121 protein-coding genes (2 of these 121 running past the window's edge) are annotated in these 115,343 nt (G+C 37.1%); 43 read left to right on the forward strand and 78 right to left on the reverse strand.

The genetic code is table 11. The annotated features are described in order from the left end of the window. Positions 1–787, forward strand: partial view of a peptidogalycan biosysnthesis protein gene (locus tag ACJJVW_RS06420; RefSeq protein WP_405251105.1) — the 3' portion only. 344 nt of this gene lie to the left of the window's left edge; 787 of the gene's 1,131 nt are visible here — the last part of the coding sequence; the start codon falls outside the window, past its left edge; the stop codon is at positions 785–787. 285 nt (positions 788–1,072) lie between these two features. After that, a complete protein-coding gene (locus ACJJVW_RS06425; RefSeq protein WP_405251106.1) occupies positions 1,073–1,441 on the forward strand; it encodes a SnoaL-like domain-containing protein in 369 nt (122 codons plus the stop codon). A 69-nt stretch (positions 1,442–1,510) separates the two neighbouring features. On the opposite strand, the gene ACJJVW_RS06430 is transcribed toward ACJJVW_RS06425, so the two are convergent. After that, positions 1,511–1,984 carry an acyl-CoA thioesterase gene (locus ACJJVW_RS06430; RefSeq protein ID WP_405251107.1) on the reverse strand — a complete coding sequence of 158 codons (474 nt, stop codon included), beginning with the start codon at positions 1,982–1,984 and terminating at the stop codon, positions 1,511–1,513. A gap of 93 nt (positions 1,985–2,077) precedes the next feature. Next, positions 2,078–2,668: a TetR/AcrR family transcriptional regulator gene (locus ACJJVW_RS06435; protein ID WP_405251108.1), complete on the reverse strand. Its 591-nt coding sequence runs from the start codon at positions 2,666–2,668 to the stop codon at positions 2,078–2,080. A 172-nt stretch (positions 2,669–2,840) separates the two neighbouring features. Here ACJJVW_RS06435 and ACJJVW_RS06440 point away from each other — a divergent pair, with 172 nt between their 5' ends. Together ACJJVW_RS06440 and azu are read left to right on the forward strand one after the other, a co-directional pair. Then, a complete protein-coding gene (locus tag ACJJVW_RS06440; RefSeq protein WP_405251109.1) occupies positions 2,841–3,815 on the forward strand; it encodes a YheT family hydrolase in 975 nt (324 codons plus the stop codon). A gap of 47 nt (positions 3,816–3,862) precedes the next feature. Next, entirely contained in the window at positions 3,863–4,369 is a 507-nt protein-coding gene (azu, locus tag ACJJVW_RS06445) for an azurin (RefSeq protein WP_405251110.1), read from the forward strand. Positions 4,370–4,467: 98 nt separating this feature from the next. On the opposite strand, the gene arfB is transcribed toward azu, so the two are convergent. Genes arfB through ACJJVW_RS06460 form a run of 3 tightly spaced genes read right to left on the reverse strand, consistent with a single transcriptional unit; the run spans position 4,468 to position 5,960 of the window. Further along, positions 4,468–4,869, reverse strand: coding sequence for an alternative ribosome rescue aminoacyl-tRNA hydrolase ArfB (arfB, locus tag ACJJVW_RS06450; protein ID WP_405251111.1), 402 nt, complete (start codon positions 4,867–4,869; stop codon positions 4,468–4,470). Then, a complete protein-coding gene (locus ACJJVW_RS06455; protein WP_081804642.1) occupies positions 4,866–5,000 on the reverse strand; it encodes a DUF2256 domain-containing protein in 135 nt (44 codons plus the stop codon). Before ACJJVW_RS06455 ends, arfB begins: the two co-directional genes overlap by 4 nt. A 9-nt stretch (positions 5,001–5,009) precedes the next feature. Next, a complete protein-coding gene (locus ACJJVW_RS06460; protein ID WP_298323611.1) occupies positions 5,010–5,960 on the reverse strand; it encodes an NAD-dependent epimerase/dehydratase family protein in 951 nt (316 codons plus the stop codon). A 113-nt stretch (positions 5,961–6,073) separates the two neighbouring features. Here ACJJVW_RS06460 and ACJJVW_RS06465 point away from each other — a divergent pair, with 113 nt between their 5' ends. The 4 genes from ACJJVW_RS06465 (at position 6,074) to ACJJVW_RS06480 (ending at position 12,874) form a co-directional block, all read left to right on the forward strand. Further along, positions 6,074–6,673, forward strand: a complete 600-nt coding sequence (locus tag ACJJVW_RS06465; RefSeq protein WP_405251112.1) for a hypothetical protein — start codon at positions 6,074–6,076, stop codon at positions 6,671–6,673. Between the two features lies 1 nt (position 6,674). Continuing rightward, positions 6,675–7,178, forward strand: a complete 504-nt coding sequence (locus ACJJVW_RS06470; RefSeq protein ID WP_405251113.1) for a nuclear transport factor 2 family protein — start codon at positions 6,675–6,677, stop codon at positions 7,176–7,178. 142 nt (positions 7,179–7,320) lie between these two features. Then, positions 7,321–10,716, forward strand: a complete 3,396-nt coding sequence (locus tag ACJJVW_RS06475) for a T9SS type A sorting domain-containing protein (protein WP_405251114.1) — start codon at positions 7,321–7,323, stop codon at positions 10,714–10,716. Between the two features lie 97 nt (positions 10,717–10,813). Then, positions 10,814–12,874: a M13 family metallopeptidase gene (locus tag ACJJVW_RS06480; protein ID WP_405251115.1), complete on the forward strand. Its 2,061-nt coding sequence runs from the start codon at positions 10,814–10,816 to the stop codon at positions 12,872–12,874. A 75-nt stretch (positions 12,875–12,949) separates the two neighbouring features. Here the strand turns inward: ACJJVW_RS06480 and ACJJVW_RS06485 are convergent, their stop codons facing one another. Both ACJJVW_RS06485 and ACJJVW_RS06490 read right to left on the reverse strand, forming a co-directional pair. Continuing rightward, positions 12,950–13,753, reverse strand: coding sequence for an NAD(P)H-binding protein (locus ACJJVW_RS06485; protein ID WP_405251116.1), 804 nt, complete (start codon positions 13,751–13,753; stop codon positions 12,950–12,952). Between the two features lie 91 nt (positions 13,754–13,844). Continuing rightward, positions 13,845–16,214, reverse strand: coding sequence for a M28 family peptidase (locus tag ACJJVW_RS06490; protein WP_405251117.1), 2,370 nt, complete (start codon positions 16,212–16,214; stop codon positions 13,845–13,847). A 129-nt stretch (positions 16,215–16,343) separates the two neighbouring features. Between ACJJVW_RS06490 and ACJJVW_RS06495 the strand changes: the two genes are divergently transcribed. Next, the gene (locus ACJJVW_RS06495; protein WP_013750774.1) at positions 16,344–16,808 is read left to right on the forward strand and encodes a CBS domain-containing protein; all 465 of its coding nucleotides are present in this window, start codon (positions 16,344–16,346) and stop codon (positions 16,806–16,808) included. A 4-nt stretch (positions 16,809–16,812) separates the two neighbouring features. Here ACJJVW_RS06495 and ACJJVW_RS06500 read toward each other — a convergent pair whose 3' ends face one another. The 3 genes from ACJJVW_RS06500 to ACJJVW_RS06510 are packed head-to-tail and all read right to left on the reverse strand — an operon-like array spanning position 16,813 to position 18,851. Beyond that, on the reverse strand, positions 16,813–17,340 hold the full coding sequence (locus ACJJVW_RS06500) for a GNAT family N-acetyltransferase (RefSeq protein WP_405251118.1): 528 nt from the start codon (positions 17,338–17,340) through the stop codon (positions 16,813–16,815). Positions 17,341–17,373: 33 nt separating this feature from the next. Beyond that, positions 17,374–17,721 carry a hypothetical protein gene (locus ACJJVW_RS06505; protein WP_405251119.1) on the reverse strand — a complete coding sequence of 116 codons (348 nt, stop codon included), beginning with the start codon at positions 17,719–17,721 and terminating at the stop codon, positions 17,374–17,376. Positions 17,722–17,780: 59 nt separating this feature from the next. Beyond that, positions 17,781–18,851, reverse strand: a complete 1,071-nt coding sequence (locus ACJJVW_RS06510) for an isoaspartyl peptidase/L-asparaginase family protein (protein ID WP_405251120.1) — start codon at positions 18,849–18,851, stop codon at positions 17,781–17,783. Positions 18,852–19,067: 216 nt separating this feature from the next. Here ACJJVW_RS06510 and ACJJVW_RS06515 point away from each other — a divergent pair, with 216 nt between their 5' ends. The 5 genes from ACJJVW_RS06515 to ACJJVW_RS06535 all read left to right on the forward strand — a co-directional run bounded on the left by ACJJVW_RS06515 (position 19,068) and on the right by ACJJVW_RS06535 (position 23,910). Next, the gene (locus ACJJVW_RS06515) at positions 19,068–19,562 is read left to right on the forward strand and encodes a CAP domain-containing protein (RefSeq protein WP_298323589.1); all 495 of its coding nucleotides are present in this window, start codon (positions 19,068–19,070) and stop codon (positions 19,560–19,562) included. Between the two features lie 122 nt (positions 19,563–19,684). Further along, positions 19,685–20,221: a 3-hydroxyanthranilate 3,4-dioxygenase gene (locus tag ACJJVW_RS06520; RefSeq protein ID WP_339846323.1), complete on the forward strand. Its 537-nt coding sequence runs from the start codon at positions 19,685–19,687 to the stop codon at positions 20,219–20,221. 184 nt (positions 20,222–20,405) lie between these two features. Beyond that, complete coding sequence (locus ACJJVW_RS06525; protein WP_405251121.1) at positions 20,406–21,959, forward strand: aldehyde dehydrogenase family protein; 1,554 nt, start codon at positions 20,406–20,408, stop codon at positions 21,957–21,959. A gap of 289 nt (positions 21,960–22,248) precedes the next feature. Beyond that, the gene (locus ACJJVW_RS06530; protein WP_405251123.1) at positions 22,249–23,199 is read left to right on the forward strand and encodes an OmpA family protein; all 951 of its coding nucleotides are present in this window, start codon (positions 22,249–22,251) and stop codon (positions 23,197–23,199) included. Between the two features lie 21 nt (positions 23,200–23,220). Beyond that, a complete protein-coding gene (locus ACJJVW_RS06535) occupies positions 23,221–23,910 on the forward strand; it encodes a hypothetical protein (protein WP_339846316.1) in 690 nt (229 codons plus the stop codon). Between the two features lie 80 nt (positions 23,911–23,990). Here ACJJVW_RS06535 and ACJJVW_RS06540 read toward each other — a convergent pair whose 3' ends face one another. The 6 genes from ACJJVW_RS06540 to ACJJVW_RS06565 form a co-directional block, all read right to left on the reverse strand. After that, positions 23,991–24,407, reverse strand: coding sequence for an OsmC family protein (locus tag ACJJVW_RS06540; protein ID WP_298323579.1), 417 nt, complete (start codon positions 24,405–24,407; stop codon positions 23,991–23,993). Positions 24,408–24,584: 177 nt separating this feature from the next. Further along, positions 24,585–24,935: a tRNA-binding protein gene (locus ACJJVW_RS06545; protein WP_339846314.1), complete on the reverse strand. Its 351-nt coding sequence runs from the start codon at positions 24,933–24,935 to the stop codon at positions 24,585–24,587. A 57-nt stretch (positions 24,936–24,992) separates the two neighbouring features. Continuing rightward, complete coding sequence (locus ACJJVW_RS06550) at positions 24,993–26,093, reverse strand: DNA helicase PriA (protein ID WP_405251124.1); 1,101 nt, start codon at positions 26,091–26,093, stop codon at positions 24,993–24,995. Positions 26,094–26,156: 63 nt separating this feature from the next. Further along, positions 26,157–27,296 carry an SPFH domain-containing protein gene (locus ACJJVW_RS06555; RefSeq protein ID WP_405251125.1) on the reverse strand — a complete coding sequence of 380 codons (1,140 nt, stop codon included), beginning with the start codon at positions 27,294–27,296 and terminating at the stop codon, positions 26,157–26,159. 214 nt (positions 27,297–27,510) lie between these two features. Then, positions 27,511–28,311, reverse strand: a complete 801-nt coding sequence (locus ACJJVW_RS06560; protein WP_298323573.1) for a hypothetical protein — start codon at positions 28,309–28,311, stop codon at positions 27,511–27,513. A gap of 3 nt (positions 28,312–28,314) precedes the next feature. Next, positions 28,315–29,205 carry a hypothetical protein gene (locus ACJJVW_RS06565; protein WP_298323570.1) on the reverse strand — a complete coding sequence of 297 codons (891 nt, stop codon included), beginning with the start codon at positions 29,203–29,205 and terminating at the stop codon, positions 28,315–28,317. Positions 29,206–29,789: 584 nt separating this feature from the next. On the opposite strand from ACJJVW_RS06565, the gene ACJJVW_RS06570 reads away from it, so the two are divergent. The 4 genes from ACJJVW_RS06570 (at position 29,790) to aat (ending at position 32,223) form a co-directional block, all read left to right on the forward strand. Beyond that, a complete protein-coding gene (locus ACJJVW_RS06570; RefSeq protein WP_298323568.1) occupies positions 29,790–30,665 on the forward strand; it encodes a flavin reductase family protein in 876 nt (291 codons plus the stop codon). A gap of 36 nt (positions 30,666–30,701) precedes the next feature. Then, complete coding sequence (locus tag ACJJVW_RS06575; protein WP_298323566.1) at positions 30,702–31,085, forward strand: DUF3127 domain-containing protein; 384 nt, start codon at positions 30,702–30,704, stop codon at positions 31,083–31,085. Positions 31,086–31,169: 84 nt separating this feature from the next. Then, complete coding sequence (locus ACJJVW_RS06580; RefSeq protein ID WP_405251126.1) at positions 31,170–31,535, forward strand: hypothetical protein; 366 nt, start codon at positions 31,170–31,172, stop codon at positions 31,533–31,535. 31 nt (positions 31,536–31,566) lie between these two features. Then, on the forward strand, positions 31,567–32,223 hold the full coding sequence (gene aat / locus ACJJVW_RS06585; RefSeq protein WP_405251127.1) for a leucyl/phenylalanyl-tRNA--protein transferase: 657 nt from the start codon (positions 31,567–31,569) through the stop codon (positions 32,221–32,223). Between the two features lie 15 nt (positions 32,224–32,238). On the opposite strand, the gene ACJJVW_RS06590 is transcribed toward aat, so the two are convergent. Then, the gene (locus ACJJVW_RS06590; RefSeq protein WP_405227438.1) at positions 32,239–32,805 is read right to left on the reverse strand and encodes a DNA-3-methyladenine glycosylase I; all 567 of its coding nucleotides are present in this window, start codon (positions 32,803–32,805) and stop codon (positions 32,239–32,241) included. 67 nt (positions 32,806–32,872) lie between these two features. Here ACJJVW_RS06590 and ACJJVW_RS06595 point away from each other — a divergent pair, with 67 nt between their 5' ends. Next, positions 32,873–33,487: a thioredoxin family protein gene (locus tag ACJJVW_RS06595; RefSeq protein WP_405251128.1), complete on the forward strand. Its 615-nt coding sequence runs from the start codon at positions 32,873–32,875 to the stop codon at positions 33,485–33,487. Between the two features lie 4 nt (positions 33,488–33,491). Here the strand turns inward: ACJJVW_RS06595 and ACJJVW_RS06600 are convergent, their stop codons facing one another. Further along, positions 33,492–34,217 carry a hypothetical protein gene (locus ACJJVW_RS06600; protein ID WP_405251129.1) on the reverse strand — a complete coding sequence of 242 codons (726 nt, stop codon included), beginning with the start codon at positions 34,215–34,217 and terminating at the stop codon, positions 33,492–33,494. 59 nt (positions 34,218–34,276) lie between these two features. Then, the gene (gene truB / locus ACJJVW_RS06605) at positions 34,277–34,984 is read right to left on the reverse strand and encodes a tRNA pseudouridine(55) synthase TruB (RefSeq protein ID WP_405251130.1); all 708 of its coding nucleotides are present in this window, start codon (positions 34,982–34,984) and stop codon (positions 34,277–34,279) included. Positions 34,985–35,194: 210 nt separating this feature from the next. Between truB and ACJJVW_RS06610 the strand changes: the two genes are divergently transcribed. Next, positions 35,195–36,067, forward strand: coding sequence for a hypothetical protein (locus ACJJVW_RS06610; protein WP_405251131.1), 873 nt, complete (start codon positions 35,195–35,197; stop codon positions 36,065–36,067). A 12-nt stretch (positions 36,068–36,079) separates the two neighbouring features. Here the strand turns inward: ACJJVW_RS06610 and ACJJVW_RS06615 are convergent, their stop codons facing one another. The 7 genes from ACJJVW_RS06615 to ACJJVW_RS06645 all read right to left on the reverse strand — a co-directional run bounded on the left by ACJJVW_RS06615 (position 36,080) and on the right by ACJJVW_RS06645 (position 43,869). Then, the gene (locus ACJJVW_RS06615; protein ID WP_339846292.1) at positions 36,080–36,880 is read right to left on the reverse strand and encodes an undecaprenyl-diphosphate phosphatase; all 801 of its coding nucleotides are present in this window, start codon (positions 36,878–36,880) and stop codon (positions 36,080–36,082) included. A gap of 38 nt (positions 36,881–36,918) precedes the next feature. Next, a complete protein-coding gene (locus ACJJVW_RS06620) occupies positions 36,919–37,182 on the reverse strand; it encodes a DUF3098 domain-containing protein (protein WP_405251132.1) in 264 nt (87 codons plus the stop codon). Between the two features lie 18 nt (positions 37,183–37,200). Further along, positions 37,201–38,079, reverse strand: a complete 879-nt coding sequence (locus tag ACJJVW_RS06625) for an ABC transporter permease (RefSeq protein WP_013750749.1) — start codon at positions 38,077–38,079, stop codon at positions 37,201–37,203. 190 nt (positions 38,080–38,269) lie between these two features. Continuing rightward, positions 38,270–40,444, reverse strand: coding sequence for a TonB-dependent receptor plug domain-containing protein (locus ACJJVW_RS06630; RefSeq protein ID WP_405251133.1), 2,175 nt, complete (start codon positions 40,442–40,444; stop codon positions 38,270–38,272). 55 nt (positions 40,445–40,499) lie between these two features. Further along, positions 40,500–41,450, reverse strand: coding sequence for a hydroxypyruvate isomerase family protein (locus ACJJVW_RS06635; RefSeq protein ID WP_405251134.1), 951 nt, complete (start codon positions 41,448–41,450; stop codon positions 40,500–40,502). Positions 41,451–41,543: 93 nt separating this feature from the next. Next, the gene (locus ACJJVW_RS06640; protein WP_035335199.1) at positions 41,544–42,188 is read right to left on the reverse strand and encodes a gluconate 2-dehydrogenase subunit 3 family protein; all 645 of its coding nucleotides are present in this window, start codon (positions 42,186–42,188) and stop codon (positions 41,544–41,546) included. A gap of 1 nt (position 42,189) precedes the next feature. After that, complete coding sequence (locus tag ACJJVW_RS06645) at positions 42,190–43,869, reverse strand: GMC oxidoreductase (protein WP_405253065.1); 1,680 nt, start codon at positions 43,867–43,869, stop codon at positions 42,190–42,192. A gap of 190 nt (positions 43,870–44,059) precedes the next feature. Here ACJJVW_RS06645 and ACJJVW_RS06650 point away from each other — a divergent pair, with 190 nt between their 5' ends. The 13 genes from ACJJVW_RS06650 to ACJJVW_RS06710 all read left to right on the forward strand — a co-directional run bounded on the left by ACJJVW_RS06650 (position 44,060) and on the right by ACJJVW_RS06710 (position 53,885). Continuing rightward, complete coding sequence (locus ACJJVW_RS06650) at positions 44,060–45,049, forward strand: sugar phosphate isomerase/epimerase family protein (RefSeq protein WP_405251135.1); 990 nt, start codon at positions 44,060–44,062, stop codon at positions 45,047–45,049. A 5-nt stretch (positions 45,050–45,054) separates the two neighbouring features. Next, a complete protein-coding gene (locus ACJJVW_RS06655) occupies positions 45,055–46,278 on the forward strand; it encodes a nucleoside permease (protein WP_405251136.1) in 1,224 nt (407 codons plus the stop codon). 153 nt (positions 46,279–46,431) lie between these two features. Beyond that, positions 46,432–47,568, forward strand: a complete 1,137-nt coding sequence (locus tag ACJJVW_RS06660) for a Gfo/Idh/MocA family protein (protein WP_405251137.1) — start codon at positions 46,432–46,434, stop codon at positions 47,566–47,568. 81 nt (positions 47,569–47,649) lie between these two features. Then, positions 47,650–48,702 carry a sugar phosphate isomerase/epimerase gene (locus ACJJVW_RS06665; protein ID WP_035335192.1) on the forward strand — a complete coding sequence of 351 codons (1,053 nt, stop codon included), beginning with the start codon at positions 47,650–47,652 and terminating at the stop codon, positions 48,700–48,702. Between the two features lie 9 nt (positions 48,703–48,711). Beyond that, entirely contained in the window at positions 48,712–49,470 is a 759-nt protein-coding gene (locus tag ACJJVW_RS06670) for a DUF1080 domain-containing protein (protein WP_379952845.1), read from the forward strand. A 3-nt stretch (positions 49,471–49,473) separates the two neighbouring features. After that, entirely contained in the window at positions 49,474–50,232 is a 759-nt protein-coding gene (locus tag ACJJVW_RS06675; protein WP_405251138.1) for a DUF1080 domain-containing protein, read from the forward strand. Between the two features lie 28 nt (positions 50,233–50,260). Beyond that, a complete protein-coding gene (locus ACJJVW_RS06680) occupies positions 50,261–50,629 on the forward strand; it encodes an SdpI family protein (protein WP_405251139.1) in 369 nt (122 codons plus the stop codon). Next, a complete protein-coding gene (locus tag ACJJVW_RS06685; protein WP_405251140.1) occupies positions 50,626–50,961 on the forward strand; it encodes a hypothetical protein in 336 nt (111 codons plus the stop codon). Before ACJJVW_RS06680 ends, ACJJVW_RS06685 begins: the two co-directional genes overlap by 4 nt. Before the next feature lie 171 nt (positions 50,962–51,132). Continuing rightward, on the forward strand, positions 51,133–51,996 hold the full coding sequence (locus ACJJVW_RS06690) for a YicC/YloC family endoribonuclease (RefSeq protein WP_298323531.1): 864 nt from the start codon (positions 51,133–51,135) through the stop codon (positions 51,994–51,996). Next, positions 51,996–52,595, forward strand: coding sequence for a guanylate kinase (gene gmk / locus ACJJVW_RS06695; protein ID WP_298323530.1), 600 nt, complete (start codon positions 51,996–51,998; stop codon positions 52,593–52,595). The genes ACJJVW_RS06690 and gmk overlap by 1 nt, the downstream gene beginning before the upstream one ends. Before the next feature lie 7 nt (positions 52,596–52,602). After that, on the forward strand, positions 52,603–52,947 hold the full coding sequence (locus ACJJVW_RS06700) for a HopJ type III effector protein (protein WP_405251141.1): 345 nt from the start codon (positions 52,603–52,605) through the stop codon (positions 52,945–52,947). An 18-nt stretch (positions 52,948–52,965) separates the two neighbouring features. After that, positions 52,966–53,544 carry a nicotinate (nicotinamide) nucleotide adenylyltransferase gene (gene nadD / locus ACJJVW_RS06705; RefSeq protein ID WP_405251142.1) on the forward strand — a complete coding sequence of 193 codons (579 nt, stop codon included), beginning with the start codon at positions 52,966–52,968 and terminating at the stop codon, positions 53,542–53,544. 11 nt (positions 53,545–53,555) lie between these two features. Next, positions 53,556–53,885, forward strand: a complete 330-nt coding sequence (locus ACJJVW_RS06710; RefSeq protein WP_405251143.1) for a hypothetical protein — start codon at positions 53,556–53,558, stop codon at positions 53,883–53,885. 93 nt (positions 53,886–53,978) lie between these two features. On the opposite strand, the gene lysM is transcribed toward ACJJVW_RS06710, so the two are convergent. The 3 genes from lysM to dprA form a co-directional block, all read right to left on the reverse strand. Further along, complete coding sequence (gene lysM / locus ACJJVW_RS06715; RefSeq protein ID WP_405221777.1) at positions 53,979–54,479, reverse strand: peptidoglycan-binding protein LysM; 501 nt, start codon at positions 54,477–54,479, stop codon at positions 53,979–53,981. Between the two features lie 279 nt (positions 54,480–54,758). Next, positions 54,759–55,721, reverse strand: a complete 963-nt coding sequence (locus tag ACJJVW_RS06720; RefSeq protein ID WP_405251144.1) for a nicotinic acid mononucleotide adenyltransferase — start codon at positions 55,719–55,721, stop codon at positions 54,759–54,761. Between the two features lie 197 nt (positions 55,722–55,918). Next, on the reverse strand, positions 55,919–57,022 hold the full coding sequence (dprA, locus tag ACJJVW_RS06725; protein WP_405251145.1) for a DNA-processing protein DprA: 1,104 nt from the start codon (positions 57,020–57,022) through the stop codon (positions 55,919–55,921). Between the two features lie 101 nt (positions 57,023–57,123). Between dprA and ACJJVW_RS06730 the strand changes: the two genes are divergently transcribed. Both ACJJVW_RS06730 and ACJJVW_RS06735 read left to right on the forward strand, forming a co-directional pair. Then, a complete protein-coding gene (locus tag ACJJVW_RS06730) occupies positions 57,124–58,059 on the forward strand; it encodes an SPOR domain-containing protein (RefSeq protein ID WP_405251146.1) in 936 nt (311 codons plus the stop codon). 67 nt (positions 58,060–58,126) lie between these two features. After that, positions 58,127–58,636 carry an acyl-CoA thioesterase gene (locus tag ACJJVW_RS06735; protein ID WP_108877412.1) on the forward strand — a complete coding sequence of 170 codons (510 nt, stop codon included), beginning with the start codon at positions 58,127–58,129 and terminating at the stop codon, positions 58,634–58,636. Between the two features lie 45 nt (positions 58,637–58,681). On the opposite strand, the gene ACJJVW_RS06740 is transcribed toward ACJJVW_RS06735, so the two are convergent. From ACJJVW_RS06740 to ACJJVW_RS06845, 22 genes are all read right to left on the reverse strand, one after another. Then, a complete protein-coding gene (locus ACJJVW_RS06740; RefSeq protein ID WP_013750728.1) occupies positions 58,682–58,867 on the reverse strand; it encodes a CsbD family protein in 186 nt (61 codons plus the stop codon). Between the two features lie 117 nt (positions 58,868–58,984). Beyond that, entirely contained in the window at positions 58,985–59,494 is a 510-nt protein-coding gene (locus ACJJVW_RS06745; protein WP_405251147.1) for a hypothetical protein, read from the reverse strand. A 114-nt stretch (positions 59,495–59,608) separates the two neighbouring features. Next, entirely contained in the window at positions 59,609–60,841 is a 1,233-nt protein-coding gene (locus ACJJVW_RS06750) for a murein hydrolase activator EnvC family protein (RefSeq protein WP_379952849.1), read from the reverse strand. Further along, on the reverse strand, positions 60,828–61,610 hold the full coding sequence (locus ACJJVW_RS06755) for a DUF4292 domain-containing protein (protein WP_405251148.1): 783 nt from the start codon (positions 61,608–61,610) through the stop codon (positions 60,828–60,830). Before ACJJVW_RS06755 ends, ACJJVW_RS06750 begins: the two co-directional genes overlap by 14 nt. Then, on the reverse strand, positions 61,610–62,992 hold the full coding sequence (locus ACJJVW_RS06760; RefSeq protein WP_405251149.1) for a tetratricopeptide repeat protein: 1,383 nt from the start codon (positions 62,990–62,992) through the stop codon (positions 61,610–61,612). Before ACJJVW_RS06760 ends, ACJJVW_RS06755 begins: the two co-directional genes overlap by 1 nt. Positions 62,993–63,001: 9 nt before the next feature. Further along, on the reverse strand, positions 63,002–64,021 hold the full coding sequence (locus tag ACJJVW_RS06765; protein WP_405251150.1) for a sugar phosphate nucleotidyltransferase: 1,020 nt from the start codon (positions 64,019–64,021) through the stop codon (positions 63,002–63,004). Positions 64,022–64,106: 85 nt separating this feature from the next. Beyond that, entirely contained in the window at positions 64,107–64,541 is a 435-nt protein-coding gene (dut, locus tag ACJJVW_RS06770; RefSeq protein ID WP_405221752.1) for a dUTP diphosphatase, read from the reverse strand. A 55-nt stretch (positions 64,542–64,596) separates the two neighbouring features. Beyond that, on the reverse strand, positions 64,597–66,060 hold the full coding sequence (locus ACJJVW_RS06775; protein ID WP_405251151.1) for a lipopolysaccharide biosynthesis protein: 1,464 nt from the start codon (positions 66,058–66,060) through the stop codon (positions 64,597–64,599). A 47-nt stretch (positions 66,061–66,107) separates the two neighbouring features. Continuing rightward, the gene (locus ACJJVW_RS06780; RefSeq protein ID WP_405251152.1) at positions 66,108–66,638 is read right to left on the reverse strand and encodes a hypothetical protein; all 531 of its coding nucleotides are present in this window, start codon (positions 66,636–66,638) and stop codon (positions 66,108–66,110) included. A gap of 188 nt (positions 66,639–66,826) precedes the next feature. After that, entirely contained in the window at positions 66,827–67,690 is an 864-nt protein-coding gene (atpG, locus tag ACJJVW_RS06785) for an ATP synthase F1 subunit gamma (RefSeq protein WP_013750720.1), read from the reverse strand. Positions 67,691–67,814: 124 nt separating this feature from the next. Continuing rightward, a complete protein-coding gene (gene atpA / locus ACJJVW_RS06790) occupies positions 67,815–69,392 on the reverse strand; it encodes a F0F1 ATP synthase subunit alpha (protein WP_013750719.1) in 1,578 nt (525 codons plus the stop codon). Between the two features lie 95 nt (positions 69,393–69,487). After that, entirely contained in the window at positions 69,488–70,987 is a 1,500-nt protein-coding gene (locus tag ACJJVW_RS06795) for a hypothetical protein (protein ID WP_405251153.1), read from the reverse strand. 16 nt (positions 70,988–71,003) lie between these two features. Then, positions 71,004–71,540 carry an ATP synthase F1 subunit delta gene (gene atpH, locus ACJJVW_RS06800; protein ID WP_298323495.1) on the reverse strand — a complete coding sequence of 179 codons (537 nt, stop codon included), beginning with the start codon at positions 71,538–71,540 and terminating at the stop codon, positions 71,004–71,006. A 22-nt stretch (positions 71,541–71,562) separates the two neighbouring features. Further along, positions 71,563–72,063, reverse strand: a complete 501-nt coding sequence (locus ACJJVW_RS06805) for a F0F1 ATP synthase subunit B (protein WP_298323493.1) — start codon at positions 72,061–72,063, stop codon at positions 71,563–71,565. A gap of 97 nt (positions 72,064–72,160) precedes the next feature. Further along, complete coding sequence (atpE, locus tag ACJJVW_RS06810; protein WP_013750716.1) at positions 72,161–72,385, reverse strand: ATP synthase F0 subunit C; 225 nt, start codon at positions 72,383–72,385, stop codon at positions 72,161–72,163. 40 nt (positions 72,386–72,425) lie between these two features. Continuing rightward, complete coding sequence (atpB, locus tag ACJJVW_RS06815; protein ID WP_405251154.1) at positions 72,426–73,616, reverse strand: F0F1 ATP synthase subunit A; 1,191 nt, start codon at positions 73,614–73,616, stop codon at positions 72,426–72,428. 92 nt (positions 73,617–73,708) lie between these two features. Continuing rightward, a complete protein-coding gene (locus ACJJVW_RS06820; protein WP_144782508.1) occupies positions 73,709–74,101 on the reverse strand; it encodes a DUF6168 family protein in 393 nt (130 codons plus the stop codon). A 2-nt stretch (positions 74,102–74,103) separates the two neighbouring features. After that, complete coding sequence (locus ACJJVW_RS06825; protein WP_144782510.1) at positions 74,104–74,319, reverse strand: AtpZ/AtpI family protein; 216 nt, start codon at positions 74,317–74,319, stop codon at positions 74,104–74,106. After that, on the reverse strand, positions 74,288–74,692 hold the full coding sequence (locus ACJJVW_RS06830) for a polymer-forming cytoskeletal protein (protein ID WP_298323485.1): 405 nt from the start codon (positions 74,690–74,692) through the stop codon (positions 74,288–74,290). The genes ACJJVW_RS06825 and ACJJVW_RS06830 overlap by 32 nt, the downstream gene beginning before the upstream one ends. A gap of 18 nt (positions 74,693–74,710) precedes the next feature. Continuing rightward, entirely contained in the window at positions 74,711–77,254 is a 2,544-nt protein-coding gene (locus ACJJVW_RS06835) for a tetratricopeptide repeat protein (RefSeq protein ID WP_405251155.1), read from the reverse strand. Positions 77,255–77,586: 332 nt separating this feature from the next. Continuing rightward, complete coding sequence (locus ACJJVW_RS06840) at positions 77,587–78,303, reverse strand: ABC transporter ATP-binding protein (protein WP_298323481.1); 717 nt, start codon at positions 78,301–78,303, stop codon at positions 77,587–77,589. Positions 78,304–78,311: 8 nt separating this feature from the next. Continuing rightward, positions 78,312–79,781 carry a DUF5687 family protein gene (locus ACJJVW_RS06845; RefSeq protein ID WP_405251156.1) on the reverse strand — a complete coding sequence of 490 codons (1,470 nt, stop codon included), beginning with the start codon at positions 79,779–79,781 and terminating at the stop codon, positions 78,312–78,314. A gap of 93 nt (positions 79,782–79,874) precedes the next feature. Between ACJJVW_RS06845 and ACJJVW_RS06850 the strand changes: the two genes are divergently transcribed. The 4 genes from ACJJVW_RS06850 to ACJJVW_RS06865 all read left to right on the forward strand — a co-directional run bounded on the left by ACJJVW_RS06850 (position 79,875) and on the right by ACJJVW_RS06865 (position 83,369). Further along, on the forward strand, positions 79,875–80,927 hold the full coding sequence (locus ACJJVW_RS06850; RefSeq protein ID WP_013750708.1) for a ferredoxin--NADP reductase: 1,053 nt from the start codon (positions 79,875–79,877) through the stop codon (positions 80,925–80,927). Between the two features lie 176 nt (positions 80,928–81,103). Further along, positions 81,104–81,508 carry a hypothetical protein gene (locus tag ACJJVW_RS06855; protein ID WP_405251157.1) on the forward strand — a complete coding sequence of 135 codons (405 nt, stop codon included), beginning with the start codon at positions 81,104–81,106 and terminating at the stop codon, positions 81,506–81,508. Positions 81,509–81,619: 111 nt separating this feature from the next. After that, positions 81,620–82,345 (forward strand): hypothetical protein, encoded by a 726-nt coding sequence (locus ACJJVW_RS06860; RefSeq protein WP_405251158.1) that lies wholly within the window; start codon positions 81,620–81,622, stop codon positions 82,343–82,345. A gap of 361 nt (positions 82,346–82,706) precedes the next feature. Beyond that, the gene (locus tag ACJJVW_RS06865) at positions 82,707–83,369 is read left to right on the forward strand and encodes an ATP-binding cassette domain-containing protein (RefSeq protein WP_405251159.1); all 663 of its coding nucleotides are present in this window, start codon (positions 82,707–82,709) and stop codon (positions 83,367–83,369) included. Between the two features lie 234 nt (positions 83,370–83,603). Here the strand turns inward: ACJJVW_RS06865 and ACJJVW_RS06870 are convergent, their stop codons facing one another. The 4 genes from ACJJVW_RS06870 to ACJJVW_RS06885 all read right to left on the reverse strand — a co-directional run bounded on the left by ACJJVW_RS06870 (position 83,604) and on the right by ACJJVW_RS06885 (position 87,403). Beyond that, positions 83,604–84,557, reverse strand: a complete 954-nt coding sequence (locus ACJJVW_RS06870; RefSeq protein ID WP_144782520.1) for a nitronate monooxygenase family protein — start codon at positions 84,555–84,557, stop codon at positions 83,604–83,606. A 57-nt stretch (positions 84,558–84,614) separates the two neighbouring features. Beyond that, complete coding sequence (locus ACJJVW_RS06875; RefSeq protein WP_405251160.1) at positions 84,615–85,628, reverse strand: glycosyltransferase family 9 protein; 1,014 nt, start codon at positions 85,626–85,628, stop codon at positions 84,615–84,617. A 58-nt stretch (positions 85,629–85,686) separates the two neighbouring features. Next, positions 85,687–86,298, reverse strand: a complete 612-nt coding sequence (locus tag ACJJVW_RS06880) for a DUF4254 domain-containing protein (RefSeq protein WP_339846204.1) — start codon at positions 86,296–86,298, stop codon at positions 85,687–85,689. Positions 86,299–86,476: 178 nt separating this feature from the next. Next, positions 86,477–87,403: a hypothetical protein gene (locus ACJJVW_RS06885; RefSeq protein ID WP_405251161.1), complete on the reverse strand. Its 927-nt coding sequence runs from the start codon at positions 87,401–87,403 to the stop codon at positions 86,477–86,479. 81 nt (positions 87,404–87,484) lie between these two features. On the opposite strand from ACJJVW_RS06885, the gene ACJJVW_RS06890 reads away from it, so the two are divergent. Continuing rightward, entirely contained in the window at positions 87,485–87,748 is a 264-nt protein-coding gene (locus ACJJVW_RS06890; RefSeq protein WP_108877437.1) for a DUF6341 family protein, read from the forward strand. 4 nt (positions 87,749–87,752) lie between these two features. On the opposite strand, the gene purD is transcribed toward ACJJVW_RS06890, so the two are convergent. Then, a complete protein-coding gene (gene purD / locus ACJJVW_RS06895; protein ID WP_405251162.1) occupies positions 87,753–89,021 on the reverse strand; it encodes a phosphoribosylamine--glycine ligase in 1,269 nt (422 codons plus the stop codon). Positions 89,022–89,112: 91 nt separating this feature from the next. Here purD and ACJJVW_RS06900 point away from each other — a divergent pair, with 91 nt between their 5' ends. Continuing rightward, positions 89,113–90,396, forward strand: coding sequence for a phenylacetate--CoA ligase family protein (locus ACJJVW_RS06900; protein ID WP_298323858.1), 1,284 nt, complete (start codon positions 89,113–89,115; stop codon positions 90,394–90,396). Here ACJJVW_RS06900 and ACJJVW_RS06905 read toward each other — a convergent pair. The 16 genes from ACJJVW_RS06905 to ACJJVW_RS06980 all read right to left on the reverse strand — a co-directional run bounded on the left by ACJJVW_RS06905 (position 90,393) and on the right by ACJJVW_RS06980 (position 109,176). Further along, positions 90,393–91,193, reverse strand: coding sequence for a glycosyltransferase family 2 protein (locus tag ACJJVW_RS06905; protein ID WP_298323444.1), 801 nt, complete (start codon positions 91,191–91,193; stop codon positions 90,393–90,395). The two genes, ACJJVW_RS06900 and ACJJVW_RS06905, sit on opposite strands and share 4 nt — an antisense overlap. Next, positions 91,177–92,529 carry an undecaprenyl-phosphate glucose phosphotransferase gene (locus ACJJVW_RS06910; protein ID WP_298323442.1) on the reverse strand — a complete coding sequence of 451 codons (1,353 nt, stop codon included), beginning with the start codon at positions 92,527–92,529 and terminating at the stop codon, positions 91,177–91,179. The genes ACJJVW_RS06905 and ACJJVW_RS06910 overlap by 17 nt, the downstream gene beginning before the upstream one ends. Before the next feature lie 2 nt (positions 92,530–92,531). Next, positions 92,532–93,518 carry a UDP-glucuronic acid decarboxylase family protein gene (locus tag ACJJVW_RS06915; protein WP_339846190.1) on the reverse strand — a complete coding sequence of 329 codons (987 nt, stop codon included), beginning with the start codon at positions 93,516–93,518 and terminating at the stop codon, positions 92,532–92,534. Positions 93,519–93,600: 82 nt separating this feature from the next. Beyond that, entirely contained in the window at positions 93,601–94,824 is a 1,224-nt protein-coding gene (locus ACJJVW_RS06920) for a WcaI family glycosyltransferase (protein ID WP_339846187.1), read from the reverse strand. Then, a complete protein-coding gene (locus tag ACJJVW_RS06925) occupies positions 94,817–95,365 on the reverse strand; it encodes a putative colanic acid biosynthesis acetyltransferase (RefSeq protein WP_405251163.1) in 549 nt (182 codons plus the stop codon). Before ACJJVW_RS06925 ends, ACJJVW_RS06920 begins: the two co-directional genes overlap by 8 nt. Further along, positions 95,365–96,441, reverse strand: coding sequence for a glycosyltransferase family 4 protein (locus ACJJVW_RS06930; RefSeq protein WP_405251164.1), 1,077 nt, complete (start codon positions 96,439–96,441; stop codon positions 95,365–95,367). Before ACJJVW_RS06930 ends, ACJJVW_RS06925 begins: the two co-directional genes overlap by 1 nt. Further along, complete coding sequence (locus ACJJVW_RS06935; RefSeq protein ID WP_298323432.1) at positions 96,434–97,660, reverse strand: O-antigen ligase; 1,227 nt, start codon at positions 97,658–97,660, stop codon at positions 96,434–96,436. Before ACJJVW_RS06935 ends, ACJJVW_RS06930 begins: the two co-directional genes overlap by 8 nt. Next, entirely contained in the window at positions 97,630–99,120 is a 1,491-nt protein-coding gene (locus ACJJVW_RS06940) for an O-antigen polysaccharide polymerase Wzy (protein ID WP_405251165.1), read from the reverse strand. Before ACJJVW_RS06940 ends, ACJJVW_RS06935 begins: the two co-directional genes overlap by 31 nt. After that, the gene (locus tag ACJJVW_RS06945; RefSeq protein WP_298323429.1) at positions 99,095–100,516 is read right to left on the reverse strand and encodes a hypothetical protein; all 1,422 of its coding nucleotides are present in this window, start codon (positions 100,514–100,516) and stop codon (positions 99,095–99,097) included. Before ACJJVW_RS06945 ends, ACJJVW_RS06940 begins: the two co-directional genes overlap by 26 nt. Beyond that, the gene (locus ACJJVW_RS06950; RefSeq protein WP_298323427.1) at positions 100,498–101,820 is read right to left on the reverse strand and encodes a flippase; all 1,323 of its coding nucleotides are present in this window, start codon (positions 101,818–101,820) and stop codon (positions 100,498–100,500) included. Before ACJJVW_RS06950 ends, ACJJVW_RS06945 begins: the two co-directional genes overlap by 19 nt. Then, positions 101,821–102,867, reverse strand: a complete 1,047-nt coding sequence (locus ACJJVW_RS06955) for a GDP-L-fucose synthase family protein (protein WP_405253067.1) — start codon at positions 102,865–102,867, stop codon at positions 101,821–101,823. Between the two features lie 7 nt (positions 102,868–102,874). Further along, the gene (gene gmd / locus ACJJVW_RS06960; protein ID WP_405221678.1) at positions 102,875–103,993 is read right to left on the reverse strand and encodes a GDP-mannose 4,6-dehydratase; all 1,119 of its coding nucleotides are present in this window, start codon (positions 103,991–103,993) and stop codon (positions 102,875–102,877) included. Positions 103,994–104,019: 26 nt separating this feature from the next. Further along, positions 104,020–105,018, reverse strand: a complete 999-nt coding sequence (locus ACJJVW_RS06965) for a hypothetical protein (protein ID WP_405251166.1) — start codon at positions 105,016–105,018, stop codon at positions 104,020–104,022. Positions 105,019–105,056: 38 nt separating this feature from the next. Then, a complete protein-coding gene (locus tag ACJJVW_RS06970; protein WP_339846166.1) occupies positions 105,057–106,751 on the reverse strand; it encodes a DUF6909 family protein in 1,695 nt (564 codons plus the stop codon). Positions 106,752–106,819: 68 nt separating this feature from the next. Continuing rightward, positions 106,820–108,310: a GH3 auxin-responsive promoter family protein gene (locus tag ACJJVW_RS06975; RefSeq protein ID WP_405251167.1), complete on the reverse strand. Its 1,491-nt coding sequence runs from the start codon at positions 108,308–108,310 to the stop codon at positions 106,820–106,822. Further along, complete coding sequence (locus ACJJVW_RS06980; RefSeq protein ID WP_144782555.1) at positions 108,310–109,176, reverse strand: M23 family metallopeptidase; 867 nt, start codon at positions 109,174–109,176, stop codon at positions 108,310–108,312. The genes ACJJVW_RS06975 and ACJJVW_RS06980 overlap by 1 nt, the downstream gene beginning before the upstream one ends. Positions 109,177–109,339: 163 nt before the next feature. On the opposite strand from ACJJVW_RS06980, the gene tatA reads away from it, so the two are divergent. Further along, positions 109,340–109,528, forward strand: a complete 189-nt coding sequence (gene tatA, locus ACJJVW_RS06985) for a twin-arginine translocase TatA/TatE family subunit (protein ID WP_013750675.1) — start codon at positions 109,340–109,342, stop codon at positions 109,526–109,528. Between the two features lie 89 nt (positions 109,529–109,617). On the opposite strand, the gene ACJJVW_RS06990 is transcribed toward tatA, so the two are convergent. The 6 genes from ACJJVW_RS06990 to ACJJVW_RS07015 form a co-directional block, all read right to left on the reverse strand. Continuing rightward, positions 109,618–109,914: a type II toxin-antitoxin system RelE/ParE family toxin gene (locus tag ACJJVW_RS06990; RefSeq protein ID WP_405221668.1), complete on the reverse strand. Its 297-nt coding sequence runs from the start codon at positions 109,912–109,914 to the stop codon at positions 109,618–109,620. A gap of 3 nt (positions 109,915–109,917) precedes the next feature. After that, positions 109,918–110,163 carry a hypothetical protein gene (locus tag ACJJVW_RS06995; RefSeq protein WP_298323410.1) on the reverse strand — a complete coding sequence of 82 codons (246 nt, stop codon included), beginning with the start codon at positions 110,161–110,163 and terminating at the stop codon, positions 109,918–109,920. A gap of 36 nt (positions 110,164–110,199) precedes the next feature. After that, positions 110,200–111,171, reverse strand: a complete 972-nt coding sequence (locus ACJJVW_RS07000; RefSeq protein WP_405221662.1) for a DUF4837 family protein — start codon at positions 111,169–111,171, stop codon at positions 110,200–110,202. A gap of 17 nt (positions 111,172–111,188) precedes the next feature. After that, positions 111,189–111,686, reverse strand: a complete 498-nt coding sequence (locus tag ACJJVW_RS07005; protein ID WP_339846154.1) for a hypothetical protein — start codon at positions 111,684–111,686, stop codon at positions 111,189–111,191. 7 nt (positions 111,687–111,693) lie between these two features. Continuing rightward, positions 111,694–113,316 (reverse strand): lytic transglycosylase domain-containing protein, encoded by a 1,623-nt coding sequence (locus ACJJVW_RS07010; protein WP_298323404.1) that lies wholly within the window; start codon positions 113,314–113,316, stop codon positions 111,694–111,696. A gap of 139 nt (positions 113,317–113,455) precedes the next feature. Next, positions 113,456–114,643: a phosphoglycerate kinase gene (locus ACJJVW_RS07015; protein WP_405221655.1), complete on the reverse strand. Its 1,188-nt coding sequence runs from the start codon at positions 114,641–114,643 to the stop codon at positions 113,456–113,458. 74 nt (positions 114,644–114,717) lie between these two features. Between ACJJVW_RS07015 and ACJJVW_RS07020 the strand changes: the two genes are divergently transcribed. Then, positions 114,718–115,343: the 5' portion of an ATP-binding protein gene (locus ACJJVW_RS07020; protein ID WP_405253069.1), read on the forward strand. It continues 523 nt past the right edge of the window; only the first 626 of its 1,149 coding nucleotides appear in the window; the start codon lies at positions 114,718–114,720; its stop codon lies beyond the right edge, outside the window.

Here is a 115,343-nt window from a genome sequence, read left to right on the forward strand (position 1 = left end):
GGTTAAACAAGGAATAGATAGAAGACGTATTTATGATATGCTTTCGCGAAAGCTTAAAACACTACAAAAAACCACTAAATCAAGTGTTTGCTTTTTGAAAGACTTTAATGCCACACAAGACACCGCTGCCAGTGTAGTAGAAAAACAGCACTTTCAATCATTTGCCGTCGAACCTAATATGCACGTAAATGTTGCTTGGAAAGATTTTGAGGATTACAAAAGCTCTTTAAAATCAAAATACCGTATAAAAGTTAATAAGGCAGACTCGTCTAGTAACGCTCTTATACAAAATTCACTTACAGCGAACGAAATAAGAACTCATAAAGAAAAACTTAAATCCTTATATCTAGATGTTGCAGAGAAAGCCTTGTTTAACACTGCTTTTATTGACATTGAAACCTACGCATTACTTAAAGAGCGGTTTCCCGAAAATGTAATCATTAGCACCTACAGTAAGAAAGGGGAAATAGTAGGATTCTCAACCGCTTTTTTACATGACGAACAGCTCAGCGCTCATTATGTTGGGCTTGATTATACTGTAAATAAAACAGATGCCATCTACCCAAGAATGTTAAACGATTATATTCGATTAGGTCTTTTACTAGGGGTGAAAGACATTAACTTAGGCAGAACTGCATCTGAAATTAAAAGTACTCTAGGAGCAACGCCAGAGCACTTAAGATGTTATATAAAACACCGTCGTACTGTGGCAAATATGTTTTTTAAACCATTTATACGCCAGATTAAAATGACAGAATATAAACAACATAACCCATTTAAAATTTAAATTCAATAGCATCTACTTAGCGTAGATACTATTATATCTTCATTAAATTATGGTTATCAATCTACACTAATATTGAAAAATTTAAGTAAGCTGCTATTCATTTGATCTTCGTTAAAATCTCAGTAAACTCCTCTCACATCTATATTTTTATAAACTAGATATTGCTAAATATAGTAAAAAAGTGTTAAAATTTTTAACACTTTTTTTAACATTCACATAATTAGCAAATATATTTCTAAAAAAACTTCACTACATTTATTGCGAACAACTAAAAATCAAAGACTTATGAAGACTAATGAAATTGCAAATAATTTAGTGAGCTGGTGTAATGAAGGTAATTATGAGCGTTGCTATAAAGAATTATACAGCCCTGATATTGTAAGCTTGGAACCCGCTTGGGCAGAAAATGCGCGTGCAGAAGGAATGCAAGAAGTTGCAAAGAAAGGAGAATGGTGGGAAAATACTTTTGAAGTACACAGCAGTAAAGCCAGCGAGCCTACAGTGGCAGATAATTGGTTTTCTGTGCGTTTTGATATGGATACTACACATAAACCTAGCCAGCAGCGTTCACAAACATCTGAGCTTGCCGTATATCAAGTAAAAGATGGAAAGATTGTACAGGAGCAGTTTTTCTATGATATGCCTGGACAATAAATAAAAAATCCCGGGTTTACAATGCGTTTGTACATTATATACCCGGGATTTCCTTATTAATGCTTGCTATTACTTATCTATAGGCGTTTGCCCGTGTGAGCGCATGTCTTCCTTAGTAAGAATTTTAAAGTCTGGTGTTTTTGGTGCATTCTCGAGCATAGGTGTTAATGCTTCTGGTAGTCCGATAGTTTTACGAGTAGTAAGATCAATCCAAGCTCCCATCATGCTTCCGCGAGCTAGGTTTCTTCCCTTGTAATCGTAAAAATTGTGTACAAACTTAAAAAACATACCATCTTCACTAGCTCCACCTAGTTCAAACGTTACGGTAATAGGTTTACCTTGAAAAGCTTCTTTAAAGAAGAACAACTGCTCATGAAAAATCACCGGTCCTATATTATGAGTTACCATTTCTCGCTGGCTTAGTCCGTTCTCAATCATAAAGCCCATACGAGTATGAGACATAAAATTTACATAGGCAGAGTTTGCTAGATGACGATTTGCATCTATATCACTCCATCGTATATCAAATTCCTTCGTGTACATATTATAATTATTTAATGCGCTTATGCGCTATGGTTAGTGCTACTTAGTTTGTAAAATTACAATTTCAAAATCTTTTATAGACTTAAGAATAGGTTAAGAATCCCGACGCAATACCCCAAACGCGTTGTGTACAATTTGCTGTAAAGTATCGCGATTTCTCAAAAATATCCCTGTGGTACGTATACCTTGAAAAGTGCAGAATAGAAAATAAGCATACTGTGATGCAGACTGCTTTGTATTTATAAGGTGTGCATCTTGCCCTTCTTGCACTAAGCCCTTAAAAAACTCTATTCTGTGCTCTTGCATCTTCTCGAGATAATCTCTTATTGACTCGTCCTCCCTACTAAGCTCCACTTTACAGTTTATACTAAAGCAACCTCTTCCTTGGCTATCTTTTACAATCTCCTCTATAAAATTTTCAAATACAAAACGAATTCCCTCTAGCGGATTAGATGCTCGTACTAAAGCATTTGTATATATCTTTTCATTTTCTTCTTGGTACTGTATCAATAAGGTTTTATAAATGGCTTTTTTATTGCCAAACGAGTTGTAAATACTAGACCTATTAAGTCCCGTAACTTCTACAAGATTACTCATGCTCGTACCATTATATCCTTTTTGCCAAAACAAATCTCTTGCTTTTGCTAGTACAATTTCTCTATCAAAATCTTCTGTTCTAGGCATTTTATGAAGTTATAATCTTGATAAATATAATTGGAATGTTTGTTTCATAAAAGAAAACATTAAATAAAACTACTTTCTATAGGTTTGATTATTACGCTTTCGCGAAAGCTTAATTCTACCTATTTTTATAATCTCTTAATAGTTTTTTACTAATAGTACACCACCTTACATAATGCCCATTGTACCCTCAAGTTTTCGCGCAAGCGGACTTTTTAAAGACCCACATTTTTCGACCATTTATTCTGCAAAGATTAGACGTGTAAAAGGGATCACGCAGACTCGTGAGCGCATGGAGCTTCCAGATGGAGATTATATAGATATAGACTGGACACTAGCCGCGACACCACAAGAAGGTAACATTAAAAAAGTTGCAGTATTACTACATGGACTTGAGGGAGACGCACAGCGACCTTACATACTAGGCACCGCAAAATTGTTGAGCAATCATGGTTATGATGTGGCTGCCATAAACTTTAGAGGATGCAGCGGTAGCCAGAATAGACTGTATAGATCATATCACAGCGGCGATACCGGCGATATTAGATTTGTAGTAAACACACTCGTTACTAGAGCATACAGCCATATTAATCTATATGGAGTAAGTCTAGGTGGCAATGCAGTACTCAAGTATCTAGGAGAGCAAGATCACATACCCTCACAAGTGACTTGTGCTGCCTGCATAGGTGTTCCTGCAGATCTTAAAGCCTCTCTTGAACAACTTATTAAGAGAGAAAACATCGTATATCGAACTTCATTTTTAGTGCATCTTAAAGCAAAGTATCGCAAGAAGATGCAGCAGTTTCCTGATAAGATGAATAAGGAAGACTATAAAAAAATCAATAGCTTAAAACGCTTTGACGATCTGTATACCGCACCCGCACATGGCTTTGAGGATGCACTTGATTATTATGCCAGAGCAAGCAGCTTTGACTACCTTGATAAGATTACTGTACCTACCCTTATTCTCAATGCAAAGAATGATAGCTTTCTTCACGGTGATTGCTATCCTATAGCACAGGCAAAAAACTCTAATAGTATACACTTAGAAATGCCAGACCATGGAGGTCATGTAGGATTCTATATGAAAGGAGAATTTTACTATAATGAACTGCGTACTCTTGAGTTTTTTCAAAAAAATATGGAGTAAAAAGTATGCGTTAGTTATCTTTATATTAATAAACAAAACTATAAATTATGAGAATTAAAGGATTTCTAGCAGTGATTGCACTAGCTACTATAATGGTAAGTTGTGGAGAAGGAGAGAAAAAAGAAACTAAAGAGACTGTAAAAATAGGATCAAAAAAAGCTGCTACAAAAGCAGATGAGAACACTGTAAATCTAGCACTTGCAGGTAATGACCTTATGAAATATGACAAGAGCGAGCTTAAGGTAAAAGCTGGACAAGAGGTGACTCTTACCTTCCGTCATACTGGAAAAATAGGAATTAAGGTTATGGGACATAACTTTGTATTGCTTAAGCAAGGTACGTCTATACCAGAATTTTCGGCAGCAGCAGCTACCGCTGGCGAGGCAAAAGACTGGATTGCAAATGAAGACCAGATTATAGCACACACAAAAATGATAGGTGGTGGCCAGACTACCTCAGTAACATTTACTGCTCCAGCAGCTGGAACTTATGACTTTATCTGTAGTTTCCCAGGGCATTCTGGATTAATGAAAGGAAAGTTTATTGTGGAGTAAATCACACCACAGTTATATTAAAAAAAGCCATCACGAGTTGTAACTCTTGATGGCTTTTTTCATTACTCTATATTCTTCTATAGTAAATCGAGTGTCAATTAATACGACGGTTTGCGTCTGTTTGCTTTCTTTTCAGATTGTACCTTTTTAGCATTAAGGCGTTTAAGTTTTGCCATCTTAGAAGGACGTTTCTTTATTCTAATCTTAGGTCTTTGTACTGCTACCTCTAGTAATGCAAACAGGCGTTTTATCACATCCTCTTTGTTTTTGTGCTGACTACGTGAGGTTTGAGAAGCGAGCAGCAACACCCCTTCTTTTGTAAGCCTATGACTAAGTTTTTCTTTGAGTAACTCAAGCTCTACCTCTGTTACTGCAGCAGATTCATACATAGCCCAAGATAACTCTACTCTTGAACTTGTTTTATTTGCATGCTGTCCTCCAGGGCCGCTACTTCTCGTTGCCTTAAATGTAAGTTCGGTAAGTAGTAACTCCTTGTTCATTGGTTTTTATTTCTTCTACATCGCTCACTGCAATAAATAACTTCATCCCAGTTTTTCTCCCACTTCTTTCGCCATGCAAAAGGTCTTTCACAAACAGGACATACTTTTGTAGGAAGGTGCTGTTTTTTCAAAATATGAGCTTAGCTATATTGTAATTTAAGATTATCAAGCATAATCTTAGTTATGGCATCAAGGTCAAATTTATGTTCCCATCCCCAGTCTTTACGAGCTTCACTATCATCTATAGAACCTGGCCAAGAATCTGCTATGGCTTGTCTAAAATCTGGTTCATATTCGATTTCAAACTCTGGAATTACTTTTTGAATACTTTGAGCTACATCTTCTGGCGCAAAGCTTACTCCTGCAAGATTATATGACGAGCGTATTTTTACATCCTTTTTAGGAGCATCCATGATATTTATAGTTGCTCTAATTGCATCCTCCATATACATCATAGGTAACACTGTTCCCTCCTGTAAGAAACAACGGTAGTTACCATGTTTAAGTGCTCTGTGGTATATATCTACTGCATAATCTGTAGTTCCTCCACCAGGTTCTGTTGTATAACTTATAAGCCCTGGGTAGCGTATGCTTCTCACATCTACACCGTACTTTTTATGATAGTACTCACACCAGCGTTCCCCAGTTTGTTTTGATATTCCATACACGGTTGATGGTTCCATAACCGTAAGTTGGGGAGTATTTTCTGAAGGAGTAGTTTCTCCAAAAACAGCAATACTTGATGGCCAAAATACCTTTTTAACCTTCTTGTCTTTTGCTAAGTTTAAAATATGAAACAGCGTTGTCATATTAAGATGCCAAGCTTTGGCAGGAAAACGCTCAGCAATTGCAGATAACATAGCCGCCATTAAGTACACTGTATCAATTTTATATCTAAAAATTACATCTTCTACCGCGGCAAAGTCTGTTGCATCCAGAAGCTCAAAGTGCCCCTCACTCATCAGCTCTTCATTTCCTTCACGGATGTCACTGGCTACAACCTTATCTGCACCAAATCTGTTACGTAAAGCGATGGTAAGCTCCGTTCCTATCTGACCGCAAGCTCCTATGATGAGTATTCTAGATTTCATATTGTGTGTTTTTAGTAGTACGCTTTCGCGAAAGCGTATGCAAACTTAATCATAAATATTGCGCGTATATACCCAATTAACCTACTTTTGTTAAGCGCTCAGTATAAGATTTTATGAAACAGTTACTTCCTTTTTTAATTATTCTTTCATTTATTATCACCACTTCTTGTAGCCAAAAAGAAGCTTCTCCAAAACCAAAAGAGAACGTAATATTAGTGGGCAATGACACCGTACAGCTTCCCACCCCTAAAAATCTTAAAGCCGCCATACGTCTCACACCACAAGCACGAGAAGGAGTCAAAAACTGGTCATTTTACAAGGATCTTTCTGCCGCTATTGATAGCTTACCATCTAACACTCTAGGTGAATTGCGCCTCAAAATAATAGATGTAGATGCCTTGTATATTAATTTAGAGCAAGCAGAAGAAGATCTAGCCCCAGTTACACCAGAGGCAGTACAGACTAAAGCAGTAAATGCGCGTCTAGTTGCTATAGAAACTAAGGCAAAAGTGCTCCAAAACAGCGCCCAACTCAACACTCCAGTAGCAGAGGATATTTCTAAAAAAATTGGCGAACTATATAATGCCTACCAAGATCTAAATTTGCAACTCAACGAACTTTTTGATACTAGCTTTAAAGACTTGCTAGAGCAGATAAAACAAGAAAATGAACAAGCTGCTAGTAAAAAGGCAGACGAGCAAACACCTAATTAACATGAAAATCTTATTTGTATTCTTTGCGCTAACTATTAGTACCGCATACGGTCAAGACACATCTATTATAAAAAAAGATATAGAAGTCTCTCTTAACTCTTGGCACAAAGCAGCTGCAGATGCTGATTTTGAAACGTATTTTGGGCTGATGACTAGCGATGCTGTGTTTATAGGTACAGATGCAACAGAAAACTGGCAGCTAGAAGAATTTAAATCCTTCTCAAAACCTTATTTTGACAAAGGCAAAGCATGGAGCTTTACTCCTATTGAGCGTAATGTGTATTTATCTACTAGTGATGATACCATCGCTTGGTTTGATGAACACCTTAGTACACAAATGGGTGTATGCAGAGGATCTGGAATTATGAAGAAAGTAGATGGGCAATGGAAAATACAACACTATGTCCTTTCTATCGCAGTGCCTAATGAAAATGTCTCAGCACTCACTAATCTTAAAAAGGAATGGGATACTGAGTACATAAAAAACAGGTCTAATAAAATTTAAGCTGAACCCTGTCGTTCATTGTTAAAATCTCACCTTGAGATTGTATTTATTAGATTTTTCATAGCTTTTTAGGCATTTTACATCGATATAATTATGCAATAATGACTATGCGTATTATATTTGATATTCAATAAAATAAACTATGAAAAAACTACTACTATTTACATTATGTTTGGTCACATTTATGACCAATGCTCAAATAGGATCGACTGCGCCATGGATGGCTCCGTTTAATGATTCTAGCAGAAACACGGAACCTACTTTTCAAGAAATTGTTGACTCCTTTAATACATACTGGGAAGGAAAAGATGAAACAGTCAAAGGAAGCGGTTATAAGCCTTTTAAAAGATGGGAATCTCTGTATTCAAATTACCTAAATGAAGATGGCACTGTCATGTCACAAAAGCAACTTTGGGATGTCTGGCAAGAAATTAATAGTCAATCAAGGTCTACGCAAGCAGATGATAGCGACTGGAGAAATATAGGCCCGCTTACACATACTAATACTGGCTCTTGGTCTGCTGGTCAGGGACGTGTTAATGCATTTGCAGTAGATCCTACAAATCCAAATACACTCTTCGTAGGAACACCTGCAGGAGGAATTTGGAAATCTACAGATGCTGGAGACTCTTGGACCCCACTTACAGATCAACTTCCTCAAATAGGGGTTTCTGGTATTGCTATCGATCCTACCGATACTAATATCATATATATCGCCACTGGTGATGATGATGCTGGAGACTCAACAAGTATAGGTGTTATGAAATCTACAGATGGCGGAGCTACATGGAGCACTACGGGCCTTAATGAGAGTAATAGTCCAACGACTATGAATGAAATATACTTAGATCCTGCAGATAGTAAGACATTGTGGGTTGCTACAAGTACTGGTATTTTTAAAACAGTAGATAGTGGTGCAAACTGGAATAATGTACTCGGCGGAAATTTTGATGACTTAAAAGTTAAACCAGGTAGCTCAGATATTTTATATGCAGCAGATGCATCAAGAATATTTAGAACACTAGATGGAGGAGATACTTGGTCAAATATATCTACCGGATATATTACCGGTGCCGCAAGATTAGTAATAGATGTTACGCCAGCAAATCCTGATGTACTCTATGTATTTAGATCGGATAATACTTTTGGAGCTGGTAATATTTACAAATCATCAAATAGTGGAGATTCATTCAACCAAACTTTTGCTGGTGGAGAAGATATCTTTGAAAGTACTCAGGCATGGTTTGACTTTGCTTTTGCTGTATCAGATACTGACGAAAATGAGATTTACACAGGGGTGCTCAATGTATGGAAATCTACTAATGGAGGTGTTAGCTTTACAAAATTGAATAACTGGAATGAACCAAATACACCTTCTTACACTCATGCTGATATTCATAATTTAAGATTCATAAATGGAACTTTGTATTGTGGGAGTGATGGCGGTTTTTACAGCTCTAATGATGGAGGAGTAAACTTTACTAGCCACACAGATGGTTTAGCCATCGGTCAATTCTACAGAATTGATGTAGCACCAGAAGATGCTTCTATTATATCTGGAGGTCTTCAAGATAATGGTGGTTACGCACGTAAAAATGGTATGTGGCAAAACTATTACGGAGCGGACGGTATGGAGAATATTTATGATCCGAACGACCCATCTAAAGTGTATGGTTTTATACAATCCGGAGGTGGACCTTTCTTCTCAAATGATGGAGGTGCTTCTCTTTCTGGATCTTTTGCTTCTCCAGAATCTGGTAACTGGATAACCCCACTTGCCTTTGCTAAAGATAAACGCCTGTATGCGGGTTATTCTAGGATTTATGAACTTGACTTTTGCTCTAACTCTTGGGTACCAAGATCTTCGTCATTTGGTTTTAACATAGATCTTTTAGAAACAGATCCTAATAACGCTTCAATTATGTATGTAGCAGTTAATGGAACTTTATATAAAAGTTCAAATAGAGGTGTAGACTTCACCGTTTTAAGATCATTTCCTGAAAATATCTCGTCATTAGAAGTGAAGTATGGAGATAGTAATACGCTATATATAGTTACTGCAGGAACATCTGGTAAGGTATATAAAGCAACAATAACAGATAATACAATTACGGTAAATGATATTACAGGTTCTCTGCCAGATGTGCCTAAATTGGTTTTAAAACATCAAAGTAATCATTCTGACAACCCACTGTTTTTAGGGACTGCACTTGGCGTTTGGAAATATGATGACATCACTAATGACTGGGAAACATTCGATAATGGACTGCCAAACACAGCCGTACGTGACTTAGATGTTAACGAATTTAACGGGGTTCTTACAGCAGGAACTTATGGACGTGGTATCTGGCAAACAGATATTGATACACAGCCGCTATCTTCAGACGTTGCAGCGACATCGCTAGCGCCTCTAAACAATCAAGTGATATCCTGTGGAGAAAATCCTACAGAAATAACATTTAGAAATAATGGAACCTCTTCTATAACGGAAGCAACTATAACTTATGAAGCTGGAGGCATTCAAAACACAATGCAATGGACAGGGAACCTTGCTACTCAAGAAGAGACTACCATAGAGTTACCAGTATTAGGACTACCTGTAGGAACCTATGAATTAATAGCTCAAATAACTACTAATGGCGATCAAGTAGAAGATAACAATGAGAAAAGAACTTCTATAGCTATCAATGAAGTGGGTGAAATCTATGTAGTGAATGATTTTGAAACATCAGAGAATAATTTACTTGTTCTTACAGAAAATGCAAATGCATCTTGTGATACTTCTGCACAAACATGGCAGAGAGGAGTTCCTAATGGAACTTTATTAAATCAAGCTGCATCTGGTGAGAATGTTTATGCTACTAATCTAAGTGGTGACCATGGAAATAACATTAAAGAGTATCTTACTACTAAATGTTATGACATTTCATCCTTAGAAATACCAGAACTATCTTTCAAAATGGCTTTCGAATTAGAATTAGATTGGGATATTATGTATGTAGAATATACTCTAGATGACGGATCTACTTGGAATATTCTAGGTACAGCAAATGATCCTAACTGGTATAATAGTGATACACTTCCAGATACTAACTGTTTTAATTGCCCTGGAGCGCAATGGACAGGAACTAGCGCATCATTTAATGATTATAGCTACGATCTTAGTGCATTTGCATCAGAAACTAGTATGATCTTTCGTTTTGTATTTCATTCTGACCAATCCGAAACTAGGGAAGGCATTGTAATAGATGACTTACAGATAGGAACTGAGCAACTTTCTATTGAAGATACAGTTCTAGAAGGACTAAGTATTTATCCGAATCCATCTACCGCTATATTTAATATACAGTGGCCTGCAGAACAATCATTATCCATAGAGGTGTTTGATATTTTAGGGAAGTCTGTTATCAAAAGATTTGATACGCCTCAAGGATCAAGTAATTACCCGCTTGACATGAGCACATTTGCATCAGGTTTATATCTCATTAAACTTAATACTGACAAACAACAAATTACTCAAAAATTAATTTTAAAATAATCAAAAAAGCCCTCTTCTCAGAGGGCTTTTTTGATTGTTTATGTAACATTTAAAATTTAATTTCGTCCTATTCAAAATAACCTAATAACGTTACTCTATGAAACTCTATAAATCGGCTGCAATCGTGGCTACTTGTGCTCTTACGCTTGTAAGCTGTAAGACAGAAGAAACTAAAGAGACAGCTCAAGTTGAAAAAATTCCTGGTATTGTACTAGAGAATATGGATACTACAGTTGCTCCTAATCAAGACTTTTACAATTATGTAAATGGATCTTGGATGAAAAACACTGAAATTCCAGATGACCGCACTAGCTGGGGAGGTTTTTCTGTACTGCGTAAAGCTACAGATGCAGATGTTTTAGAAATACTTGCTGAGGCTGAAAAAAGCGGAAAATACACAGCAGGTACAGATCAAGCAAAAGCACTAGCTATTTTCAACACAAAGCTTGACACTGTTGCTCGTAACAAAGCTGGGCTTACACCACTACAACCTGCACTAGATGCAATCGCTGGTGTAACTAACTTAAATGAATTACAGACAGTACTAGCTACTAACCCTGCTGTATCATCACCTTTTTTAAGCATAGGAGCCGGAGCAGATCTTAATGATAGCTCTATGAACACTGTGTACTTAGGTGCAAATGGTCTTGGTCTACCAGATCGTGATTATTACCTACTAGAAGATGGTAAGTCTAAAGAAATACGTGTAGAATATGTAAAACATATCTCACGCATGCTTCAAATGCTAGGAGATTCTGAAGTAGATGCAACTGCCGCTGCCGATAAAATTCTTGCAATGGAAACTGCACTAGCTACTCCTAGATTAGATAAAGTAGAGAGCCGCGATGCTCGTAACTTTAACAATCCGCGTTCTGTTGCTCAAGCAGATGAGATGCTCACATCTATAGATCTTAAAAAGATGATCGCAGATCTTGGTATCAAGAAGGATTTTGACACGCTTCTTGTGACACAATTAAAATATACTGAGGCTCTAGATACATTCCTCAAAAAAACTTCTCTTGAAGATATCAAAACACTAGTTCGTTGGGATACATTTAATAACGCTGCAGGGAGGTTGAGTACAGAAATAGAAACTGCAAATTGGGAGTTTTATAGTAAGTACTTAAGCGGTGCAAAAAAACAACGCCCAGCAGATGAGCGTGCACTAGCAACAGTAAATGGTTCTGTAGGCGAAGCGCTAGGTCAGTTATATGTAGATGCTAAGTTCCCGCCAGAAGCAAAGGCAAAGGCAGAAACAATGATTGCAAACGTTATTGATGCTTACAAATCTCGTATCCAAAAATTAGACTGGATGGGTGAAGAAACTAAAGAAAAAGCTATCGAGAAGCTTGATAAATTTACTGTTAAGATTGCATATCCAGATAAGTGGGAAGATTACTCAACAATGGACGTAGCGGCAGATAAGACGTATTTTGAAAATATGACGGCTGTAGGTAAATGGGGTCAACTTAAAAATTATGATGAAATAGGTGAGCCTGTAGATAAGTCTAAGTGGGGAATGTCTCCTCAAACGGTAAACGCTTACTTCAATCCACTTAACAATGAGATTGTATTTCCAGCAGCAATACTTCAACCTCCATTTTATAACTATACGGCAGATGAGGCTGTAAATTATGGAGGAATTGGAGCTGTAATTGGTCACGAGATCTCTCACGCTTTTGATGATAGCGGATCACGTTTTGACGCAGATGGAAACCTTAAAAATTGGTGGACTGCCGAAGATCTTGAGGCATTTACAACTCGTGGTAATGCACTTGCAGAGCAGTACAGCGCTGTAGAGGTACTTGATAGCGTTTACGTAAACGGAAAATTCACGCTAGGTGAAAACATAGGTGACTTAGGTGGTGTACTTGGAGCTTATGATGGATTACAGAAATACTATGCAGAGAATGGACGTCCAGAAAACATTGACGGGTTTACTCCTGAGCAACGTTTCTTCATGTCTTGGGCAACAGTATGGAGAACTAAGAGCCGTGATGAAGCATTAAGAACACAAGTAAAGACAGACCCACACTCTCCAGGAATGGTACGTGCGGTACAACCTTTATTAAATGTTGATGCTTTCTACGAAGCTTTTGATATTAAAGAAGGAGATGCAAATTACCTAGCTCCTGAGAAGAGAGTTCGCATCTGGTAATATAATATACTCGCTTTCGCGAAAACAAAAACCGCCTCAATCGAGGCGGTTTTTTTATGCTTATTGCTTTCGTTATTAAAGCTGTACCGTAAACTCGTAATTTAAAACACTGTCTACTGTAATGCTATCTATTTGTTTAAAAGACAATGACTCTTCTTGACTATATTCTGGTGGCTCGAGACCTAACTCAATAGCCTGTTTTGTGTAATACTCTTTTTTTGTAGGATGATTAGGGGACACCGCATTTATAATGTGACCAAAGGCATCTTGCTTGATTATCGCCGTCAAAATCCCAATGCAGTCTTCTCGATGTATCATATTAACTGGAGCATCACCATTGGTTAATCCCTTTCGTCCAGCAAGAAACCTTACAGGATTTCTACTACCACCAAACAATCCTCCAAAACGAACAATCGTTGTCTCAAAAGCCGGCGTGTTAAAAAATATCTGTTCTACATCATATAACTGCTTAGCCGCATTTGTATCGGGTTGTGGAGCATCTTTCTCTGTCACCTTACCTTGAGCATCATCATAAACAGAGGTACTACTTATAAGAATCACTTTTTTAACCTCAGACCGTTCAATCACGTGTAGAAAATGCGCCATTTTAAGAGCATAGTTTGCACCTGTGTTCTTTCTCAAACCTGGTGGGATCATAATGAGTAGCACATCTGTATCTGCAAGCAAAGTTTCTACTAAACCTGAGACACCACTTTCTGCTATTATTACGGGATATGCAGCGATATTACTTCTCGTAAGATCTTTTGCCTTCTCTGCATCTGTAACACTTCCTTTTACCGTGTACCCCATAAGCTGGAGCCTCGTGGCAAGTGCTTTACCAAGCCACCCTAAACCTGCAATTGTAATTTTTTTATTCATCTATTTTCTAGCAATAACTAGGGTTTTTCGTTTAAATCTTCAGCAGCAGCTATAATAATTAGCTACTTCTATACTCTTATCAACAATGACATTACTCTTCTACACCAGTGTTGATGGTATCATTTTTTGCTTTCGCGAAAGCGTACTCAGCAATATCAATCGTACGCTCTACTATGATAGCATCATTAGGTACAAATGGTTTTGGCATCGTAGTATTAGGCCTCGCCGAAACTGTAAATTTTGGGTTTTCTAATAAATCGTACGAGAACTCCTTGAGTGTAAATTTAGGATTTACACCTTCTAGAACTGCAAATTTAAACTCCAGCTTGTCATTTTTCTCTCTGTAATAACTTAAAATACCTTTGCTACCTCTTTTCTTATAAAGCGTCTCAGTACTATCTGCTTTTACAGCAACGCCGTTCCAAGAAATATGCTGTAAAGGAGTTTCTATAGCTGTGTACATACGCATTTGATGCACAGTACGATTAGGTGTGACTATAAGTGTCATATACCTCAACCCATCTACCAGCGTGTCTTTATCTAGCTGCACCGTACTTTCTGGCAAATCGATTACAGCAGTTTCCTTTGCATAGGTATATGGAGTATTGTATTTACTACCTGCAGCATTACCTATGTACATAGCAGCTTGCTCTGGGTTTTCGCCTAGGTATCCTTTTGTCCAGTCATCAAGTGACTTATTATATGTTGCCCAGTATGCTCGATTTGTATCTGTATTTTGATAATAAATAAGACTATTAGGTGCTTGACGATCTACGGCAGCATCTGAGTTCATGTGTGCAATCCCAAAACAAACGAGCGCTCCTAGCAAACTCAAATATGCTAAGAACTTCTTATTTCTATATAAACCAAATACTGGCAATACTAATCCAAAAAGGAGTATCAAAAAGATTACACTCGCATAGAGCATATCTGGTCCTAAACCTACAGGAAAGAACTGTACTAGCGGAGCTAATAAAAATATAGCTGGAGCACACAGTAAGACAAGTAACAACACACTAGGCTTGCGTTGTGCTATAAGTAAATAAAAAGCAATTAACCCAAAAAATACAGGAATGATAAAAAAGGCAGCACCTTTTAAATAAACTGCAACGAGTATATTAATGATGAGCCACATGGTGAGTGGAGCTACCATATTACTTGCCGTGTTTTGTGCCACGGTGAGCCTATGATAAATACCCATGCATAAACTAAAACCTAGTAACGCAAAGGCAATAATATACCAGTGACCATTATAGATGAAAACAGGCAACATGTCTTCATAACTAGGATATACATACTTTAATAACTCCCATAATAGGTAAAAAAGCCCTCCTCCTAAGATTAATGTAAGGAAGAAAGTGCTGAAACCTATAGCGACATATTTTCTCCTCAATTGTTCCTTTTTAAATCCATAAACTAGCAATGCTATAAACAGAACAATTGCAATTGCTACCATAGGCCAGATCCATGAAAATGGATATGCAACAAAGTTGGCCACAGCAGCATCAAAGTATACATAATCTTCATCAGACTTTATATTGGTAAGATCTGCAGCTGCAAAGTGCTTGAGTAATGGCATTAAGTAAGTTCCCTGGTGCTCTAGTGTCTTGCGATCCAAGTTTTCAAAAGTGTCATTTACCGTATGATAGTCAAAATGATCATCTATAAATGCAAAGAAAAATCCATCGATATCGCCATCTTCTCTTAAGACAGTCGAGTCCGTATCATTAGGCAGCATTTTGTAAATACTATACATTAATGAAGTCCCTACGGGATACTCCACTCCTGCTTCCATAAATCCATTAATGAGATTTTTATTACCGTGATTAGTTTCTACAATCATATTTGACGGTCCACCACTACCACGTGCTTCAAAGTTGAGGGCCAGTCCCACATCTTTTGCCCATGGATGCTCATCTACAAAAAGCTGAGCGCCATCTAAGCCAATTTCTTCGGCATCTGTAATGCAGATTATGATATCATTTACAGGAGTGACTCCGCTCGCAAGGTAAGCTCTTACACTTTCTAGTATAGTTACCACACCAGAACCTGCGTCACTTGCGCCATGAGATGCACTGTGTGGCGCACTATCATAATGTGACATAAGTAATAGTGCCTTACCATCACCACTTCCTTTTATGCGCGCTAGGATATTTTGAGGCTTTGTTAGATTACTGTATCCATTCCATTCCTCATTTACAAAACCTTCTTGTACTTGCGGCTCTAGACCAAGCTTGCGAAGTTCTTGTACAATATATTGTTGCACTTCTGTATGTGCCGCTGTACCTACAAAATGCGGTTTTGCCGAAATTACTTTTAAATGTGATAATGCTCTTGCCGTAGAAAATTCTGTAAGCGGAGTTTCTTTATCACTTATAGTCTTAGGCATGAGTGAGTAAAAGCTCACAAATACTAAAAACAACACTAGAATAAATGAAATAATATGGGATAAACGTTTCATTGAGAAGGCAATCTATTGGTTTGGTGCTTGTAAAATACGAATTTATGAGCTTGAGTACGCTTTCGCGAAAGCGTAACCTCAGAGATTAAAATTAAATCACTAACTTTAAGAGAACAAAATCAGCAAGTTATGGCAATTAAAAGTTTTATGGGTAAGCGCGCAAAGGACACCAAAAGTAGCGCTACAGACATTAAGGTAAGTGATTACATGAGCCGAAAGCTCATTACTTTTTCTCCTGATCAATCGGTGCTTGAAGTGATGAACAACTTAATTAAACACAAGATTTCTGGTGGTCCCGTGGTTAATGAAAATAACGAACTACTGGGTATTATCTCTGAAGGTGACTGTATGAAGCAAATTTCTGAAAGCCGCTACTACAATATGCCTATGGATAATATGAAGGTATCTAATCACATGGTGACTAATGTGGATACGATAGATGGTAATATGAATGTTTTTGATGCGGCAAATAAATTTCTGGAGTCAAAACACAGACGTTTCCCTATTGTAGAAAACGGCAAGCTTGTAGGGCAGATAAGCCAAAAAGATGTTCTTAAAGCTGCTCTAGCACTCAACGGTCAGACTTGGAAATAAGCTGTTATGGCATTTTTTCAAACCAAGCGAGTTCTACTTGCTGGGCTTCATATATAAAATTATTCTTGCGCTCGAGACCTATCTTTTCTAGTACTCTGCAAGATGCTTTATTCCCTAACTCTGCCATGCCGCAGAGTTTTGTATTTGGAAAATGTTCAAAAAAGTAATCTCTTGCCGCGATTGAAGATTCGGTTGCATAACCTTTACCCCAATACTCAGGCATAAAACGATAGCCTATATCATAAAAGTTAGTGTGGCCATTCATTTCCTGCTCAAAGTTATATTTGAGTCCTGTCCACCCTATCCAATTTCCTGTGCTTTTCTCTATCGCTGCCCAGCGACCTATACCGTAGGTTTCATATTGCATACGAATGTAGTCTACATATGTTCGCGCCTTTCCCATGCAAGTAATAGGATTTTTACCTAAATATTCATGTACCAACGCATCGCTATCTAGAAGATACATACCTCCTGTATCTTCTATTCGAACCTCGCGTAAGATTAGGTGTTCTGTTTCTATGTGGTAGGTCATAATTAATTTAAAAATTGAGAGTATGCTGTAATGTTATGCACGTTTCACAAGCGCATAAAAATCACCGTCAAGCGGTAAGTACCCTTGATCATACACAAAGTAATACACAGTCCCAGCCTTTGTAGTATAAATACTAGTAAATAGATTAAAGTCAAACCCAGCTGCATTGAGCTTAGACTTGGTAGTTCTCGTTTTGTCTTCTGGATTGAGACTCTCTAAGATGCGATAATTCTTGCGCAACACATTATTAGTATTGCGCATAGTATTTTTTGAGTCCTTATTTTGATTATTATTGTGCGAATTACGGCATGAGTCGCTACAGAATTTTTTATCTGCGCGACCTATGATTTTATCTCCACACTCGGGACAAGCTCTTTCCATATACTTGCTAGATACTTGAGCTCAAAGCTCAGTTGTCCATATTATGAGGTTAATACTCTTTAATTATTCTTATAAATCTTGATATCTAAGTCACCCTTAGCATTCATATGAGCGCGGTACATTCCTGCAGTATTAAATTCCATCGCAACATTACCATCTTTATCTATCGCTACAATTCCTCCATCTCCACCTAAAGCTGGAACTTTCTTTTGGATAACTTCGCTAGCCGCTTCTTGGAGCGTTACTCCTTTATATTCCATCATTGCCGAAATATCATGAGCTACCTGTGCTCTTATAAAAAATTCTCCCCACCCAGTACTACTTACTGCACACGTAGCATTATTTGCATACGTACCAGAACCTATAATAGGAGCATCACCTATACGATTGTAACGTTTATTAGTCATTCCTCCTGTGGAAGTTCCTGCAGCCAGGTTGCCATATTTATCTAACGCCGCACAACCTACGGTTCCAAATTTACTGTCCTTTATATAAGGATCCATAAATGCCACCTTCTTATCACCATCATGATCGAGTTGTGTTTTTTCTTTATCTATTATTTTCTGTAATGACTGGAAGCGCCTTTCTGTATAGAAATAGGAAGGATCTACAATTTCTAGTCCTTCCTCTTTTGCAAATTGCTCTGCTCCTTTTACACTTAGCATCACATGTTCAGACTTATCCATAACGGCTACTGCAAGATCAATAGGATTTTTTACTGTTGTTACTCCAGAGATGGCTCCCGCATTAAGCGTCTTACCATCCATCACACTTGCGTCAAGCTCATTTGTACCATCATGTGTAAAAACAGCACCTTTTCCTGCATTAAATAAAGGACTGTCTTCCATAATATTTATAGCTGCTGTTACGGCTTCCATACTAGTTCCACCATCGGCTAGAATTTTATGACCAGCCTTTGTAGCTTCTTCTAGCTTAAGACGATATGCTTTTTCTAGTGAATCTGTCATATTCTTTTTAAGAATAGTGCCAGCTCCTCCATGTATAACAAGACCAAATTTTTGATCTGCGGGAATAGTATTTTCAACTTCCTTAGAAGCTTCTTCTTTAACTGGCATGTCACAAGACATGATTAAAAAACACGAAATAATGCCAAAAACTAATTTTTTCATAGAGATTACGATTTTGTAAGTGCCTAAATATAAGGAGAAAGAATCTGTAAAACGAACTGCATTTTTTAAAAACATCGATGAAATACACAGCATATTCTTTGAAATTTCTTACAAATCAACTTTTTTTGTGTATTTCATCGATTAAATACACAAAATATACGTTTAAGTGCAAAATAGTTTTATATTGCAGTCATAATAAACTCATAACCCCAAATTATGAAATTGATTAGCCAAACTTTATACGCACTAGTTGCGTTGTGCCTCCTAAGCGCGTGCACCAGCGAAGAATCTACAGAGATAGATACTCTTGCAAATTTAGAAACTACTATTGAAGTAGAAAACAACATTGAGCTTGCCGAAGAGGTACTCGATGTACTTAATGACTATAGGGCATCTCTAGGTCTCAATGCTCTGCAGTGGCATACAGATTCAGAAAATCTTGCAGTAGGACACTCTAGTTATATGGTAGCTCAAAATGCTGCTAGTCATGATAACTTTTATGAGCGTGCTGCTATATTGCAAGAAAATGGGGCAGACATGGTGAGCGAGAATGTTGCTTATGGTTTTAGAGATGCAGAGTCAGTTCTAGAAGGATGGCTTAACAGTCCAGCTCATAAGCAGGCAATAGAAGGTGATTACACTCATACAGGTGTAGGCATCGTCATGACAGAAACAGGAATACCTTACTATACACAATTATTTATACGATAAAAAGATACCCCCAAATCAGTTTTGATTATCAACCCCGTTTACAACAGTAGACGGGGTTGTTTTTTTACGCTTTCGCGAAAGCGTACTTCTATAAATTGTATTTTTATACAAAGAATAAGATTATGGCAATTCAACAACCGTTTAATTTAAATAAGTGGATTGAGGAAAACAGAGATCTCCTCAAGCCACCCGTAGGCAATAAAAACTTATACAAAGACGCAGGTGACTATATCGTAATGATTGTAGGTGGCCCAAATGCTCGTAAAGACTACCACTACAATGAGACCGAAGAACTATTTTTTCAAATAGAAGGTACTATTGAAGTGCACGTGCAAGATGAGGGAGTAAAGCGCACTATGCACCTAGGTCCTGGTGATATGTATTTACATCCCGCTGGTGTGCCACACTCACCCGTGAGGCATGAAAACTCTATAGGTCTTGTAATAGAACGCAAGAGAGTAGACCTTGATGGTAAGGATGGTTTATTATGGTTCTGCGATAACTGTAATCATAAATTATATGAAGTTTTCTTCAAGCTTAATGATATTGAAAAAGACTTTTTAGGACACTTTAAAGATTTTTACGGAAGTTTAGAACATAGAACTTGCAATAACTGCGGAACCGTTATGGAAGTAGATGAGCGATTTACTACAGATTAGTAAAAAAACAGAATAATTTTTAGGGTGTGTTTAATAACACGCCCTTTTTTATGGAAGCCTTTGAATTATCCTTAGATTTGACTCAGAACAACACCTCTATTGCAGCAGGTGTATATTAAAGAAATTATTAACCATTGAGTAAGATCGCTATGTATGTTTTCTTCACTCAATAATTCAAAAAACTATGAGCACAGTAGCAAAAGATTTTGGAATGGACGAAGCGCTTAAAATACTTGGCATTTCAGATATAAATGAAGGAACCTCTACAGGTCAAAAAAGTTTTGGTAATGGTGACATTATCGAATCTTACTCTCCAGTAGATGGACAGTTAATAGGTAAAGTAAAAACTACCACAAAAGAAGATTACGAGAAAGTAATGACCTCTGCGACTGCAGCGTTTAAAGACTTTAGAACAATGCCAGCTCCAGCACGTGGAGAGATGGTACGTCAGTTTGGAAACAAGCTTCGTGAGGTTAAAGAACCATTAGGTAAACTCGTTTCTTATGAGATGGGTAAATCATATCAAGAAGGACTAGGTGAAGTACAAGAGATGATAGATATCTGTGACTTTGCAGTAGGTCTTTCTCGCCAGTTACACGGTCTTACAATGCACTCGGAGCGTCCTGGACATAGAATGTATGAGCAGTACCACCCGCTAGGTGTGGTAGGTATCATTTCGGCATTTAATTTTCCAGTAGCTGTTTGGGCTTGGAACACAGCACTTGCTTGGGTTTGCGGAGATGTATGTGTATGGAAACCATCAGAAAAGACACCGCTTTGTGGTGTTGCTTGTCAAAACATAATCGCCGAAGTTCTTAAAGCTAATGATATGCCAGAAGGTATCTCGTGCCTTATAAATGGAGATTACAAAGTAGGTGAGATGATGACTACAGATAAGCGTGTCCCTCTTATTTCTGCTACGGGTTCTACTCGTATGGGAAAAAAGGTATCTGCAACTGTAGGAGAACGTCTAGGAACTTCACTACTAGAACTTGGAGGAAACAATGCAATCATTGTAACTCCAGACGCAGATATTAAAATGACAGTAATTGGCGCTGTTTTTGGCGCTGTAGGAACTGCTGGACAACGCTGTACATCTACTAGACGTCTTATTATACATGAGAGTATGTATGACAAAGTAAAAGACGCCGTTGTAAAAGCATATGGCCAGTTGCGCATAGGTAACCCTCTTGACGAAAATAACCACGTAGGACCATTAATTGATACAGATGCAGTTGCTAATTACAACAGCGCACTAGAACGTGTGGTTGCAGAAGGTGGAAACCTTATTGTAGAGGGTGGTGTTCTTAGTGGAGAAGGTTATGAGAGCGGTTGCTACGTAAAGCCAGCGATTGCAGAGGCTAGTAATAATTATGAGATTGTACAGCACGAGACTTTTGCTCCTGTATTATACTTATTAAAATACAAAGGTGATGTAATGGATGCCTTAGAGCTTCAAAACGGAGTTGCACAAGGACTTTCGTCTGCTATTATGACTAACAATCTTCGCGAGGCAGAGCGTTTCTTAAGCGTTGCCGGTTCAGATTGTGGTATTGCAAATGTAAACATAGGTACTTCTGGTGCAGAGATAGGTGGAGCCTTTGGTGGTGAGAAAGACACTGGAGGAGGCCGCGAGTCCGGATCAGATGCTTGGAAAGTATATATGAGAAGACAGACTAACACTATTAATTACACAACCGAGCTACCGCTTGCTCAAGGAATTAAATTTGACTTATAAGAGACTATATCTTTTAAGTAACTACTTATTTTCAAAACCGTTTCCCATTAAAGGAAGCGGTTTTTTTATGCGCTTTCGCGAAAAATTGAACACATCAAGCCCACTCTTCTCACAATAAGCAAAACAGTATATAACCTACGTTTTGCGCTTGAACTTGATATTTTTACTCGATTAATCTCTTAAAATTATCGGGGAAATACATAATCTGCTGAATATCAAACCTAAAAAGTTGTAAGTGTTAATATTTTAACTAACTTTAAGAAACAGTAATCACCTAAAAAACAACCAAATGAGTAAGAAAACGGGATACCTACTAGGTATGCTGCTTACGATTGTTATTTGTATGATTCTCGCATGGATTTTTTGTTGCAACACCACTGGAAATAGTGATTTGCAAAACAATCAAAGAGAAAAAACAATTGACAATCCTTCTGCAGTAGCTACTCCAGAAGTAGCAACCTCAATGGCCTTTAACCTTAAAGGACCTGACGGTAATTTTGCTTTTACAAGCAATGACAATTTTAACTTCAACACTTCATCATTTTCAATATTACCTCCTATTTCTGGGAAGGTTACAGATGGCGTAGCTGAGCTCAAAACATACTTTGAGACCACAGGTAATGAAGATAAAATGATAGACATCACAGGATATTATGACAGTGAAGAAAAAAACACCTCAGCATTTGCAGATCTTGGACTTGCGAGATCTAATTCTGTAAAAAATTATTTTGTTGACAAAGGAATTCCTTCTAGCCGCATTAATACGTATGGAGAGCTACGCTCATCACTAGTTCCCGATGGCAACGTTTACAAAGGCCCTGTAGACTACAGGATCTTTAATCAGGCAAATGCAGATCTTGATGCTACTAATACGGCACTACAAGATATAGAGAATAGCCTAAGAGCAGACCCACTAGTATTGTACTTCGATTATGGAGAAGCCTCTGTAACGCTAAGCGAGAAACAACGCTTACAAATAGGAGACATAAGCCGTTATCTAGATAAAAAAGAAGGTGCAACCATCACTGTAGAAGGACACACAGATAGTCAAGGTAGCCTCACAACTAACGATAGATTAGGATTAGAAAGAGCAGAGTTTGCTAAGGCATACCTCGCAAACAACGGTATTCCGGGATCAAAAATTAAAACAGTTTCAAAAGGAGAGCGCAGCCCTATTGAAACAAATGATACCGAGGAGGGACGTAATAAAAATAGACGCGCAGTCATCACATTAAACTAACAGACCAAAAACAAAATAATTATGGATTTTTCAAACATAGCTTGCTGGATATGGCCACTCATCGCAGGTGTCATCTGCGGTATTTTAGGATACTATTTACGCAAATGGACTAGCAATGAAAATAAAGAAATCAAGACAATAGACTACAGCGCAGATCTTGAAGATTGCAAGCGTAAAACAGCATCTCTACAAGCAGATCTAGATGCGTGTACTCGTAAAACTGCATCCTTAGAGGCAGATTTAGCTTCAAGTGAGTCTAAGCTTAGTCTAGCAAAAAAAGCTCCCTTAGCGGCAACTAGTACCGCGAGCATCGCAAGTTCATTTGCGGCAGGGGCAGCTACAAGTAAAACAGTTATTGAAAATACAAATACTAGTGAACCATCACCATCTATAGGTATTATAGGCGTACCGTTTGATGCAGCAGCTGCAAAAGGTGCCTACGGGAAGAAAAAAGTAAGAGAGAATGATCTCACCATTGTAGAGGGTATAGGTCCAAAAATCTCAGAGCTCTTCCATAATCACGATATTAAAACATGGGCAGCACTAGCAAGCACCTCTGTAGAGAAGTGCCAAGAAGTACTTAATTCTGGTGGAAAACGCTATGAAATACATCGCCCAGGGACATGGCCTATGCAAGCAGAAATGGCAGCACTAGGAAAATGGGCAGAACTCAAAAAATGGCAAGATGAGCATGATTACGGTAAGGCGTAAATAGCTCTATATATTCCATATTAAAAAAGTCCGCTATGATATTTTTCATAGCGGACTTTCATTTTGTAAACAGTTGTTTTCTATAATAGTGTAGCGTCTAGTGTGATTTCTGCTTTCATAAGCTTAGAGAGTGGACACACTTCCTTTGCTTTTTGAGCAATCTCTTCAAATTTCTCTTTTGAGATATTTGGCACTTTACCTTTGGTTACTAACTTAATTGTGGTGATTTCGCCGTCTTCAAAAGTTACGTGAGCGTCTGTGTCAAGACTCTCTGCAACAAAATCTTCTTCATTTAATAAGAAACTTAATTGCATCGTGTAACATCCTGAATGTGCTGCACCTATAAGCTCTTCTGGGTTGGTTCCTACTCCATCTTCAAATCTTGTACCAAATGCATATTGTGCTTTATCTAATACAGTACTTTCTGTTGATATTGATCCTTTACCTTCTTTCCCACTTCCTGCCCAATGGGCGCTTGCTTTCCTTGTAAACTTCATAATTGGTAATTTAAGACGACAAGAACATGTCTTTATCGCTGTTGTTAATATGGAGTAAAAGTAATTAGATTACGCTTTCGCGAAAGCGGTATTAACAGCATATAACATCATCTTTAACAAAGGTTTATAATGACCTCAACTAATAGTCTACACTTGTTTTAAGGAAGTTGAAAGTCATTAACCTATTTGAGTGCCATTTGCTACTTCTCTATCTGGAGCTATTAAAATAACATCCTTATCATTGCCCAACCCTCCCAAAACGAGACACTCACTCATCATCGTTGCAATTTGCTTAGGCGGAAAATTAAGGACTGCAACCACTTGCCTTCCCACTAGTTCTTGAGTAGTATATAACTGAGTGATTTGTGCAGATGTTTTTCTTTTACCGTGCTCACCAAAGTCCACAACCATTTTATAGGATGGATTTCTAGCCTCTGCAAATACCTCTGCAGATAAGATGGTGCCTACTCGCATTTCTACCTTAGTAAAATCACTCCAAGTTAAATTTTTATGTTGGTTATCTTCCATAGTTGACTTTTGAAACAGAAACTAAATAGCTCATACGTTAGTTAATAATCCACATTACTATTGGCCATTATTTGCTAGCATAACAATAACTCCTATCACAATAAGACCTGCTAGTATCGCAAAGAAAATCTTCCAGAATGAATACGGTCGCTTTCCAGAGAGTGCTCCCGTTTCTCCATTAACAAAGAAGTTATATTCCTTACCGTTATAGCGGTATGAACTCACATAAACAGGTAATAAAATGTGTTTAAACGTCTCTTCTGCAAGCTTCATGTCTATAGATGACACTCGTTGTGTATCGCCACCTATGTCTCTAGCTGCCCACGTGGATGCTATTTGCTTTGCAACATCACGAGATTTACCATAACCATCTTTAAGAGGAATCGTATATTTTTCTGTCACAAAACCAGATAAAAATCCGCTATTGAAGGGTTGTAATTTTTTAAGATCCCATCTAGCAATTTTAGAAGGAACTCTTCCTGCTCGTTGTTTTGAGGCTTCTACCAAGGTGTCATCTACAAATCCAGATACACTGCCAGAAGCAGGATACCATCGCGTTTTTCGCACCTGTCTAGATTGCGTTTTTCCATTACTATCTCGATAGGTTTCTGTTACATAGTAGTACTCCCCTCGCTGGCCAGTATAGTTTGCAGCCAGTTGCGCATCAAAGGTCCAGTAAGGCAAGTACAATCCCTTTGTAAATTGTGGATCTAGTGAAGCTTTCTTTAATTTATTAGGAGCCCACCACAACCCATTTACCCACTTTTTAAAAATAGTAAACGAGGCACTCTGATCTATTTGAAATGGTAATACAGCTCCTGGCAAGATCCAGTTTTCCTTACGCATATCTTCAAGTATGAGCGGCATACTGCAATACACGCAATGCAGGGATTTATAATGCTCTTCTACATGCTGGTTTGCCCCACAGTTTTTACAGTGAAGCATTGAGATTTCTTCGCTGTTTTTTTGATCTCCCATTTTATCCAAATAAGGATAAAGCTCTAGTTCTTCAAACTTACTGGTCTCAAGTGATATTTTTTCTTGATGCCCGCAGTACTCACAGGTAATAGACGTGGTACCTGGCTTATACTTAAGCTCTGCACCACAATTGATACATGCCTTTTTAAGTTCAGTTTTATGAATGGATGTTTCTTCCATATAGGAATAATAATAGGTGCGTATGTAGAAATACGCACCTCAAAAAGTTTTAGTTATAAAATATTATTGTGGTAACGGCGGCGGTGTGTTACCTCCTAAGAAAGACTTAAGCTCTTCCACCTCTTGCAATGCATTCCATGCAGCCATTCCCTGTTTCCACACAAGGCTCTCCTTATTGATAGTGCGGTTTGCAAATAAAGCCTTGAGCTGATCTATACCTACGGGTCCTTGTTGCGCACCGTTTACAGCATAAAAATATTGTACTGCGGCTGGCATAGGTGGAGGCATCATTCCTCCTTGATTCATTTGGGGTTGTGCTTGTTGTTGTCCTCCCATTTGTGGAGACATCATTCCGCCCATTTGTTGCGCAAGAACAAAGCCCATTCCCATTCCCATTCCTGCTCCTGCAGTACCACCTTCATTTGTAGCTGCAGCTTCTATTGCTTTTGCAGTTTTAAACTTAGTAAGTTTATCTAGGTCTATTTTATCCAGACGACTGTATTCAAATATTTCTTTCTTGAGGTCTTCTGGCATCGACACATTCTCGATGTAAAACTTCTCAAGAGAAATACCTACAGACATGAACTCTGGCTTCATTACCTCTTGGCACGTCTCAGAAAGCTCAGACGTATTTGCAGCATACAGCTCTATAGGAAGATTTGCTTCTCCTACCGTATCTGTAAATCTTGTTGCAATGAGACTTTTGAGATGCTCATTAATCTCAAAATTAGTAAAGTTGTTATCTGTCCCTACGATGTCTACAATAAACTTCCCAGCATCTGCAATTTTAAATGCATAGGTTCCAAAAGCGCGAATCTCAACCAGTCCAAAACGGTCATCACTTAATGTAATTGGGTTTTTAGTTCCCCACTTTTCGTCTGTAAATAAGTGTGTGTTTACAAAATAAACTTCTGCTTTAAATGGAGAGTTAAAGCCATATTTCCAACCTTTAATAGTAGATAATATTGGTAAGTTTTGAGTAGTCAGATCATAAGTTCCTGGTGTAAAAACATCTGCCAGTTGGCCTTCATTTACAAACACTGCCGTCTGTCCTTCACGTACAACAAGCTTTGCACCATTTTTTATCTCATTTTGATAGCGTTCAAAACGGTGAGCAATGGTGTCATCTGTATAGTCTAACCACTCGACAATATCTATAAACTCATTACTGAGTTTCTCTTTAATTTTACTAAAAATATCCATAGGTTGTGTTGTTTTATTTTGTGTTTTAAAGTTATGAAAAAATAGTGCACAAAAAATCGGCTATTGTTAATCCTAACATAGCCGATTCAAATAGGTTACTTTATAATAATTAGAGTTCCGTCGGGTAATAATATACTGATGTCAGTAATTTCTAACGGAAGGTATCTTGCGAGATTCACAAGATATTTAAGTTCGTGTATGATTTCTTCCATTATTACACCGTTTTAAATCTTATTGTAACCTCACTATATAATGTAGCATTACTACTAGCACTTTTTGTACTAGCAGGCCTTGCAATAATTCTAACAGAAGGAATGGAAGCTCCTATAGATCCTTTTTCAATCATTGCTGCCTTATCTACCATAATAACCTTGGTATTTCGCTCAGAATCAAATACCTCTTTAATAGAAATTCCTTTGATAGAAATTGGAGTTGCTTCAAGATTTACAATTGATTTTATATCGTCTTTGTCTATTACTATATCCTTAGCTTCAACTTTTGACTTCATTTTTTTAGCAAGGATAGGCTTAGAAACTTGAGACTCTTGATAGTAATTAGAAAGTTCAAGCTTTGCTTTGATTTCTCCAGAATCAACAACTAATTGGGTAGACTCAGCTCTATTAAGGAGTAACTCAATAGAACCTTTATATTCATCTACCAGATTTTCTATCATGAGGTTTTTAACCTTTTGAACACCGTCCTTAGTCAATTTACCACGATACACAATCCCTTTAAGACTATCAAATTGAGTTTCAAGATAGCTTAATTGATCATCTGTAATTACACCTAGATTTTCAATAAGCACTCCAAATTGAGCAAGCTCTTTATCAGCTATCATTTCTGCGTTGAGGTAATCTTTTTTAAAGGCATCAGATGAAAGATTTAATGCTTCTTGAAGCTCTCTGTATTTTTCCAGTTGGTGATTTTGAGCGGAAAGGGTAGCGTCAAATGTTTCTTGTAACAGCTGCCCCACAAATTCTGAAAATCCTAAACCTACTTCGCTAAAATTTTCCATATCCTATCCGTTTAATGGAGCATAATCCGTTTTGAACTTGATTAGTACTCGTCCAAAGATGTCAACTTTAGTTCCACTAGAATCTCTTTGATACGACTTTGCTGTGTTTACAGTAACAGTTCTACTCACATTTTTTCTTTTTCTCTTTGATCTAAAAATCCCGATGATTCCCCCACCTCTCACATCCTTTGCTTTGGTCTTAACCTTTGCTTTTTGGTTATAGCCGCTACTACTCCCTGAAGTACTATTATTCCAGGTAGAAAAAGTAATCTTAGTCTCTATTTCTCCTTCAGTTACTACTAATCGCATTACACCTTGCTTTGCTATGGTTTGTAACAGACCATACTTGTTTGAAGCAATGAGTGAAGCAATAGCATCGTTTATCTCATTATAGGTGGGAAGGTGATCTGCGATAGCTTCGGCTCCCTCAAGCACTTTTTCATTATATTTATTAAGCGCGTCAAGACCTTGTATTTCACTAGGATCGTTAATTTTATCTACAAGTCCTGTGGCTACTGGAGCGAGTGCATTAATAAGACCTCCCCACCATTTATCGTCAACTGCTGGCTTATCTGCAGCGGCTGGTGCTCCAGGTGCGCTGGGAGGTTGTAATTTATCCAAGTGTTCTGTTATGGCGGTGGCGTCTGGTTCAGGGAGGTCATAAGCTAGTACAAACTCAGATATTTGATCAAAACTAACGTCGTCTTTTGTGTTGTTGATATAAGTAGATAAATCATCTGTAAGTGAAGATACAAATGCTGCATACTCTTCCATTTGTAGAATATGAGCTTCTACTAAAGAATCAAAAACACCTGTAACTAGTTCTTTTGTAAACTCTACAAATGGAATATCTCCAAATCTTGAAGCTGTGTCGATTGCATAATTGTCATTCATAATATTTAGTTTAAAAGATTAATTTGTACAAATATGGCTTAATAATACAACTACCTCCATCTCTAAAAACCTATTTGTCAATAGGTTAAATACCTGTTAAAAAAAAGAGCATAAAAAAACCTACTATTGTTCCCTCAAACAATAGCAGGTCTTAATTACCTATATAAAGGCAACTCAAAACAATGTATAGTGGCTTATCATCTATCCTTGGTACTCATATGAGCTGCCATCTGGAAACTCTATTGAGAAATAAGAAACATCAAATTCCTCATCTTGAAAAATTTCTTCTAGAAGTCCCCACTCTTCCGTATTTGTATTCATGACATATCTTTTTAAGTGAATAATACATTACAAATATGAACCAGATTTATGGATCTCTAAGGGATATAATGGCGTGAATGTGTAAGGGTTTATACCCCTATATTTATAAGTGGTTTTTAAGTGCGTCATACAAAACCTTACCAATAGAGCTGCTAGCTACCTTTTCAAGCAGCGCAATAGAGGTTGTTGTTAAGCTTTCGCGAAAGCGTTATTAATACCCTTAAAGAATTCCTATTTTTGATACACTTTTAAAATCAATATGTATGCTCACGATAGATCCTAAAGAAATTCCAGTTCCACAATTATTTGCTCACCTTACGGGTGCTGTGGGACCTCGTCCTATTGCATTTGCAAGTACTGTAGATAAAGATGGTAAAGTAAATCTTGCTCCTTTTAGCTTTTTTAATGTCTTTGGGGCAAATCCTCCTATTCTTGTGTATTCACCTTCTAGAAGTGGTCGTGATAACACCACAAAACACACGCTAGATAACGTACTTGAAGTACCTGAATGTACTGTAAACATTGTAAACTATGCAATGGTGCAACAAATGTCACTGGCAAGTACGGCTTATGCAAAAGGTGTAAACGAGTTTACAAAGTCTGGACTTACTGAAAAACCATCTGAGATGGTGCAACCTCCTTGCGTTGCAGAGGCTCCTGTACAGTTTGAGTGTAAAGTAATTGAGGTAAAGCCACTAGGTGATCAAGGTGGCGCGGGAAATCTTGTGATTTGCGAGATTTTAAAAATGCATATTGATGAGGAGATACTAGATGCTCATGGAGCAATAGATCCTCTCAAGATAGATCAAGTCTCACGTATGGGTGCAAACTGGTATAGTAGAGCAAAAGACGGACTTTTTGAAGTGCCTAAACCTGTTTTAAGAACTGGAATAGGGGTTGATATGATCCCTCAAGAAATAAGAAATAGTACGATACTCACTGGTAACGATCTAGGTATGTTAGGTAATGTAGAGCAGCTACCTACCGAAGATGAGATTTCTGACTTTATAGCACAACATGAAGATTTAAGAACAAATCTTGCCACAGCAAGTGAGGAAACGGTGCATAAACTGGCAAAGGAATATTTAGATAAAAAAAATGTGGATAATGCGTGGAGAGTTCTGCTCGCAAAACGCTAGGATTTTCATAAATTTACACCCTAATAATTGAACGCGATGGAAGTACAAGGTAAAGTAAAGATGGTCGGTGAGACTCAAACATTTGGGAGCAACGGCTTTAGAAAAAGAGAACTTGTCGTAACGACAGAAGAGCAATACCCACAGCACATTATGGTGGAGTTTGTACAAGATAAAACAGATCTTTTGAACAACTATGCTGTTGGTCAAAATGTAAAAGTGAGCATTAACTTAAGAGGACGCGAGTGGGTAAATCCACAAGGTGAGACTAAGTATTTTAACTCTATACAAGGATGGCGCATTGAGAATGTAGCTGCTGAAAATGCAGGTGGTGGTCAACCACTTCCTCCTATGCCTCCTGCAGATTCATTTGAGCCTGCAACAAACCTTAATAGTGACGATCACGACGATCTGCCATTTTAAGCCGATAAAGGTCAACGTATTGATATTTGAACCCAAAACAATTAACTTGTTTTGGGTTCTTTATTTTTACACCTTTATCAACCTATGATTGTATACGGAGTTTGTAAAAGTTGCCATAACCACTTGAGCCTAAATGTTCTTGCGGATACACGCACAGAACTCTCAAAACAAATAGGTGCAAGCATTTCAAAAAAATGTACCCGATGCGGGGTCACTACCACCTTTGCTGCAAATCAACTTAAAGCCAAACTCTCAAAACGCATACGTCATGCAGTTTTGGAGGTTGCAATTGTAGGTGTTTTAATATTATCTTCTGCCTACTACTTTCTCACAGACATCACCTATATCGCCTTAATTATTGCACTTTACACGCCACTTGCAATAGGCTATGTGTGGCATACAAGAAGAAATTTTAAGTTAATTGATACTTTTAATAGAAGCAAAGCCTAGTTATCTTTGTGTATAGCTATTAATTATACTCGTGCTTTTACTCCCAGAAGATCAACATTGGAATAATGAACCTTGGTTTCCAGAACACCATCTGGCAGACGAGGAAGGGCTACTTATGGTAGGTGGTGATCTCACTACAGACTGGTTATTGCTTGCTTATAATTCTGGCATTTTTCCTTGGTATAATGAGGGACAGCCTATTTTATGGTGGACACCGGACCCACGTATGGTAGTAAAACCTAGTGATGTACACGTATCAAAATCTATGCGCAAAGTGTTACGTGACAATCACTTTACGGTTACCTACAATAAAAATTTCTTAGAAGTTATTCTTGCCTGTAAACGCATTAAACGCAACGGTCAAGACGGCACGTGGATCACTAATGATATCATAGATGCATATCTCAGACTACACGAACTAGGTCATGCAATCTCTGTTGAGGTTTGGCATGATAAAAAATTAGTTGGAGGTCTTTATGGAATAGATCTTAAGGAGAAGGGAATATTTTGTGGAGAAAGCATGTTTGCAACCATGAGCAATGCCAGTAAAGTGGGATTTATTACGCTTTCGCGAAAGCTAGAAAAAGAAAATTACCACCTCATCGACTGCCAAATGTATACAGACCATCTAGCGAGCCTAGGTGCCGCCGAAATTCCGAGAGATTTATTTCTTGAATATCTACAGTAGCAATGCCTTGCGTCCCTACTGCACCTTATTATATCTGAAGCAGCTTACCTCGTGGTCATTTACCATACCAATAGCTTGCATGAATGCATAGATAATGGTGCTTCCCACAAACTTGAATCCGCGTTTTTTTAGGTCTTTTGATATGGCGTCACTCAGCGGAGTATTTGCTGGTGCTTCTTTGTACGACTGTACCTCATTTTGGATAGGAGTATTATCTACATAAGCCCATAGATACTTAGAAAAACTCCCAAACTCTTCTTGAATCTCCATATATAGCCTAGCATTTGTAACTGTACCACGCACTTTTAATTTATTTCTGATAATGCCGGCATCTTGCAATAATGATTGGATTTTATCTTCCTTATATGCTGCAATACGCTTGTAATCAAAATTATCAAAGGCTACTCTAAAGTTTTCTCTCTTCTTTAAAATGGTAATCCAACTCAATCCCGCTTGAAAAGTTTCTAACACAAGGAACTCAAAAAGCAAATCTTCATCTCTCAAGGGAGTTCCCCACTCATTATCATGATAAGCTTCATAGAGATCATCACCTACACACCAACCGCATTTATTTTTTGTCATCATTGATCATTTGGGATTCTAAGGTGAAAGATAGTAAGTTTGTAGCAGAGCTCACAACATATGAGCTATGGAAACAATGGTAAAGACAACAACACAATTAATAGCAGAGGGTCTCTCTCAGGCTATTTCATATCAAGATTATAGAGTACTTACAGAGACTCACGCCCTAGAAGGAACTAATACAGGTCCAGAAGTGACAGAGGCGCTACATAACTATACAATGCTTAATCACAAGCGCATGAAACGTCTAGACAAGACACTCAAGCTCTCTGATGATGTGCAGCAGCAAATAAAAGATTTTAAAGGAAATGTGACTTGGCTAGTACTAACGGAGAGCTGGTGTGGTGATGCTGCTCAAACGATGCCTATGATGCAAAAGTTTGCAGACCTCAACCCTAACATTAAATTTAAAGTTGTTCTTAGAGATGAGAATCTTGATCTTATGGATCAGTTTCTATACAATGGAGGGCGTTCTATTCCGAGACTTATCGCTGTAAATAGCAACACAAATGAAGTGATAGCAGACTGGGGACCACGTCCATCTGAGGCTACAAAAATGGTTAATGACTATAAGGAAGCCCACGGTAAGTTAACTCCAGAATTTAAAGAAGATTTACAAGTGTGGTATAATAAAGACAAAGGACAAGGAACTGCCCAAGATTTACTTAAACTACTTAAGTAAGCTCTTACCCTTGAAAATCAAAAGTCACACTCCCTAGTTGTGTGGCTTTATTTCCTTTATCAAAGTAAGCTCTTGTTAAATACTCCATTGCCTGATCTATGAGACACCCATTTGAGCTTGTAGAGGCACTTTTATTATAATCCTTATCAATGATAGTTCCTTTATCGTTTACGGTGATATTCACTACTATTTTACCGTAAGCATCGCAGGTATACACAGGATTAGGTAAAACTATTGCAGTACGGCCTACTAGATCGTAAGAAACCGTACTCTGTCTATAAACACTTTTCTTTTTCTTATTACGTGCAGCTTCTCGAGCATCTATAGCCGCTTGTACCTCTTCTCTTTTTGCTTCTAGATTACCTTCTCTAGCTTCTTGAAGCGCCTTAAGCTTAGCCTCATTGTCGTCATTAAGTTGCTCTACACTATTCTGCTGTTGAGCTTCTATTGCTTTTCTAATTTCGTCGTTATCTTGAAAGCTTCTATTTTCCTCCCTAAGTTGAGCGGTATTGTAGGCTTGGTTAGTTTTTGAAATACGACGCTCTTGAACTTGATCTTCTTGTTGCTCTTGAAGCTCCCCTACTATCTCCTCAGTAATTACAGGAATCTCTATAAACTCCTCTATCTCTCCTTGATATGGTTTTACTCCCAGAAAGAAAAAAACGAGCACAAGTAAACTTGCCCCCGTAACGGTAATTAGTAAAGCCTTATCAGAATGAGAGATCTTCATAAAGAACTAAAATAATAAAAGTAAAATAGCTGAATCGCCTAATAACAGTGTTTCACAAATTATTCTTCTGTGGAATCAGCTGTAATTTCGGCTATAAATCCATCAAGAGACTGTGCATTATCTACGTTGTAATCACCTATTTTGGTTCTTCTCAACGCACTTAAGTGAGCTCCACTTTTGAGTCCTTCGCCAAAGTCAAATGCTAGCGATCTAATATATGTTCCTTTACTACAGCGCACTTTAAAATCTACTTCTGGCATTGCAATGCGAGTGATTTCAAAAGATGAGATATTAATCTCTCGTTTAGGAATATCTACTTCTTCTCCTGCTCGTGCAAATTCATACAAGCGTTTCCCCTCCTTTTTGAGTGCAGAAAATACTGGCGGGCGTTGCATAATGTTTCCTTGATACGCTTTCGCGAAAGCGTAAATATCCTCATCAGTAATATGTTCTGTAGAAAAAGTTTGATCTACTTCTGTCTCAAGATCATAACTAGGCGTAGTACCACCTAAAACAATGGTGCCCGTATATTCCTTTTCTTGCCCAACAAACTCATGTAAGCGCTTTGTAAACTTCCCCGTACAAATAATCATAAGGCCAGTTGCCAAAGGATCTAACGTACCTGCATGGCCTACTTTTATCTTCTTTATATTAAGATTCTTACGTATAAGCCAGCGCACTTTGTTAACCAGCTGGAACGAGGTCCACTCTAGCGGTTTATCAAAAATGAGTACTTGCCCATCTTTATAATCTTGGTCTGTAAGCATAGCCAGCTTGGTTTTGTAGGTTTTGTTAGGGACTAGGAGGCAAAGTTATCAAGATAATGCTATTTAACTAGAAATATCACGCATAACTTATTATGCTTTTTATGATATCAAAATACTCTTATTGTGGTTTAATGATATATTTTTATAAGAAATCACTTCCTTATCTCCGTAATAAATAAGAAATATACTTTAGAATAAAATATGTCCCAGTTGCAAAGAATTATTGTTTTAGTAGGTTTAATCCTAATGTGCACGCAATGTTCATCTAATGATGGGTCGTCTGATGATGCAGTAGAAGTTACTGTTCCTGTAGTTACACCCACAGATGAAACAGATGACGATGGTACAACAGATGAAGACAATGCTCTAGACACCGAGGCCTTCTCATTTGAGCCAAATTTAGTTATAGAAAATAGTTTCAATACGGGTGGTTGTATACCTGGACCTTGTGATACAGACGATGAAAATCTCGATGACATTTTTGAAAGTGGACAGCCAGATGACGAGTATTTTTATTCTTCTAATAACGGAACCATTTTAAATTTGAAGTGCCAACTAGAAAAAGGAAGAAGAACCGAGTTTAAACAATCCTCAGAAGGTTCATTAACAACACCATCTCGCATGGAATTTGAAGCGGTATACTTAGATATTCCTACAGAAGGAATAACCATTGCTCAGGTTCATAATAGAGGTGGTAGTTCTAATAAGCCTTTTTTTAGACTTGAATTGCATAATGATGAACTAGAAACTGTAGTAAGAAGAGATCCAGAAGTAAGCTCGAGTGATACAGAATTTGATAAAGATTTTTACTCTTTTGTCAATGGTGCAAACTATAATGCTGAGCCTTTAAAAATCATTATTGAAAAAGGTAATGGTGTTGTACATCTTATTGTAGCCCAGGGAGGTCAAACGCTCATAGATGATACTTATAGCCCTGAGGTAGGTACAAACTGGATAGAAGATAATGGTATTGCAAATGGATATTATCTAAAGGCTGGAATCTATAATCCAGCTGCAAACCATACTGAAGCTATTGAATTACAGTATTCAATGTTTCACTTTACATCAGAAGACGAGAACTAGAGATAGAATGTATTAAGCTTGATTATAGATGGAAAATCCTATTGCAATTACTCCTACAATGAGACAGTAAATAGCAAACCAAGAGAGTTTACTTTTCTTAACCAGTTTAATCATCCACGTACAAGCTACAAGTCCTGCTACAAAGGCAGCTACAAAGCCTATTACTAGTACAGATACGTTACCCGTTTGTGTGGTAAGCGCTCCATCCATAAGGTCTTTTGCAATCTTCCCAAAAATAAGCGGGATAACCATTAAAAATGAAAAACGCGCTGCTTTGCTCTTATCATTACCCAATAACACAGAGGTAGATATAGTTGCTCCACTGCGAGAAATACCAGGAATCATTGCCACTGCTTGAGAGACGCCAATTATAAATGCATTTGAAAAAGTAACATTCTTTTGAGTGTCTTTTGCTCTATCTGCGAAGTATAATAGTACCGCAGTTACAAGAAGCATACAGCCTACGAGCATGATATTTCCTCCAAAAAGCGCTTCTAGCTGTTCTTCAAAAAACAGCCCTACAATCACTGCAGGAATCATGGATAACACGATTTTTGCCGAAAATTGTGTTTCTTCATTCCACTTGAATGAAAACAATCCGCTCAAAATTTCTACAATATCTTTTCTAAAAACTACGATGGTAGAAAGTGCCGTGGCAAAGTGCACAACAACGGTAAACATCAAGCTTTCTTCTGGGACAGAAGTGTCTCCTAGGATTGCCTTCCCTAGTTCTAAATGACCACTAGAAGAAACTGGTAAAAACTCTGTGAGTCCTTGAATGACACCAAGGATTAATGCGTCTAAGTTATCCATAACCGCAAAGATAAGATTGTCGTTATAAGGGGCAAGTGTTACTTACCTTTATTAGGATTAAGTAGTATCGCATATACTTCTATACCAAAACCTATGAGAATCACAGCAGGTGCTAGACGTATACGTCTCCATGAGTAGATCTCAGGATTAAAAACATTAGGGTCGTCACTACCACCACCAGACATTAGTATAAAGCCTAAGGCAATCACGCCAAGTCCAATAAGCATCCAGGTAAAGTTCTTCTTACTAAAGATAAATTCGGTTTCCTGTTTAATGACTTCTTTACGTTTTTGTTCTCCCATAGTAATACTTTTATACTGCTAGTAGTATAATTCGTCTGTGCGCAAATTTAAGAAACGTTGTGTTGCAAGAAAGGTGCTAAACCAAGTAATCACGATACCCATCATAAATACACCTCCAAAAAGTGCTCCTAATAGTAGTGGATCATCAAGTAATGTAAGTTGAGGAAAAGTCTTGTTTGCATAATACAATACTCCAGCCATCCCTGCTATAGCTATAAGCGCTCCTATAATCCCTAAACGCACACTTTTCCAAACGAAAGGCCTACGTATGAATTTCTTTGTTGCTCCTACCATCTGCATGGTTTTTATGGTAAAACGCTTTGCATATACAGATAATCGTATCGAGCTATTTATGAGTAGTACAGCTATAAAAGTGAATATACCAGAGATAATAAGAATCCAAAGGCTCATTTTCTTAATGTTGTCGTTAAGAAGTGAGATTAACGGCTTGTCATAAGTAACTTCCTCAACAAAGTTTTTAGAAGCAATCTCTGCAGCAATTTCTGATACTTTCTCTGCTGACACGTAATCTGCATTAAGGTATAAATCTATGCTATTTTGTAGTGGATTTTCTCCAAGGTAGTCTACAAAATTTTCTCCTAAAGCTTCGCTATGTGCTTCTGCAGCTTCTTCTTTTGATACAAATTGTATGGACTTAGTATATTCTGCAAGCGACAAAGACTTCTCAAGCTGCTTCATCTCCACATCTTTTGCTCCATCTTTAAAGTAAACACCTACTGCAATAGTCTCCTTAAAATAGTCGGCTACTTTTTTGGTGTTAAGTACTAGTAATCCTAGTATTCCCAGTAGAAATAGCACCAAAGCAATACTAATTACCACCGAAAAATAGGAGGTAATCAATCGTCGTTTCTGGTATTTCTCAAAGGATGAACTCATCTGCTAGGGTTTTGAGTAAAAGTAGTAAATCCTACACACTCCGTTATCAAACGTATAGATTCTGATTGTATTATTTTAAAAAATAATTTACAAGAAGAGATCACTCTCCATGCGAGAGCTAATTACAAGATATTTCTACCACTTAACATAACAAACGACCTGTAATACTTTAAAACTAATAAGCAAAGACTTATATAACTATCCTGCCTAAAGTAACCCTTGATGAATTTTCATTGAGGCTAAAAAACTTTACCTCCGTATTCTCTGTAGGCCTTCCCAAATCTTTAGTAATTGTCATTTTTAAAAATGAGTTTGGACTTCTTTCTTTCTTCTCGTCCATTAGAATATTGAAAAACCACTCTCCTTTCTCTGCATTTATAAGTTGAAATTCTTGAAATCTTGTATCATGTTTCAACTCATTATTCATTTCATTTTGACTCCTAAAACTATCATGCTTCCATTGATGATAATTCTTTGTAGGATTAACAAATTGAAAGGAAAAATTCTCATTAGGCACATTCCACTCTAACGTTACAAGACCATCTAATGCTATTTTGGAAGGTTTAAAAGTAGAGAGGCTCCATGGTAATACAACGCTCGGAAACTTGTTATAAATCCCTCTAATTTCAGTTGTAATCGCCATTTTAAAATCTTCAGAAAGTGGAAAGGTGCTTAAGATTTCTTCATAAAGTACACCTGCACTTTCAAAATCATTCAAATGTATATAGCTTTTTGCAAGATCACGTTTAAGTTGCAAGGAACTAGGATACTCTTTAGAAAGTTTTGAAATCAGATTATGAGCATCAAGATGATACTTTTCTTTCTCAAATTTATAGGTCAATGCAATCAATGCATCTTTATCAAATTCATAAACTTCTTCGATATTAGACAATACTCGCTTAGCTATTTCAAGTTGCCCTTTTGCTTTAAATGCATCAAATGCATCAAAATAAAAATCTACATCTCCACCTGCTATCAAACGTTCTTTCAAATAAACAGAGTAAGTCTCCTGAGACGCTATTAACTTAACTTTTATAGCATTGAAATTATTGAGGTCAATAACTTTTAGATCCCCTTTCATTCTTCTAGTGGTTCCTCTACGACCACTTTTCTTTTCTTCCTTATTGATTATACCACTCTTAGTAGTAATTAATACTACCCCATTTACAGCATTAGGTCCATAAATTGCAGTAGCAGCTAGACCTTTGAGGACCTTAACATCTTTAATAGTTGAAGGATCAATATATGAATAATCTGTTTTACTACTTACTTGGCTTTGCTCAGTAATTATTCCGTCAATATAAACAACGGGATGATTTGTGTTTACGTATGAAGAAAAACCTCTTATTATAGCACTTCCTAAATCTTGTTTACCTTGGTATTTTACACCTGGCACTTTACCAGATATAAGTTGGCCTACATCTGTATGTCCCGTCTTATATTGGTCTGATGTTACTCTCACAATAGAATAACCTTTTGAACGATCTTCCTCCCAATATTCATTTTCCGATAATCTTGCTTTTTCTTGTTTATCAATAATAACAACTTCTTTAAGTTGATTCATTTTATCTCCAAAATCTAGCTGAATTTCCACATCGCCTTTATCTTCTATTTTTATAAGCTGTTCTTTACCTCTTACAGTTTTAACACTTACTATATCCTTAGTGTAACTCTGAAAAGTATACCAGCCATCCTTATTTGACCTTGTACTATTCTGTTGATCATAAATAGAACTTATTTGAGCTCCCTCAATAGCTCCATCCTCGTTAAAAATATAACCTGATACTGTGATTTCTTTTTTTAATGTGGATTCCGTTTGTTGTTTTTTTAAATATTTATCAACTATTTTTTTTGAAAAATCATTTACAACAATTTCGGATAGGTGTTCTTGATCTATATTATAAAGTGGCAAGTACTTTACTTTGACATCTTCAAGATTATTAGGTGTGCTATTTACAATGATAAGTTTATCCGAAAAGTCACCCATCTTAGGCAATTGATCTGAAAAGTAAAGGATCTTTCTAGATTGTCCTGATCTTAGAAGAATGTCAGGATGTTTAGTTGACCCATCATAATTAACCATTTTGAGAAAATCTAAAAATTCTCTGGTATTACTATTTACGTCCGAAAACATTTTTTTTTCTAAAACAGTATTAGCAAATACTGTTATTTCAATATCGTCAACTGAATTTATTCGAATATATTCTTCGAGTACATTAATCTCTAGATCAAGGTTTTTTTCAATCATAGAAAATGAAGCATCCCAATAAACGGAAAGTTTATTAGGTGCTTCTTGAGACAAAACCGTTAAAGTGAGTATAAGAAAGAAGCTAAGTAGTATAGATTTTTTAAATATAGTTATCATAGTTGCTTATTTATAAAGTTTGTAAGTTTCCTTATCACACATCAAAATCTTTAATTTACAGAAAGAGATCACTCTCCACATACGCATCTATTACACGCTGCTCGCCTTCCTTCCCTTTTATACTATTGCCATGCTCCATTCCTAAAACTCCTTTAAAATCGCGGCTATGAATGTATTTAAATACATTTTTATAGTTAATCTCTCCAGAGGTAGGCTCATTGCGCCCCGGGTTATCTCCTATCTGGAAATAAGCAATCTCGTCCCAGCACTGCTCTATGTTAGGAATCAAGTTTCCTTCTTGAATTTGCTGATGGTAAATATCAAATAGAATCTTGCACGACGGACTATCTACTGCTTTACAAATTTGATATGCCTGCGGTGACTTAGATAAAAAGAGTCCTGGGTGATTTCTAAAATTTAATGGTTCAAGCACCATTACAATTCCATGTGGTTCTAATATCGCTGCAGCTTGTTTTAAAGTCTCTACCACGTTTGCCGTTTGGTATGCCATGTCTTGACGCATATCTACATGACCAGGTACGACTGTCATCCATTTTGCATTTACACGTTTGGCAACAGCAACAGATTTCTTAATATCATCTAGAAACTCCTCTCTCCATTCTTGCTTTCCGCTCGCTAGATGGGGAGTTGTCCAGTGTATTTTATGAGCTACAAAAACTCCCATAGTCATCCCGCGTTCTTTCATAACAAGTGCCATAGCCTCTTGTTCGGCAATGGGACGGTTGCGCATCTCATTATCTTCGAAGGCGGTAAATCCTTGATTTGCCATAAAGTGAAGCTGATCAATAACATTTTCGCCAGCGAGCTCTTTAAACATACCTACATGTGGAGCATAGTTGAGATTAAAAGAGTGTGCTCCATTTTTCGCTTTCGCGAAAGCGGAAACATCTCCTATCCCATTAACCATAGCGTTTACCCCGATACTACCTAAACCTAAAAAGGAACCCGTGAGAGCTCCTTTTTGTATAAATTTCCTTCTGTCCATAACTTATTAATATTCTTGCAACGATTGCTAGTGTATAGCTATTACAATATTGTCATTTATAGCATTCCATTTATTAATTACATCTGATGTAATTTATAGAGAATATGTCTTTCCTCCTGTTGCTTCCTCTAGTGGTAAGCAACCTACTTGTTTACCTGGAATAGGCTCATAAGCGAGTACATTTTCTCCTATTTCTTCTGAGGCTTTCCATCCCCATATAGTCATTCCTCTTATATTTCCTAAAAGGCTAAAAGAACCAGCATCTGGATCTACTTTTACCGTCTTATCATTCTCATAAACTTGATAGAACTCACCTAAACCTTTATTGTAAATAGCTTGTTCTTCTTGAGATGCATTAAGGTACTTTGTGAGTAAGGCATCATAATCTTCTGCTTCGGCCTCTTCAAATGTCTTTCCAGAGGCGTCTTGCAACCTATTTGCAAGTGCGTCAAACCCTGCTAGAATTTGCGTTTTACCTTCTGCATCTACTGCTTGATTCCAGTAAGTATCTATAAACTTGTGTACACCTACATCTACCGCTCCTGGGATCATCTCGTCAGAAGGAATAATAAGATCTACCATATGGCGCAATGCTTTACCTTGAGACTTGCTTAAAAATACAGGCTCAAACACAGGTCCATCTGCTTTACAACTTTGTAAAAGGCTCAATATCGTAGGTGTTGCAACAAGTGCTACTCCACCTAATCCTAAGTTCTTTATTAATTGTCTTCTATTCATCTTACGCTTCTTTTTTGATTTGAGCAGCAGCGTGATTTGCAGCACGTGCGCTAAAAGCCATATATGTGAGTGATGGGTTTACACAACTTGCAGAGGTCATAAACGCTCCGTCTGTTACATAAACGTTAGGAACAGCGTGTAACTGGTTATTACCGTTACAAACTGATGTCTTAGGATCACGACCCATACGAGCCGTACCCATTTCATGTATTCCGTTACCCGGAGCACTAGGATCATCCATAGTCTGGATATCTGTAAATCCAGCCTTTTTAAGCATATCTTTTGCACTTGCAATCATATCCTTACGCATTTCCCACTCATTCTCTTTCCACTCTGCGTCAAAGTTTACCTTAGGTTGTCCCCATTTATCAAGATCATTATAATCTAGCGTCATTTTGTTCTCATGGTAAGGAAGACACTCTCCAAAGCCCATAAGACTCATAGTCCATCCTCCTGGTTTTTGAATCTCTTCTTTAAGCTTTGCTCCATATCCTGCTTCGGCAATTTGTGGTTGGTAATCACCACGACCTGCACCACCTTGATAACCGTATCCACGCTTAAAAGTTTTTTGATCTGTTACTCCGCCTATGTTTCTAAAACGAGGAATATATAATCCATTAGGACGACGTCCTTTGTAATATTTGTCTTTATCACCATCCCACTTTGCAGTTGCTCCTGCTTTAAAGTGGTGATCCATTAAGTTATGACCTAGCTCTCCAGAGTCATTACCCATTCCATTAGGGAAACGCTCACTCTTAGAGTTCATAAGAATACTAGCAGTTGCAATTGCAGAAGCACAAAGGAAAACGGTCTTTGCTTTAAACTCCATAGTCTCCATGGTCTCTTGATCGGTAACTTTTACTCCAGTTGCCTTCCCTGTTTTATCATCATACACCACTTCTGTCACAATAGAAAATGGACGTAACGTCATATTTCCTGTACGCTCGGCAGCTGGTAATGTAGATGAGTTACTTGAGAAGTATCCTCCAAAAGGACATCCTCTCACACAGCGATTTCTAAACTGGCAAGCAGAGCGACCATCATATGTTTTTGCTCCTGTAATGTGCGCAACACGCCCAATAGTAAGTAAACGACCGTCTTTATAATTTTCGGCCATGTTTTTCTTAAGTACTTCCTCTACACAGTTAAGTTCCATAGGAGGTGAGAATTTACCATCAGGTAATACTTCAAGTCCTAAGTTTTCTCCAGAAACAGAGATATACTCTTCCACCTTATCATACCAAGGAGAAATATCGCTATAACGCACTGGCCAGTCTACGGCTATGCCTTCTTTTTTATTTGCTTCAAAATCAATATCAGATAAACGGTAACTCTGGCGTCCCCACATAATAGAACGACCTCCCACGTGATATCCACGTATCCAGTCAAAACGTTTTGTCTCATTATAAGGATGATCTACATCATCTACAAAAAAGTGACGACTCTCTGCTTTATGAACATAACCCGTACGAGCTTGCTTCTCATAACGAGCCTCTACTTCTACACTATTATTACCCTTTAACTCAAAGTCCCAAGGGTCTTTATGCATAGTAGGGTAGTCTTCAATGTGATTAACCATACGACCACGCTCTAAAACAAGCGTTTTCATACCATTCTCACATAACTCTTTTGCTGCCCATCCTCCGGAGATTCCTGAGCCTACGACGATTGCGTCGTACATTTCGTTTTCGTTGGCTGTGTTCACTATATATTGTATTAATGAAAAAAAATTGTGATGTAGTTTACCAAATATATAAATTTTAAGTTGTTTTTTGTTAATATGAGAAAAAGGTTACCTTAGTCAAACACTAGATTTAACAGTAATTCACGGGCGAAAACGTTATAGTTCTACCCTCCAATTAAATTATATTATGAAAAAATATCTTCTAGGAGCATTTTTATGCGCATTTACACTCTTTTCTTGTAAAACAGATCAAAAAAAAGAGGGTGATAACGCTTCCGCGAAAGCTGAAATTGAAAATTCTCAAAAAACAGCTCCAACTTTCAAACATTCGCTAGCTCAATGGTCACTTCACAAACCGTTTCAAGATGGTACTATGGACCCGATGGAATTCCCGCAAATTGCCAAAGATCTTGGTTTTACCGGAGTAGAATATGTGACACAACTATATCCATCTGTTGCTGAAGTAGGGACAGATTATAAAGAACGTGTAATGAAACTTGCAAACGACCTTAATGATAAGGCAACTGCTGCAGGAATGGATAACGTTCTTATTATGGTTGATCATGCTGGTGAACTAGCAGATCCAGACCCTAAAAAACTAGAAGAAGCTATTGCAAATCACAAAATATGGATGGATGCAGCAAAACTTATGGGAGCACACTCGGTAAGAGCAAATCTCTTTGGAGAGCTAGATCCTGTAAAATGGCATGCTCTATCTGTAGCATCTCTTAAAGAGCTAGGAGCTTACGGTAAAGAAGTAGGTGTAAACGTAATCATAGAAAACCACGGAGGATGGTCAAGCGATGGAGAAAAGCTTATTGCTGTGATGAAAGAGGTTAATATGGAAACAGTAGGTGTTTTGCCTGATTTTGGAAACTTTTGCGTTAAACGTGAAGGTGGAGAACGCTGGAGCGCTCCTTGTGTGTTAGAATATGATACTTATAAAGGAATAGAAGAAATGATGCCGTTTGCAAAAGGAGTGTCTGCAAAGTCATATAACTTTGATGAAAATGGTAATGAGACAAAATTAGACTACCAACGATTAATGCAAATCGTTGCCGATAGTGGTTTTGAAGGATATGTAGGTACAGAATATGAAGGACCTCTAGAAGATCCAAAAGAAGGCATCGCTCTTACTAAAGCACTAGTTCAAAAATCAATAGACAATCTAAAATAAGCCCTATGAAATCAACTACTAAATTCCAGTTATCTTTTATGATGTTCCTCGAGTTCTTTATTTGGGGAGGCTGGTTTGTGACCTTAGGCACATTCATGGGCAATAACCTGAATGCAGAAGGAGGAGAAATTGCAGCAGCATTCTCAACACAATCTTGGGGTGCTATAATTGCACCATTTATTATAGGTCTTATTGCAGATCGATTTTTTAATGCAGAGCGCATACTAGGTGTACTTCACATCATTGGCGCTGCATTAATGTATATGATGTCTCAAGCAACAGACTCAGCTGTCTTTTATCCTTATGTTTTAGGGTATATGATTGCTTATATGCCTACACTAGCACTTGTAAATTCCGTTGCGTTTAATCAAATGAAAGATCCTTCAAAAGATTTTCCATTCATACGCGTATGGGGAACAATAGGGTGGATTGTAGCTGGATTGTTAATCAGCTTTGCTTTTGGATGGGATTCACAAGATGCTATTGCATCAGGCATGCTTAAGAATACATTTGTAATGACGGCTATAGCTTCGGCAGTATTAGGCGTTTTTAGTTTTACACTTCCTAAAACACCACCAAGTGCAAAAGGAGAAAAAGTTGCTATCAAAGATATTTTAGGTCTTGAAGCGCTAGATTTACTTAAGGATAGAAATTTCTTAGTGTTTTTCCTTTCTTCTGTACTTATCTGTATTCCACTTGCATTTTACTACCAAAACTTAAGTCCGTTCCTTACAGAATCTGGTGTAGAAAAATCTACAGCATTAGCTTCTATTGGTCAAGTATCTGAGGTAGTGTTTATGTTATTACTTCCTTTCTTCTTTAAGAAGTTTGGATTTAAGAAGACTATCCTAGTAGGAATGTTAGCGTGGACATTACGCTATTTATTATTTGCTTACGGAAACACTGGAGATTTATTCTTTATGGTTATCACGGGGATTGTACTTCACGGTATCTGTTATGATTTCTTCTTTGTATCTGGACAGATTTATACAGACAGCAAAGCTGGGCCAAAAATCAAGAGTGCAGCTCAAGGGCTTATCACACTTGCTACTTACGGTGTAGGGATGTTAGTAGGTTTTTATGTGGCAGGAAAAATAACAGATGCAAACATTGTAGGTGAAGGTCACGATTGGAACTCTGTATGGATATTCCCAGCAATTTTTGCAGCAGCAGTATTTGTGATATTTGCAGTGCTATTTAAAGAAGAAAAAATAGAATATACGGAGTAGTAGTTCAGGCTTAAAAAGTTTTTCCCCTACCTTGAAGGGTGGACTTTTTTAGGACAAGTAATAATATACTCAGTATAAATAAAAATCTAAAAAGTCGATTTACACACCCTTTAAGACAGGGAAATGGAAATCGGCAAATAAAAACACAACACAATGAGCAATAAAATAAGATGGGGCGTCCTAGGTGGCGGCGGAGATAGTTTAATAGGTGTGTTGCACCGCGTGGCGGCAAGTATGTTTGACGCATACCAGCTAGTAGGTGGTTCTTTTAACCCAGATATAGAGATAAGCAAAGACTTTGCTACTCAAATAGGCATCCCGACAGATCGTATTTATAAAGATCTAACGGAGCTTATAGAAAAGGAAACCGCGCTCCCAGTAGACCAGCGCATGCAGGTGGTGTCTATACTTACACCTAACTTTTTACACTTCCCGATGGCAAAGCAGCTTCTAGAAGCTGGCTTTAACGTGATTTGTGAGAAGCCTATGACCATGACGCACGCAGAGGCGCTAGAGCTTGAGGCTATCCAAAAGAAGAATGGAAACGTTTTTGGACTCACACACACCTATACTGGGTATCCTATGGTACGCCAGATGAGGGAAATGATAGCAAATGGAGAACTAGGCGAGATACAAAAGGTAGACGCTCAGTATTACCAAGGCTGGATTAATAACCTCATACACGACAAGGAGCAGCGCAATAGCACCTGGCGATTAATGCCTGAGAAATCTGGAATTTCTTGCTGTCTTGGTGATATAGGCGTTCACGCTTACCAGATGCTAGAGTTTGTAACTGGTAAGAAAATTAAATCTGTACTTGCAGACCTCAACCATCTATATGCAGATAATGAGATGGATATAGACGGTACCGTATTACTACGCCTAGATGAATACACAAAAGGTGTATTGCGATCTAGTCAAATAGCAACGGGTGAGGAGAACAACTTTACCGTAGCTATCTATGGTACAAAAGCAGGTCTCAAGTGGGAGCAAGAAAACCCTAACTATCTTTATTTACTAGAAGATGGACAACCTATGCGCGTGCTTAAACCAGGCCACGCTTATAACAGTGCGCTATCGCTAGACGGCACAAAACTACCTCCAGGACACCCAGAAGGAATTTTTGATGCAATGGGTAATATCTATAAAGGTGTTGCTAAGGCAATACGTGGAGAAGACTACAATTCAGGTGAATTTCCAGGGATGACAGATGGCGTGCGAGGAATGAATTTTATAGAGAAAGCCGTGCAATCTCATCGTGATGGGAATGTGTGGGTAGATTTAGAGTAGTATAAGTACGCTTTCGCGAAAGCGTAAAAAACAACAACTGAAAGGATTCTCGCCTTTGCGAGAATGAAAAAAATATATCCAATGAAAACAATAAAAGGACCCGCAGTATTTCTCGCCCAGTTTATGGATGACAAAGCTCCATTTAATTCGCTAGACGGATTGTGTAAATGGGCAGCAGACCTTGGGTATAAAGGAATACAAATCCCAACTTGGGAAAATAGATTAATTGACCTCACCACAGCTGGAGAGAGTAAAACCTACTGTGATGAACTTAAAGGGAAAGTAAATGACTATGGGCTTGAGATTACAGAGCTCTCTACACACCTACAAGGACAACTAGTCGCAGTACATCCTGCTTATGATTTGATGTTTGATAATTTTGCTCCAGATGATTGTAAAAACAATCCAAAGAAGCGTACGGAATGGGCTCGCAAGCAAGTAATAAGCGCAGCACACGCAAGTAAACATCTAGGTCTTGATGTGAGCGCGACGTTTAGTGGTTCGTTGCTTTGGCACACCATGCACCCTTGGCCACAACGTCCTGCAGGACTTGTTGAGATGGGGTTTGAAGAACTAGCCAAACGATGGTTACCTATACTCAATACCTATGATGAATGTGGTGTAGATGTGGCTTATGAGATTCACCCTGGTGAAGATTTACACGACGGAGTGACTTTTGAGCGTTTTCTAGAAGCTACAGGTAATCACAAGCGTTGTAATATTTTATATGACCCAAGTCACTTTGTGTTACAGCAACTCGATTATATCGCATACATAGACCACTATCACGAGTTTATAAAGGCCTTTCATGTAAAAGATTCTGAGTTTAAACCAGATGGGAAGCGCGGTACTTTTGGCGGTTACAGTGACTGGCAAGATCGCGCTGGGCGTTACCGCTCTCCGGGCGATGGACAGATAGACTTTAAAACCATTTTTACTAAACTCACAGAATACGGTTGTGACGTTTGGGCAGTGATGGAGTGGGAATGTTGTGTAAAAAGTCCTGAGCAAGGAGCTCGAGAAGGTGCACCATTTATCGCTTCACATATTATCGAGGCAACACAAAAACGCTTTGATGATTTTGCAGGGGAAGATATTGACAAGGAGCAGTTAAAAAAGATACTGGGACTTTAAAACACAATTATGAAGAGAACAATTTATATCGCAGCAGTGGCTTTAATGGCATTTGCTTGTAAAAATGAAACTAAAACCACGGTTGTAGACATTAGGAGCGGAGAAGGAAACACTTTCTCTATAGGTGGCAAAAAAATTGCCGATCCTAGTGATAAAGTTGTTCTTTTTGACGGCTCTAACCTCAACGCTTGGAAAGGATATGGTACAGACGGTATGCACGACAATTGGACCATAGAAGATGGAGCAATGGCTTTTACGCCTGGGGAAGAAGGTGGTAAAAACATCATTACAAAAAACACCTATAAAAACTTTGAACTCAATCTAGAGTGGAAAGTTTCTGAAGGTGGTAACAGTGGCATCTTTTGGGGTGTAAAGGAATCAACAGAGTTTAAAGAAGCTTATGAAACTGGCCCAGAAATACAAGTGCTAGATGACGAGCGTCACCCAGATGCAAAGGTGGCAAATGGAACGCACAAAGCAGGATCTCTTTATGATATGATAAAACCTGCAGACGGTATGATCAATCCCGCTGGTGAGTGGAATAAAGTAACGCTTTATATCAATCACGATAGCAATCTAGGTAAAGTAAGCCTTAATGATAAAGAAGCATACACCTTCCCCGTAAATGGCGAAGAGTGGGATGCTATGGTTGCAAAGACTAAGTTTGCAGACTGGAAAGGCTTTGGTAAATATCAAGAAGGTCACATAGGTCTCCAAGATCACGGAGATAAAGTATGGTACCGCAACATTACAATAAAAGAATTATAGATTATGAAATTATACCATTTAGGAATTATCGCAACAGCACTAACCATTATATCGTGCGGCTCAGGAAATGTGGGTGATGAACCAACGAAACCAGAACAAACAGAAGTATGGGGTCCAAAACCTGCAAAGGTTGCCATAAACGGGCAGACCGGTATCCCTAGTGATGCTGTGGTATTGTTTGACGGCACAAACCTCAACGCTTGGAAAAGTAAAAACGACGGCGGCGCTCCTAAGTGGACGATTAATCAAGACGGTAGTATGACCGTAAAAGATAAGACGGGAGATATTGTGACCAAAGAGGACTTCGGGAGTGTACAATTACACCTAGAATGGCGCAGTGATCCAAACAACACACAGACTAACCAAAACAGAAGTAATAGCGGTGTGTTTTTTCAAGGCTTGTACGAAGTGCAAATCTTAAATAATAATAACAACGATACCTATGTAAACGGTATGGTAGGCTCTATTTACAAGCAAAAAGCACCAGATGTGATGGCTGCAAAACCTACTGGAGAGTGGAACACCTATGATATTGTCTTCCATGCGCCAGAATTTGACAGCGCAGGAAAAAGAACTAAAGCTGGTACGCTCACAGTATTACTCAATGGCGTGCTTGTTCAAGACAACTATGAGATACAAGGAAGCACAGAGTATATAGGATTTCCTAAAAATAATGCGCATGGTGATGGCCCTATCATCCTTCAAGATCACGGTGATATGAGTGGTGTAGGGTATAGAAATATTTGGTTACGTAAGCTCTAAAAAACTCTAACTAAACCAATTGAAAAACATGAAAGATCTTGCAACGGTAAATCAAGAAGTAATTTGGGCAATGATCACCATTGCTTTTATCATGCTCTGTATCGCTGTTTTTTACTGGAAAAATCCTCCCGTAAAAATCAATAAATTATACGGTTACCGCACGCGACACTCTATGAAAAACCAAGAGATATGGACAGCAGCAAATAAACATAGTTCGATTATGTTTATAAACCACGCACTTATTTTATTTGTGATTACCGTTGTTCTAAGTTTTTTAAAAACACCTTATTCACTTCTTATTTTTTTGATAGTATTGTTAGGTGGTATTTTATTTGGAGCATTAAGAACAAGTCAATTTCTAAAAAACAATTTTGACCAAGAAGGAAATAAAAAATGATAGATCTCCCTACAATACTCACCACGCTAGCGCCAGCACTCATAAGTCTAGCATTATTTATAAATACGCGTTACTTCCCCCCGTCATTGGGTAACTCATTCTTAGCAAAATCTCCAGAATGGTGGATGAGAGATCAAGCCACTTGGAATAGTGCGTACTCGTTTTTGGCTCAAAAATATGGCATTGGCACCATTGCGCTTTTTGCAATTTGCAGCTGTTTGTTCTTTCTTGAAAGCCCATATGCAGCATACGGCGGTTATGTTGCGCTTATAGCATATGTGATTTTAGCAAATTACCAAGTGCGCTCATATATGACTGATAAAATAAAATAAGATTGTCTCGCTTTCGCGAAAATTTGATTGCATTAACCAAACGTCTTGAATGATTGTATGTAAGCACGACTTAAATACTCTTAATTACAAGATTATGGTAATACAACTATGCTTTCGCGAAAGCGTACAAACCCCATTCATAATTAATAACTGAACCTTTATCTTTGCCGAATGATAAAATCGATGACTGGTTTTGGGAAAAGTGTACTACAACTTCCTGGAAAAAAAATTACAATAGAGATCAAATCGCTTAACAGCAAAAATCTAGATCTCAATGCTCGTATACCTTCTACCTATCGTGAGAAAGAACTTGCCCTGCGCAATATGGTTGCAAAAGCACTAGAACGCGGTAAGATTGATGTAGGTCTTTATGTAGAAAGTACTGGAGAAAACACCAATACAGTTATTAATGGAACGGTGGTAAACGCTTATATGGCTCAGCTCTCTGATGCTGTGAGTGGAAATCCTAGCGAGACAGAACTTCTTAAAATGGCAATGCGCCTTCCAGATGCTCTTAAAACAGAACGTGAGGAACTAGATGAAAACGAGTACACATCGATTGTATCAAATCTAGAGGAAGCACTTAAGGAAATAAACAAGTACCGTCTAGATGAAGGGAATTCTCTTAAAACGGAGTTTGAACTACGTATTGCAAACCTACAGCGCTTGCTGGAAGAGGTTATTGTACTTGATGTAGATAGACTGAGTGATGTAAAAGTAAGGCTTGAGAAAGCTGTTTCTGATCTTAAAGTAAATGTAGATGAGAATCGCTTTGAGCAAGAGCTTATCTATTACCTAGAGAAATATGACATTACTGAGGAAAAAGTTCGCTTAAAAAATCACCTAGATTACTTTACAGAAGCGCTAGAATCTGATGATTCTAACGGTAAGAAACTTGGCTTTATAGGTCAAGAAATAGGTCGCGAGATTAATACAGTAGGATCTAAGTCTAACTATGCACCTATGCAGCAGCTGGTAGTGCAAATGAAGGACGAACTAGAAAAAATAAAGGAGCAAGTTTTAAATGTACTCTAATGGCAAAGCAACCAGAAGATAATAATAGTGAACATCAAGGAAAGCTCATCGTATTTTCGGCACCTTCAGGAAGTGGAAAAACAACGATAGTAAGACACCTTCTAGCACAAGAAGAATTAAACCTTGAGTTTAGTATCTCTGCAACGAGTCGTGAGTCTCGTGGAGAAGAAAAGAATGGGAAGGACTATTATTTTATAGATCTCAAAGAATTTAAAAATCACATCAAGGCAGACGACTTTCTAGAGTGGGAAGAAGTTTACCGCGATAACTTTTATGGAACACTGTGGAGCGAGGTACAACGTATCTGGGCCATGGGCAAACATGTGATTTTTGATATTGATGTTGTGGGAGGTTTACGTATCAAAAAGAAATTTCCAGATAAGACACTTGCTGTATTTGTAAAACCACCTAGTGTAGACGAGCTTAAAATACGCCTTAAGAAGCGTAGCACAGAGAGTGAGGATAAGATTAACATGCGTATCGCAAAAGCTTCTGTAGAGCTAGCTACGGCACCACAGTTTGATCATATCATTCTTAATGACAATCTAGACAAAGCACTTAGAGAGGCTGTAACACTTGTTACTGATTTTGTAAAATAACATCAAGATGACATTACAAGATTTTAAAACCAAACTTGCTACCACACCTAGTGATATTCAATTTACCGATACCATGGAGGTTATAGAATCTCTATATACTTTTACGCCTAGCTCCTTTACAAACGGAGACATTCGTAATGAAAGCGGTGAGAACAATGGCTCTTGCAAGTTATTCGGTTTTGCAAAAGGCCAAGGGTTGAATAAAAGTGACACACTACACTGTTTTGGCGCATATTACAGAGAAGATGTACTACAAAACCCAGAGGGTACAGATCACCAAAACATTAGAAACTTCATGCAGCACGGCTGGGATGGTATTTCCTTTGATGCAAATCCTCTCCATAAGAAATAACACATAAATACTACTCCATTGAAAATAGGTCTCTACTTCGGAACATTTAACCCTATTCACATAGGGCATCTTGCGATTGCAAATCACATGGCAGAGTATAGCGACCTAGACAAAATCTGGATGGTCATCACGCCACATAATCCATTTAAGAAAAAGAGTAGCTTACTAGATAACAATCATCGTTATCAGATGGTCTTAGAAGCTCTTGAAACCTATGATAAAATAGAGCCAAGCAATATTGAGTTCAATTTACCACAACCTAACTATACAGTATACACACTAGCTCATCTAGAAGAAAAGTATCCTCAGCATGAGTTTTGCTTAATCATGGGAGAAGACAATCTTAAAAGTCTTCATAAATGGAAAAACTACGAAGTTATTCTTGAGCGTCATGACATATATGTATATCCTAGAATCTCTGAAGGTACGGCTGAAACACAGTTTGATAACCACTCAAAGATTCACAAAGTAGACGCTCCTATTATGGAAATTTCTTCTACAATGATTCGTAAAGCTATTAAGGATGGTAAAAATATAAGACCCTTATTACCCCCTGAGGTTCATACTTACATCGATCAAATGAACTTTTATAAATAGGTTATAAGTCTATGTCTAAACGGGATTTAACACAGCAAAATAGTAAAGAGGCTACCTACTACGGTATCTTGATGGTTATTTCATTTCTTGTACACCTCGCTTTACAACGTGTAAAAGCTTCGGATAATGATTTACCTGATTTTCTCTTGGGATTTACGGTTGCCTTATTTATTGCATCTAGTATACTTACTATCATCAAATATCTCAAAGCTAGAAAGGAACCTCAAAGCCGTAAGCTCGCTAAGGCTCGCGTTTTTGCAATTATAGCAGTTATTTTCTGGCTATTTTTCTTAATGAACCTTTCTAAAAAAGTTTTAGAGGTTTTTAGTCAGCTATCTTAATTACTACAAACAAAAAAAGAACAAACATTCCAGACTATCGTCTTTCATATTTGTTCTTTTAATTAGTCTATAATCGCGCTTGAGCGCTTTCTTTTATTTCTCTAAGTGAGGAATACGTAATACTTGACCTGGATAAATCTTATCTACATCCTTAAGCATTGGTTTGTTTGCTTCAAAGATTTGTGGGTACTTCATTGGATCTCCGTACATCGCTTTTGAGATCTTGCTTAAAGAATCTCCGCTTACTACTGTGTAGAAACGAGCTTCTGGCTCTGGATTCTCTACTGTAAGTCTATCATCTACCGTTGCAATACCTGTAGAGTTTCCTACTACCAGGATTACCTTTTCTTTAGTTGCTTGATCGTTTGCACTTCCAGTAACTACAGCAACATCTCCATCTATTGAGATATCAAGGTTATCAACATCAAGACCTAAGTCATTAATTGTTTCTGCCATGTTACTTGCTGCTTTAGCGTTTGCCATTGCAATTTTTTCTTCGGCTACTGCTGCTTTTTCTGCTGCTTCTTCTGCATCTGTTTTTCCTATTCCAAAAACTTTTGCTCCTGCATTTTTAATGAATGAAAATAATCCCATAGTTATAATATTTAGTTAGTGTTTTTATTGAGTACGGAAGTTACAAAAAAGCTAGAGTTATCAATCTATTGTTATGATGACTTTAGTAAATCTCAACGTATATTAACCCTTACCTAACATTTAAGCAGATCATCTATGTTTTTGTAAAATCTTATTCACATGAGCCACTTCCCAAAAAAAGAGAATCCTCACACTAAGTAACACTTAGGTAAGGATTCTCCAACTAAATAACCAACCAAAAATTCTTGAATCACACTGCCGTGGCTAGTGCGGTGATTGTTACTTTTTAAGCGCTGCTGCTTTCTTTGCGGTAAGCGCTTTTATTTCTGCTTTAATGTCTGCCGTTTTCTTACGAATTTTCGGCGCATTTTTACTCTTTCCATCTGTTGCTGTTCTAAACTGGATATACCCTCTACCTCTAAACTGGTAAGTAGTTCCCGTATTTACTTGATACAGCTCTATCGTTTCATCATCAATAACGGTAAGGTCAAAGAACTCATTGTCTGGAAAATTATAATCTAATGTTAAAGTCTTCAAGTAGAAATCTCCAGGCACATCATTTACATCATAGATTCCATCATAATCCCAAAAAATGTTATTTGTAGACGTTCCGTTTCCATCTTCAGAGCTTCTAAAGTTTCCAGACTGTCCCGCAGGTAAAAACTGTAAGAAATTCTCATTATCAAATGGGTTTATTGCTCCTTCTTCACTAGTGTATATTTTTTCCCAAGCTTCAAATTCTTGTAAGAAGTAGTGGATATTGTTATAGAAAACCAAGTCATAGTCAAAAGTGCTTCTTTGGTATCCTACTAGAATATATACTGCTCCTGTAGACGGGTGAAATAACTCTATCTCATTGCTAGATAATACACGTACATCAAAAGAATAATCTCCATCTAGATCATGATAAGCATCTAGCTCATACCCAAAAGTGTCATATGCTCCCACATCAATACCAAATCCTGCACCATTCTGACCTAAACCAGATAAGTTATTGTTTGCAAAGATGGTTCCGTTTCTAAAGGATACTGTAAATGCCTTTTGTAAAAATGGTACGGTAAGATTACCAGAAGAGGCATCGATATCTACATAAAATATTTCAAACTGACTCAACACTTGATTAAGTGAAGGTCCATTATTTACTTCAACATAAGGATCTACTACTACGATCTCTTCTGTATAACAAGAAGTAAATAGAGCTGCGATAAGCGCTACTGCAAATAATTTTTTGATCGTTTTCATACTGTTTGTTTTTTGATTCCCTTAACAGTATTCAAACGGCGTGCCAAAAATATAAATATCTAATTATTAGTTGATTATGTTTTAATTTCGCTTTCGCCAAAATGTTCTCAACCTCTTAAAAGTGCATTATATATAAAATATTCACTTACGATGAGAGCAACTAACTCATAACCAAACCTCTCAAAATATTTTAAAGATTACGTCAACTCAAACAACTTCCCAGGTAAAGGTCTTACCACTCCTTTAAGTTCCATTTGCAATAATATACTCGCGATTTTAAAGGTGGGTAGCTTGCAGTTGAGAGCAATAATATCCATAAGCTCCTTTCCATTCTCGTTAAGGAATCGCCACACTACCTTCTCTTCTTCTGTGAGTTCTACAAAAAGTTGTTTTTGAATGGCTGGCTGCTGCTTTTCTTCTAGTTTCCAGTTGAGAATATACATCAGATCTGCAGCGCTTGTCATGAGATTTGCTCGTTGTTGTTTGAGGAGATTATTACAACCTAAACTTTGCTTATCGTCTGCTCGACCTGGTACCGCAAATACATCGCGATTGTAGCCATTTGCAAAATCTGCCGTTACAAGTGATCCTCCTTTCTCTGCAGATTCAATCACAATAGTAGCCTCAGAGAGGCCCGCTATAATCCGGTTGCGCTGCAAGAAGTTAGTATGCACAAAACTACTACGACTCCAAAAATCTGTAACAAAACCACCGTTTGCCTCTACTCCGCTCATATACTTACTATGTACTTTAGGATACACTTGATTAAGGCCGTGAGCAAGTACGCCTATGTTTTGTAAACCGTGGTCAATACACGCTTTATGTGCTGTAATATCTACACCATATGCAAAACCAGAGACAATAAGCGGATTAAGCGGAGCTATCTCTTTTATAAACTTTTTTAAGAAATGTTCACCATAAGTAGTGATCTTACGAGTGCCCACAATACTTATAATTCGCGGATTATTCCAGTTAATATTTCCTCTAGAAAAGAGCACAACTGGTCCATCTATACAATATTTCAACCGCTGTGGATAGTCTGGGTCCGTGTAGGTAGTTGCCTTAATATCATTAGACTGAATGAATGAAAGCTCTTCTTTCGCGAAAGCGTAATACTTCCCCTCACCAAAGGCACTAAGTTTATGATTTCCTATACCATCTATTTTGAGAAGCGTGGTTTTAGGCTGTTTTAGTACCTCCTCTGCACTCCCAAATTGTTGTATTAATTTCTTGATAGTACCATCACCTAGATTAGGAGTATGTTGTAATGTAAGCAAGGAAAGCAATTCTTTTTCGGACATTAACTGTTGATTTTAAGACATCTAAGTAACAACTATTATATCTGTTAATAAAATAAATGACTAAATCTTGGAGGGTTGTGCATTTTGATTAATTTTGAATTATGCAGTTAGATCAGTACATAAGCGATTTATTATATAGATATGAATGTGTGATATTACCTGGTTTTGGGGCGTTTTTGACTCAAATCCAGAGTGCACAGATTCACTCAACAACCCATGCCTTCTACCCGCCTAAGAAGAAACTTTCTTTTAACGCGCAACTTACAGATAGTGATGGATTGCTAGCAAATTATATTTCTAAAACTGAGATGATCCCTCATGAGGAAGCGAGTACCCGCATTAAAACATACGTGCGTTTTCTTTTTGACAGTCTTCACAAGGGAGAAGCACAAACACTATCAAACATAGGTACTCTTTCTCTAGACACAGAAAGCAGGTTACAATTTGAGCCATCATACCACCTTAATTATCTTACAGATTCTTTTGGTCTTTCTTCATTTACCTCTCCAGAGATTTTAAGAGAAGTGTACAAAGAGGAAGTTACTGCTCTAGAAAGCACGACCCCTATAGCTTTTACTCCAGAACGCAAGGCAATGAGCTCGTGGATGAAGTATGCAGCTGCAGCTGTAATAGCTTTTGGCCTTATAGGCGCTGTAGGATTTAACTATGTAAAAGATGTAGAGCAGCATAACTATGTTTCTCATCAAGAGGCAGAAAAGCAACTAGAAGATAAAATTCAAGAAGCTACTTTTGAGATACCTAATCCGCTACCAGCAATTAAGCTATCACTTACGAAGCCTGTAGGGAGCTATCATATTGTTGCAGGAGCTTTCCGTATGGAAGAAAATGCACAAACACGTGTGGACCAACTTACAGAACAAGGTTTTAAGGCTCGCAAGATAGGAACTAATAAATATGGCCTTCATCAAGTAGTGTATGGAAGCTATACAGACTCTCAAGAAGCTCTTGCCGCATTAAAGTCTATACGCAGTACAGATAATAAGGAAGCGTGGCTTCTTGTGCAAGAAATGGAATAATCCTTTATTAGATTTTCATTTTTAACCTTTCGAGTTTGACGTACCTTTGCGCCAAAATTGAAATGTAATGCAAGCACGTACGCCTACTGATTCAAAAACAACACTAACAGATTTAGTACTACCTAGTGAGACTAACCCTTTGGGTAATCTCTTTGGAGGTGAGTTACTCGCTCGTATGGATAGAGCTGCAAGTATTGCTGCAAGAAGACATTCTCGTCGTATTGTAGTAACTGCATCTGTAAACCACGTAGCCTTTAACCGCATGGTTCCTCTAGGAAGCGTAGTAACTGTAGAAGCAAAGATTTCTCGCGCTTTTAGAACCTCTATGGAGATAGTGATTGATGTGTGGATAGAAGACCGTGAGAGCGGCTTAAAATCGCAGGCTAATGAAGCAATCTACACCTTTGTTGCCGTAGATGAGCAAGGAATCCCAGTTTTAGTACCACAGGTAACTCCAGAGTCTGATCTTGAGAAGAAACGATATGACGCCGCACTGCGACGTAAGCAACTATCTCTTGTGCTCGCTGGTAAGATGAAACCAGAAGACGCAACAGAGCTTAAAGCTTTATTTATATAACACAAAAAGGCCTCCAATTGGAGGCTTTTTTTATGCTTGTGGTGGTTACCACTTTTCTACTTCTTCTTTAATAGCTTCTTTGGTTTTTCCAGTTTTTTCTTGGATACGACCTACAACTTCATCAAATTTTCCATCTGCAAATGTCTCGTCGTCGTCAAAGTGCTTTCCGTATTTCTGTTTAAAATCTCCTTTTACTTGATTCCACTTTCCTTCTAGTTCTGTGCTGTTCATAATCTTCTCTTTTTAAGTTCATTGCTAAATTACTTTTAATGAGCGCTTTATTGTAATAAGAGAATATTAAAAAATGTTATGGTTATCCTAAAACCTACATTACTAAGAGTGCTTAGACTAGAACTTAATACCCGTTCTTAATTTTATAGGATGTGACAACTCGTAGTTAAGTGCAGGAGCTGCATCATTTTTGTATACAGGTGTAAAAAACTGAATGCCTGCATCCCACTCTGGTGTAAATTGTACATCAACTCCCATGGTAGGAGAAAGTTCTGTAAACATCGCCCCATTAGTATTAAGTCCTCTCACCACTTGTCCTTGTAATCCCATATAAGTGCTTATACCCTTTGTAGCCTGATATCTAAAAATAAGCGGAAACTCAAGCACTTCATCATTGCCTACTCTTGATCTTGATATACCCATTTGTATCATGGATTTATAACCTACAGAGGCGCCCACAAATAGCGTACGTGTTTGATCATAAAATTCCTTGTTGAGTTCTCCCACATTATTAGCTATAGCTCCTACAGCCTTAATATTTAAAAATGATTCTCCAGAGGCTGGGGTTGCTTGAGCGCTCATAAACGAGGTGATACATAAGAAGAGTAGGTAGATATAATGTCTCATACCCCTAAAATTACACCATGCCTAACACTCTTGTGTTAAGCTTATTACAAAATAAGCTAGGTAAATGCCAAATAGTAATAAGTGTTACGCTTTCGCGAAAGCGTAAAAAAAAGATTACATATTAAGTACCCAGTCTGATGGGTTGAGCTTTGAAGTGTTTTTACGCACCGAAAATTTAAGAACACTCTTACCGCTGAAGGCATTGCGCGTGACTTGACCTATCTCTTGTTTAAAAGAAACCTGGTCGCCCTGCTTCACCTTGATACTCTTAAGGTTTGTATAGACAGTGAGATAATCTCCATGACGTATAAAAACAGTAATAGTACCTCCTTGCATATCTTGTATTTGAGTAACCTCTCCTGCAAACACAGCTCTCACAGCTGCGTCTGGTTCTGTCTCAATATCTACACCACTATTAGTAAGTGTAATACCAGGAAGCGTAGGGTGTGCAGATTTACCAAAGCGACGAGTGACTCTACCTCGTACTACTGGCCATATTAATCTTCCTTTGTTTCCAGAAAACTCTTTGGCTAGTGCAACCTCTGCAGGAGTCATGGCAAACGTCTTACTGCTAGCCGACTTTCCAGCTTTCTTATTACTCGCTGCAATAGCATCTGCAATGAGTTTATCTATTTGTCTATCTATACGATCTGCCTCTTGTTGTTTTGTTTTAATCTGGGCAATGTAGCTACTTGATTTTTTTCTAATCTCTTTTACAAGTTCATCCTGACGTTCTTTCTCTTTATCAAGCTCTCGTCTAGCTATACGATTCTCTGCAATAAGGGCTTCCTTATCACCTTTTTGTTTAACTAGCTTCTTATTTGTTTCTTGAATGAGTGTGGTGCGCTCCTTAATCTGCAAGCCTTGCTTCTTGCGGTAATTTGCATACTGCTTCATGTATTGTGTACGCTTATATGCTTGCTTAAAGCTCTCACTAGATAGGAGGAACATAATCTTACTTTGACCGCTCTTACTTTTATAAGACTTACGAATCATATCACTATAGTCATCTTTGAGTATGGTAAGTTCCTTGCGTAGGTTTTCCATTTTCTCAAGGTTCTCATTAATCTCCCGAGTGAGCAAATTTGCTTGACTATTTGTGACCTTGATAAGATCTGATCTAAGTCTAATTTTTGTGTCAAGGTCTTCTACTTGTGTGAGGATAGAAACCTCTTTCTTTTTATTTGTTTCGCGCAAGCGTTGCAACTGTTGCATTTCCTTTTTAAGAGACTCTCTGCGCTGTTCTAGCTGTCTTTGCTTTGCAGACTGCCCAAAGGCTGCTTGTGACATAAATAACGTCAAGAAACAGCTTACAATAAAGATGTATGCTAACTTACTTTTTTGCATTGAGCTTGATTTCTTGGTATCCAGAAGGAATAGAAAATGGCATGCGTACCTCTCCGTTTAAATCTATATCGCGATACTCTATTTGCACTTGAGATTGGTTCTTACCATCATCTGCAAGGATATCTAGCAAGTAAGGAAAGATCTTATTTCCTACTTCTTTATAATCACCATATGCAATATCAAGTGATCCTCCATTATCCTTTTGCTCTATACGCTGTTCTTGAGTAACAAAGTTTTGAGTATTAATCCCAAAGAATAAATTCACTTCATCAAGTTGCTTTCTTGGGGTAACCTCGTAGCCATTTTGAGTTTCCTTAAATGTATACTTCCCTTCTCTCAAATCATAAACAGTTTGCCCAGTGAGTAAACGTTGCAGTTGGAAAAAGTCTATTTCTACACCGAGATACTGACTTAAAAATGCAAAGTCACCGTCAAAGTATTGATTGTTGAGCTTATCATAAAACTGCACCTTTTGTGGAGTTATTAAAGCACGAGCACCAGAAAAGCCTATCAAAGATGCATTCATCCAGATTTGTTTATCCTTTTCAATACGGATAGTAAGAGTAACTGTAGGCTTTGTTCCTTTTTTATCTCTGTACTTAATTTTTGTACGAGCATCAAAAGTTGTAAAATCTATCGCATTATTATAATATTCCTTTACAAGACGCTTAGATGAAACATCTTCTACTGTCTCTGTAGTAGTAACTTTCTTTGCACCACCGCAACTTGCGAGCACTATTACTAATAATATGTAGCCTAGCTTCTTCATTAATTTCCTTGTGCTTTAAGTTCTTTTACCTTGCTGTAATAACGAGCTGCTTTTGCAGCATCTCCATCACCAGTGTGTGCATCACCTAGTTGCTTGTAAAAGTCCATCTCCATAATCAAATCTTCAATAATATAATCTACACCAAGTTCCAGCTGATCAATAGCAGCTTTGAACTTACCTTGTTTATTTAATGCCACGCCATAAGTAAGATACAATAATGGCTGCGATGGATATAGATCAAGACCATCTGCCACTACATCTTCTACTTTTTCAAAATCACCTGCGTCTAGCAATAATAAACTTGTGTTTTTTATAAGTTCGAGATTTTCTGGCTCACTATCTAACGCCTTAATAAGGTATGGCAATGCCTTCGCTTTATTTCCTTTTTGAATGTAATAGGTAGCTAGCTCTTGATAAATATTTGCATCTGCTACTTGCGTGTCAAAAATTGCAATAGCTTGCTCTAGCTCCGGCTCGTACTTAGGGTTTCTATTTACAAAAAGTACAAAATCATTAAGCACGCGATGCTTTGCTGGCGGACTCATACGCGTACTCTCAAGTACCTTTTGCATAGAAGCAATTGCTTCATCTATCTTCCCATCATTAAGGTTGAACTTGTATAACGCTAAGTGAACTTCGTCTGCATAAGGATTTACCTTTTGTAGCTCAAGTGCTGTTTCGTATGCCTTTTGTGTGTCGCCTTGCTCACTGTACAGTAATATAAGTTTGAGGTACTCTGCCTCGCTCTTTGGATTAGAAGCAATATTTTTTTCTATCTCCTTTACCTGTCTATTCGTATTACCAGAAAGCGCATATAATTTGCTCTTTAATCGATCTCGATATATGTCACTTCCTATCTCGTCATCTAGCTCTTCAATGAGGTCAAGTGCTTCTTCGTATCGCTTCGTACTTGTATAGATGCGCGCAAGATCTTCCTTGTACTGCACATCAAACCCTATAAGCTTTTTTACTGTAGTAGCTGCTGCATCATAATCTTGCTGCTGAAAGTGAACTTCATATAATGCCTCTAAAACATCTACATCATTAGGTTTGATATCTAAGTAAGTATTAAAATCTGAGGCAGCCTCATCATAATTTTTGAGAAATACTTGGTTTTTCCCTCTCTCAAAATATAATATGGCAAGCTCAGGTTCTAGAGCGATACACTTATTTAGTGAGGTAATGGCGCGTTCATAATTTTCAATCCCCTTTTGCTTAAGAGCTTCAAAAAAAGCGGTTTGAAAAGCATCTGACACATCACCTAAGTCATCCACATTCTCATCTGCAAAAGGTGTCACCTCTTGCGGTTGCTGAGCGTTCATACGCTTTCGCGAAAGCGTAAAAAACACCGTTAATATGAGTATGTAAATTCCTTTATTCATCACTTTAGATTATTTCATCACTGTGTAGTCTCCAAGACTTACACGCGTGTGCTCTCCGTTATACTGTACTTTGTTACCTATCATGGCTTCTGTCCACTGTGCGTTTTTTATAACACTATCTTGCTGGATTAAGCTATGGCTTATAGTACTATCTTCAATAGTTGTGCCAGCTCCTATCGCAACACCAGGACCTATAGTACAATTTTTAAGAACTACGTTTTCACCTATAAAACAAGGTTCAATAATAGTTGAGTTCTCATTTACCACAGAATCTGCAATTAGTTGCTCTTCTTTTTCATCGTGTAAGAACTGTAACATCTTAGAATTAGTATCTATAGCAACTTCTTTATTACCACAATCCATCCACTCTGTAACGGTACCTGTCTTGAAAATACGACCTTCGGCCATCATTTTCTTAATACCATCGTTAATCTGGTATTCACCTCCATTCATTAGATTTTCATCTAACACTTCTTGAAGCTTCTCTTTAAGAACGGCTACATCCTTAAAATAATATATTCCTATAACAGCTTGATCAGATACAAATGTTTCTGGCTTCTCTACAAGCTCTACAATTTCTTCTTTGTCGTTAAGTTTTACAACTCCGTAAGCCTCAGGATTAGGGACTTTCTTTGTCCATATAACACTATCTGCCTCTGGATCTAGCTCCAGATCTGCTCGTATTAGTGCATCTGCATATGCGATTACCGCAGGACCGGTTAAAGAAGGCTCTGCACTCATGATTGCGTGACCAGTTCCTAATGGCGCTCCCTGACGATAAATAGATGCTTTTGCACCAAGGCTTTGTGCAAGTTCCTCAAGTTGTGCAATTACAGCATCCCCAAAAAATGTAGGATCACCAAGTATAAAAGCAATCTCGTCTACTGGCTGCTTTAAAATTTTTGCAATATCACGCACTAAACGATGCACAATAGGTGCTCCTGCAACAGGAATTAGTGGTTTAGGTATTGTTAAACTATGTGGTCTTAATCTCGAGCCGAGTCCGGCCATTGGTACTATTATCTTCATCTTTTATAAATCTTTATTTATTCCATTTACATGGAATTTAATACTTATTGCTTTTAGAGAGAGCAATTCTTACCTACGTAGGAATTTATTTTACTCCTGTACTCCCAAAACCGCCTTCACCACGATCTGTAGTTGAAAGTTCTGTAACTTCTTCCCATTGTCCTTGCTCATGCTTTGCTATGACCATTTGTGCAATGCGTTCACCATTTTCAATTGTAAATGGTTCATTAGATAGGTTAACAAGAATTACTCCTACCTCTCCTCTATAATCTGCATCTATGGTTCCTGGAGCATTGAGTACGGTGATCCCTTTTTTGGCAGCTAGTCCGCTACGTGGTCTTACCTGTGCCTCAACACCTATAGGAAGTTCCATAAATATTCCGGTAGGAACAATGGCTCTTTCTAATGAACCTATCGTGATTGACTCTGTGATATTTGCACGTAAATCCATTCCTGCACTAGCAATGGTTTCATAGTGAGGAAGTGCGTGTGCACTTTTATTAATTACTTTAATCTTCATTATAATCTATTTCAATTCCGCAGCTGCGGTGTTTTTATTAAACTATGAGTTGACTTTATTTTCTTTTCAATAATCTTAATAAAAGCTCTTTTTCGCGAAAGCTAATAAAGCCTATTAAAACTACAATCATACCAACTCCTACAAGATACAATGGCAAGCTCCCAACACCAAAATAATCTCTAAAACCATAGAAGAACACACAAGAAAATGTAATACTCATGACTAGATACAAAAGTATATTTTTTACATCATAAGGAACTGCTAAATGTTTACGTCCCATGAGATAAGACACGACCATCATTAATCCATAAGCACTACAGGTAGCAATAGCACTGGCGAGATATCCTATTCTAGGTATTAATGTTACGTTTAAAACAATAGTGAGAATAGCACCGCCTACAGAAATGTATGCACCATATCGAGTTTTATCTGTCACTTTATACCATACGGATAGCGTTTGATAAATTCCAAAAAACAGGTATGCTACGAGAATGAGTGGCACGATGTACATGCCTTCCCAGTACTCTTCTCCATCTAACAAAATCACTTTTACAACGTCTACGAGGACCACATAAGCAAATAATGCAATAGAGCCTAAGACTACAAATGCCTTTGTAATCTGAGCATACATGACTTGTGCATTTTCATTTTTTGCTTCGCTAAAAAAGAAAGGTTCAATCCCTATCCTAAAAGCAGTTGCAAATAAAGTCATACCAATGGATAATTTATAGCAGGCGCCGTAAATAGCCACTTCCCCTTTGGCAATGTCTTCTGGTAGTATTTTTTCTAATAGAATCTTATCAAAAGATTCATTGATCGTAAAAGCTAAGCCTGCCAGTAAAACAGGTGTTCCATACGTAACCATCTTCTTCCACAAGTTTACATCAAAAGACCACTTTACAAAATATGGCTTGATCACGATTAAAAAAGTGAGCACACTTGGTAAACAAAGTGCTATGAAAACGAGCTCTATCTTATCTGAAGGTAACCAACTAGAAACACCATCTAAACCAGGTAGCCATACTAGTAATATTACAGAGAGTCCTGTCGAGATTACAACATTGAGCAATTTTATAAATGCATATGTTCCAGACTTCTTTTGCGCTCTCATGTATGCAAAAGGGATTACGGTAAGCGTATCAAATGCAATAATGAGGATGACCCATCGCCAGTACGTAGCAGGTACATCTGAGATTTGTGATAGCGTATCAATACCCAAAAATGCTATAATCGTGAATGCAACTGTAGAAACCAGTAAGGCTGTAAGGGATGTAGATAGCGTCTTAGCACTATGCTTATCATCATTAAAAAATCTAAAAAAAGCGGTTTCCATACCATACGTAAGAAGCACGTTGAGTATCATCACATAAGAAAATACGATGGTCACTTCTCCAAAGGCCTCCTTATCTGGTAAATATCCAGTGTACAGACGGGTGAGTAAAGCCGTAAGAACGCGCGGTAATACCGTCGCGAGACCATACACAAAGGTGTGTTTGAAAAGGCTTTTAAGAGAACTCAAATAATTATGTATTTAAGTAGCCAAAAGTACAGAAATTATACTAGCAACTAGTTACGACGACCACGTGGTTTCTGACGAGGGTAGGCTTTAGTTTCTTTCTCTACCACGTTTGCGATTTTAGCGTATTTAAGCACTCCATTATCACGGTATGTTATACCAGCTTCAGATGGTGATAATGTAAATGGAAATGCGTCATTTTGAACGGGAGGAGTATTTACCGCCTCATCTTCTACATTATCAGACATCACTATATCTTGATTAGGACCTTGGTCTGTTCTAAAGCGAGCAATGTAGTTATCACTACCACGCATAATTTTTCCTACGCCTTCGCGAAAATATACGTTTTCTAATACCACATTGGCTTCTAATGCTTCTATGTCTAAATAGAACTCTATTCCCGAGCCTCCCTGAGCCATACCAGCAACATACGTATTATAATATGCTGGACTTAATGCAAAAGCTGGTTGAGATAGGACCATAGTTTTTTGAGTATCTGACACAGCGGTAGACTTACATTGTGTGAGTAATAATGAGGAGAATCCTATGCTTAAAAGCGCTACTAGTTTGTACATTTTCATAATTGGTTGTTTTGAGTTTATATTCAAAACCCTTGCCATAAAGATAGCAAAGATTATTCTTGCGGATATGACTTCATTTAAATGCAGCGCCTAGGCGCTATTACCCCAAAATGATGTGCATAAAAAACCCCAACCGTTACCGGTTGGGGTTTACTCTATGAGTTATAATAGTACTATTTAAATCAGTACTAGTTATTCAAAGCTTCTGCTCCACCTACGATCTCTAAAATCTCGTTTGTAATAGCAGCTTGACGTGCTTTGTTATATTGTAATTTAAGCGCATCTCTAAGCTCTGTTGCGTTGTCTGTTGCTTTGTGCATGGCAGTCATACGCGCACCGTGTTCTGATGCTACAGAATCTCTAATTCCTTTAAAAAGTTGTGTTTTTAAAGCTTTAGGAATTAATCCCTCAACGATTTCCTCTTTAGAAGGCTCAAAGATATAATCTGCAGTTGCTGCTGCTTCCTCTTGTACGGTTGCTACAATAGGTAGAAACTGCTCTGGAGTTACAATTTGAGTTGCTGCGTTCTTAAATTTATTGTAGATAATGTCAATGCGATCGTATTCACCAGCTTCAAAACGAGCCATTAGATCTTCTGCAATTGCGGCTACATTATCAAAAGTAAGATCATCGTAAATATCATTGTTATTTTCGATTACCTTAAAAGTCTTTGCTAAAATAGCATCAGCTTTTTTTCCTAATGTAACTAAGTGCACTTCTTTACCAGCATACTTTGCGGCAACACGTGCATTAACACCTTTGATAATATTTGTATTAAAAGCTCCTGCTAGACCTCTGTTTGATGAAATAGCTACTATAAGTACCTTCTTTATCTCACGATCTTCTGCAAGTTTACTTCCAGAATCTGCATCTAGTGTAGCGCTTAAGTTCTGTAAAAGCTCAGTAAGCTTATCAGAATATGGGCGCATTGCTGTAATTGCATCTTGTGCCTTTTTCAACTTTGCAGCAGATACCATTTTCATGGCACTAGTGATCTGCATCGTAGAAGATACCGATGAAATTCTGTTTCTTATTTCCTTTAAGTTTGCCATCTTCTTTAAATTCCCGTAGTCTCAAGCATTACATCTTGAACATCACGATTTGTCTTTAATTTTGACAAGTCTCCCGCTCGCGCGGGAGTTGTTGAATTACATTTTTCGCGAAAGCGAAATACTCTTAGATATACTTTGCAGATAGGTCTTTTGCAACAGCTACTAATGTATCTGTAACCTCGTCTGTAAGTTTTCCAGATTTAAGTGTATCAAGGATACCTCTATGCTTAGCGTTTAAGAATTCGATATAATCTGCTTCAAATTCTTTAACCTTATTTACTGGTACGTTACGTAGTAAGTTTTTAGACCCTGCATAAATAATTGCAATTTGATCCTCTACTGTAAACGGTGTATTTTCTGCTTGCTTAAGTATTTCTACGTTACGCTTTCCTTTTTCAATTACGTTAAGGGTAGCAGCATCAAGATCAGAACCAAACTTTGCAAACGCTTCCAATTCACGGAAAGCTGCTTGATCCAGTTTTAAAGTACCTGATACTTTTTTCATTGATTTAATCTGTGCGTTACCTCCTACACGTGATACCGAGATACCTACGTTAATAGCTGGACGTACACCAGAGTTAAATAAATCTCCATCTAAGAAGATTTGCCCATCTGTAATAGAAATTACGTTTGTAGGGATATAAGCAGATACGTCACCCGCCTGTGTCTCAATGATAGGAAGTGCAGTAAGTGATCCTCCTCCTTTTACGATAGGCTTAAGACTATCAGGAAGGTCATTCATTGTTTTTGCAATGGCATCATCATTAATCACCTTTGCAGCACGCTCAAGTAATCTAGAGTGTAAGAAAAATACATCACCAGGGTATGCCTCACGTCCCGGTGGACGACGAAGAAGAAGTGATACCTCACGGTATGCAACTGCTTGCTTAGATAAATCATCATAAATGATTAATGCTGGACGACCTGTATCTCTAAAATATTCTCCAATCGCTGCTCCTGCAAATGGTGCATATACTTGCATTGCTGCTGGATCTGATGCGTTTGCTGCAACTATCGTTGTATAAGCCATAGCTCCAGCCTCTTCAAGTACATTTGCAATAAGTGCAACTGTAGAAGCTTTTTGCCCGATGGCTACATATATACAATGTACTGGCTCACCAGCATCGTAAAATTCTTTTTGGTTAAGGATAGTGTCAATACAAACAGTAGACTTACCTGTCTGACGGTCACCAATTACAAGCTCACGCTGCCCTCTACCTACTGGTATCATCGCGTCAATTGCTTTAATTCCTGTTTGTAATGGCTCTGTTACTGGCTCACGAAAAACAACACCAGGCGCTTTACGCTCAAGTGGCATCTCATAAGTTTGTCCAGCGATAGGTCCTTTTCCATCAATAGGAAGACCTAGTGTGTTCACCACACGTCCAGTAATACCTTCACCTACCTGGATAGATGCGATACGCTGTGTACGTTTTACGGTGTCACCTTCTTTAATAGATAAAGAAGTACCTAAGAGTACAACCCCTACATTATCTTCTTCAAGGTTAAGAACAATTGCTTCAAGACCACTTTCAAACTCAACAAGCTCACCATACTGTGCGTTTGCAAGTCCGTAAATACGAGCGATACCATCACCCACGGTCAATACTGTTCCTACTTCGTCAAGGGAAGCTGTTGCTTCAAAACCTGAAAGTTGTTTCTTTAAAATTGCCGAAACTTCTGCTGGTTTAACTTCTGCCATTACTATTTATATTTGGTTTACGCTTCCGCGAAAATTGATATTCGTTGTTTAATTATACAAACTCTATCACCGCATTAATGCAGCGACAAAGGTAATTACTTTTTAATGTTTTGATTGTAAAAATCAACTACAGCTTCTGCTGAACTTAATTCTCTATAATCTAAATCCTTTAGTGCTTCTAAATCCTCTCCAAAATACTTATTCATACCTTCAAGATTCTTATCTGCATTTGAGATATTGAATTGAAATCCTTTTTTCTCTTTCTTAACTTTAACACTGTAAGCGTTATTATCAACATCTTGTAATATTAAAATGTTATCATCTTCTTTGATAATTTTATAATACTCAGAAGTATCAAAGCTAAGTGAACTCATTGCTCCCGCAGCAAGCTCTAGGCCTTTTCCTTTAAGTTTTGCACCAATGTAACAACTCTCTTCTCCATCAACGGTAAGACAAAAACGCTCTTCGTTTTTTGAAGAAAAAGTTTTATATCTAGTCTTTCCTTTTTTATTCTTGTAACGTACAGATACTTTCTTTCCTGTATCCTCACCGCCTATTGCAACAACATTATCCCAATCACCAGGAGCAGGAATATCCGTCCATTTTACAGAGATATCTCCTTCAACACGTTCACCTTTTTCACTGATGATATATCCGGATGCACCATAAATATTATTTGAAGCTTCTTTAGCTACTTCATAAGCCTCTACAGCTTCAACACGAGCCGCCTTAAGCTGCTCTCCTCTTGCAATTTGTGCATTTTCTCGCTTTTCCTCGACCTGATGGCCTAGTGTTACTCCGTTTACACCTAATTGCTTAGCAAGCTCTTGAACAAATCTAGTCGAATAAGAACCATTATTATTTCTATTACTAGACTGAGCCACATAACTGAAAGTTGTTTTTTCATAGGGTAAATTAACTTCAACATTATTTGACTTAGATCCAAATGCCGTAATACTAGCAATTGCAACCTTATGATTATCTAAATCATAAACACTAAATGTTGTGGTAGATGCTTCACGTTCATCCGTGTAATATCCAATTACATTTGAATCATCCGGACCCTTGTAACCTTCACGAATTTTTTGATCATCCCCTACAGTTACATTTATACTTGCAAGCGCATTCTTCTTCGCTTTTTCTTCAGCAATTTGGCCTTTCAAAAGATCATTATACTGATTAGTTAAATTAGGACGATCAACGTCTAAAAAACTATTAAGCGTTTCAATTTCTACTCCGTCTGTTGAAAGAAGTTTATATTTCTTAAAAAGAAGCTCAGCTATACCTTTTTTCAAGTTCATTGTAAAACTAAGGTATTCCATGTCTACCTCCGTTCTCTTAGACTCGTCGGCATTTTTGATAATTAACCACTCCTTACTTAGGTCTTCAGAAATTTTGAGACCTTTATGATCAACAATAAATTTCTCAGCGTCATCATCTAAGCTTGTAAAAGTATAAGAGGCACCAAGCTTTTCGATTTTAGCTACCTGCACCTTATCTGCTTCAACAAAGTCTTTTTTGACTTTAATTTTTTGAGCTAAACCTGAAGTTACACTCAAAATAATTACTGCGGCTGTTAGAAAAATGTTTCTCATAGAAGAAGGATAGGAATTATAAACTATTACTAAATTCTCTTTTTAATTTGCCTAACTGGCTAGCGATACTCGCATTATATTGCGTATCACCTACACGTAGCACAAAACCACCTATAATGCTCTCATCGATTACATTAGTTAGGGTTACGTTTGTACTTCCAGTAAGAGCTGTCACTTTTGCTAAAACTTTAGTTTCTAGCTCTGGTGTTAAAGCTACTGCGGTTGTTACCGTTGCAGCTTCAATTTTATTAGCTTTATTATATTCTGTAATAAAGCTTTGTGCTACGCCGCCTAACAAGTTAGCTCTTTTATTATCAACAAGAACATCAATAAGACCAAGAGTCTCCTTTGTTCCGTCTGTAAATACTTGACGTAATACTGCACGTTTATCGTCTGTTTTGATAATTGGGCTATTAAGAGCATTGCGAAGACCTTTACTTCCTTCTAGCGTTGCTGTAACAGATTTCATATCATTTAAAACTGCCTCAATAGTACCATTATCTTTTGCAAGATCTAGTACTGCTTTTGCATATCTTATTGCTGCTCTACTCATAGTGATGGCCGCTTAAATTCGATTAGTTTAAAGTCGTGTTTCCTAGCATCTCATCTACGAGCTCTAGTTGCCTTCCTTTATTTGAAAGTTCACTCTTTACAACTTTCTCTGCAATCTCTACAGATAGTGCTGCAACCTGACCTTTAAGATCTGCGATAGCACTCTTACGCTCAGCTTCGATTGCGGCCTGCGCTTGTGATACCATTTTATCTGCCTCAAGTTTTGCTTCTGCCTTAGCATCGTCAATCATTTTAGCCTTCATCTCACGAGCTTCTTTAATCATAGACTCACGCTCTGCACGTGCTTCTTTTAAAAGCTTCTCGTTATCTGCTTGAAGATTTTGCATGTCTAGCTTTGCTTTTTCAGCAGCATCTAGAGCGCCTTGTATTCCTTCTTCACGCTCATTAAGAGCATTCATGATAGGCTTCCAAGCAAATTTTACCATCAATAAAATGATAAGTAAAAAAAGGATTGTTTGTTTTACAAACAGGTCAAGTGAAAAATTGTCTAATAATTGTTCCATCTCAAAAGTGATTCTTTGTTCTTTTATTCTTTGTTTAATGAAATTCAACTCCTGTAACCAACCGTTACAGGAAGTTGAATTTTAAGGTTGATTTGGATTAAGCTCCTAAAATTAGGGCACCAAATGCAAGTCCTTCTAAAAGTGCAGCAACGATAATCATCGCAGTCTGGATCTTACCAGCAGCCTCAGGCTGACGAGCAATTCCTTCCATTGCAGCTCCACCAATCTTACCAAGACCGATACCACCTCCAATTACTACTAAACCAGCTCCCACTAAATTTGGGATCATTGGTGCTACTTCTTGTACTAATGCTAAAGACATAATAGTGTATATAAAAAATTAAACAAATAAAAATTCTTAATTAAGTGAAGTTCTTTCTAATAACCTCAGTATCCTCTATCGTTTCACCATGCTCATCATGTAACTCCTCGTCATGATGATCATCTGCTACAGCCATACCAATAAATAGAGCTGACAATGTAGTGAATATATACGCCTGTAGAAATGCTACTAGCAATTCTATAAGCATAATAAATAGTGACAAGAATAATGACACAATAGTAGAACCTGCAACGCTAAGTGAATCTTGCAATAAGATTCCCACCGCAACAAGACTCATAACTACCGTGTGACCTGCCGTGATGTTTGCAAATAAACGTACTAACAGTGAAAATGGCTTAATAACCAATGTACCTGCAAGCTCGATAATACCTAATAATGGTCTGAACACGTAAGGGATACCTGGCATCCATAACATGTGACCCCAGAAATGCTTATTACCGCTAAATACGTAAATCACTAATGTAATAACAGCAAGTGCTGCAGTTACCGCAATCTGACCTGTAACGTTGAAACCAAATGGCATTAAACCTACAAGGTTAAGTATCCAGATAAAGAAGAATACCGTAAGAAGGTATCCAGTAAATTTTCTGTAGCTCTCCCCAATGTTTGGTTTTGCGATCTCGTCTCTCACGTAAATTACTAGAGGCTCAAGTACTCGTGCAAATCCTGTTGGAATATTTTTTTTCTTGTATTGTCTTGCTAGTCCTGAGAACCAGATTAACATTAAAAGTCCTATTAGTAAGATACCAAAAACACTTTTTGTTATTGAAAGATCAAAAGGTTTTGAAGCATTTGTAGCGTGGTGATCTTCATCATAAGTAAGACTTGTTGCTGCTGCATCAAGTTCATAGATACGACCGTGATTTTTTACAAAGCGGCTTTCTCCTTTAGTTACGATTACCTGTCCTTCATCATCATGATGAAACTCAGAAGACATAAACGCAGTAAATCCGTTTTCTCCCCATAACATTACAGGAAGTGGGAAACCCCAGTGATGCTCTACTCCATTATCATCAAAAGTTGAGAATAAATGGAAGTCGTGAGAATCCTTTAAGTGATGCTGTATATAAGCCTTTACCTCCTCTTTAGTATTAACTGGATTTCCTTTTTCTCCAGTCTTTCCAGCATCCGCTTTCGCGAAAGCGTAAAAGGGAATACTAAGAACAAAAACTAATACTAAAAGTGTGATTGATTTTGATGCTACCTTCATTCTTAAATTTTCAATAAATAACGTAACCTTAAATTTTGTGCAAAAATACTCATTTTCTTGAAAATAAAATGCATTTCTTAATTATTTCAAAATTAATCCGCTCTGTTTAGCATTTTAACAACCACCATCACCTCATAAATTATGAAAATAGCAATAGGAATGAGTAATGATAATTTATCTGACTTTGTTAATTGCAAGCTTGTAGACAGCAATTCTCTAAAAATCACAAAGAAGAGCATCATTTTTAAAACAATAGATCCTAGGTATAAAAATCCTATTTGATCCTTAAACTCTTTTAAAAAATAAATTATGAGCTCAAATGTTAAAACAAAAAATAGAGATAATGAAGCATGAAAGATATATACATCTCTCAAGCTGTAAGGAGGAGAGCTATCTAGTGACGTTAACAAGTAATTATGCAAGCTGTAACTTATAAAAAAAGTGATTACAGCAATGATTACATACAAGAGTAATTTTTTTATCACGACTACTTGTTAAGTTGTATTACTCCTTTGATTACTATATAAATGGAAAGAAAAACTGATAATAATGTGATTGTAGTCTCTAGCCAATTTGCCTCATACCGCACATCGAGCCATTTTCCTAATAAATTACCTAAGTAGATAGTTACACCCATCTGGAAAGGTATGGTGGAAAATTTAACCCATTTATTAAGCTGAACGTTCTTCTTTTCCTTTGCCATTTGACAATGATTTTACGCTTCCCTTCATAACGCAAGATGCATTAAAGGTTGCTCCTGGCTCTACCGCTAGTTTACCAGTAATTACTTCGCCTTCAATATGAGCAGCTGTTTTAATAGAAAGAAGGTTTTTAATTTCTAATTTACCTTCTATTTTACCTTCTACATCTGCGTCATTACAAATAAGAGTTCCTATGACCACACCTGTTTTTCCTATAACGATTTTATTAGGTGATGTAATATTACCATGTATAACTCCATCAATACGGAAACCACCTTCTGAGGTTACATCCCCTTTAAGTGTTGTACCCTGGCTTATGCGGTTCTGCTGGTTAGTGAGGTCAGGTCCTTTTCCTTTCTTATTGTCTGAAAACATCGGTAAAAAATTAGTCAGTTAATTTGAATCTTGTGCTTTGTAGGCATCAAGATTTTTATGCATTTGTATTATTTTATAATTCTCTGAAGCGATTACCATACTAGGTAATGTTATCAAAATATCTTTATTAGTACTAAGCAACTCTACGAGACCTTCTGCTTGCCTGCGGCTACTTAAAAAATGAACTACAACAAACGATTGTTGTGCGTCATAAACATCAATGGAGGTTGAGAACTCCGTATAACCCACCTCATCAAAGCTTTCTAAAAGCTTTTTCTGTAAATCCTTTGCTCCTTGAATATTACTGTTATTAAATGGGTAGACTATTTTATAGTTAATTGCAATTGCCTCGTCATCAAACTGATCAAACTTCATGGTAGGTAGCGCATTTTGAAGTAAGCTTTGTGCTTTTTTTCCTTCTTCTGTGCGAGGATATGTGAGTGCTACATAGCTCAACCCTTTTTTATAAGCATCATAACCTTCATATCTACCAGCGACTGTTGCCTTGAGTAATTCAAATTTTGGTAAATATGGATCCCCATAAAATTGGTCTATCCTTTTATTTAAGTCACTCTCAAGATTTGCAAAGTTTTGATTTTGGAATCTCTTATATAATCCTTTGTACACCTCTTCTGGCGACTCTGCGTCGGCTTCTAATGCTTTGTCTGGATTATTAATGCGGGTAGCATAACGAGAGTCTGGATATTCCGCTGTGATTTTATTTTTATAAGTATTCGCTTTCGCGGAAGCGTTCATAGCCCCATACACTTGGTAGAGATTGTATAATGCAGGAAGCACTAACTTTTCATCTGGATTAAAAGCTAACAATTTTTCTAATCGCTGCGCTGCCAAAGGATATTCTTTAAACTTTTCCTTGTAAATAAGCCCTAGTTGAAAGTATGCAAAGTCACGTTCTTTTAATAAACTATCTACCTGCGTTTTCTCTCTTGGTAAGGTTGCAATATAATCTGCCGCAGTCATCGCCTTCTCACCATCAAGCTCTGGGTTATCTAAAGCTACTGGCAACGTACCAGAATTGAGTGGTACAGACTGTGTAGAAGATAATCTCCACCCATCTACAAGGCGACGCTTTCCCCATCTTTTTTCAAAAGACTGTTTCCCATAAGAAACAGCTACATCATTATAGAAATAAAATTCTCCTGGCTCACCTCCTATTGCCCTTCCTCCACTGCTTGAAGCATTAAAAAATTCATTGTTTCGTATGTTATCAATGCGCGCAATAGAATCTGCCGCTTTCTTTGCTTTAATTTGAGCAATATAGTTATCGAAATAAGCTGTAAGCGAATCTTCAGAAAGTGTAACAAGCGCTATAATACTGTCATTGCGCTGTGTAAGGTTTTCGTAATCTATAACGTCGGTTAAATTCTCACGCTTTTTCTTGATCGTACGATACTCGCGGCTGCGATCACTTATCTTACCTATAACGCTATCATAATAAGCTCCTGCAATTTTATAAGAGGCTTGCTCAAAACTATAGTCTGCAAGTGCTAGGTAATCTCTAGAAAGCAAATAATCATCTGTACTACTTTGTCTCAACGACTTATTATAATTTGCAATTGCAGAGTCTTCTCTTCCTGTTTTCATAAAGAAGTCTGCCTTTGCATAATAGATTTTATCTAAAAATGGTCTGTTTTCACGGTTAAGTACCATCTTATCCAAGCGCTCTCTCAAAAGCAGAGTATCTGCTTCTTGATAATCATAATTACGTATCTGCTCTATATGAGCGTTTATGTGATACTTGCGGGGAATCTTTCTATTAAGATCAATTACTTCTTGGAATGCTAGGTTTGCACTATCCTTTTCTTCTAAACGATTGTAGAGTTGTCCCTTAATATAATTATAACGACCTCTCTCTTCAGATTTACGAGTTAATTTTGAAGCGTCTTTAATGTAAATAAGAGCACTATCTAGTTTATTTAAATTGAGATATGCTTGAGCAAGCATCGCCTTTGCATCTGCAATGTCTTGATCCTTTAATTTATTTTCAACCTTAAATATTTTCTCAAGGTTAGCAATTGCAACCTCATTATTTTCAAGGCGGATATTCGTCTTTTCTTTCCAGACTTTGGCTTGCGCTATATTATTACTTTTAGGATAGTATGCCAGCACGTAATTAAAGGCCTCTAGTGCAGGCACAAACTGCTGATCATAATAACGTGCTTTACCTAAAAGAAGAAAAGCTTCATCCATTTGTGGATTACGCTCCTCACCATCTATCTTCATAGCATGGTTTTGTATTGCTTTGATAGCCTTTTCTTCTGCTCTTAGAAAATTAGGATCTCTGTTCTCTTCTCCTAGTGCCGTATTTTCCTCAAAAACGATACGCTCAATGGGTAAGATATCCCAGTAATTATCATTAAAGGTTTGCACGAGCGAGCTTTTGCCTTCTTCAAGGGCTACATTACCGTTATATAAAGTATTAAACTCTGTAGTAACAGCATGGAAGTTACGACTCAAAAAAGAATCGTTCTTACGAGAACAACTCGATAGAGATAGTGTGACAACACCAGTAATGAATAAACGTTTTAAGAGTAATTTCAAACCTTATTTGTTTTTACTAAAAGGAACTGTAATTTACCTTTATTAGTATGGAAGCTCGTAAAAATACGCTTCTTTTTGAAAAAACGAAGATTTCTATCAGTAATTAAATAGTATTCACTTAGTAAGAAATATCCTCTTCACAACAAATAAGCAGCAAAAAGACATTTTACGCAATCGTTTGAATTTTTATTATAAAAATTACCCCATGTTCATCATTGATTGCAAGCACTTTAGTACATTTACAATTCAAGCCGTTTAAACGGTTTGAACAATTAAGTTGGGGAACTTAGGAAATGGTTGCTTTATTGTGACCATTTTTTTTTACCTAAAACTTATATCTCTGTGATCACCTCATTACCAGCAAAATAACCTTCTAACTCTTTAAGAGTCGCTGGTGAGGTAATAATGTCCTTTACAAGTTCTCCTTTCTCAAGCACTACAATACGCTCACAAACTTCTGTAACATGCTGTAAGTCATGACTTGAAACAAGTACTGTAACCTCCTTGTCAATGGCCATTTGCTTGATAATTCCTTTGAGTCTTATTTGCGTAGTTGGGTCCAGATTTGCAAAAGGTTCATCAAGAATAATAACATCAGGCTTTCCTATAAGCGTTGCCACGATACCCACTTTTTTCTGATTTCCCTTAGAGAGATCACGCAAATACTTGCGCTTTCCTATAATCTCATCATTAAAGAAATCTTCAAAAGTTGCAAGTAACGCATCTACATCTGCCTTATTCTCGCCTCTCAAGTCTCCTATAAAGTAAAAGTATTCCTCTGGTGTTAAGTAACCTATGAGAAAAGTCTCGTCTATAAAAGATGCGGTGTGTGTTTTCCAGTCTTCACTTTCATTTACCTTTACTCCACCATTTTCTATATAACCAGAAGTAGGCTGGATAAGATCTAGCAAACAGCTAAAAAGTGTTGTTTTACCCGCGCCGTTATTACCTACGAGTCCAAATGATTGTCCCTTAGGAATCTCAAAACCTTCAAGATTAAGAACTGTTACTCCACTATATGATTTTGATAAGTTGTTTATAGTAATCATAGTCTCTGTTATTTAGTTTGTTTGTAAGCATCAAGCGTTTTATACTTCTCGCTCTTATATATTTTAATAATCTGGTCAAACACTTTATCTCTAAAGGCAAAACCTATCAACCCTACTATAGCAACAAGTGCGTACCCTAGCATAGGCCCCACTGTAAAGTGGCCTATAGCATATAAAGCCATTGGTCCAAGCATTTTTGGCAAGCTCACGAGTAATGTTTTAAGGTTAAAAGAGCTCTTATCACCAAAGGCTTTTTTACCACTCTGTAAGTCTATAGGTGTTTTTATAAACGCACCACCAAGTAACACTAAGTGAGCGTTAATTCCCATATTAAAAATGGCGCCAACAATGATGGCGAGTAGCACATCTACCCCAAAGTAAACATAAGGAATACAAAGTATTGCAGAGATAAGAGTGGCGATTACCACTAGTAACCACTTTGATTTTAAATACTCTTTATAAGCGATATTTTGCGTCATCATGAGCGGATAGTAAGCACTATCCCATGATGGAACAAACTGACCAAAACTGAACAAAAACCCTCCCGACACAAACACTGCCGCAAACATCATCCAGAACGGACCACTATAAACCTCTATAGCATCTCCAAAAAACAACAATCCATAAAACAAAAACATCATACTCATAAAGACCGTAGTCTTAGAGCGTTTATTTCTCATTATAAGTCTAATGTCATTTTTGAGAAATGTAGACTGTTTCCCAAAACGGTCTAACCATCCTAAATCTCCACCGCTTGCTTTACTCACCTTTTTTGCCAGCCCTGCATCAAGGTATAATCGTGCTAAGAAATATTTAAATGCGATGGTTGCCACCACAGCAAGTAGTGCTATGGGGAAAATAACCGTCCACTTCACTTCATACAACCCTTGAAAGAATGGCTGAGTGAAAGCAGTAATATCAAAATATTCATAATACTGAGCAGCGCCTAGAAGTGCAAAAAGCACTCCCGTACCTATCACTAACCACAGCTTATCATTCAAAAAGACATTGATAAAGTTATTTGCATATATAAAACAGAACATTGCAATATGCCATACCAATACTCCCAGCGGATTAAAGTCTTGTGTAATTAATACAATAGAAAATGGAATAAAGAAAAAAGCATGCATCCAGTTCCAGAAAGAAAGCACCGTCTTGCCTAATGCAAATTTTACAATTTTGGTTTTCTTAAAAGGCAGTAGTAACAGCGGCTTGATATTTACTACTGGCATTTTCTGACCCATATATCGTATAATAAGATCACCTACTACATAATAAATCATAAACATATTTACCGTAGTAAATGGTTCGAGATCCATTTTCTCAAGAAGGAAATAGAGTCCTACACCTGCACCTCCTAAGTACAATATCATCATCAACACCCCAAAAATCATTAAGATCTTGAGGGCGAGGTTGGTTTGAAAAGAAGCACTTCTAAAAAAAGCCTTCCACTCTAGACTTATAAATTGTTTTACCATAATTACAGGTTATTTAGCGAGGTATAGGTATTTAAACTCTCGATAATGTTACATACAAAACGCAATCGTTTGTATTTTTACAAAAAAAATATAATGTCACAATTCCATACACTTCATATACAAAGCATTACGCGCGTTACAGAAAAATCTGTGGCAGTAACTTTTGCTGTTCCAGATTCACTTAAAGAAGATTTCAACTTCTCTGCAGGACAATATATAACTTTAAAAACTCAAATTAATGGCGAGGAAGTTCGTCGCGCATATTCTCTTTGCAGTACTCCTCAAGAAGGACTTACTGTTGCGATAAAAGAAGTTGAGAATGGTACTTTTTCCACCTATGCAAACCGTGAGTTAAAGGAAGGTGATACCATGGATGTTCATACACCAGAAGGACGATTTAAAATTGAAAATTCCGCTTTCGCGAAAGCGCAAACCTACGCAGCCTTTGCCGCAGGATCAGGAATCACGCCTATCTTATCAATGATTAAGACTACTTTATCACAGTCTGCAGATAGTAAATTTGTTCTAGTGTACGGAAACCGCACCGAAGAAGAAGCTATGTTCCGCGATGAGTTAATAGCCTTACGTGACCAATATAAAGATCGTTTCTCTATAGAGTTTATTTACTCTCAAACACGAGTAGATGGAGCACATTTTGGACGTATAATGAAAGCTACAGTTAATTTTGTAGTGAAAAATAAATATGCGGCAAATGACTTTAACGAGTACTTCTTATGTGGTCCAGAAGCCATGATTAAAGAAGTTTCTAAAGTGCTTAAGGAAAACGACACCAAAGAAGAAAACATACACTTCGAACTTTTTACAGCAAGTACAGAAGAGGTGACTATTGACGCCAACCTAGATGGTAAAACTGCTATCAAAGTAGTTTGTGACGATGAGGAGTTTGAATTTACTATGGAGAAAGATGCTGTCATTCTTGATGCAGCTTTAGATCAAGACATAGATGCTCCACATTCTTGTCAAGGCGGCATATGCAGCAGCTGCATTGCGCGTGTAACAGAAGGAACAGCAGTAATGTCACAAAACCAAATCTTAACAGACTCAGAAGTAGCCGAAGGATTAATACTTACCTGCCAGGCGCACCCTACCTCAGCTTCGATTGTGGTAGACTATGATGATGTGTAGTCTTTTACGATAACATATTTTTAAAACTCATTAGGTATAGCTACTTAATGAGTTTTTTCTTTTTAAACACTTGCATGTACTTATCATTTGTAGATATATTGCAGGCTTCTTTTTAGGAGAATGAAAATTTCGACAAAAAGATAGCAAGTAAAAGAAATCACTAAACAAATTAAACAATGGATGTAAACCTACAAGAATTCCCAATATTATCTACACTACCAGCTCAAGAACTTCAAGCCCACGTTGATAGCTATATATTGTTTATGAAGACTACCTATAATGTAAGATATGTAGGTTTTGCAGTAGCTGGACTATTTGGTATTTACAACATTTTTATTTCTGGAAAACGTGTTACTTATTCAGAGAAGAATATTATAGAAATGACAATGCTCGCACTAGGAGTCTTAATAATAGCTATACTTATTTGGTTTTTAGTTTCCATTCTTAAGAAAAATGCTACGCTCAAAAAAGGACTTAGAGCAACTGCAGAAAAGCATGCCTTAGATAAAAAATCATTTTTAAAGGAATTTAATAGCCTTGTCATCGCTCAACATGGTGGTAAGGGAGTCTATAAAATATAGCAATCAAGAATATCAACAAACAGCTTATATTCAATTAGTTAATGTTATCTACATTTCATGTAAAACTATTTATATTTATTACATTGATGTTTTAACTGTAAACATCTAATCATGAAACTTATACAATCCCTACATGTCGCTACAATATTTATTTTAACCACATTTTCGCTCTTTGGACAGCAAAGTAGTGTTACCGAGACTAATTTTAATGCTCTTTCCTCTATATCAAATGCTGGAGCACCTAATACTATAGGCACAGCATCAGGAAGTTCGAGTATGTTTTCTTCTTCGCCAACTAATGTTGAAGGGTCATATTACGTATTTGAAAATTGGGAAAACAATGCTGTAATTGAATTAAATAATGGCAAAAAATATGTCTTAGAGCAAAACTTCAATATTAACGCTTATAAAGGTTCATTTGAATCAAAAATATCAGAGGAATCTGTGTACATATTTGAACTTGGTGACATTAAAAAAGTAAACATTAACTACAATCCTTATGTAGTTAAGTATTTTAAGAAAGAAAATAAATTTGTTCTCTTTCAAGAGTTAGGAAATTATAATGGAAAGACATTATTAAAAGACTTCAAAGCAGAGCTTATACAAAGAGGATCAGACCCATATAGGGGTAATTTAAATGATCAAATAGTTATAAATAGTAATTATTACATCTCTCAAAATGATGAAATAATAAAGATAAAACTAAAAAAATCTTCTATTATCAATCAATTTGATAATGAGTCTAATGCAGTAAAAACCTTTATGAAAGATGAAAAGTTATCCTTTAAGGAAGATAATGACTTAAGAAAGCTCTTTAGATTTTTGAATAATTCTTAAGGTTTATAACCCCTGCTTTTTAACCATCATTACTCATTTGCAAAAACAATTACTCTCCCTACTTTTAATCCATGTGGACCTATTACCGTAATGTAACTTTATACGCCGCAGGCATTTGCTTACTGTTTGGGCTAGTTCACGTTCCCGCTAGTGAACGCGTTTCTGTAGGGATAATTACCACTATCATTATTTTTGGAGTTTTTGGCACTGGTTTAGGCGTTTTGGCATTTGCGTATTTTCAGAAGCAGCAATATTATATGTATTATAATCTTGGTTTTACAAAGCGCTATCTGATACTACGTGCATGGGCGGTAAATTTTGTTCTTGCCTGTATACTCACTGTATTTGTTCTTCCCTTTCTATGAAAAATGAACTCAATGTACACGGTCTCTACAAAAACTTTGGAAGGAAAAACATACTCACAGATGTATCTTTTAATCTTAGTACAGGAGATGTCTTAGGACTTTTTGGAAAAAACGGATGTGGAAAATCTACTCTTCTCAAAATTCTTTTTGGAACCCTTAAACCTACGCGCTTAGAGCTTAGCATAAATGATACATCCATAACTCCTAAGACCGTCATACCTGAGCAACTTATTGGTTACTTACCGCAAGAAAGTTTCTTACCCAAGCATTTAAAAGTGAGAGATATTATTCCGCTATTTCATGAAAGTGGTGATGCTCAAGACACCATCTTTAGAGCTCCATTTATTGAGAAAATTGCTTCAAGAAAGGCAGGCCTACTCTCCATGGGAGAAATACGCTATCTAGAATTACTACTTGTCGCAAACCTCACCCATCCATTTTTGATGCTTGATGAGCCTTTCTCTATGATAGAACCGCTTTACAAGGAAAAAATAAAAGAGTTTTTAATTTCGCTTAAAGCGAAAAAAGGAATCATACTCACAGATCACTATTATACAGATGTATTTGACGTTTCTACTAAGAACTTGGTATTAAAAGATGGTGTTGCTCATGAAGTTCATACCTCACAAGATTTGAAAGATTTTGGTTATTTGAAGTGATTTGACTTTCTGAAAATTTGCGCCTTGAGCTACTTGTGTGATCTCTCCTAGCGTCGAGATGACAATCTGTAGTCATTTCGACAGAGCGAGGTACGAGTGACGAGAAATCGCATAAGAGTGAGAACGTTATATGAGAAATTTTAAAACGCTACTTGCGGAGCTATATTCCGAAGCTACTTGTGTGATCTCTCCTAGCGTCGAGATGACAGTTCATTTTTTCGCGAAAGCGTACTTCTATATAAACTTCTTAATAATAGTAGCTACAGGCTCTATAGCAGTCGTTTCTTCTATGGATGGACCTGCTACCCAGACTGTTTTATAAGTAGCACTCTGAGCAGCTTTTGTGGTGTCACGCATTCCTTTTGCAAAGCGAATCGCTTTTACCCACTTCTTAAGTTTCTTATTCTTGTTGAGTAAGCCTTCTAACCACGTTTGCTTAGTCCCTATCTTTTGAACGTAAGGCGTGTTTATGACAGTACAAGGTGTACCAGAAATCTTTTGAGTCATCACGATATCCTTAGCTCCAAAGTCTACACACGCTTGCTTGTATTCTTGAGATACTGGAGCCTCTTCTGATGCTATAAAAGGGCTTCCTATACTTGCTCCTATGGCACCGTAAGACATGGCGCGTTCGAGATCTTGTTTATTTGCAACGCCTCCAGCAGTGATTACTGGAATTGTACAGTTTTCATTAAGTTCTTTTATTAATGCTTCGGGAGCGATGTTACCTCTGTGTCCTCCTGCTTGATTATTTACAGCCACAAGAGCATCACAGCCCATAGCCTCTACCTTTTTTGAATAACCAAGGTCTGTTACATCACAAAATACTTTGATTCCTTTAGGTTTTGCCTGCTCAATCACCATTTGTGGTGATCCTAAGGATGTAATTATAAAGTCTACCCCTAGCTCACAAGCCGCTTCCAGCTGTGCAGGGTATTTCATGTTTGACTTATTTACAATGAGGTTAATACCAAAAGCTCCTCCAGGAACTTTGGCAGCCTTAAGCTCAGTAATTGCAGCCTTAAGCTCATCTATCGTTCTATAATTGAGTGCTGGCACACAAGCAGCAATTCCGTTTTCCATTCCGGCTTTGAGCATCGCTACATTAGATACCAAAAACATAGGTGCCATAATGATAGGATGTGTAATTCCAAGTAAATCTTTTAGGGTAGGTTTTGTTGTGCTCATAACATTCAATTTAAACAAATATAATCAATCTTACTATGCATGCATAATACTTTTAGGCTAGATTATAGTCGTCACTTTATCAACAATATCAATAGGTAAGATGGTTGTCATCACATCCTCATAGCCTTCTGGCACGACGTTTCCATAAATAGAAGTCGGTATTTGTGGATACTTTTTTCTATCTGAAAGTAGGCAGTTTGCTTCTTGATTAAATGGTGCAAATCCTGCATGTGGGTGCGTTACTCCCCACAACGTTATGGTAGGAATCCCATACATTGCTGCTAGGTGTGCATTACCGCTATCCATAGCGATCATACCATCCAGCTGACTGATAAGATTAATTTCTTCTTTGAATTTGAGTTTTCCGGCAACCACCTTTGCCATTGCACAACCTTGCGAAAGGTCTTTAAGTATCTCCACCTCATCTGGCGCTCCAAAAAGGAATAAATTATATTCCTTCTTACCATCTAACTCTCTAATAACTTGTTCCATCAAGTCTAGTGGATATTGCTTTCCTTGATGTGCTGCAAATGGCGCAATGCCAATCCACTTTTTGTGACAACCAGCAGTAAACTCTACAACTTCATTTTGTTTGTTAGGTTTAGGGAGTGGTTCTGGTATAAAATGACGTCCATCTAACCCTTCAATGACATCTTGATATCTAGCTATTGTGGTTTTAAGGGCTTTAAAAACTTTATCTGTACTTCTAGTGAGTGCTTTTTTATCTGGTCTACCTTTATCTAAGCAAACGCTGGGAAGATTAAGAAACTTACGTAGCATTTTTGACCGAATTACATTGTGCATATCTGCTACATGAGTAATTTCTAACTTTTTAAGTTGGCGCGATAATTTCCACATACCGCTTACACCTTTGTGTATGGTATTTACTTCAGCAGCGATAAAAGTTACATTAGGTATTGCTTCTACAATAGGCCTAAAAAAAGGTTTTGAAAGAAAAGATATTTTTATTTCTGGGTTCGCTTTCGCGAAAGCGTAAACCACAGGCACTGTCATCGCAACGTCTCCCATTGCAGAAAGACGAATGATGAGCATGTGTTTTTGTTGAGCCATTATACAGCCGGACTTGTGAAGGGTTTATCGATTTCAAACTAAAACCTTCAACAGATAATTATTTTTTGATGTTGCGCAGTACTGGGTTGAGCTCATCGTCATTGTACATCTTCATCTGCTTGTAGACTTTCATGTACTTATCTCCCTTTGAGATATCCTCAAGTAAGGTATCTATCGCTGTCGAAAGATCTACTCGTTGCTCAAGTAATATGTCAAGTTTTGTTTTACAAGCAGCAAGATGCGTATCACTAGCATCTGTACGAGTTGCTTCCTCGTTCATATGGTATACTTTGAGTGCTAGAATAGATAAGCGATCTACTCCCCAAGCCGGACTTTCTGTATTAATGGTAGCGCCTTCTTTAACCTCAACGCTGTTATATTTTTCAAGGAAATAGCTGTCTATATATTCTACCATATCCGTACGATCTTGGTTAGACGCATCAATCTTACGTTTTAGTGTCAAGGCTGCAACTGGATCAATCTGCGGATCACGAATGATGTCTTCATAATGCCACTGTACCGTATCTATCCAGCATTTTCTGTACAATAGGTGGCCCAATAAATCTTCGCCTTTATCATATTTATTGATAAATGGTTGGTCTACCGTATTTACTAAATGATAGGTGTCGATTGCTTCTTTAAAAATGGCGTTTGCCTTTTCTGTAAACATAAAATTGTTTTCTATAATGTAATTGTTCTATAATGCGAAGTACGTCGGATAACGGTTAAATCTCCTAAAGAATACGTGCAACATGCATTGTTTACAAAGATATTATTTTTTGATTTGGAATTGTTGCCTGCTATAAGTCATAATAGCATCGCTTAATTTATGAGTAAGAATGACGTAATTAAGGTAGTAGATGAATAAGAATAGGTAATAATACGATAAACCATAATAAGCTTTCTTTAAACAACAGGCTCTCCGTGTTTTCTAGATAATTGCTTACAATAATGGTCATTACGGGTATAATAAAATACCACTCTGCTCCTGTTTTTGTGGTTGTAAACAAGATTACCAGTAATCCCACAGCTAGTATTCCTAAAACAACCGAGTATCTACTTTTTGATCCCGTAGAAGCCCTTCGTTGTTCGCCTAGATATTTCCAGATGGTCCATAATAATGTCCCTATAAAGAAAGCGATTGCAGCGAGCACCTGTAGATTATTATAAGCTGTAAAATCTAGCGATATAGATTGAAATGATAACGACACCTCAAACGGATCAGCCACTTGAAATAATAAAATGGAATAATAAATCACACTAAAACTCAGTAATGCTAGTAGTGGAATAAACAAATATCTTACTACGGTAATCCTATAAAAAAGAAAAGCAAGGTAGATTGCTACAACATATAACCAGCTAAAATAGAAAGCCAGTGAAGCTAGCAATATCCAGAAAGTCGCATCAAAAATCTTGCGCTCCATGTGTAATTCTGACTTGAAACTGATGATCCTACGCAGAGCGATTAAGATAAAAAACCCCGCTATTAATATGGCGTGATCCTTTAGAGCGACTGGTAATGCTAGGCTAAATGCTGCAAATAGAAGTACTCCATAAGAAGATCGCTTCGTAAGATCATTTTTTTGAGAAACAAAACTTAATATAAACATTGTGAGCACATAAAGTATCCACATACCTATTGTTGTAAATGTGTTTAGCCATGTAAATGGCTCGGTAATTATGTCCCTATGACTAAAAAAAAAGCCCAAGGTCATATATATCAAAACAATTGCAATAGCCAGTGGTTTTGATGACCCAAAAAATCTTGTGAGCATAGCTAGTTTTTTTCCTATTTTTGCAATAACATCTTTATAAGATGCATAATTAAGATTTCAATATTGTAAACATACAACATTATGAGTTTGACAGGACTTTACGAAGGCATCCAAGAATTTGCAGAAGCAACTTTATTTGCACCTTTCAACGCACTTGCAGAATTAGAACTGAGCAACTGGTGGCTAGCTAACGGAATCAACTGGTTCTTTATGCTTATTTGTGCTGCAGCTATCGTATACTGGGTTATGGAAATCAAAAAGTATGACGATAACGATACAGAATACCGCGAGGCAAAAGCTCACGGTTTCTTAGGTAAAAACAGCGAGCTAGAAAGCAACCTTTAATTTACTATAGGTCAAAACCTATATCTGTACGATAATTCATCCTACCAAAATGTAGTTTTTCTATATTCTGGTAGGATTTTTTTATGGCCTCTCTGTAATCTTCATGGAAGGAAGTGATGGCAATCACTCTACCACCATTAGTAACTACTGCGCCATCTTTTTCTGTAGTTCCTGCATGAAAAGCTATAGAACCTTCAATTTTTTCAAGCCCTGTAATTACTTTTCCTTTGTCATATGCCTCTGGATATCCACCAGAAACAAGCATCACTGTTGCCGCACTTCTAGGATCTAGCTTAAACTCTTGCTGGTCTAATGTTTGATTATCAACCGCTTTAAAAAGTGATACAAGATCAGACTGGATACGTGGTAATACTACCTCTGTCTCAGGATCACCCATGCGTACATTGTACTCAATTACCTTGGGGTCATCTCCTACTTTGATAAGACCAATAAATATGAATCCCTTGTAATCTATATTTTCTTTAGTAAGACCATTAACCGTAGGCTTAACAATACAGTCTTCTATTTTTTTCATAAAAGTATCATCTGCAAATGGCACTGGGCTTATTGCACCCATTCCTCCGGTGTTAAGTCCTTTATCACCTTCACCTATGCGTTTGTAATCTTTGGCAGTAGGAAGCACTTTATAGTTTTTACCATCTGTTAGCACAAATACACTAAGCTCGATTCCGTCTAGAAACTCTTCAATCACTACGGTTGTACTTGCATCGCCAAATTTACCACCAAGCATACTTGCTAGTTCCTCCTTTGCCTCATTAAGATCTTCTATAATTAAAACTCCTTTACCCGCCGCAAGACCATCTGCTTTTAATACATATGGAGGATTTAAAGTTTCTAAAAAAGCTTGTCCTTTCTCTAGTGTTTCTGCTGTAAAAGCTTCGTAGGCAGCCGTAGGAATATCATGAGCGATCATAAATTCTTTTGCTCGCTCCTTGCTTCCTTCAAGTTCTGCTCCTTCCTTGCTTGGGCCAATTACAGCAACGTTTTTAAGAGACTCATCTGCTTTAAAGAAGTCATATACTCCTTGCACAAGCGGATCCTCAGGTCCTACAACAACCATTGTTATTTGTTCCTTAATCACTAAAGCTTTGATGGCTTCAAAATCGGTTACGCCTATGGCAACATTCGTTGCAATTTGAGCAGTACCTGCATTACCTGGTGCAACAAAAAGTGAATCACATTGCTCGCTCTGTGCTAGTTTATAAGCAAATGTATGCTCGCGTCCTCCAGAACCTAAGATTAAGATATTCATTATGGTATATTTTGCGTTTAGACAAAAATAAATGTTTGTATTTTGGCTCCCTAATTAAGACGATGTGAATTTATTCAACTGGGCTTTAAAAATGAAAGGATTTGATACCGCTTTCGCGAAAGCGGAATTGCAACGTATCATAGACATCCCAGAAAATCAGTATGCGGCTTATATATCTGAGCAGAAAAAAAAAATTGTTACCCATCACGAAATCTATAATTCATTTTATAGAAATCTTCTTACTAAAAGAGACGAAAAAGATTGGGAAACACTGCCAGTGCTAACAAAATCAGATTTACAACAGCCTCTTGAAAATAGACTTTCTCAAAACTACGACCGCAAGAGTGTATACGTGAGTAATACTTCTGGTTCTTCTGGACATCCTTTTATTTTTGCAAAAGACAAAGTTGCTCATGCCTTGAGCTGGGTCAGTTTTCAACATAGGTATAATTGGTATCATCTTGATCTGGATACGTCAAAACAGGCCCGTTTTTATGGAATCCCTCTCAATAAAATAGGATATCGGAAGGAAAGGCTCAAGGACAAACTAGGCAACAGATATCGTTTTCCCATTTTTGATCTTTGCGAGCATAAGCTTGCAGATATGGTTAAGAAATTTAGCAAGACACCATTTGATTATATAAATGGCTACACAAGTAGCATTGTATTACTTGCTAAGTACTTGAAAAAGCACCAACTTATACTCACAGATGTTTGTCCTACTCTTAAGGCATGTATTGTCACCAGTGAAATGCTATTTCCTGATGATTTACAGTTAATGGAACAACAATTTAATGTCCCTATCATCAATGAATATGGAGCCTCAGAAGTAGGACTTATAGCCTTTCAAAACAAGAAGAATCAGCTCGAGATAGACAGTGAACTGTTATTTGTCGAAATTCTTGATGATAACGATAAACCTGTGCCTTACGGTGTTGTAGGGCGTATTGTTATTACGTCTTTTTATAACAAAGCACACCCTTTTATACGCTATGATATAGGTGATATGGGATCTTTATCACCGCAGAGCACACTTAAAAAACCTATTTTAGAAAACCTTCAAGGTAGAACAAGTGATATTGCACGTCTTCCTAGCGGTAAAGTAGTTCCTGGCCTCACATTTTATTACGTGACCAAAAGTATTATAGAGGAAGATGGCAATGTAAGTGAGTTCATTATTGAGCAAACTGCTCAAGATTCCTTTACATTTATTTATACCTCTGAAAGACCACTAAATGCTCACGAGAAAATAAATATTGAAAAGGCTACCGCCAAATATCTTGAAGATGGGCTAAAACTATCCTATGAAAAAGTAGCTATCATGAACCGTAGTAATAGAGGAAAGCTCAAACAGTTTACATCTCTAGTCTCTTAGACATCGTATCGCTGTATCCACTTAGGTCTCATTACAAAATACTCCCAGAAAAAGCGTACTAAATATAGGGTGGCTGCTACATGAGAATATCCTAGGCAAGTTTTGTAAAACTGGTAGTTGTACTTAACAAGATTTAATTTATTTGAGCTCATTGAGCCTTCACGTACTCTATAAAGAGCTAGGTCTTCTTTTAAACCTAAGGCTGGTTTCCCGCTCTTCTTTATAGCATCTAACCACAGCGCCCAGTCTTGTCTTTTTCTAACATCTGGAGCGCTTATTTTGCCTATTGAGGTTTTGTTGTAAATACCTGTGAGATTTCCCACATAGTTATTACTATGTTGTTTCTTATAAGTGAGTTCTGGTAATGCCACGATGCGTTTTCCAAGTGGTTTTCCATTTTCATTAATATGCACATAGCTGGTATAAGAAACGTCACAACTTGTTTCTTGCATGAAAGCAATTTGTTTAGATAACTTTTCTCGATGCCACAGGTCATCAGAGTCTAAGAAGGCTATAAACTTACCTTGTGCAGCTTCTGTTGCAATGTTGCGGGTGTGTGCGGCACCACTATTTCGCGAAAGCGTAATAAGTTTAATTCTATTATCAAGAGCTATTAGCGCTTTTACAATTTGAACAGAATCATCTGTTGAGCAGTCATCAACGATAATTTGCTCCCAGTTTTGATACGTTTGTGCTTGAATACTCGCGATAGTTTGAGCAATAAAAGGTGCTGCATTATATAGCGGAGTGATAATTGAAACCAGTGGTTCTGTGTCTTTTTTAGTAAGCTTTGTCATCTCCTACAATAGCTTTGTAAATAGTATTAAAAACAATTTTAATATCTAAAAAGAGTGACCAGTTTTCTACGTAGAATATGTCAAATTTTACGCGGTTCACAATATCTTCATCGGTCTCAATTTCTCCTCTATATCCACTTACTTGCGCAAGGCCTGTAATTCCAGGTTTTATAAAGTGACGTACCATAAATTTATCTATGCGCTCCGCATACATATGTGTGTGTCTCACCATATGCGGTCTAGGCCCCACCACAGACATATCTCCCTTAAGAACATTTATAAATTGTGGCAACTCATCCATACTCGTTTTACGCAAGAAGCTACCTACTCTAGTAATACGACTATCATTTTTACTCACCTGCTCAATATCTGCCTCTTCATTATCTCTCATAGAACGAAATTTATAGCAGTAAAACTCGTGATAATCTAATCCATTACGCTTCTGTTTAAAAAACACAGTTCCTTTAGAGTCGAGCTTTATTAAAATAGCAAGTAAAGGTGTGAGCCATGACAATATTCCTACAAGCACGGCCACAGAAAGAAAAATATCAAACGTCCGTTTAATAAACTGATTAAGTGGTTTATCTATGGGGATAGTACGTAGTGATAAGATAGGAGTAATCCCGAGGTATTGATACTCTAGTTTCTTTGTGAAAATCTCGCGACTGTCTGGAATGAATTTTAATATCTTAAGATTGTTATCTGTAAATTCAGATATTTCTCTCAATTCTTCATTTGTAAACTGCTCTACTGAGCAGTATACCTCATCTACATTGTGCTCTAGTATGTAATTAAATATGCTATCAAGAGAAACACTTGAGTCTTTTATATCAAAGGTGCTACTCACTACATAGCCATACCTTTTATTTTCATCAAAAAACTTTTTAAGCTCCTTGACTTGGACATTCCAACCTAAAATGACAACACGACGATGGTTACCTCCTAAAACAGCCCTGTATGTTTTCAACAAGTAAAATATCCCAAATTTATTAATACCTATACCTATAAAAACATATAATACATATAGAAATACGTCGACAGGTGATGCATCTATTTTTTGAAATAGCCCAAAAAATGCAAAAACAAGTAGCGCAAAAATGAATAACTGTAGTAGTAAAAGTGAGACAATGCGTGTGGGCTTTGTGTATCTATATACCTCATAAAAATCTGACTTAATTGTTGAAAAAATCCAAGTCGTCGTGATATACAATGAGAACACCACAAAATTTTCATTCATGATAAGGCACACCTTAGCGAGTAATAAAATAATCACTAAGTCTATGCCATAAATTGCGGGCCTTATATAAAAGGAATATCTACCTACGCGTTGCGCCATACTTACTTGCGTATGTGTTTTGAAAAGTCTTTATGTTCACTTTTGTATAATTGCTCTTGAGATAAGCTTTTAAAGTATTCAAACGTCTTTCTCATGCCTTCCTTGCGGTCTACCTTAGCCTCCCAATCTAATATTTCTATTGCTTTTGAAATATCAGGTTTACGTTGCATAGGGTCGTCTACTGGTAAATCTTGATAAATAACCTTTTGATCTGTTCCAGTAAGTTTTATAATCTCCTCAGCAAAGTCTTTTATCGTGATTTCATCTGGGTTACCTATGTTTACTGGTAGTGCATAATCACTCATTAACAGACGGTAAATCCCTTCTATTTGATCATCTACATAGCAGAAAGAACGAGTCTGTAAACCGTCACCAAATATCGTTAGATCTTCTCCCCTGAGCGCCTGTCCCATAAATGCAGGTATTACTCTACCATCATTGAGTCTCATACGAGGTCCGTATGTATTAAATATACGTACGATACGAGTTTCTAGACCGTGAAAACGATGATAAGCCATCGTGATAGATTCTTGAAAACGTTTTGCCTCGTCATATACCCCTCTAGGTCCTATAGTATTTACATTACCGTAATAATTTTCATCCTGAGGATGCACGAGTGGATCACCATAAACTTCTGATGTTGATGCAATCAAAATTCGGGCATTTTTAACCTTAGCCAACCCTAATAGGTTGTGTGTTCCTAAAGAACCTACTTTAAGTGTCTGGATAGGAATTTTAAGATAGTCTATAGGACTTGCTGGTGATGCAAAATGCAAGATGTAATCGAGTTCACCAGGTACATGTACAAATGTTGTAACGTCGTGATGATGGAACTCAAATTGCTCTAATTTAAAGAGATGCTCAATGTTAGACAGGCTACCAGTGATAAGGTTATCCATACCAATTACATAAAAACCTTCTTTAATAAATCTATCACATAAATGAGACCCTAAAAATCCTGCAGCACCCGTAATTAAAACTCTCTTCATAGTTGGTTGATTAATCTATACAGACTTAAAAATCTGTGTTCGTAAAAATAAGGAAGTATTACCTGCTTGTAAAGCCTAAGCCTTATAACCTACTCAGGGTTTGAGAAAATTTCTCTAAAATAGGTTTCCTTGCAAATTTTTCAAGTACATACTTTCTCGCAGCTGTACCTATAGTCATAGCTATTTCTGGAGTCGAATTGAGAGTCTCTAGCTGGCTCAATATTATATCTACATTAATAACGGAGTTATAATATCCACCATTTGAATCTTTTATAATCTTAGCTGGCTCTGCGTCTGGGTGACCGGTGATGATAGATGGTCTAGCACTAGCCATCATACCTAGAATTTTAGAAGGCATAACCGTATCTACAACTTCGCCTTTTTGAAATAAAATATGCACATCTGCACTAGCGAGTAAACTTGACAATTCTATAAATGGAACTGGTGCGTAGAATTTTACCTTAGTGTCTTTTAGATTTTCCTTGAGAACCTCCATTTTTGCCCCTGCCCCTACTACAATTACTTCAAACTTATTAAAATCTAATGCTTTAACAACATTAGTAAATAACTGCCAGTCTTGCTTATCTCCCACATTTCCAGAATACAAAACACTACACTTATCATGAGAAAAATAAGGATGTGCTTGTGATTTAGATGGATCACTCTCGGCTGCATCAATCCAGTTAGGTAGATAGTAAGTTTTGGAAGTGGTTTTCTCTTTAAGTTTGGCAAGCATTGTTTGACTTATAGTGCTTACATAATCTGCTTTATTGAGAATACTACGCTCTAATTTCATCAAAGCTTTATATGCCATACTTTTACTTTCAACTCCAGAGGCAAGACCCGACTGAAAAGCTGCGTCAAATTCAAAATCTTGAATGTGAATCCAGTGTTTTGCGCTACGCTTTCGCGAAAGCGTATTACCTAACCATGCACTACTCGTAAAAGGAATTACAGAGATTACAATGTCACACTCTGTAATCTGTTTGAAATTAAAGCGTGATCCTATGGTAAAATCGGCTATGTGGATAACGCGCTTTAAGAATGTAGGCTCCTTGGGAGTAAACTGCTTATATCGATATATATCAATGGTTCCATTCTTCTCATGCAGATAAGTTCCTTTGTTTTGATATGATTCTGCTATCTCCCATTTTGGGTAATAAGGAAATGCTGTAATCACCGAAAGCAAAGCACCTAGTGATTCCAGATATTCTGCTAGTTGTGTGCTGTAAAGTCCTATTGCCGTGTCTTCTGGATAGAAGTTTAAGGAGATAAGCGTGATATGTTTGCCTTGTAGGTTATTCAATACGATCTTTTATAATGATTGCTGGTGTACCTGTGCAGATTTTTCCTGCTGGTAAATTTTTAAAAACACTGCTTCTAGCACCTACCACAGTACCATCACCTATTGAAACTCCAGGTGCCACATAAACATCTGTAGCAATCCAGCATTTTTCTCCTATAGTGATAGGGTGTGCTTCTATTGCAAAACTGGGAGAATGATAATCGTGTGTTCCTGTACATAAGTAACTGCGTTGTGACACCACAGCATTTGCACCTACAGTAATAGGTCCCAGTGTGTATAACGCCACCTCATCACCTATCCAGCAGTAATCACCTAGGACTAATTTCCAAGGATAGGTAATCTGAGCAGTGGGTCTTATAATCACTTTCTTACCCACTGTTGCTCCAAAGCATCTTAATAAAAACCGTCTCCAGCCGTATAAAGCCTGCGGAGAGTTTCTGAACAAAACAACGTACACAATACGCCATAATTGTACTATTATTCCAGACTTACCTCTGAAACCTTTAGGGGTATTATATGATTTTAAATCTTGATATTTCACTAGCTTTTAAAAATATTAGTAAGCCTTTCTGAAAAGGCTGTTATCGTAAAATTTTCATTAAAATAATTCACATTACCTTCTCCTATTTCCTTGATAGAGGAAACATTGTTTACAAGGTACTCCATCTTGGCCGCTAGACCTTCTACCTCTTGCTTTTCTACAAAAAAACCGTGTTTACCATCTTCTATCACATCTACAATCCCGCCTTGTGTGGTGGTGACTATTAATGATCCTGTTGCCATGGCTTCAAGTATGGAAATAGGTTGTCCTTCCATAGCATAATATGTAGGTAATACAAATACATTACCCCACTCAAAAAGTTCTTTCTTTTCTTTTCCGCGCACGACTCCTTTGTAATCTGTGTTTTTGAGAGTGAGCAGCAATGGGTTTACTTGAGACCACATTTCGGCAGTAACTCCACCTCCTATCTGTGCATGAAATGGCACTCCTTTGTCTTGAAGAATTTTAAGTGCTTTTAAAAAGACTAAAATACCTTTCTCCTCCATCAAGTTACTCAAATATATAAAACGAGGTGCAGTATAGGTCTTTGTGATATTTTCTTGTAAATATTCTTCGGCAAAATTAGGAAGTACGTGTATAACCTTGGGCTGTAAAAATGGAGTGAGATTAGCAACTAAAGATTGAGACAGTACAATCCCTGTAGTTGTTTTCGACATTAAATAATGTACAATTCTTTGTTGCACACTACTCATTTGTTCATATGCAGTACCTAGATGATTACCATGTATGTGGGTAATTATACGCTTTCGCGAAAGCGTACCAACCCCAATAAACAAGGCGTATTTAAGAACACCAAAAAAGGTCTGTCCTGGTGTTATATATAAAATATCGTTTGAAAAAACTTTGAACGCTGCTGTATTATACTTGAGATTATGCCAAAGTTTTTTAAATGAAAAACTTCCTAATTTTTCATCTAGCTCGCTAAGTGATGTATTAACTACAGTCACTTTGAAACCTGCCTTAATTAACAATTTACTTGCTACCTGGTTTGCCAGTGAGACCCCGGTGGTGGGCTCTGGAAAAGGGCCTACAATAAGTATTTTTTTATTAGTCATTAATAGGTGTGGCAAATAAGGTTTTGGCAGAAAGAAAATTAAAAAACAACGAGAAGTAAATGACCCCTGATTCTTTTTCAAAAATATTATCTGTGAGCATCATTATGCTATAGAATATGATTACCAAGATCAGTAGCTCATTATTGAACCTAACGGCAAAGATAAAATTTAAAACGAGTGTAGCTAAGAAAGCAAGCAACGCAATGAGACCTCCTATAAGCAAAAAACTAAGAAACTGATTGTGGGCATTATATCCTCCTTCTTCTAGTAGTTTGGTTTCTAAAAGCTCGTATCTCTCTGTGAGCACCTCGCGGTAATCTCCAACACCATAGCCAGCTATAGGACTTTCTCGTATAACATCTAAGGCTATTCCATAAATGGTAAATCTAATGTTTGTAGAAGTAGGAGCTCCCTGGGTAATGGATTCAATATTTTTAAATTCTAAAAATTTATCTCGTGTGCGTGGTATAGTAATCATCAATACCAGTAGACCTACTATTAGAAAAGCGTACGGTTTTACTAAGCCTTTATTATGCTGAAAGAGCACAAAGACAAAGGATACAACCATAAGTGCTATAATAGATCCCTTCTTTGCATAGAGTAATAAAAACAATACTAGTACAAGGTTTATAATAAGTAGTCCAACGATTTTCCATCGTGATTTTAGGGATCGAAATATGTATATGGAGAATAGTAAAGCAGCACTACAATGCATTCCAGAATAAATAGGATGAATTTTATATTTACCTACATGGATTTTCATGATCATAGGAAAGTGCATAAGCATCTCATCAAAGCTATAATGCGTTATATAAAACCATAAAAAAGATATAACGTTAAACAAAGCAACAGTAACGATATATACTGCAAAGTATCTTTCTAGATGAGTATGTAATCGCTTAATGTCTTCTCGAGAATACATTGCAAAACAGAGTGGAAAGAGTATTAACGATAAAAATATGGTGAGCTTTTTTATGCCAAATTCAAAATTGTCACTGTAGAGTAAAGTGCTCGCTACTACGATATACACAAGTCCATTTACTATAAAAAAACGAAAATTAAATGTGTTCTTACTTTTAAAAAAATGTAGTATTGAAACTACAGCAAATAGACCTATAGCTATAGACTTTGCATTAGAAGGTAGTAATACAGATGCAAATAATAGAAAGAGAGCACCTTCCGGTAATCTTAAGCTTTTTTGATGTGACTTTGCTTCCATTTTTGTTGATTGATTATTCCTTGTTTGATAAAATAATCTAATATTTTGGCAATACCCATAACTCCAACGAGGGTTCCTACGTAATATGAAAATCCATTTGCAAAATCACCTCTAAGAAAGAACACAAGATGAATAGCAAAATAAAAAGCCATCATCTTTTTCAGTAAGATACTACTTTGTAACCAAGTAAGTAAGTAAACAAGTGTGTACGCTAATGCTATTGCAAGCAGTATAACTCCCATTACTCCAAAGTTAATATAACCTTCTGAAACCATGGGGTTAGATAGATTACTAAAATTAAAGCCATAACTATCTATAAGGTGCTCTCCTACAAGTTGCCCGGTTGTTGTAGGTTTATCTGGCCATATTTTGCGTGGCACGAAAAACAGAAAGGCACTTAACAATTGATATCCGTATGAAAATCCCTCATACTTAACATAATCTATGGTGGCTACAATATTTATAAATGCATCATAGTGTAATGTATTAAAAACCTCTCCGATACCTTCTCCCTCAAATTCGTCTAGAAGCAATCGAGGTTGTATAAAAATCTCACGTAAAGATGACCTCACATGTGTAATTATTGCAGATAATGGAAATACAATAATCATTGTAAAAAACATAAAAAACATAGTTTTCACATTGCTATTAAATATTCCAGGTATAAAGAGGTAAATAATTGATATGTAGATAGGTCCTAAAGCATTTCGCTTTTCTACTAGCGGGTTTTTAAACCACAACAAGAGCATTACAAAGATCATAAGTACTAATGCTATTGCCAATAAATTTTTTGACGAGCTTTTTGCATTCTTGTAATATTGCACTGAAAGAATAATTCCTCCTAACGGAACTACAAATAGTAGTTTTTTCCATAATAGCAATGCCGTCGTTCCAACAGAAAACGATGTCTGTCCTGCTCTTGAAATCTCACTTATCACAAAATCATAACTTGCTATAAAAACGAATAATGATATTCCTAACAACCCTATTAATACCAAGGGTAATCTTTTATCACTCTCTATGTTATGTTTTACGACTCTAGTTTTTCTAGTTTTTTTAAGCAATGTATAAGTCCCAAAGAAGAAAGTAGTAAATATAACAACAAGCACATTTGCATAAATAATACCTCTAGGTGTATAAGGGAGGTTTGTAATAAAATCTGCATTCTTATTACCTATCACCCGCAGTTGCAATATGGGCGCTATTATGAAAAATAAAAAGTTAAAAACAATATACACAGATATAAAAGGAGAGTACTCTTTCTCCTTATATAAATGCCACCAGAGAAGTGTAAATAGCACTAAGTTACTCACAAAAAAAGATGCCCATACCTCTATCTCTGTTGCAAAATTTGCAAATAGAAATGTGCTTATTACTATATAAGCTCCAAGGAGCACTGCTTTTCCCAATTTACATTTTATATTTAAGTCAATATCATTTGCATTTACCCACAAAGACATGTCTGTTTACAGCCAGTTCCTCATCCAAGATATATTCAAAACGCTCTCTAAAGGCAGAATCAAACCACTCTAAAGAGTAGTAATCAGGAGTTTTAGGAATATTGTTCATATCACCAAAATAAAGACCTAAAGGCATAAATTCAACTATTACATAGTTGGCTGAAAGATTCTCTAATGTATCAAAAATATGATCTAATGAAACATCCTGGGTAAGTATCAAATGATGTGTGACTGCTAACGCTATTACTACATCGCCTTGAATTCGATCAACAAAAGAAGATGTATTATGGCGCTGGTTAGGTCTCACAAAATCATGTACTAGAGTTAAATAATTGTCTTGACTACCATTAACTTTAAAATTTTGATCAAGCGCATTCTTATCATAATCTGTAGAAATCATTGTAGACAGATGCGTATTGTTAATCAAAAAATTAGCAAATTTACCTTGGTTTGACGCTAGTTCAACAGCGCTAGTTGCATCTGCCATGTGCTTAGTTACGATTTCCTTAATCCTTAGAAAACGTTTGTCATTTTTTGGATCTTTATCATCATGGTAATCCTTCCAGTAAGAATCAAATGAGCTCCTGTCAATTTTACCAATGAGTTTACGGGCATGCTTTGTACTATAGTTGTTCTGAAATGCCTTTTTAAATCGTATGAGCTTTTCAAAGTGCTTATGATTACCATATTTATCAATGACTCTAGAATAACGAGCAGACGCTAGTCTACGTTTACTAAATCTTATATGGTACAAGAGATTTGAAATACTTTTTCCAAAAAGACCTGCATAGCGGTACCTTAAGTTAAATAGATCTTTATCGTTATAAAATCCATTATATAAAAAAATGTTGTTGGGAACATCTGCATAGCCTTTTTTGTAAAGAAATAGAGGAATATAAAATGAGTTATAAAAATTAGAAAAGCCAGACCAACTATTTTGGTTTCGAACATCTCTTTTTATAAAACTTCCAAAATCAACATAAACAGGCTTATTCATCATAAACACGACATTATAGGCGTGACTATCAAAAATCTCATACCCATGCTTAAAAGCAATCTCGTTTGCGTCTAAAACTACGTTTGCGGCTTTATGTAACATTGAAAAAGACCACTCATAAGGGTAGTTCCAATATTCAATATACTCATGTTCAATTACTAGTTTATAACCTTCTATCTCAACGTCAGATATCCATGTATTAACAAATAATTCTTTCTCAATAAGCTCACTTATCAAGCCGCAATCAAACATATCCTCTACTTGAGAGATATACTCATCGTTTACAGCTCTAAATATTCTTTTTCCATAAAAATAAAGTGTACACATCTGATCAATAGAAAAGTCTACAGTTTTAAGGTTTTTTACTTTTAAAGGAGTACTCATAATAGACGTGTCCATGTGTTTATATTGAAAATATTTACAAACGCTTTGGTTTGTAGCTTAAAGTTTTCTCTTGTTTTTTTAAACAGTGCATTAATCAAATATCCTGAAATTGCATAAGAGATAAGTGTTGCGTAGGCCGCCCCAACTAGTCCATACCACTTTATGAAAAAGATATTTAATGTAATATTTATAATTGCTCCAACAACCAATCGTATACTGGAAAATTTTTCTAGATTTTCATTTAGATAATATCCCCAAGACCCATTACTCAAGAAAACAAAAACAATTGACCAAATATATAGAACTAGAACATCACTACTATCACTGTATTCATTTCCAAATAGCAATGGAACAAAGAAGTGTGCAGATAATGTATAAATCAAAGAAACTACTATTGCTATCTTAATAAGTAAATCGTAAAGCTGTTGGAGTCTTTTTAAAAATAAATCCCGATTGCTTTTTCTAATATTTACAAGTGATGGAAAAACTGATTGTGTGATTGCAGCTGTCACAAAAAGCCATATTCCCGTTAGTTTTACTGCCACGCTATATATCCCCAGTGATTCTTCACCTAAAATTTCCTTAATCATGACTTGGTCAATTTTCATGTATAATGCAGCTGCAACAGAACCTATAATTAAAAACCAACTTTTACTTAATAACCTTTTTGCCCAATAGGTTTTAAATTTCCACAGCCATATAGAAAGTCCTGAAACATGATAAGCAATAATATAACTGAGAGATATAATAATCCATTCGGCAACAATTACATAACCAAAGTAAATTAAAGGTGCTTTTGAAAAAATAAGGAACACCTTAACCGCAGCAACAGCACCTACTGCAACGATGTTTCCTATAACCGTGTATTTACTACGTACATTGCTCTGAAAATAAAAATCAATCCCCTTAAAGCTTTGTAAGAGTATGCTTGACGCTATCACAAATATCATTGTATTTGTGAGTGTTGTATGATCTAAAAACTGAGTTGCACCCACTATGAGACTAAACATCACAACAAATCCTAATAGCCTTAATCCTAACGTAGTCCCAAGAATTTCATCTCTACTAGAACTATTATTTACAAGCTCTTTTGTAACTATTTGGTCTAAACCTAAAGCCGCAATTGCAGCAAATAGATATACAAATGACTCTGCATAGCTTAATATTCCAAAATCGCTAGGACCTAAGTACCTAGCAATCCAAATGCCTATAAAGAAACCATCTAAAACACGTAGTCCTTTCTCAAATAATATCCAGACAGTATTTGAAAAATAGCGGCGAACATTAGCCTCCGCTAAAAATTGTTTCTTACCAAACATCTACAGGTTTCCTAGATACCAATTATATAATCTATTAACTCCATCCTCAAGCGCTACCGTATGTTTCCATCCTAAACTATTAAGCTTTGTAACGTCTGTAAGTTTGCGCGGGGTTCCATCTGGTTTTGAGCTATCAAAAATTAACGCTCCTGTAAAACCTATCGTTTCTTTGATAAGCGTTGCTAGCTCTTTTATAGAGATATCCTCACCTGTGCCTATGTTGATGTGTGTATTCCTTACTTCGGTGGTGCTTCCTTTTACATCGTCAAAACTTGTGTTTTCTAAGATATGTACACAAGCATCTGCCATATCTTGACTCCATAAAAATTCTCTTCTGGGCGTTCCTGTTCCCCATATCTCAACACTTTCGGCTGTGACACCAAACTTTTCTAGTATAGGTTGCGCTTTCGCGAAAGCGGAAACATCAAGATCCTTACAAACCTCATCCTTCCTTCCTTCAGACAGTAGTTTTGCAAGGTGAATTTTTCTAATCAATGCTGGTAGCACGTGAGATTTCTCTAAGTCGAAGTTGTCATTAAATCCATATAGATTAGTAGGCATCACCGAAATGAAATCTGTTCCGTATTGCAGATTATAACTCTCGCAGAGTTTAATACCTGCTATTTTTGCAATAGCATACGGCTCATTTGTGTATTCTAAAGCGCCCGTAAGTAGCGCCTCTTCAGGCATGGGTTGCGGTGCATTTTTAGGGTAAATACAGGTACTTCCTAAAAACAATAACTTCTTAACTCCGTGTACATAACTCTGATGAATCACATTATTTTGAATCATGAGATTCACGTACAGAAAATCTGCTCGGTAGGTATTATTTGCAATAATCCCTCCCACTTTGGCAGCTGCTAGAAAAACATACTCTGGCTTTTCTTGTTCAAAGAATTGTTGCGTTGCAACAGTATCTGTTAAGTCAAGTTCCTTGTGAGTTCGCGTGATTATATCCGTATAACCTTTCGTTTCAAGTGTATTCACAATGGCGCTCCCTACTAGACCGCGATGTCCAGCAACAAATATTCTAGCGTTTTTAGGTATTGGTGTGTTACTCAAAATAATTCATCGTTTTATATCCGCCTTCTTTGAGATAGCTGTCTTTCTTCATCAGCCTTAGGTCACTTTGCATCATATCATCTACAAGTCCTTGTAGTTGATATTCTGGCTTCCAGCCAAGCTTGTTGTAAGCCTTTGAAGCATCGCCTATAAGTAATTCTACCTCTGTAGGTCTAAAGTACTTAGGATCCACCTCAACAACTACTTGCCCTATTTTTACAGGATAATCTGCATTTTCTGATGCAGTAACAATTCCTTTTTCATCTATTCCTTCACCTTCAAATGACAACGTAACACCTATATGAGCAAATGACATTTTTATAAAGTCACGCACCGTCGTAGTCTCTCCAGTGGCGATTACCCAATCTTCTGGCTCATCTGCCTGCAAGATCATCCACATCATTCTCACATAATCCTTAGCATGACCCCAGTCACGCTTTGCGTCTAGGTTTCCTAGATACATTTTATCTTGTAACCCTAAAGCTATTTTTGATGTAGCTCTAGTAATCTTTCTAGTCACAAAAGTTTCTCCTCTTACTGGAGACTCGTGATTAAATAAAATACCGTTACACGCAAACATATTGTAAGCTTCACGATGGTTTACGGTAGACCAGTATGCATATAACTTTGCTACTGCATAAGGACTTCTTGGATAGAAAGGTGTTGTCTCAGACTGTGGCACTTCTTGTACCTTTCCATATAACTCTGATGTAGAGGCTTGATAAATGCGCGTCTTTTTTTCAAGACCTAAAGCTCTCACTGCTTCTAATAGTCTTAGAGCACCTAGTCCATCTACATTAGCCGTATATTCTGGCATCTCAAAGGATACCTGTACATGGCTCATTGCCCCAAGATTATAAATCTCATCTGGTTGTACTTCTTGTATGATTCTAAACAGATTTGTACTGTCCGTAAGATCTCCATAATGAAGAAAAAATCGCTGGTTATCAATATGTGGATCTTCATAAAGATGATCTATTCTATCTGTATTGAATAAAGACGATCTACGTTTAATACCGTGTACCTCATAGCCCTTCTTAAGTAAAAACTCACTTAAGTACGCTCCATCTTGACCAGTCACGCCGGTAATTAATGCTACTTTATTACTCATAAATAATTATTAATATGTGGGAGAAACTATCCTTTTAGGACCGCTGTTTCACGCCTGTATGATTTGTATACACTTGCAATCCCTGAGAGTATTAGAAATATAATCACTAAGCCTAATGGGAAAATAACAATCAAATTATCTGTTATAGATGACTTCTTTGATACTTGAATAGCACTTACGATTACAGCTACATCAGTATAGCTCACAAAATCATTTTTTTCAATCTCTAAATCTTCTACTAAGTCTGATTTAGTGTGAAATAATGATGCTAGGTTCTCATTTTGATTGTTAAAATAAAACCCCTCCCTGTCCTTTTGCTCTGATATATTGTTATCCTTACTGAAAGAATTGATAAGCTCATTTATCTGAGCAATAGATTGTTCTTGGCTTTCAAGATAAATCTTATGATTTTTAAGACCTTCTTTTTTCAACTCTTTAGCATAGGGATTTTCATTGATAAATGATAGGAATGACTCAATATCTTCTAAATTTTTATCACTATCAAATACAAATTTGAGTTTGTGAAATTTAAACTTAGATAAAAATCTATCTGTTGCAAACAATTCACGGTCATCTTTGAGTTTAAACTCTCTCGTCATTTCTCCTAGCGCACCATCATTATCACCTATATAATTCACTAAGTCTATCACCTCTACTACTGGCTCTACGCTAACGTCTTTAATACTAAAGTTTTCAGGAGACTTACCAAGAGATGTTATAAAACCCTCATCGTCTTCTTCAAGGTTATTATTAAACTGCTCTATTGCCGTATAAACGTACGCCTGGCTCGTAAAATTAGTTTTAAGTAACAGATTTGCCTCATAAGATGGCTCCTCCTTCAAAACGAACCCTAAAGCTATTCCAGCAACGATGAGCAATAAAAACACCCACCACATTTTAATCATAAAATCAACAACTCTAAAAAATGAATAAACCACATTTTTAAATAGTCTACCTATCAAAGAAAAGATGTCTGAGAGGTCCATTTCTTGCTGATTTCCAGACTGATTGTAGTGATCGCTCATGTGCTTACTTAAAGTTGAATGTTAGTTGTAATATATTACTACTTATTAGTAGTAAACAGTTGGTGTAATATCTTTTCAGTGATTAGGTATGTAGGCTTCACTCCTGTAGTTCCTAGTCCGCCAGATGCTAGTGTGCTTCCTGTTTCTAAAGGGTTATCACTAGCATAATATGCATATCTCACTTTTACATCTTCTTGAATGCTCTTACGAAGTTTTGCGGCAGCTTGTATTGCTTTTTGATAGTGTGCTCCTTCCATTTCTAGACCTATCACACTCCACGTACTGTCATGGAAGAATTTAAGGATATCTCTATTTTGTAACGAGGTTCCTAATACAGAAACCATAGCACCTTCAAAAACTTCTAATCCATGTCCTTCAAAATCCTCTTTAGTAAGTTCGTTCTCAAAAGGATAATTATCTGCTGTTCCTTCAAAAAGGTGTGCACTTGGAATCATAAGATCCCCCTTTCCACCTTCTAGAATACCTGCTTTACCCATGATAGACACAGAATCTACATCTAAGTATGTTTTCTCCTCTCCTTCTTCATAAGGCTTAAGAAGCTCTTCCATAGTTTCATAAGCTTGCTCTCCAAAGGCGTAGTCCATTACTATAATAACGGGCTGTTGTTCCTTTTTTACATCGTTGCTACAGAAGTCATTTTCAGCTACAGGCAGCTTACACATGTCAAAAATCTGAACATTGATATTTGTACCACTATCATCTGGCAGATATATCATTCCGTTTTGTAATGCGACTTTCTCTACTTTAGCACGTAGAGCTGCGTTACCACTATTACTAAGCATTTCATACACCTCTAGTTTAGACTTTTTCTTAAGTTCAGACTTAAGTGCAAGTGGCGCATACAGCGTATTCATTACAGAGTGCATGTTTGCACTAATAATATGAAGAGGTCTACCTAAAAGATTGTTTTTCTTCAAAGTCGCTTTAATATCATTTGCCCAGATCTCACCGTGTATGTGATGACCTAATCGTTCTCTTAAAACAGGACTAAAGGTAACTGTGCGCTTCTCCTCTTTAAGTACTTCTGCTATCGCAAGTTTACCTAACCAGTAAATAAGCTCAAAGAAGCGCTTGTTATTAGTGCGCGTATTAAAAAGAGGTGCAATTGCTCGTACTTCGGCAAAAGTACGTCCTAAGATATTTGCGGTATGCGTAGTTGCAATCTCCCAGCTATTTTGATCTAGCTCTTCATTGTTTAAAACTGCTTTTTCTAGCTTTTCCCAATCACGTATTACAGCGCCTTCATCATTTATGAGGACACGTTTCATAATCTTATGAGACTCAATAAATAGGAAGGTCACGTGTGTAAGAATATCATAAATTTCAGAACGACCACGCGTGATCTCGATATTCATTTGCTCCTCATCTATACGGTAGCAATTACGACGACGTTTTGCTGGAATAATAGGTTCAAAGTGACTGTTTTTGTAGCCTTCATCACTTGTTAAGTTAATGAATCTACATTGCTCTATTCCTTCTGGAAGTCTATCAATAACGTAAAGAAGACCATCTAGTTCTACTTTTTCTTCGGCAATGGTACCGTAAATTTCTGGTCTTAATATAAGTAATGACTCTCTAAGTGTCTCTCCAGAGACACCCATAGGTTTATAAAATCCTCTGTTAAAAAGGTGACGCATTGTAATATACATGCGTTCTATAGCGCTGCTGCTCTCTTGGGCTCTTGTACGGCCTTGTGTTTTGTTTGTGCTCATAATTGGGGATAAAGGTACTTAATAGAACTTGACCATGGTAATTTCATCGCCAGCTTACCTATTAAATACTATTTTGATTGCAATAGATCGGCAATCTTTCGATCGTTTGAAAGACGTGGAATTTTATTTTGACCACCTAACTTTCCTTGTGATTTCATGTAATTATTGAAGCCATCTTTTACCACCTTGGTGATTTTTAATGGCTGGAGTACCTTTCCTGTGATTAGGTCTAGGTAGTATGAGTTTTGAGCTTGTAGTGAGGAATCTAACGCTTTCGCGAAAGCGTGTAAATCACCACTCCCCTCATTTTCAAATTCTATAAACCACTCATGATAAGGTAATCCTTCTTGAGGTGCTACTTGAGGTGCTACCGTAAACTCTGTCACTTTAATATCTGTTCCGGCCGAAGCTTCAAGCATGGCCTGCTCTACCTCTTTACCTATCACATGCTCTCCAAAAGCCGAAATAAAGTGCTTGATTCTCCCGGAAACCATAATGCGATATGGTTTGAGACTCGTAAACATTACGGTATCTCCTATGTTATATGCCCATAAACCTGCCGTGGTAGAGATGATCATTACGTAATTTACGTCAAGCTTTACATCCTTAAGCGTTATTCTGGTTGGGTTTTCATTAAAAAACTCATCTGCTTTTACAAACTCGTAAAAGATACCGTTGTCTAGTTGCAACAGCATTCCTTTCTCTGTTTGCGTATCTTGAAAGGCAAAAAAACCTTCACTCGCTGGATATAACTCAATGCTGTCTACGCTTCTACCTATAAGATCCTCTAACTTGCGACGGTAAGGCTCGTAATTTACGCCTCCGTACACAAATAACTGATAGTTTTTAAAGAGCTCTCCCACCGTTTTACCACTTTTCTGGATAAGACGTTCATAATACATCTGTACCCACGGAGGAATCCCTCCTATGAGTGTCATATCTTGATCTATAGTTTCAGCTACAATCGCATCTACCTTTTGTTCCCAGTCTTCTATACAATTAGTCTCCAGACTAGGAAGCCTATTCTTCTGTAGGTAATTAGGCACATAGTGTGCGACAATACCAGAAAGGCGGCCTAGTTTGATGCCATTCTTTTCGGTCATCTCTGGGCTTCCTTGTAAAAAAATCATCTTACCATCTACAAAGTCTGTATTTCCTGTCTCTGCGATGTAAGAAAGAATTGCATTACGCGCACTGTTAGGGTGTGTTTTCATGCTGTCTTTTGTAAGCGGAATGTACTTTACTCCAGAAGTAGTTCCAGAAGTTTTTGCAAAGTAAAGAGGTTTACCTGGCCAGAGTATATCTGGTTCTCCAGCGACCATTTTATCTACATAGTAGCGCAAGTCTTCATAATCTCTTATGGGAACTTGCTTTACAAAATCTGCATGTGACTTTATTGTATCAAAACGGTGATCATTACCAAAAGTCGTATACTGAGCAGCATCTATAAGACTCTCAAAAACCTTGTGCTGAGTCTCAATAGGGTTGTCTGCCCATTTTTTTATACTTCGCTGTATGTACGACGCAAAAATTTTTGCTCCAAAAGACTTTATCGACATTAGTTAAAATCTATAAAATTAGTCGGATTTATAGGGTACCCATTACTCCACAACTCAAAATGTAAGTGTGGTCCAGTACTATACTCACCTGTATTACCCACCGTGGCAATAACTTCTCCTGCTTGAACCAAGGCTCCTTGTGATTTATTGAGAGAAGCATTGTGTTTATATACGGTAATAAGATTTTTACCATGGTTTATTATAAGTACATGACCTGTCTCTGCAGTCCACTCGGCAAAAATCACAGTTCCATCTGCTGCGGCTTTTACAGGAGCATCTTTTACAGTTACAATGTCTACTGCAAAGTGTTTTTGACTAGCATTATATGCAGATGATATGGTTCCTTTTACTGGAGGAAACAGTGAGAAATCTGTATCCTCAATAGCTTTATCAAACACATTGTACTTGTCTTCCTGCTCTACTGTTTGCCTTAGTAAGCTATCTTCTCTACTAGGAAGCACATATATTTCTTCATCATTAAATACGGCATCGCGTATAGAATCTCTATCAAATTCTAGCTCTTCTACATCACCACTCAATACTCTACGTATAGAAGAGTAGTATTGCTCATTTACTCTAATTGCATTTTCTATAGAATCTGTTTTTGCAACGAGTAGCGTCGCATTGCGCTTGAGTTTTGTGCTTGAGTAACCAGGAATATATTCCCTTAATGGTGTAAATGCGATAAGTAAAGTGGTAAGTGCAATAAGAATAATAGCAGATATACCTACTAGAATAAACACATTGAGTCGTGTGAGTTTAAAAGAAATACGCTCCTCAAAAGTATCTTCATTGAGAATAACTAAGCGATACTTGTGCAGTAGCTTTTTTGCAATCTTTTTTTTCTTCTCTTTTTTTTCTGCCATTTGAGATACAAATATACTTTTTAGATATGAGATAATTGATGTCTTTACGCTTTCGCGAAAATTGGATTGCGATAACCACTCAACGCCAATTAAGTCCTTTTTATCACTTTAACGCTCGTATGTCTGTTTTCTTACTATCTTTGTTTTTCTAAAACAGATGAAGATGAATTTTTTAGCAATATTTTTAGGAATGGTAGGCCCTTGGCAAATAGGACTTATTGTATTAGTTGTTTTATTACTTTTTGGAGGTAAGAAAATCCCTGAAATGATGCGCGGCTTAGGTGGCGGTATCAAAGAATTTAAGAAAGCGTCTAAGGACGAAGAAGACGATATGATAGAAGAGAAGAAGTAATACTCGCTCTTTCTTATATAGAAAAACCGCATAGCTCTTAAAGTTATGCGGTTTTTTTATGTGTATCACCTTTCGCGAAAGCATAATTTCTAAAAGTCATTTATCAATCTACTAGGGTTTTGATATGTACTAAAGACTCTTAAAATAACAATGTCATCACCTTCTCTATCATACACTATTTTATAATGTCTTATTATAATCCTTCTAAAGGTATTATTAATTTCATCCTTTTGATATTGCTCAAAGTAAATAATAGTTTCACTTGCCTCGATAATATCATTAACCACATTTAGAGCGCCTTGTGGTGATTTCTTTACATTCTTTATGTAATTGTAAATTTGCTTTAAATCTCTTTTTGCTGTATTGGTCCAGACAGTATTAAGCATCAATTACCAATCCTTTATTTCTTTCTTAAAATCATCAACAGCTGTATACTCTCCTCGTTTATATTCTGATTTTGCCTCCTGTAGCTCTTGTTTGTATTGTTCTCTACTCAAAGGTTCTCCCTCCACGGTATAAGCAATTACTTCAGATTCTTGATAGCTTATTGCTAGCGCATTTATCATTGCAAGTAAACGCTCATCTGCATCTTGCACTTTTTTTAAAACTTCTTCTCGTAACTCTAGTGCTCCCATAATATACTGTTTAACAACATAATAAAGATAACGTTTCTACCTCAACCTTGCACTCTTCAAGATACTCTCAAGCTCAAACATATTATCACGCTGGTCTTGTGATGGGGAGAATATAAAACCTTCTAATATCAAGTATCTTCCATTTTTTTCATCTCTTACGGCATAGTTTACAAAAGGTCCAGCCATATAACGACCGTCTACTTCCCATGTTCCTTTAGTCTCATAAGCTAGTTTTCCATCTATCTCTGTTTCTTGTAAGTATGGTGAGAAAGCACGTTCTGTAATAAAGCGACCGTCATCTACTGGTATTTTCTTTCCACCTATAGAATCACGCATGCGTATAATGTTCTTGATTGTTAAGGTATCCTTATCAATTGCTTCTAGCGGCACCTCGTACACTGTGATATTCATGTTACCGCTGCGCTTAAGCTCTTTGCGCATCCAGAAGAAATCTGCTTTCTGTTCTGCATATCGATATGCGTTAGGAAAGTTAAGTCTTACTCCAAATACCTTTTGTAAAGAATCTGTTTTCTTCAGTGCCTTTTTAATTCGACTTTGATTTGCAACTAGCTCTTGTTCTTTAAAAGCAGTTACAATACGTTCCTCATTATCAATAATAAGATTTGCAATTTGTGTGTGGCTACTTCCAGTAACAATTACTCCTGTTTGTGGGCGTGCATACTTATCTTTTACAATAGTTAAAGAAGCACTATCTGCTGGTTTTATTTGCAAATAAATTCTATTCTTAAGTAAAAAATCACTGAAAGCCTCTGGCGGAATCTGATCTATAGAAAACTTAGGCTCCTCACGTGGTAATCCATACACCGGATCTGCCAGCACGTCGCGTAGCGCGTCTCCTATAGCTCCTTGCCATTGCGCTTTGGTCACAATCACCTTAACGTTGTTAATATTACCTACAGACTGGCTTAAAATGCGTTTACCATCATTATCCCCACAAGAAAAAAGTAAGGATGCTGTTACTATACTTAAAAATATTCTTTTTATCATATTGCTATTATTAATGATTAACATCCAGACATCACAAGGACCGTGGTGTAATCTATATCTCTCTTAATTGTAAAAAATCCGCCTAATATATTATCGGTAGGTCTGTATTCTGTAAGGTCAAAGTTCCAATGATTCTGACCATAATCTCCAAAAATCTTATTAACCGACTCTACCCACAACAGCACAGATTCTCTATTAGGGTTTGATATCGTTAGTACTTCTCCAGTTGCAAGTAATGCATCGCCACAATTGCGTTTTGTATAAACGATTCCATTTTCAAAAGTTTGTGTAAATCCACAATCTCCGCCACCATTAGGTGGAAGAATTTCCTTGTCTGAAATGGCTTTATAATTATCTATCAAGTACGTATAAACAGGATTTTTTATAATTCTTTTTTCATTTCCCTCACTATTTACTACAGTATATGCCGTAGCATTATACGGTTTAAGGGTTACTTCTTGTGCAGCAAGTACTGCTGTAAAGCATAAGCTTAATGAAAGAAGTAACTTTTTCATAATTGATTTATTTAGAAACACGTAGTTTCATTCCTGGCTTCAGTTTACTACTACTAATATCATTCCAAACTTTAATATTATCAATGCTTACTCCAGGAAACTTATTTGCAATTTTCCAGAGTGAGTCACCATTTTGAACAGTATACGTTTTCTTTCCCTTTAATGAAACCGTTTTTGAGCTACTACTTGTACTGCTATTGGTAACAGGTTTTCTTGGGTAAATAGTTAATCGCTGCCCTATTTTAAGAGCATTTGATCGTAGGTTATTCCACTTCTTGATTTGGCTTACACCTACTCCGTATTTGCTTGCTATCTTTCCTAGATAATCACCGCTACGCACTCGGTATCTAACCTGAGAGCTTGCTGTAAGTACTTCTGGTAATGGTTTTTCACGTTTGTCTAGTTCAGCTTTCGCGAAAGCGTAAATAGCCTGTTCATTCTGCACAAATTTACCCACACTCTCGATAGGAAGTCGCACGTAATATTTCTTATCCTTAACCACCGGAATAATATCCAATTTATACTGCGGATTTAGAAATTGAACAATCTCCAAAGGAATACCTACAATACTAGAAACCTGATCTAGTGCGATACTTTGTTTTATGTGAATGGTATCTGTTGCAAAGTAATTTATAGGTGCTTTTTCTGGTGTGTATCCATGCTCATCTGCATATTCAAAAAGATACATGGTGGCTAGAAACGCAGGTACATAACCAGCGGTTTCTCTAGGTAAATTCTTTCTAATATTCCAGTAATTTGTAGCACCTCCAGAACGTCTTATTGCTTTAGACACATTTCCTGGACCAGAGTTATAAGAAGCCAGTGCCAGATCCCAATCTCCATGAATGTCATAGAGTTGTGATAGGTAAGCACAAGCAGCCTCTGTTGCTGCAATAGGATCCATGCGATCATCTACATAGCTGTTTACTTCAAGGTTAAACATTTTACCCGTTGCAAACATAAATTGCCATAATCCCGTTGCTCCTACTCTAGATTTTGCTCTTGGACGCAGTGCACTTTCTACAATGGCGAGATATTTCATCTCTAGAGGGATGTCATATTTATCGAGACGCTCCTCAAACATAGGGAAGTAAAACTGGCTCACGGCCATAAGCTTCTCCATAGCTGGTTTGTGACGCTTTAAGTAGCGATTAATAACGCTTTCTAGCGACGGGTTATACTCCACGTTAAATGGAGTACGCGCATTTATTTCGGCAAGGCGTTTTTTTAGTGTGTCTGTAGGAAGTTCTAAGTTTACTTCAGGTTGGTACGTGTGGCTTTCACGTATATTATTTATAGAATCAAATAGATCCATTCTTGCCAGTTCCTTACGCCAGCGCATATCTATAAGTGCTGCCTGAGGGTTATCTGGTAAGTTGAACGTTATAGAATCTCTTACTTGTGTATCTAGTAATACTTGAGGTAAATCTTGAGAGATTGTATTGGTAATGACAGTATCTACTACTTTGATAGTATCTCTTTGGAGTGCCGGTTTTTTATCTTCTTTTATTACCGGAGCTTTCTGTTTATAAGCCTCATATGAGAGGGTGTCTTGCGCTTTCGCGAAAGCGGAAAACAAGAGTATAGAAGCTACTAGGGATATTTTAAAATTATGTTGCATTTGAGTCATAGTCAAGGAACGAAAGATACGGGAAAATCGTATGGTTTTAAAGAGAGGAAATATAACTTCTAGCCAGCACAACTTCTGTTAGGTACATAAATAATAAGACCACCTCAAGAGGTGGTCTTATTAATTGATGTTTTATAAATTATTCTTGTATAGCAGCTATACCTGGTAGTGTTTTACCTTCCAGCATCTCAAGCATTGCACCACCTCCAGTAGATACGTAGCTTACTTTTGTATCAAAACCAAATTGCTTTACAGCCGCAACACTATCTCCACCTCCTACTAGTGAGAACGCGCCATCCTTTGTAGCTGCAGCAATACTATGACCTAGTGCAATAGTTCCTCCTGCAAATGTTTCCATCTCAAAAACTCCTAATGGTCCATTCCATAAAATAGTTTTTGCACGCTTTGCTACTTCGTCAAAAAGTTCGCGAGATTTTGGTCCTGCGTCAAGGCCTTGCCATCCATCTTCTATATGCATGATATCGCACACCTTTGTATTTGCATCGTTTGAGAAATCATCTGCAGCAATAACATCTACTGGTATGTGAATCTGTACTCCTTTTTCTTTGGCTTGTTTAAGAATATCAAGCGCAAGCTCCATTTTATCATCTTCACAAATAGAGTCTCCTATGGTACCTCCTTGTGCTTTAATGAAGGTAAAAGCCATACCTCCACCTATGATCATCTCATCTACTTTATCTAGGATATTCTCAATAACTGTAATTTTTGAAGATACTTTAGACCCACCAAGAATAGCTAGTACAGGCTTCTCGCTGTTATTAAGCACGCGATCAAGACTCTCTATTTCTTTTGCTAGTAAATAACCATAGCATTTTGCTTCAGGAAAGAATTGAGCAATGATAGTAGTAGAAGCATGCGCACGGTGTGCGGTACCAAATGCATCATTTACATAAATATCTCCTAGCTCACTTAATTGCTTTGCAAAGTCTACATCACCAGCTGTTTCTTCGCTGTAGTAACGAAGGTTTTCTAGTAGTAATATTTTACCCATTTCAAGGTTAGATGCAGCCTCTGTAGCTTTTGCACCTACACAATCCTCCACAAAGTTTACTTCTACACCAATGACTTCAGAAACTGTTTTACAAATCTGAGAGAGAGAAAACTCCTCTTCTTTGTTTTTAGGTCGACCTAAATGAGACATAAGGATAGCAGATCCTCCATCTTCTAATACTTTCAAGATTGTAGGTTTTGCAGCCTCAATTCTTGTAGTATCGGTAACATTACCATTCTCATCAAGGGGAACATTAAAATCTACGCGAATTAATGCTTTCTTATTCTCAAAATTAAAGTCGTCTACTGTGATCATTTTCATTGGTTTTGCTAACAAATATAATAGATACAGAGGATAAAAAATGCAGTGATTCCTTTATATTTGACGCTATGCTGTTTTCAAACGTTATCGGGCAAGATTTTATTAAAAATCATCTCACAACAAGTGTTGATGCAGGGCGTATTGCTCATGCTCAACTTTTTATAGGTTTATCTGGCACAGGGGTTTTACCCATGGCTATTGCTTATGCACAATATATTTTATGTAATAACGCTCAAGGCGAAAATGAGGGAGGATCTCAAGCTTGTAATTTAAAGTTTGAACACTTATCGCATCCGGATTTGCACTTTGCTTTTCCTGTAGCAACTACTCCCGAAGTAAAAAGCCATCCTGTCTCTAATAATTTTATGAGAGAGTGGCGCTCGTTTATTACAGAAAACCCATATGGAGATCTCTTTGAATGGCACCAGCATCTTGGTATTGAAAAAAAACAAGGACAGATAGGTGTAGATGAAGCTTCTGAAATTAATAAAGCTCTCGCTTTAAAGTCATATGAAGGTGGTTATAAAGTAATGATCATTTGGGCAGTTGATAAAATGAATACTGCTGGATCAAATAAACTTCTCAAACTACTAGAGGAACCTCCAGCAAAAACTTTATTTATTCTCATTTCTGAAAATGAGGATAGCATTATAGACACGATAAAGTCAAGATGCCAAGTATTGCATTTCCCAAG

It is taken from the genome of Dokdonia sp. Asnod3-C12 (assembly GCF_045063975.1).
Taxonomy (GTDB): Bacteria; Bacteroidota; Bacteroidia; order Flavobacteriales; family Flavobacteriaceae; genus Dokdonia.

Bases quoted from the DNA above. Each gene is read 5' to 3' on its own strand.
- gmk (WP_298323530.1), top strand. From the start codon at position 51,996: ATGGCAAAGCAACCAGAAGATAATAATAGTGAACATCAAGGAAAGCTC.
- ACJJVW_RS06465 (WP_405251112.1), top strand. From the start codon at position 6,074: ATGAAACAGTTACTTCCTTTTTTAATTATTCTTTCATTTATTATCACC.
- ACJJVW_RS06440 (WP_405251109.1), top strand. From the start codon at position 2,841: ATGCCCATTGTACCCTCAAGTTTTCGCGCAAGCGGACTTTTTAAAGAC.
- ACJJVW_RS06740 (WP_013750728.1), bottom strand. From the start codon at position 58,867: ATGAACAGCACAGAACTAGAAGGAAAGTGGAATCAAGTAAAAGGAGAT.
- ACJJVW_RS06880 (WP_339846204.1), bottom strand. From the start codon at position 86,298: ATGTTTACAGAAAAGGCAAACGCCATTTTTAAAGAAGCAATCGACACC.
- ACJJVW_RS06510 (WP_405251120.1), bottom strand. From the start codon at position 18,851: ATGAAAAAATTAGTTTTTGGCATTATTTCGTGTTTTTTAATCATGTCT.
- ACJJVW_RS06735 (WP_108877412.1), top strand. From the start codon at position 58,127: ATGCAAGCACGTACGCCTACTGATTCAAAAACAACACTAACAGATTTA.
- ACJJVW_RS06645 (WP_405253065.1), bottom strand. From the start codon at position 43,869: ATGTACGACGCAATCGTCGTAGGCTCAGGAATCTCCGGAGGATGGGCA.
- ACJJVW_RS06580 (WP_405251126.1), top strand. From the start codon at position 31,170: ATGATTGTATACGGAGTTTGTAAAAGTTGCCATAACCACTTGAGCCTA.
- ACJJVW_RS06475 (WP_405251114.1), top strand. From the start codon at position 7,321: ATGAAAAAACTACTACTATTTACATTATGTTTGGTCACATTTATGACC.
- ACJJVW_RS06830 (WP_298323485.1), bottom strand. From the start codon at position 74,692: ATGTTTTCAGACAATAAGAAAGGAAAAGGACCTGACCTCACTAACCAG.
- ACJJVW_RS06640 (WP_035335199.1), bottom strand. From the start codon at position 42,188: ATGAATAGAAGACAATTAATAAAGAACTTAGGATTAGGTGGAGTAGCA.
- ACJJVW_RS07010 (WP_298323404.1), bottom strand. From the start codon at position 113,316: ATGACTCAAATGCAACATAATTTTAAAATATCCCTAGTAGCTTCTATA.
- ACJJVW_RS06795 (WP_405251153.1), bottom strand. From the start codon at position 70,987: ATGAGAAACATTTTTCTAACAGCCGCAGTAATTATTTTGAGTGTAACT.
- ACJJVW_RS06590 (WP_405227438.1), bottom strand. From the start codon at position 32,805: ATGACAAAAAATAAATGCGGTTGGTGTGTAGGTGATGATCTCTATGAA.
- ACJJVW_RS06505 (WP_405251119.1), bottom strand. From the start codon at position 17,721: ATGGAAAGAGCTTGTCCCGAGTGTGGAGATAAAATCATAGGTCGCGCA.
- ACJJVW_RS06665 (WP_035335192.1), top strand. From the start codon at position 47,650: ATGAAAACAATAAAAGGACCCGCAGTATTTCTCGCCCAGTTTATGGAT.
- dprA (WP_405251145.1), bottom strand. From the start codon at position 57,022: ATGTCCGAAAAAGAATTGCTTTCCTTGCTTACATTACAACATACTCCT.
- ACJJVW_RS06500 (WP_405251118.1), bottom strand. From the start codon at position 17,340: ATGACCTACCACATAGAAACAGAACACCTAATCTTACGCGAGGTTCGA.
- ACJJVW_RS06950 (WP_298323427.1), bottom strand. From the start codon at position 101,820: ATGTTTGGTAAGAAACAATTTTTAGCGGAGGCTAATGTTCGCCGCTAT.
- ACJJVW_RS06515 (WP_298323589.1), top strand. From the start codon at position 19,068: ATGAAATTGATTAGCCAAACTTTATACGCACTAGTTGCGTTGTGCCTC.
- dut (WP_405221752.1), bottom strand. From the start codon at position 64,541: ATGAAGATTAAAGTAATTAATAAAAGTGCACACGCACTTCCTCACTAT.
- gmd (WP_405221678.1), bottom strand. From the start codon at position 103,993: ATGAGTAATAAAGTAGCATTAATTACCGGCGTGACTGGTCAAGATGGA.
- ACJJVW_RS06485 (WP_405251116.1), bottom strand. From the start codon at position 13,753: ATGAATAAAAAAATTACAATTGCAGGTTTAGGGTGGCTTGGTAAAGCA.
- ACJJVW_RS06650 (WP_405251135.1), top strand. From the start codon at position 44,060: ATGAAAAAATATCTTCTAGGAGCATTTTTATGCGCATTTACACTCTTT.
- ACJJVW_RS07000 (WP_405221662.1), bottom strand. From the start codon at position 111,171: ATGATAAAAAGAATATTTTTAAGTATAGTAACAGCATCCTTACTTTTT.
- ACJJVW_RS06870 (WP_144782520.1), bottom strand. From the start codon at position 84,557: ATGAGCACAACAAAACCTACCCTAAAAGATTTACTTGGAATTACACAT.
- ACJJVW_RS06935 (WP_298323432.1), bottom strand. From the start codon at position 97,660: ATGGAAGCAAAGTCACATCAAAAAAGCTTAAGATTACCGGAAGGTGCT.
- azu (WP_405251110.1), top strand. From the start codon at position 3,863: ATGAGAATTAAAGGATTTCTAGCAGTGATTGCACTAGCTACTATAATG.
- atpG (WP_013750720.1), bottom strand. From the start codon at position 67,690: ATGGCAAACTTAAAGGAAATAAGAAACAGAATTTCATCGGTATCTTCT.
- ACJJVW_RS06685 (WP_405251140.1), top strand. From the start codon at position 50,626: ATGATAGATCTCCCTACAATACTCACCACGCTAGCGCCAGCACTCATA.
- ACJJVW_RS06710 (WP_405251143.1), top strand. From the start codon at position 53,556: ATGTCTAAACGGGATTTAACACAGCAAAATAGTAAAGAGGCTACCTAC.
- atpE (WP_013750716.1), bottom strand. From the start codon at position 72,385: ATGTCTTTAGCATTAGTACAAGAAGTAGCACCAATGATCCCAAATTTA.
- ACJJVW_RS06850 (WP_013750708.1), top strand. From the start codon at position 79,875: ATGTCACAATTCCATACACTTCATATACAAAGCATTACGCGCGTTACA.
- ACJJVW_RS06875 (WP_405251160.1), bottom strand. From the start codon at position 85,628: ATGGCTCAACAAAAACACATGCTCATCATTCGTCTTTCTGCAATGGGA.
- ACJJVW_RS06995 (WP_298323410.1), bottom strand. From the start codon at position 110,163: ATGGGAGCACTAGAGTTACGAGAAGAAGTTTTAAAAAAAGTGCAAGAT.
- ACJJVW_RS06945 (WP_298323429.1), bottom strand. From the start codon at position 100,516: ATGGACACGTCTATTATGAGTACTCCTTTAAAAGTAAAAAACCTTAAA.
- ACJJVW_RS06765 (WP_405251150.1), bottom strand. From the start codon at position 64,021: ATGAAGATAATAGTACCAATGGCCGGACTCGGCTCGAGATTAAGACCA.
- ACJJVW_RS06745 (WP_405251147.1), bottom strand. From the start codon at position 59,494: ATGAGACATTATATCTACCTACTCTTCTTATGTATCACCTCGTTTATG.
- lysM (WP_405221777.1), bottom strand. From the start codon at position 54,479: ATGGGATTATTTTCATTCATTAAAAATGCAGGAGCAAAAGTTTTTGGA.
- ACJJVW_RS06490 (WP_405251117.1), bottom strand. From the start codon at position 16,214: ATGAAACGTTTATCCCATATTATTTCATTTATTCTAGTGTTGTTTTTA.
- ACJJVW_RS06970 (WP_339846166.1), bottom strand. From the start codon at position 106,751: ATGAGCACAAACAAAACACAAGGCCGTACAAGAGCCCAAGAGAGCAGC.
- ACJJVW_RS06720 (WP_405251144.1), bottom strand. From the start codon at position 55,721: ATGAAAACGATCAAAAAATTATTTGCAGTAGCGCTTATCGCAGCTCTA.
- ACJJVW_RS06540 (WP_298323579.1), bottom strand. From the start codon at position 24,407: ATGAAGTTTACAAGGAAAGCAAGCGCCCATTGGGCAGGAAGTGGGAAA.
- ACJJVW_RS06635 (WP_405251134.1), bottom strand. From the start codon at position 41,450: ATGGACAGAAGGAAATTTATACAAAAAGGAGCTCTCACGGGTTCCTTT.
- ACJJVW_RS06430 (WP_405251107.1), bottom strand. From the start codon at position 1,984: ATGTACACGAAGGAATTTGATATACGATGGAGTGATATAGATGCAAAT.
- ACJJVW_RS06560 (WP_298323573.1), bottom strand. From the start codon at position 28,311: ATGGAAAATTTTAGCGAAGTAGGTTTAGGATTTTCAGAATTTGTGGGG.
- ACJJVW_RS06700 (WP_405251141.1), top strand. From the start codon at position 52,603: ATGACATTACAAGATTTTAAAACCAAACTTGCTACCACACCTAGTGAT.
- ACJJVW_RS06750 (WP_379952849.1), bottom strand. From the start codon at position 60,841: ATGCAAAAAAGTAAGTTAGCATACATCTTTATTGTAAGCTGTTTCTTG.
- ACJJVW_RS06570 (WP_298323568.1), top strand. From the start codon at position 29,790: ATGCTCACGATAGATCCTAAAGAAATTCCAGTTCCACAATTATTTGCT.
- ACJJVW_RS06890 (WP_108877437.1), top strand. From the start codon at position 87,485: ATGAGTTTGACAGGACTTTACGAAGGCATCCAAGAATTTGCAGAAGCA.
- ACJJVW_RS06530 (WP_405251123.1), top strand. From the start codon at position 22,249: ATGAGTAAGAAAACGGGATACCTACTAGGTATGCTGCTTACGATTGTT.
- ACJJVW_RS06690 (WP_298323531.1), top strand. From the start codon at position 51,133: ATGATAAAATCGATGACTGGTTTTGGGAAAAGTGTACTACAACTTCCT.
- ACJJVW_RS06670 (WP_379952845.1), top strand. From the start codon at position 48,712: ATGAAGAGAACAATTTATATCGCAGCAGTGGCTTTAATGGCATTTGCT.
- ACJJVW_RS06600 (WP_405251129.1), bottom strand. From the start codon at position 34,217: ATGAAGATCTCTCATTCTGATAAGGCTTTACTAATTACCGTTACGGGG.
- ACJJVW_RS06495 (WP_013750774.1), top strand. From the start codon at position 16,344: ATGGCAATTAAAAGTTTTATGGGTAAGCGCGCAAAGGACACCAAAAGT.
- ACJJVW_RS06805 (WP_298323493.1), bottom strand. From the start codon at position 72,063: ATGGAACAATTATTAGACAATTTTTCACTTGACCTGTTTGTAAAACAA.
- ACJJVW_RS06620 (WP_405251132.1), bottom strand. From the start codon at position 37,182: ATGGGAGAACAAAAACGTAAAGAAGTCATTAAACAGGAAACCGAATTT.
- ACJJVW_RS06660 (WP_405251137.1), top strand. From the start codon at position 46,432: ATGAGCAATAAAATAAGATGGGGCGTCCTAGGTGGCGGCGGAGATAGT.
- ACJJVW_RS06730 (WP_405251146.1), top strand. From the start codon at position 57,124: ATGCAGTTAGATCAGTACATAAGCGATTTATTATATAGATATGAATGT.
- ACJJVW_RS06760 (WP_405251149.1), bottom strand. From the start codon at position 62,992: ATGAATAAAGGAATTTACATACTCATATTAACGGTGTTTTTTACGCTT.
- ACJJVW_RS06655 (WP_405251136.1), top strand. From the start codon at position 45,055: ATGAAATCAACTACTAAATTCCAGTTATCTTTTATGATGTTCCTCGAG.
- ACJJVW_RS06625 (WP_013750749.1), bottom strand. From the start codon at position 38,079: ATGAGTTCATCCTTTGAGAAATACCAGAAACGACGATTGATTACCTCC.
- ACJJVW_RS06825 (WP_144782510.1), bottom strand. From the start codon at position 74,319: ATGGCAAAGGAAAAGAAGAACGTTCAGCTTAATAAATGGGTTAAATTT.
- ACJJVW_RS07015 (WP_405221655.1), bottom strand. From the start codon at position 114,643: ATGATCACAGTAGACGACTTTAATTTTGAGAATAAGAAAGCATTAATT.
- truB (WP_405251130.1), bottom strand. From the start codon at position 34,984: ATGCTTACAGACCAAGATTATAAAGATGGGCAAGTACTCATTTTTGAT.
- ACJJVW_RS06980 (WP_144782555.1), bottom strand. From the start codon at position 109,176: ATGGCAGAAAAAAAAGAGAAGAAAAAAAAGATTGCAAAAAAGCTACTG.
- ACJJVW_RS06480 (WP_405251115.1), top strand. From the start codon at position 10,814: ATGAAACTCTATAAATCGGCTGCAATCGTGGCTACTTGTGCTCTTACG.
- ACJJVW_RS06565 (WP_298323570.1), bottom strand. From the start codon at position 29,205: ATGAATGACAATTATGCAATCGACACAGCTTCAAGATTTGGAGATATT.
- ACJJVW_RS06680 (WP_405251139.1), top strand. From the start codon at position 50,261: ATGAAAGATCTTGCAACGGTAAATCAAGAAGTAATTTGGGCAATGATC.
- atpH (WP_298323495.1), bottom strand. From the start codon at position 71,540: ATGAGTAGAGCAGCAATAAGATATGCAAAAGCAGTACTAGATCTTGCA.
- ACJJVW_RS06915 (WP_339846190.1), bottom strand. From the start codon at position 93,518: ATGAAGAGAGTTTTAATTACGGGTGCTGCAGGATTTTTAGGGTCTCAT.
- ACJJVW_RS06435 (WP_405251108.1), bottom strand. From the start codon at position 2,668: ATGCCTAGAACAGAAGATTTTGATAGAGAAATTGTACTAGCAAAAGCA.
- ACJJVW_RS06535 (WP_339846316.1), top strand. From the start codon at position 23,221: ATGGATTTTTCAAACATAGCTTGCTGGATATGGCCACTCATCGCAGGT.
- ACJJVW_RS06470 (WP_405251113.1), top strand. From the start codon at position 6,675: ATGAAAATCTTATTTGTATTCTTTGCGCTAACTATTAGTACCGCATAC.
- ACJJVW_RS06780 (WP_405251152.1), bottom strand. From the start codon at position 66,638: ATGAAAATGTACAAACTAGTAGCGCTTTTAAGCATAGGATTCTCCTCA.
- ACJJVW_RS06900 (WP_298323858.1), top strand. From the start codon at position 89,113: ATGAAAGGATTTGATACCGCTTTCGCGAAAGCGGAATTGCAACGTATC.
- ACJJVW_RS06860 (WP_405251158.1), top strand. From the start codon at position 81,620: ATGAAACTTATACAATCCCTACATGTCGCTACAATATTTATTTTAACC.
- ACJJVW_RS06460 (WP_298323611.1), bottom strand. From the start codon at position 5,960: ATGAAATCTAGAATACTCATCATAGGAGCTTGCGGTCAGATAGGAACG.
- ACJJVW_RS06555 (WP_405251125.1), bottom strand. From the start codon at position 27,296: ATGGATATTTTTAGTAAAATTAAAGAGAAACTCAGTAATGAGTTTATA.
- ACJJVW_RS06675 (WP_405251138.1), top strand. From the start codon at position 49,474: ATGAAATTATACCATTTAGGAATTATCGCAACAGCACTAACCATTATA.
- ACJJVW_RS06575 (WP_298323566.1), top strand. From the start codon at position 30,702: ATGGAAGTACAAGGTAAAGTAAAGATGGTCGGTGAGACTCAAACATTT.
- ACJJVW_RS06425 (WP_405251106.1), top strand. From the start codon at position 1,073: ATGAAGACTAATGAAATTGCAAATAATTTAGTGAGCTGGTGTAATGAA.
- ACJJVW_RS06940 (WP_405251165.1), bottom strand. From the start codon at position 99,120: ATGTCTTTGTGGGTAAATGCAAATGATATTGACTTAAATATAAAATGT.
- purD (WP_405251162.1), bottom strand. From the start codon at position 89,021: ATGAATATCTTAATCTTAGGTTCTGGAGGACGCGAGCATACATTTGCT.
- ACJJVW_RS06975 (WP_405251167.1), bottom strand. From the start codon at position 108,310: ATGTCGATAAAGTCTTTTGGAGCAAAAATTTTTGCGTCGTACATACAG.
- atpB (WP_405251154.1), bottom strand. From the start codon at position 73,616: ATGAAGGTAGCATCAAAATCAATCACACTTTTAGTATTAGTTTTTGTT.
- ACJJVW_RS06855 (WP_405251157.1), top strand. From the start codon at position 81,104: ATGGATGTAAACCTACAAGAATTCCCAATATTATCTACACTACCAGCT.
- ACJJVW_RS06845 (WP_405251156.1), bottom strand. From the start codon at position 79,781: ATGGTAAAACAATTTATAAGTCTAGAGTGGAAGGCTTTTTTTAGAAGT.
- ACJJVW_RS06965 (WP_405251166.1), bottom strand. From the start codon at position 105,018: ATGAGCGATCACTACAATCAGTCTGGAAATCAGCAAGAAATGGACCTC.
- ACJJVW_RS06595 (WP_405251128.1), top strand. From the start codon at position 32,873: ATGGAAACAATGGTAAAGACAACAACACAATTAATAGCAGAGGGTCTC.
- ACJJVW_RS06755 (WP_405251148.1), bottom strand. From the start codon at position 61,610: ATGAAGAAGCTAGGCTACATATTATTAGTAATAGTGCTCGCAAGTTGC.
- ACJJVW_RS06630 (WP_405251133.1), bottom strand. From the start codon at position 40,444: ATGATAACTATATTTAAAAAATCTATACTACTTAGCTTCTTTCTTATA.
- ACJJVW_RS06865 (WP_405251159.1), top strand. From the start codon at position 82,707: ATGAAAAATGAACTCAATGTACACGGTCTCTACAAAAACTTTGGAAGG.
- ACJJVW_RS06550 (WP_405251124.1), bottom strand. From the start codon at position 26,093: ATGGAAGAAACATCCATTCATAAAACTGAACTTAAAAAGGCATGTATC.
- ACJJVW_RS07005 (WP_339846154.1), bottom strand. From the start codon at position 111,686: ATGAAAAAGTTACTTCTTTCATTAAGCTTATGCTTTACAGCAGTACTT.
- ACJJVW_RS06990 (WP_405221668.1), bottom strand. From the start codon at position 109,914: ATGCTTAATACTGTCTGGACCAATACAGCAAAAAGAGATTTAAAGCAA.
- ACJJVW_RS06840 (WP_298323481.1), bottom strand. From the start codon at position 78,303: ATGATTACTATAAACAACTTATCAAAATCATATAGTGGAGTAACAGTT.
- ACJJVW_RS06930 (WP_405251164.1), bottom strand. From the start codon at position 96,441: ATGACTAATAAAAAAATACTTATTGTAGGCCCTTTTCCAGAGCCCACC.
- ACJJVW_RS06905 (WP_298323444.1), bottom strand. From the start codon at position 91,193: ATGACAAAGCTTACTAAAAAAGACACAGAACCACTGGTTTCAATTATC.
- atpA (WP_013750719.1), bottom strand. From the start codon at position 69,392: ATGGCAGAAGTTAAACCAGCAGAAGTTTCGGCAATTTTAAAGAAACAA.
- ACJJVW_RS06545 (WP_339846314.1), bottom strand. From the start codon at position 24,935: ATGGAAGATAACCAACATAAAAATTTAACTTGGAGTGATTTTACTAAG.
- tatA (WP_013750675.1), top strand. From the start codon at position 109,340: ATGAATTTTTTAGCAATATTTTTAGGAATGGTAGGCCCTTGGCAAATA.
- ACJJVW_RS06885 (WP_405251161.1), bottom strand. From the start codon at position 87,403: ATGCTCACAAGATTTTTTGGGTCATCAAAACCACTGGCTATTGCAATT.
- ACJJVW_RS06615 (WP_339846292.1), bottom strand. From the start codon at position 36,880: ATGGATAACTTAGACGCATTAATCCTTGGTGTCATTCAAGGACTCACA.
- ACJJVW_RS06525 (WP_405251121.1), top strand. From the start codon at position 20,406: ATGAGCACAGTAGCAAAAGATTTTGGAATGGACGAAGCGCTTAAAATA.
- ACJJVW_RS06520 (WP_339846323.1), top strand. From the start codon at position 19,685: ATGGCAATTCAACAACCGTTTAATTTAAATAAGTGGATTGAGGAAAAC.
- arfB (WP_405251111.1), bottom strand. From the start codon at position 4,869: ATGAACAAGGAGTTACTACTTACCGAACTTACATTTAAGGCAACGAGA.
- ACJJVW_RS06910 (WP_298323442.1), bottom strand. From the start codon at position 92,529: ATGGCGCAACGCGTAGGTAGATATTCCTTTTATATAAGGCCCGCAATT.